This is a genomic window from Phyllobacterium sp. SL163, assembly GCF_049896885.1.
In the GTDB taxonomy this organism is placed as follows: domain Bacteria; phylum Pseudomonadota; class Alphaproteobacteria; order Rhizobiales; family Rhizobiaceae; genus Phyllobacterium; species Phyllobacterium calauticae.
Window position 1 is genome coordinate 393,028 of sequence record NZ_JAFCVE010000002.1, and the last position, 111,877, is coordinate 504,904.

Here is a 111,877-nt window from a genome sequence, read left to right on the forward strand (position 1 = left end):
AGGCTTAAGCGCCGCTGCCATAAAGCTGCTCGTTTCGGGAGGAATATCTTGGCCGAAGACTTGAGAGAATTTGGAGGTGTCAAACAGGAGATAGCCATCCCCGGTCGGCAGGAAGGGTGGTTTCGATCCGCCCGGCACATGATTGGCTGTCAATGTCTGGACCGACTCTCCCGCATCGGCGACGAAGGCAGCGACATACACCAGGGCAACGACCTTCGGGTCATTGCCCGCTTCTGAGATGACGACCCCACCATAGGAATGGCCAACGAGGATCACGTTGCCAGGTGCTGCCGCGATCGCACGCCGCGTATTGGCAACATCATCCTCAAGTGATCGGATCGCGTTCTGCACAACCGCGACGCGATAACCGTCGCGGTTCAGTCTATCGTGCACCGCTCGCCAACCCGAACCATCCACAAACGCCCCGTGCACCAGCATAATAGTTGTGCCGGGCGCGGCTTCTTTGGTATCTCCTTGCATGGAAGTCGTGTGGTCTTGTGAAAACTCTGCTGTGGCCACTATTCTGCCTCCTTCTCAATACGGGCGGGGGTCTGCGAGGTTACAAAGAACTCACAGCACTATTGCCTGTCGACAGCACGTCTAACTGCTGCGTCAGGCGTGCGGAACTACGCAAATCGACAAGATATTATTTCATTAAATGGAAGTATCGCGCCCACTCGACGGTTCGCGATGGGCTTGGAACTATGACAGAGCCGCGAGGTCGCTGCGAAGCCGCGGCGCGGCAAAGTCCAGGAAACGGCGAAGTTTGAGCGGCAGCGGGGCCTTTGATGTATGGAGCAGATGGATCGGAGACGGGGCCGGTTCCATCTCCTCGAGAACGATCCGCAGCGTTCCGGCTCTTACAGCATCGGCCACTTGATAATGCAGGAGTTGAGTTAGCCCAGCCCCCTGGATTGCTGCCGCCGCTGCCGCCTCCGGCGTTGTTACCGTCAGGCGAGACGACAATGGCGGAATGCGTGCGTCCAGCGAGCCGGAAACACCAAAGCGCCACTGTGCAACTGGAATGGGCATGTTTACCGTAATTGAGGGAAAGTGGGCGATATCATCCAGTGTGCGCGGTTCACCCTTGTCTACAAACAAACGGGGACTGCCGCACAGAACGGTCCGGACCGATCCCACACGGCTACTGGTCATGGCGCTATCTGGAAGCTGGCCGATCCGGATCGCAACATCTACATTCTCCTCGACGAGCGCCAGATTGGTGTCGATCAGCACCAACCGCACATGAATTCCGGAGTAACGTTCCAGAAACTGAGTAATGATCGGTAAGACATGAAGGCGCCCGAACATCGTGGGAGCTGTTACGACCAATTCGCCGATCGGCTCGATGAACTCGCCTGCGACTTCGCGCTCCGCCTGTTTCACCTTATTGAGAATCTCTCGTGTGGCAGCGACGTAAACAGCGCCGGCATCCGTGAGTGTGATTTTGCGGGTCGTGCGCGTGAGCAGGCGCGCGCCAAGCAGGGCCTCCAGTTCGGAAATCCGGCGGCTCAGCGTTGGCAGCGATACCCGCATCGCCCGCCCGGCAGCGGAGAAGCTACCATGATCGACAACTTCCAGCAGCATCGACATGGCCTCAAGGCGATCCATCCGATCCTCTCAATAAATGGAATAGTCATTTCTAACCGCAACTCATAGTTCATACGTGGCCGGCATGCTAGTTACACTTCGTGACCTTTTATTTGATCACAACTTAATCTCAATCAAATCCGGTCAACCACTGGAAAACGGCTCATCAGGCGGCAAAACTTACATATTCCTGCCTCATTGAGCAGGCTGCTCATCTTCACTTTCATGCGATGCTTCTGCGGTTGCCGCCGGCTCGCGATCAGGCGGTTGCACGTTCGCATCATCATTGTCGGAAGGCTCGATGCCCTGCTCTCTTTTCGTGGATGGGGATTGTTCATCCTGATCAACGATTATAGCTTCTTCTGAGGTGCGGACGGATGGTTCAGGCCGCGCGCTGCTCTTTTGTTCCCCCGGTTCGCTAGCCGGGACGATAGGCTCAGCTACTGGTTCTTCTGCGACCAATGGCACTCGTGCATTTGAATCACCCGTTGAAGTTTCATCGGCAGTATTGTCGTTGGGCTTGACCTGGCTGCCCGTCTCAGTCGGAGCAGGTATCGTTTCTGGAGAGTCCAATGAGGATCTGGTGATCTCTTTCTCCAATTCATAAGCCGGTGTGGAAGGCGTGTAGTCCACCTGCTTCATGTCAACATCAGTTTCGGCAATTGGCAGGTTCTCGAAATAATTTTCAGTTTGATGACTCTCGTCAATCATGACGCTGATGTTCTGTTCAGCGTAGTTGTTGACCACCACTTGTGTCGATGCGTCGATATTGATGTTAACGTTGACGGTAGGCGTAAACGGATCATCGTAGTAGCTCCAGTCTGTATAGGTGTAATAGGGCTCGTAATAGTCGGTCCAGCAGGTCTCCCAATATTCATAGGTAACCCGTTCCACTACGAAATAGTGGGTATAAGCCGGGTAGTAAGTCGTCGTGACGACCCGATAGCCGTCCATCCAGCCCATAAACGAACCGAGGAGAAAGACGGTTCGCTGATAGTTTGCCTCATCAATACGGTCCTGTTCGATCCGGTCCAATTGGGTCGACAGTCTTCTGATATTGGCTGCGAGCTGAGTATTTGACCTTGTTTCGGTTTGCAGCCTGTTCACCTGTGAGCGAAGCTTAGCTACCTGCGCCTTGAGTTCTTTTACCTGCTCGAAACTTGCCTTCACGGGTTTTGATTTGACTGGTTCGATAAGCGCATAGCGCGTCCCATAGGCGGCCCAGTTCGTGGAAAGAGCCCTGACGCCTTCGCGCACCGTCGGATTGGCAATCCTGGCAGAATCCGAAATTGCTTCAACGCGGCCAACTGCAACAGAGAGACTGCTTGTAGCAGTCGTCATTTTCTTGGGGTCACGGGCATCAATACCTTTTTCAAGGCTCCCAAGTGCCTGCAGTGCTTGGTTTGTCGCTTTCATAAGCATGGCATCCGCCCGCGAGCCTTTTTTGGGTTCGTTTTTGTAAGCAACAAGAATAGTTGAAAGAGAGCGGCGCATATTGAGTTGCAGTTGGGCTGCGTCAATCTTTGCAGATGACGCAGCCATAGCCTGGCTGCTCTCAAACAAAGGAACGGTGATTGATCCGGTCATGGCCAAAAGAAGGGTGCTGCTCAACATCATTGCTATGCGGCGCGTTTTTCTGATCGAGTTCATTCTTGTCCTCTTGCGTATTGGGCAGGCGTGGGCAAGTTGCACGCGCAGCGTTGTCAGGTTCGGATGCGGCTTTAGAGCTGCTTCGGTTTGTCCAGATCACTGTTGGGCTTGGTCTGCGCGTTTGCTTTTGTGCTGAAAAGTTCATCCGAACAGACCCCTGTATGCTTCTTCTCTGGAGCGGCAAAGCGTCTGGTCATGTCGGGTGTTAAGCATCGTTCAAACAATGATTCGAACAAACCTGTGGAGGTGACAGCCCCGTTACCCAGTAGGGGTGGATGCACCATGAAAAAGGGGCCTTCTACGCCGTGCATTCAATCTCAACGGACCATTTTGCAATCGGCATATTTTTCATACTGGCAATGTAAGTTGAACGGTCTGCTGACATGCGATGGCCGAACGATCAATATCGACGCGATGATTGCAAATAGAGCGACCATATAGATGACAGCTGGCATAAAGCGAAATAGCGTCTGCATTTTGTATTCCTTTTGGTGCTATCAAACGTCGAAGATATGTGACCTTGGAGACTTTAATCGGTGCGGTTCTGAAGGTTGGGACGCTGCGATTTAGGGTATTGGGAATTCGTGTCGGTCGGGCATATCGAAGACTGGTGAAGACCCGTCACCAGTTTATTGTTTTGACATGAGGGCCGCCGGTTTGCCCGATACTGTATGAAAATCTGAAACGTCCTGCAGGCATGTCGGGCCAGGCAACTAATATCGTAAAAAACATTCCGGATAGCGCAGTCACATAAATGACGACTGGTACAAAACGAAACAGCACTCTCATGTTGCAGCTCCAGGTTTTTGCTCGAATCTCGAAGAGACATACCATCGTGTGCGATCGTCTAATGTCTGCTCGGTTGCATGGATTTTGACCTCGTTGCCAATTCACTTGTTTTGCTTCGACGCTGGTGGGTATACTTTATGATGCCTGAAAAACGCGTGAGTGCGTTGTCAGCGAATTGTCAGCTTCGTTGATCTAAGCTATCCCCTTGAAGGGCTTAGATGGTTTTAGGAGGATCCGAGTGCGTTTTCGGCCCTTGAGAGCCTTGCTGCGGTTTGCGGTCGTTGTCCTAGCACTACACCTTCCCAAGGCGGTGCAGGCACACGAATGGACAAGTGACGTGGAGGGTGTTCATTTTATCCAAATCTCCGACGACGGCGGTTCGGATGGCTCTTCGAGCGACGGTGGCTCTATGGGTGGACCGGACTCGGGCGATGGCGTCTCCGATTCGGACGATTCCGAAAGCGATCAGCAATCTTACCCCGACGGTCCTGGAGGCAACCGACCCGACGAGAAATTTGAAGGACCAAATGGCGCTTTAAGAGCCGTCCAAGCCAACAGAGCCCTCCCACTAGACGACATTGTAACCATTGCCCGCCACCTTACCAACGGCCAGATCATTGACGCGCGGTTGCGCCCCGTGAGGGGTATTCTCCAATATGAGTTAAAGGTGCTCGAGACCAACAGTGAAGTCAGCCGTTATTCTTTCAATGCCCGCACAGGCAAACTCATAAGAGTGAGATAAACATGCGGATACTTGTTGCCGAAGATGACCGCCGCATAGCCGAAACGCTTGGCACAGCGCTATCGGCCGCCGGTTTCCTTGCGGAATATGCCAGAGATGGAGAAGACGCTTGGTTCCGTGGTGACACCGAGACATTCGATGCCGTGATCCTTGACCTCGGCCTTCCAACGCTGGATGGCTTGACGATCCTGAAGCGCTGGCGCCGCGCAGGACGTAACGTTCCCGTATTGATTCTTACTGCGCGCGGACAATGGGACGAAAGAGTGGAAGGAATCGAGTCCGGCGCTGACGATTACGTTGTAAAGCCTTTCCGGATGGAGGAGGTCGTGGCACGCATACGTGCGATCGTGCGCCGGGCAGGTGGCTTTGCATCATCTCAGATTGAAATTGGCGAACTGGTTCTCGACACACGGATGAGACAGGTCTCGCGCGCGGGCGTTCCAATCGTATTGACACCGCAAGAATACCGGCTGCTCGCTTTCATGGCGCATCAGGGCGGACGCGTCGTTTCACAGGTCGAGATTACCGAACATCTCTATACGCAGGACTTCGAGGGCGGTTCGAACGCCGTTGAAGTCTTGGTCGGTCGCCTGCGCAAGAGATTAGGTGCCGATATCATCGCAACACGTCGAGGTTTTGGGTATATCCTCGGTGGGGATGCCCCTTGAGAATCCAGTCTTTACGGGTTCGTCTTATACTGGGAGCTGGTATTTGGATTGCCATTGCCCTCGTCTTGGCGGGTGTAACCATCGGATATCTATTCACCAACAACGTGGAACGAGGCGCGTCCGCAGATTTATCGGCGACAATGTCGCGCCTTGTCGCCTTGATCAATCCGGACGCCCTCAGTGCCGCACCTTTGCTTACTGGCGCTTTGCCTGATCCACGCTATCAGACACCGGTCAGCGGCCTCTATTGGCAGATCACAGATCTTGGTACCCAGCAAAACATCCGCTCGCGATCGCTCTGGGATTACGTTCTCAAGGTTAGCCCCTCAAATGAAGGCGGACAGCTGTCGACCGTTCAAGGGCCGGTGGGCCAATCATTGCTTGCATTGTCCCTGACGGCACGCTTTGCAGAAACCAAAGGTGAACGGCGTTTTCAGATCATCGTCGCTCAAGACAGGTCTATCCTCGATGAGGCGATCACACGCTTTGGGAGGGAACTGGCCTTAGCACTCCTGGTCCTCGGCTTTGTCCTTGTCGTTGCCGTCATCCTGCAGGTGCAGTTCGGTCTTTCTCCGTTTAAGAAATTGCGTAAGGATATTGAAAGTATCCGCAACGGCGTTGCGTCTTCAATCGATGCCATCTACCCGCTGGAAGTCGTTGCTGTGGTCGGCGAAGTAAATGCCCTCCTTGCCATGCAACAGAAATCGATGGATTTTGCGCGATCCCGTGCATCCGATCTTGCTCACGGGCTTAAAACCCCGCTGACAGTGTTGGGTACGATCGCCTATGAGCTGGAAAAAGGCGGCAACACTCGCAGCGCAGCATCAATCGTCGATCTGACGAACGAGATGCGTGACCGGATAGATTATCAGTTGAGGCTGGTCCGACTGCGTCAACGCGTTCGCATGCACGCCCTCAGCGCGTCATTAAGCAGCGTTGTTCCCCGCACGATTGCGGTGTTGAAAAGAACACCCAAAGGCGAACAACTGGTCTGGGTCGTTAATGTCAAGGATGGTCTGAACGTCGACATCGACGTAAACGACCTTGTCGAGCTTGTCGGTGTGATATTGGAGAACGCAGCGCAATGGGCGAACACGCAAATCCATATCAAGGCTAAGCAGGATGGCGCGTTCGTCGAATGGCAAATATCCGACGATGGTCCGGGCATTCAGTTCTCAGATCACAGTACGATTGGTCTACGTGACAGGCGGTTGGACGAGACAGTCACAGGCACTGGCCTTGGCCTGGCGATTGCTTCCGAGATTGTCTCCCTCAACAACGGAACGATTGCGTTTGAACGTTCCAGTCATGGTGGACTTGAAGTCATCATCCGCTTGCCAAGTGTGGCCGCCCATTAGAAATGTCGCTTGTTGTGCAAAGTTAAAATGTCATCCTGACAGATGACGAGGCTCGTCGACGGGCAGGGCGGAGACCTCAATATCGCAGCTCTGCCCGGCGACAGTGAATAGATCTGTGGCAGCCTGCTCCCGTAGTCTGCGCTCCCTTCGTTCCTCGACCCAGCTGTTGCGCCGCGACGGTTTGCGTGCGCGTTTTTGATAGGCGATGACCTCGCTGTTGGTCTTTCCAACCGGCTCAGTTCCGCGTGGAAATCAACACCACAATTCCTTATGGTCCCGACGATGATCCGCTGCAAATCGCGCCAATCAACTGACGTCCAGGCGCTGGCGTAATCGATGCGTATGGGAGAACATCGTATCGAAAGAATTACGGAAATTGGCCCACCCATCATCCAGTCGATTGCAGCGATGCAGCCTCTACTTCTAGAAATTTTGTTGGCAAAATAAGCCAGACCGTATGTCAATCTGATTAGTCGCACACTTCGTATTCGTAATCGGGCGAAGTGTCCCGAACGACTTTGCGGTCACGGTAGATGACAGAGATCTTGTCACCGCGTGCGTCGCATGCGGCATTGAAAAAACTTACGGGATCAACGGGATTACCATTGGTATCCTTGTTGTTGTCATTGTATTCGATCTCGTAAACCTGATTGCCATACACTTTGGTGTACTCGCTGCATTCCTTCTCGTATTCGCATTCTTCGACAATCGCAAAATCAAAGCCGATTATCTTTGGGCCCTTGGGCGCAAGTTCCGCGGCGTTTTTCTGGGCGACAGCGAGATTGGCATCATGAGCCCGTTTGACCAGCAGCTCGGCAAACTCGGTATTGGTTTCTGGTGACAAAACGCCTTTGGATCTGTCCCATGAATCGAGATTGTCGGGTTCGAGAGCCTTAAAGCCGTCAGCCGCACATTTGTCGATCCAGGGACCGATTATTTTCATCAGATCCTTGCGTTTTGTGTCTGAGGATGTGTCTAATATATACTCTTCTGGCCATTTTGGATCGGTAACATACTCACCATCTTTCTTGATCAGCAGATTCGGATGGGTTTTTGTCCACCACTCCTTCTGCTTCGGTTGCGTCTGGAAGGCATTCACGTAACAGATATTGTATTTACCTTTTGCAGGGGCAATCTTTCTGTCCCGGACAACAATCTTAACACTGCGTTGCGGGTTGTAATCGCCTCCAATCTGGTAGTCGAATTTACCGTGGGCCGGAGGCAACGTTAGAGTTTGAGCATTTGCAGATAAAACAACGCAGCCTGTAGCGACGACGGCGGCGATCATCGCCGTTCGGAACCATTGAATACGCATTTCGATCAAGACCTTGTCTAGCTGAGTTCCCCGCCTCGAGCACGGCGCTCTGGCGTGACTGATATGACGGACTGGCTACCGCTTGGGTCAGCTAAATCTGGATATTTGCTTCTTGGCGAACCGAGGTCAAGGGTAATGAAACAGCTTCTGATAAGGAGATGTTACGTTGTTAGGCTCTGTTACAAAAATTCCATTGGTGCCGGCGCCAATAGCACTCCGCTTGGCAATCGGTTGGTGGTGTCTCTGACCGCATTTCGGCGTAAGCTGGGAAGCAAATCGCGCGCGAAGTCACCAACTGCCCAAGTGTGAAAGGCGCAATGGGCTGATGGGCCTGTCGCTCATCGAGCCTTTTGTCATGAAGGAGGAGCACTAAGATGAGCACCGATCTGGATACCGTGCGGTCCTATGATACGGTCGCGGCGCAGTACGCTGCTGAAGCCGCGGCGATGCCCGAATGGGTCGCGACAGAGATCGATGTGTTCGTGACCGCGCTGGGTGGCTCGGGCAGGGTGCTGGAGATTGGAAGCGGTGGCGGGCGCGATGCATTTGAGCTTGAGAAGCGGGGCATTAGCGTCCGGCGCACCGACATTTCAAAGGGTTTCGTCGAACTGCTTCGTGAAAGTGGCTTTGAGGCCGACATGTTGGATCCGCTCACCGAAGACTTGGCCGACCCGCAGCGTCCCGGTACGCCTTACGACGGGATTTGGGCCTGTGCCTGCCTGATTCATGTTGCGCGCGAGGATCTTGGCACGGTGCTTGGGCGTCTTGCCAAGGCGACCCGGACCGGTGGCCGATTGCACGCCTCCGTTAGAGAGGGCGACGGCGAGGATGTGTCCATACACGGCAGTGCTGCAGCGCCCCGGCGCTACGTCGAGACGTACTGGCGCGAGTCTGCCCTGCGGTCCGCACTCACAGACGCCGGCTGGATCGTCAGTGAGGTACGTCGGTGCGTTGGAAAGCCCCATGATCGGTGGCTGAGCGTTCGGGCGAGTCGGGCGTGACCCACACAGAACTTGCGGGAATGGCCGGTTCTGGTGCGACTATGAACTTTAGGCGGTCACCACAATGTGGGCTTCCGGGCGAAGGCACAATTGCCTATCGACAGGTATGTGGGCGCGCGAAGCGGCCGATGATTGTTTGCTCTCCCTTATTCCCATTATTGCGAAAGATAGCGGCCAAATCGGAATAGGTATGCAAAAACTATTTCAGCGGCAGAAACAGTTCTGTGACCACCTCATATGCTGGTACTTCTGGAATGAACGACAGCCGGCGTTGGCAATAGATCGGGAAATCGCGTGCTTCTTCGCCACTGGTTGGAAGCCAATCCCGGTAAAGGTAGTGGGCAGCGGGCTCCAGATTGTTGGTATTGCCTGGATAACGCAATACCGCGCAACGCCCGCCAGGAATAACGCCGGCCTTCATTTGCTCATGGTTCGCCTCAATCGGCTGATCAGTACTGATACATAGATCCATGCTATAGTCGGCGGCGATCGCTGGTTCCCTTTCGGAACGGAAAACCATGAAAGTCGGGCTTGTCTCCGGCGATAAGCCGTTTGCCTTGTTCCAGGCCCTGAATCGCTTGAATGTGTCTGCGAGTCTCGCCCGGTCACCCCTATGTTGCATGATCGCCACCGGCGTGGTGGGGACATCTCGTATCGTTATGTCGTCATGGTCAAAGGTTATGTGCATGAACTTGTTCCTTGCGTTGTCAAGCGGCCCCAAAGCCATAAGCCACGTCCCCCAATCGGGAGATTTGCGGAACGACGACGGCGATTGTCCTAACCGTTGCCGAAATGCGCGGGCGAAGGCATCCGGTGCTTCGTAACCGGCATCCATCGCTATATCAGTGATGCTTTGAGCGTCTTTGCAGGCAAGCCCGTACGAAGCACGTTTCATACGGGTGAGCTGGACATAGCGATGCACGGACAAGCCAAAGGTTGCCATGAATTGCCGCTGGAAATGGAACTTCGAGAATGCCGCGATGCGGCTCACAGTTTCCAGATCCAGATCGTCATCAAGGTGCTGATCTATATGGGTCAGCACCCGCTGCATTCGGGCACGGTAATTTTCAAGTGTTATCTTCATCGTCTCTTTCTTCGTGACGACATCAGTTACACCTTTCCGTGCATTTCGCGCTCGACCGATCATGCGATTTTAGGTCTGTGAACATTGAAGGGGCACGGATAACGCGCTTCGCTGAGCACTTTGTTCGAGACGCCTGCGCGGCACTTTTTCATTCGAGCATTCCATTCGGCAGAGATTGTTGAGTTTATCGCCCACCTGACGGTCATTGGGGCTGCAGTCCGACTGCAGGGGCAAACCCCAAAACCGATCCCCGCAAAGATATCCCGGCAATCCGGAGCAGGGTTGAAAATTGACTTAGGCATCCGAATTCTGGAGGCGAACAAGACGCGCTGTTCGATCTAAGAATTGCTCATTTTGCTGATGCTGCTCTGACGATCAAATCAGTCTCATGGTCAGCAGGATAGAGCATTTCAAGCGCGATTTCCGAGATCGTCACATCCACCGGCGTGCCGAAGACGGTGATCGTGCTGAAGAATGACAGAGGACCAAGTCTTGTCTGGATACGCAATGGGATCGCAAGTGCGGAAGGGTGAGGTGAATGAGCCGGTTTCCCTGATGGTCTATGCAATGTCTCGGCTTCCTTCAGCAAGTTACACAGTCGTGGGTCGGCCGTCAGTTCGACTTCGCGTCGCAATCTTGTCAGAAGATGATCGGCCCAGTCGTCGAGATTGAGGATTCGCGGTGCAAGACCGTCGGGATGGAGCGATAGACGCATAACATTGACCGGCGGCTTCAGCAGCTCCGCACTGACAGCCGATCCGAATTATCAACCTCACAGCGAGGATAAGGCTGTCTGCGCGCCAATACCCGGCCTCTAGGCTGCTTGTGCGCTCTGACGCCTCCTATGCGGGCGGGGCGAGGCGGTTCGTCTCCGGCGATCCGGCTTCGCCGCTGGCCGGCGGGTCAAGCAGGAGCAGGCTCGGATTGCCGTCGACAACGGGGATATGGCTGACGACACGCAGCTGGCCCGCATCGCGGTGGATCGAATAAATCAGCTCGCCCTTTGGGCTTTGCTCCATCTGTTTGGCGGCGATCCTGAAGCGCAGCATCAGCGCCACAAGGCCAAGCAGAAAACCGGGCGGGATCAGCAGCCACAAAGCCTTGATCCAGTCCGGCGAGGATTGGAACGTATCGAGCAGGTCTGACCAGAAATTGTAATCGTTCATGTGCACTCCCTTTTCTCGCGTGAGGAAAGCGGCCACCCGAGGCTTATCCTCTGGTGACCGGGGAGTTCGTAGTCGTACTAGGACGACCGCTACGGCCTTTAAGCCGAAGCTCTGGACATACGCCGAAGCCTCCCCGGCCATAGGGCTGAGGAGGTGTCATTGCGGTCGACACCGACCGCCTAGTAAGAGGATACGAAGCCCCAAGACCGATCCGTTTCGACCGGCCTCAGCGGGGAGTCTTAGTGGGAAAGAGGGGGAGGTGAAAGGGAAAATTAGATCAAGATGCTGAATTGGACAATGTCAAAGTGTTTGCAGTGCGGCACTTAGCAATCACTGAAATATGTTCATTCCCATTCTAACCAAGCCTAGTGCGCCAAAAGTTCATCTAGTAGAGCGCGAACCAATCGCCAGTCTTCCGAACTTAGATCCCGCATCTTCTGAGTGATGCGGGTTTTGAATGCAGTTTCAGACATCTTCATTTCTGATCGCTTGTAGAGGTCAGAAAGTAGTCTTTTCCCGTCGCAGAGGTCGCGCCATTTAGCCTCCCAACTCAAGGAAATCTCCAATTTACGCTTTTTCGCAGCTTCAATGAAATTTGCTATCCATTCTGATTGCTCCACATTAGGGATCGAAGTGCGCGCAGTCGACATCCGAGTAAATAATTTACCAGCAATAACATCCAGTCCGGTGTCAGAAACATCACCTTTAGTTAGAGAGGAGTTTTTATAACCTTGTGAATTGTATGCCTCTCTTGCTGCGATAGCGTCTATCTGCTCAAAAGCAAGCTCACGAATAAGTTTATGGACCTCACCTGCACTATTGATTGGATGCCGAGTTGCGCTTTCATCTTTTAGAATTTCCGATATCACGTCTGAATCAAGCATATAGTTTTCGATCGAGCGGCGCTTCCACTGCATTACTTTAACCGCCGCCGAGCTTTTCAAATCTGTAAGTTCTTCATCCTTGTCAAAAATGAGATAGATTGGTGCGACTTGTTGCCCCTTTTTCTCAAGTTCCTGTAGACGTGAAATGGTCTTTTCGATTTCACGTCTCCCTCCACGGTCGGCAATTTTCAGTTTCCTAGTCAACTCAGGAAAGGCCGTCTCTAGGAATGCCACGTCATCGTCGCCTTCTACTAGAACAGTGCCTTCATACAAGAGAGACTCACTTACCGAGGTTCCCAGCCTATGGAGGGCGTCGGCATATTCGTCCAATGCTCTCTTGCCAACCTTGGTAATATCTGATGCCGACTTTAAATGAAGCAATGCGCAGTCGTCGCTAGAGAACGCGCCAGATAATATCTCGGGAGAATGAGTGCACATGATGAACTGAATATTGCGTGGTTTTGAATATTGATTGAGCATGAACGTCAAAATATCACGGCTAACTGCAGGATTTAAGTGCAGTTCTGGCTCATCAAACAAAGCAATTCCACTATCAGAAACTGACTTTGCAACAATAAGGAAAGTGAGGGCGATATTTTTCTCGCCACTGCTTAAGCTGTCTAACTCTATAAGGCGACCTGTAGATTTTTCTTCTGTCATTACTGAAAGAAGACCAAGTTCATTCACATGTATTCTATTTAAACTTCTTCCTTTAAGGAGTTTAGAAAAGATAATTTCGAATTCATTCCGAACGGTTTCTTTTTCAGCGTCGTCTATGACAAGAGAGTTGATTATCAGGTTTTTTAATCTCTGATATTTTATTTGGGGTTGGGAATTGTGCATCTCTAGTTGTTGTTGAGCGTCGGGACCTCCCAACTGAAGAGTGGCCTCGCCCATTGGCAAGGCTCGGTCTGCCGGAAAATACGAAAATGTTGAAAGTGATGGTGGGAGTCGTTGGTCAAGAAAGCCGATAAGTGGACCGGCAAGCGGGTCAGTCACGGCTATTTGTCCCGACACCCCATTTAAGGCCACGCCGAGCGTCAGCGTTGGTTCGGCATCTAATCGGCCCAACAAACCCGTTAATTCTGATGTGGCAGCCATGGTTGCAGCAACCCCTTGTGGTGATTGCATAAATTGCACAAGCATTGCTGGATTGGAAAAATTCTGCCCAACCCTGGAAGCAACTAGATTTTGAACGACCTCGGGGAGAAACTGTTTGGCGATTTGTATTTCTTCTCTCGTCAAAGTGTATGTGCAACGTACATCTATCAGTTGAGATGGGTCTCTTGCTAAGCTGCTGAGGAACAATCTTTGTGGGAAATGAGGTGAAGCTGCACCTAGCGAAATAAGAACCTGTAGGGGCTCCTGCTGGGTCCTTGGAGCCGCAATTGCTTTCGCAACACGAATTGCTTGAAGGATTGTTGTCTTGCCGACACCATTTGGTCCCACGATCACGTTAATATATTGGCTTAATGATACACTAAGGTCAGAGATTGCTCTGAAGTTCTTTATAACTAAGTGGCTGATAAACATTCAGTTCCTCTGGCTATTCGCTTTACATACGAAGTTGCCTAGAAAGAACGCGACGTGCAAGTACAAGTCAATAGTTTTTACTATTAAATTTCGTAGGGGCGTGCACATTGATTTCTTTAAAACAGTAAAAATACAGGTAACATCCAATTGCGCTTGAAAGAAATGGTGCCGCTTCCCGGAATCGAACCGAGGACCCCATCATTACGAATTATATTCCGCAATCGTTTCAGACGGTTGGACAGCGTGGCACAGGATGGCGCAATTTAGGATAACATGCTGAATCAAAAAGGGTTTTCACCATTGCGGTGTTGCACACAGTCTCACCCGGTTGCTCCCGATCACACACCGTGACCCTACTAACGCCCTACCAGCCGGAAAAGACGATGCCCCCGACGAGGCCGGCGAACCAAGCGCGGACCTCCCCCCATCAACGGGTTTCACCAGATAGGCCGGGGAGTGGAGCTTACTGTCTCGAAGGTTTCCGATGCCGTGGCCCTCTTAAAGAAAGTTCACGGCAGCCCGTAAGCGTTCCTTACACATTGGCTGCGAGGAGACACCTATGGGGACAGTTATTGCAAAAAATGCAACAACTGGCGCGTGAAGTTAAGCTTGTCGAACTGCTCTCCGACGTCCGTTTGTCAGGATGGGCATTATCTGCTGTCTCTTATTAACGGCTTTCGACACTAGGTGGAAAAGATGATCATGTAGATGGAGGAGTCTCGCGGTCCAAGTGCTTTCACGCTATGCGTCTTCTTTGGGGCGGTTGGTGGAATGGTAGCATTCAGGATCGTTCGCCGAGCCGCTATTTGCATTGCGAAAATTAGCGATAACTTCCGACAGGCGGCAACTAAATGGGTAACCCATAAATTATTTGTCAAACTACAGCGAGAGCATTCGGAGCGCAGCTCGGATCATCGCCGATTAGGATCTAGGAAGGTATATGAAGGGTGATCATTCTAAAACAAGTAGAACTGAGGAGTATCCAACTCTTTCAGAAAGAAACTGGGAAACGCTATCGGTTTCATCTGCTATTTTTGCTCTGCTCAGTTTTTCAATTGCGGCAATCTGGCTCTTCGAAGAAGGACTTAATCAAGACGACCTGTGGAAGGTTCAGCTATTCACCCCATTCGGAGTGGCGCTCTTTGCTGTTGTTACTTACTGCACAGCTAACTGGCGCGGTAAGATCACTACACGTCAGGCCGATCTGGCCGCAAGTCAACTTCGCCTTTCCGAGCGAGAAAGCAAAGCAAAGCTTCTTCAGGAAGGCGCTAAACTTCTTGGAGAGATTGGGAAACCGTCGCATGTATCGGCAGGAATATCGACGCTGGCAGTATTGATCATGGGCGACGATGAGGAGTTCGCAGTGCAAGCGATGAACTTAATCGCAGATTTGATTCAACGTGAAATGAGTAACGCTCATAATCATACGCATCAGGAAGAGGCATTTCTCGTGCTCAAAAGAGGTGAAACCGTCGGTCGCCATTCGGACCGGGAGATACGATTTGATGCGAGCAACTCTGAAACACGATGGAAGATACTCCACGGGGTAAAAAGTGTGACCTATGTTGACGGGTTTTTCCTAGGTCTTGATGGCACGCTTGATTTGGCTGCTGAGAGTCAAAATTTTCGCAATGTTAAATTTGATGCTTGTCAAAACATTATATTCAGCTGGAAATTTGATACATGCAAATTTAGCGAATGCCATATTTCCAGAATACAAAATTTTTGGTCTTCAAGAGAACCCGAGATGTATCACGATTTTAATGATTGTGATTTCTCCAACGCGTTATTCGATGACGCTGAAACACTGCGATGGATATGTGGTCAGAATAACTACTTTGTTGACGGATGTTCTCCCGAAACGGTTTCTGGAGAGCTGATTGATTGGCTTGAATACTTTTCGATTGAGAAATATTCGCGAACGCCAATACTCTTTTAGCACCGGTTAGTTGTGCTAAGCCGCCCGCCTAGATATCAGCTGACCTGCCTAACACCGAGCTATTCACTTCAGCACACGTTTGAAAACTCTTTTTGGATTGCTGAGTTGGCCAAACATTGTTCGATAGCTCCGAGAGTATCAGAACGAAGCGGCTTCCCAAACCGTGGCGATACATGAACGACTTCAAAGCTGCCCCCCCCTATCCAAGAGGTCGTTTCGGTAATCCCACCAGGGTCCGTTCCATTTGTCACATGTTGGAGACGTGGTAACAAGAAATCCAAAACTGTCTTAGCGTTGCGTTCAGCTACTATCCATCGCCGCCGCATCTTATGTGCAACTGCAGCAGAGGTTCCACTCCCGCCAAAGATATCGACCACTAAGTCTCCCGGGTTCGTGGCTATGTGAATGACCCGTTCGAGCAGCAACTCGGGCTTAGGAGTCTCGAAAACTTCTCGGTCAGGAAACAGTGTCATGAGGTGTCGCTTGGCATCATCATTGGTCCCGGTATCTGATGAGCCCCAGACTGTGAATGGCACAAGGCCGCGGAGTTGGTGGCTGAAGAGTTTAAGTCGAGGTGAGCCATCACCTCCCTTCGGAAACCATATTCGCCCATCAGCAAGTAGAGTCTGAAAGGTTGTTTCTGTCGCATACCATGACCTACCGCGAGGCGGTCGCAAAATTCGCCCGGTCGGCGTGACAATTTGGTATTGCTGACCGCTCCGATAGCCCGGGGCGGTAAATGGTGCATCTACCCAAGGACCGCGAGGATCATCGTCCTTGTTAACTAGTTGAGCGGTATCCTTGGCGAGTAGGTTTCTAGACGTCTTCCACTTTCTCGGGCCATTCGGCGCATACACAAGTATGGTGTCGTGGTTAGTTGAAAAGGCCGCTCGCGAATCTCGAGTATTTTTTTTCTGCCACACGACTGATGCAACAAAGGCTTGCTCGCCGAAGATTTCGTCCATTACAGCCCGAGCACGATGCACTTCGGCATCGTCCAAGTGAACCCAAACACTCGCATCGTCCGCTAGAAGTGGACGAATTGCCATAAGGCGATCGCGTATCATGCTCAGCCACATCGACCGGTTCATTGTATCGTTATATTGACGGACACCCGCATTCGTATTGAAAGGTGGATCGATGTAAACTAGGCGAATACCACCCTCAAAGAGAGACGTACCTGTGTTCAGCGACTCCAAGACGTCTAGTCCATCACCAATCGCTAGAACGTTTGGTTTAGCATCAAGCGAGCACGCTCCAATGGTCTCGAACTTTAGAGAGTTTCGCATTCGATGGTCATTCGGTTGTACCCACTGATAGTCAGTGGACCCCGAGGCACACAACACTAAGTCCTTGTTCGGCCAAATGAGTTGTACGTCAGACATATTGATTTCCGGGCTAGAAGCTTGCAGACAACGAGATGGTGTCTATGCGAATCGGATTTATTTATGCACCATCGACCAGACAATGAAAAGGCTTGATAAATGGCCCAAAGTGCCAGATTAACGCGTGACGATAAATTTCCGGGAGCCGATTTGGATCATCCACCAATGAAGCCCTTTATCAGGTGGGTTGGCGGAAAGTCGCGCCTGCTTCCGCGCATCCTTCCCCACGTTCCGGCAAGTATAAAAAATTACTATGAACCTTTCCTCGGAGGGGGGGCTGTCTTTTTGGCTTGCGCTTCGCGTGTTTCCGGTCGAGCTTATTTAACAGACCTCAATGGTCATCTCGTGGCGGCTTGGATTGCGATGCGGGACCATCAAGCTGAACTACGTGCTTTGCTGGACTGGTATTTGGCAAATGACTCCAAGGAATTCTATTACTCCGTTCGTTTAAGCGCCCCAACTTCACTTGTTGAAAAGGCCGGACGCTTTCTCTACCTGAATGGCGTTTCTTGGAACCACCTTTGGCGCGAAAACTCTCGTACTGGAGCGATGAATGTTCCATGGGGTGACCGTCAATTCAAACGCATTGATGACATCACCATGACAACCGTAGGCAAGGTCCTCACGCGGGCAGACATCATTGCCACCGACTTCCGCGAAGTACTCCGCGGAGCCTCTGCCGGAGATTTTGTATACCTCGATCCACCCTATTTGCCGGTATTTTCTCGGCCGGATATTGAAAAAGAGCCCACAGCGAAGTTCAATAAATACACGGCTAAAACCTTTGAATTGCCAGATTTGATCGAACTCGCAGATATTTGCGCCGAGCTATCGCGGAAAGGCATCAAATGGATAATGTCTAATCGAGACATCGAAGCAGTTTGCGAACTTTTTCCAAATTCGGAAATCGTGCGATTCACTACTCATCGCGCGTTGGCAGCGCAGAGCAGGAGACAAGTCGAAGCGCACCAGTCGCCGGAGGCGATTATCATTGGGAGGGTTGAATGACCGCTCAACCAGTAGAATGGGTCCTCGTAATATATTACGGCCCCTCGGCACACCGTGCGACCTATGGACGACTGGAGGGCACGCAGTACACGAAGGATTATATTCAGCTCTCGCGAAAAGATGAGTTCATCGAAACCGTGGAAAGCCTCTTTCCGGTGCCTGCGAGCGGCGCGACATCAGTTCCACTCACATATAAATGGCCAACTGGAATGGCACCGGGCGAGCTGGTTTTCCGTTCTGCGGACCGACCTCACCTCAAATGGGAAACGAGCCTTGGTGCACCGCAGGCGTGGAGAATGTCCCCAGCACCGAGTGAAGTCACCGCTGAGACGATTCCGGGTGATCCTACGCGCTTCAAATCGACAGAGGCCGACGAGGAGCTTACACTGCTAAAGAGTCGGGGGGCCGGGCAGCCATATCTGATGGCAATTAAGTTGCGGGACGAGCCGACAACATTGCATCTGCGTGCCTATCTTGCGGATCCCAACGAAGATTTCGCGTGGGCCAACATCCAACTCGTCCCCCAAGATATTCAGACTCTCGTTGCGAAGACATCGCAGCAGTCAGCGCTGGCTTGGTCGATGTTTCAAAGCGGTGGAGTGGCACCTACCTCCAAGGTGAACGACGCATTGGCTCATCTCGCAGCATCCGAAAATTCGGTGTCGATGATCAGTACGTTCGAAGCTGACGCAGGCCTCGCGCTCGCTGCCTACTTGGAACATCCCGGTTATGGCCTATTTTTTGACCCAATCCGGAATCATGACGCGTGGTCGCAGCCCTTGCCGCTTCCTGTGAAAATCGTGTCATCTGTGGATGGTCTTTTGGAAGCGCTGAAAGCTCGCTTCTCGCCGCCATCTCAAGGAGATGCGGTCGCCGAAACTCTAGAGGTTTCTACTGAGCAGGTAGAGGCTTTCCGCGAACAGATCAAAAATAAAAACTATGAAGTTGACGATTCTTACGCCACTGCCAAAACGAGAGGCAGTGCTCAGAGGGCTTTTTCCGAAGAAGTAAAAAAAATATACGATTTTCGATGCGCAATAACTGGTATAGATACCAAGGATTTTCTTGTTGCTGCACATATAGTTCCTTGGAGTCAAGACAAGAGCATCCGATTAGACCCGTCGAATGGTATATGTCTTTCATTGATTATGGATCGAGCGTTCGAGAACGGATATGTTTTAATTGAAGACGACTTTACAGTTACTGTAGACTGGGAAAGGGTTGGAGATGATTTATCACTGGGAAGTTATCTCAAAGCATACGATGGGAAGAAGTTGAGCGCGCCTTTGCTTTATGCTCCACGGCCGGAATATCTTCAAAGAAGGCGGGAGCAAGTTACTTCGACTGCGTAAAGATCGCTGGCGTGTCGATAATTGACATACCGCACAGTGGAGATTGGTCGAATGGAGTTCAAAGTTACGATGCATATCGGCTATCCTGACACTTGCGTTGCTCATGTTGCATCGCTCACGCGTGCGCGGGTGTAGGATCGCGTTTCTTTTTGTTTCCCGGTGTTGCACATCGTAGGATAATATGTCATAACTATCTGATATTACTTGTCATTTTTAAAAACTCATATTACTTTGAGTTGAGGCCAAAAGGAGGTCTCAATGCCTAATTTACGTCTTACCCGCCGTGCGATTGATGAAATTCCATTTCCCGAGAGCGGCCAGATTTTTTATCGCGATACGCTGCTGACCGGTTTCGGTCTGCGCGTCGGTGCCCAATCCAAGGTCTACTTTGCCGAAGGGCAGGTGAACCGCCGGACGCGTCGTGTCAGCATCGGGCGGGCCGATGTGTTTGCGCCCGAGGTGGCGCGCAAGAAGGCGCTCGCGCTCCTGGGTGAAATGGCCGATGGGCGCGACCCTAATGCAGCCAAGCGGAAACAGGTTGTCGCCAAACTCACGCTGGTTGATGCCTTTGATCGCTTTTTCGAGGCCAGACCGCATCTCTCTTCGCATACGGTTGACGGCTACTCGCGTACCATAAAGCTTTATCTGAAGACGTGGCGGAAGCAACCGATCAAGGCGATCTCCCGCCAGATGGTGCTCAAGCGTCATCAGGATATTTCCAATGAGTCGGGCAAGACCACCGCCAACAACGTCATGCGGCACCTGCGGTCCGTCTACAATTTCGCTGCCGCCACCCATGACGATTTTCCGCCCAATCCCGTGCAGATATTGACGCAGGCGCGGGCGTGGCACCGGGAGCAGCGGCGGCAGACCGTCGTGACCGCGCAGGATTTGCCGCTGTGGTGGAAGGCCGTCAGGGCCGAGCCGGAATATTCCCGCGATTTCCTGCGAATGGCCTTGTTCACCGGCATGCGCCGGGGAGAGCTCTTGAAACTGCGCTGGGAAAATGTGGACCTGCAGGCGCGCACCTTGCATCTGCCGACAACCAAGAACGGCGATCCCCTGCATTTGCCGCTGTCGGCATTTCTGGTTGAGATGCTTGAGGATAGGTTCGAACGTTCGGGCGCATTGCCCTATGTGTTTCCCGGACCGGGGGAGCAGGGGCATCTTGTTGAAACGAAGAAATTCCTGCTCCGGGTTGTCACGGGTTCCGGCGTCAGCTTCACGCTGCATGATCTGAGGCGCACGTTCATTACTATCGCTGAAAGCCTCGACGTTCCCTATTACGCGCTCAAGCGGCTGCTCAATCACCGCGCAACTGGCGACGTGACGGGCGGCTATATCGTCGTCAATGCCGAACGGCTGCGCGGTCCGGTGGAACAGGTGGCCGAGAGAATACTTGAACTGGTAGGAGATGCAGCATGATCAGACCTATTCCCGTTGACGGCGACATATCAGCCGAAGCCGTAACCGCCGTTATCGATGTCCTGTTGTTGGCCATCATCCGCGCCTATCCTGACGATACCAAGGGCCGTGAGGCTTACAGGCGGCTCAACGAGGCCAAGAGCGCATTGTTCGGTATCAGGAGCCAGCGTGGGCGCAGCGTACACGATGATCTGCCTGAGTTGGTGCACATGACCGAAGCCTATATCCGCGAACGTGGCACCCCGCAGATCGGGAAGAATTACGAGTTGGCATGGCCGGATGGCGGCGACCATCACACGCCGCCGACCGTCTTGGCCCGGGAGGCAATCCGGGTCCGTCAGGCGGCCGATCCGAATTACCATCCGCACAGCGATGACAAGGCCGACAACCTTCAGGAGAAGTTCTGCCGCAACAAGGATGAGTGGCTGAAAATGGCCTATGGGCAGTCAGGCATGGCTGAGAGCGTTTTCATACTGAAGCTGCGCGAGCTTGCTGAACTGCTGGAGCCGCTGGGCGTCCGTGTCGACATGCCCAAGGAAGTTTTTCGCGGTGTTAATTCGGCGATTTAAACCTGTGGCTCGCCAGCGTCGCATGTGAATATTGGGAGGCTCCCAACAAAGGAGCCACCAATGACGCAAACCAGAAAACTGCTGACCACCAAAGAGCTTCCCGACATCACGGGCTTGAGTAAGAGCTTTTTCGACAAGGGTCGCCGTTTGGGCTACGGCCCGAAATTCATCCAAATCAAATCCGGCAGGCGCACAGGCCGGGTGTTTTACCGGCCTGAAGATGTCGAAAACTGGCTGACCTCCAAGGAATGCGTTCCGGTGGAGATGCGCTATGACTGAGAACCTGCAGCCGGACCCCAAGCGTGCCATAGCGTTCCTCTCCTGGTTGACGCAGGGCGCGCCATTGCATCTTGAACGCATGAACAGCGTCGGGCCAGAAATCCCCTTGCAGAAAACCTATGGACCGCACGAGCTTGGTTCTGCCGAGAAATTCATCGCCATGAACAATGGCGACGAATACCAGAGAAATAACTACTTCCTGCCGAACGGCGAGTTCCTGACCGGTAAACGGGCGAAGGCCAATCTCAGCGCCGTGCGGATTCTGCATTGCGATCTCGACGGCAAGGATTATCCGGGCTCGCCGGCGGAACAACTTGATACCATTCTCGGGTTGTTGACCGATCCAAAGCGCATGCCAAAGAATGTGCCACCGCCGACAGCGATCATTTTTTCCGGCGGCGGCTTTCAGGCATTCTGGCGATTGAAAGAGCCGATTGGCGTTGAGGAGGCGGCAGCACTCAACCTGGCGTTGCTTCAGGCCTATCGAGGCGAAGGCAACACGCACAGCCCGGCGCAATTGATGCGGGTACCGTTTACAGTCAACTGGCTCAACCAGAAGAAGCGGGATGCAGGGCGGGTGCCTGCGCGTGCCTATGTCGTCGAGCCGATCAACCTATCGCAACCGCCGGTTTGTTATGAGGTGTCGGATTTCAAGCTGAAGCCCGTGCGCGAGACTATGCCTGCCATCTCCGCGAAGGCTGGCAACATGCTCGACCCGGCAGACTTGCAGCCGCTTCCACTACCGGAAGATCTTTCAGAGATATTGCCGTCGGACCCCGACTGGGTGGAAGCGCTGGCGGACGGCAAGGCGCCACCCGGCAAATCCTATGGGTCACGCTCCGAGCTGGTGTTTGCCGGTGTTCTCTGGTTGTTGGGAAAGGGTGTCGCGCCGGGGCATGTCATTTCCGTTATCACCGAGCCGGAATTGAAGATCAGCGCGCATGTGTTGGAGAGCCCCAACCCCCTGCGCTATGCGCAGCGGCAGGTCGCGCGGGCCATGGCGTTTATTGCCGCCTGCCGGAAAGATTGGCCGCACGTGACGGCGGAGGGCCGCCCGGTCGAGAACCACCCCAACAACATCCGCTATGTGCTGACATTGCTGGAAGTCGATTCCCGGCGGAATCTCTTCATAAACGCGGACGAGATCACGGGCCAGGGTCTCGATGACCGTGACCTCAACGCTATCGGCGAAATCCTGTCCAGCCAATTGCTGCGGGACAAGCATTTCAAGGCGTCGTCCTACGCCGTCAAACGCGAACTGATCGCCATTGCCCATGAGCAGGCCTATCACCCGGTGATTGACTATTTCGACAGTCAGCAATGGGATGGCACGCCGCGCATCGATACATGGCTGCGGGATTATTGCGGCGCGGACGATACGGAGCTCAATCGCGAGTTCGGTGCCAAACTACTGGTCGCCGGCGTCAGGCGCATCAAGCAGCCCGGCGTCAAGTTCGATACGATGCTGGTTCTCGAAGGGCCGCAGGGTGTCGGCAAGTCACAGCTTGCGGCAAAGCTCGCCGTGCGCCGTGAATGGTTCTGCGGCAGTCTCGATCTGAAGAGCGATGACAAGACCAAGGCCGAACTTCTGGCCCGCGCGTGGATTGTCGAGTGCCAGGAACTGGATGGCATGAACAAGACCACCAGCCAGAGCCTCAAGAAGTTTCTCGGCACGGATACGGACAATTACCGCAAGGCCTACGATCACGACGCCAAACCCTATCGGCGGCATTGCGTCATCATCGGCACGACCAATGAGGATACCTATCTGCGCGACCTGACAGGCAATCGCCGGTTCTGGCCGGTGCGGGTGAAGACCATCGATATCGAACGGTTCAGCCGCGATGTCCATCAGCTTTGGGCTGAGGCGGTTGTGTGCGAGCAGGCGGGCGAGCCCATCACGTTGTCTCAGCATCTTTGGCAGGCTGCGGCGGAATTGCAGGCCGTGCGCATGGTGGAGGACTCCTTTGAGGTGGTTCTGGAAGGCTGGTTCAACGACCGGATAGGCCGGGTGTCATTGGAAAGCATCAAGCTGCTGCTCGGGTTCGAAGGTGGCAAAATGCTGCCAACGGAAGCACAGCGCCAGAAACGCATCATGGACCGTCTTGGCTGGGAATATGGTTCGCATCGGCTGCGTGATCTCGGGCAGACATCGAACGCGCCACGCAAGGGTTTTGCACGCGGCACCGAGGAAGAGCGAAAAGTGGAATGGATTGCCAAACGGGTGGATGGCGGCATCGCTGTGCTGGTTCGCCTTGGCGAGAGCGCCGATAATGACATGCCCTTTTGAGCGGGCTTGTAACCTGTAACTGTAACCCAGGCTGCCAAAAGGTGTGGCACCGGGCACCGGGGGTATGCCACTCCCCCCTACACCCCATATTTCTTTTGAGGCCAAGGTTACAGTTACAGGTTACAGGCCAAGGGCTTGCTGCTTGGGTGCAGGTGCCCGGCGCACGTGCTCCGACGGCCTCCGAGCGTGTCCGAGGCGGGCATGGCGGCGGCTTGGCCGCCAATACCGGCATTGCCTGCCTTATGCGCTCTGACGGCCCGTTGAAGCGCGCAGTTTGGTAGCGAGCTTTAAAAGCTACCCCATAAAAGCTTTTAACACTTTTGCAGCACGGCCAAGCTGTTCTTCATTCATGCCCGAAAGAGTCCGATGAATATCCGTAAGGATTCTTGCTCGTTCGCCTGTACCGGGAGCGGTGTCAGCTCCGAACAGAATTGACGCCGGTACGTCTAGTGCCGTCGCAATCTTATCGGCAGTTTCAAAAAGCGGTGCGGCTTTCCCGCGCTCGATCTTACCAATTGTCTCTTGGGAGACGCCGACCAGTTCAGCGAGACGCTCAAGCGTCCAGCCCTTTGCTTTACGGTGATGACGCACATTCGCGCCGAAGAGGCGTTGAAGTTCCATGCGCTCGAAAGAGCGATATGCAGCTTGCTAAATCCATAGATAGGTACTATGGATTCCTAAAAATAGGATGTATAAGTTCTTTTTTAAGAGAAAAATTATCTCAGGTTCTTGTAAACTTCATGATTGATCTCATACTTGAAATTGCATGCTGGCTCTTGTTTGCCTTTTTCTGCGGCCAACTGCTCATATTCATAGGCTTGGTATTGTGGGTGATTTGGACGGATGCCATCGAACCGAGATTGATTTCCTCAACCGAAATTGATCACGTAGCCAAAGGTATTATTGATAGCTATCCCGACCCGGAGCAAGAGGCTTTCGCCCGCCATGAGCGTGCATGGTACGGCAGCGACGGCGCGGAGGAGACCTATTGTTATCGGGTGCGGAAGGCTGTCAGGCGGCGGCTTGAAGGACGCTAAGGCGTCAGTCAAACAACGGACCGGTGCCCGTCGCCCGACCACGCTCCTTACGCTCGCGATCTTCCAGCACCTCGCGCCACATCTCATAGGTCGAAGCGACCATCCGTTCTAATTCCTCACGGGAGTAGAGTTCGACACCCTCGTCCGTGTGGAGCCTAACCGCGCGCCGATCATTGGACGGGTCGCCAAGCTGCACAATAGTCAACCGAACACCGGCAAAGTCCTCGTCAGCAGCTCGGATACGCTCGTGCATCATCGAGAATGCGAACCTTCGGCCCTCGGCGGTCAAGCCTCTAGTGCGGCGTGGCTCTACGAACAGGGCGCTCGCCTGCTCGTCGATGGCGACAATCATCGGCAGCCAGAAGGTGACTTTCTGCCCCATGCCCATCGACAGCGGGAAGAACTCCTGTCGCCGCCCGAATATCCGGCCAGAAGACGCAAGGTCGCGCAAGCCAAGAGCGACCCGCCGGTTGTGGGTAAACTCCTCATCCGATCTGCTGCGCTTCCGCAACTCAGCCTCGATCACGGTCCAAGGCGCAGGATCGGCTGCGCCTAAATCCAAATCAGGCTGGATGTTGAAGATGTCGGAATAGCAGGAACGGACAGGCTTGTAGGAGAAGCTTGAGAAACCGCCCTTCATCTGCTCAAGGCTCTTACGCTTCATGTCATCGCGCTGGGGGGCGATGCGCGCAAGATCAATGTCAGGCAAAAGGCGTGTCGTCACTGGGCGGCTCTCCTGCACTAGGATTAGTGCCGACCGATACTTTATGGTGGCGGAATCGGTCTAGGATCACATTTTCAGGTATCCGCATCCCAAAAGCAACATCTGTTCGTGCTTTGTCCACAACCGCTGACCACGGAGATTCCTTCGCGTGCGAGAGATCGACAAGTCGGCCGGGCGAAAGACGCCCGTATGATCTCATCACGTCAGACACGAGGTCTATGACTTCGAGGTCTGTCGGCTTGGGCAGGTCACGCGTCCGACCGGTGAGAGGGTCTTTCGCTACAGCCCGATTGATAATCGGTCCAGACCCTGACGGTTTGAACGCACGGTAGACGGCTGGATGCACGGGACCATATTGCCACGCCTCAAAGTAGCCCGACACGAGCGGTCGCTTCGTTTTCGTCAGGTGTATACCGTGAGCAAAGTAGAGTAACTTTTGGAGGGCAAGATTCGTAATCGTCCAGCCGCGCCGATCAGCCTCGTCCAGCATGAGATTGGCGATGGCTCTTGGATCGTAAGGAGCATCAGGCATTGTGCACTTCCTTGTCGCTAAGCAGGTGGAAGTGGTGCCGCATAGGTGACTCGAACACCTGACCCCATCATTACGAATGATGTGCTCTACCAACTGAGCTAATGCGGCCTACCAAGCGCAGGGCACCTACTAATGCCCTACTATTTTATTCCCTGATCTGCCAACTCATTGGCTTTGAACATCATTCTCGGGCGGACCCAGTACTTACGAATGATGTGCTCTACCAACTGAGCTAAAGCGGCAGGGAAGGGACTTCCCGATCCCTGGACCGGCCATCGGAATGTGCCGGGGGATGACGCGCCTGATAGCGTTATTGCATGCGGATTGCAAGCCTCGTCATGCCGGCTTTTGATTGAAACCGCGAAAAACCCTGTGCTCACCAACTCTTGTTTCCAGCAGTACAGCCAGATTGGAATATTTCCATTTTGCCGATAGACAAGTGTGCAAGACAGGTTAAACTTTCGGTTGTGGTCATGCGGCCCAGGGAGGGGCGGTGACCAAGGCGTTCTGGGAGGAACCGATGGCCAAAGTCGAACTGGTGGTCAATGGGCGCGCCGTCAAGGGCGAAGCCGAAGACCGCACGCTGCTTGTGCATTTCCTGCGTGAAAATCTGGGACTGACGGGAACCCATGTGGGGTGCGACACCTCGCAATGCGGCGCCTGCGTCGTGCATGTGGACGGGCGGGCCGTCAAATCCTGCACCATGCTGGCGGTGCAGGCGTCCGGCGCCGAGGTGACAACCATCGAGGGCATTGCCCTCAATGGCGAGTTGCATCCGGTGCAGGCGGCCTTCCGCGAGCATCACGGCCTGCAATGCGGTTTCTGCACGCCGGGCATGATCATGTCGTCGGTGGATATGATCCGCCGCCACCCGGAAGGGCTCGACGAGGCAACGGTGCGTGCGGAGCTGGAAGGCAATATCTGCCGCTGTACCGGCTACCACAACATTGTTCAGGCCGTGCTCGATGCATCGGAAAAAATGGGCAAGGGCGCCGTCAAGGCCGCCTGAGAAATCAATTCACGTCGTGCAGTCCGCTTCCGGCCAAACAGACAATTGAGACATTTTGGCGAGGCGCCTGCGACAGGGAGGTAGTGTCATGGGTGTCGAAGGCATTGGATCACGCGTTCTGCGCAAGGAGGACAAGCGGTTCCTCACCGGCAAGGGCCGCTATACCGACGATATGGTCGTGCCGGGGATGAAGCACGCGGTCTTCGTGCGCAGCCCGCATGCCCACGCGAAAATCACCGGGATCAGCACGGGCGCGGCACTCAAGATGCCCGGCGTCATCGGGGTGCTCACCGGCAAGGAACTGAAGGCCGACGGCATCGGCAATCTCATCTGCGGCTGGATGATCCAGTCGAAGGATGGCACGCCGATGAAGATGGGCGCCTGGTCGCCGCTCGCCACCGATACGGTGCGCTATGTCGGCGATGCGGTGGCGATCGTCGTCGCCGATACCAAGGGCGAGGCGCGCGATGCCGCCGAGGCGGTGGAAATCGCCTATGAGGAGCTGCCCGTCGTCGTCAGTGCCGTCGAGGCGCTGAAGCCGGGCGCGCCGCAAGTGCACCCGGAAGCGCCGGGTAACCTGATTTTCGACTGGGATATCGGCGATGAAAAGGCGACGGCTGACGCCTTTGCCCGCGCGGCGCATGTAACGACGCTCGATATCGACAACAACCGCCTCGTGCCCAATGCCATGGAGCCGCGCGCGGCGCTCGGCCAGTACGATGCTGCGGAGGATCACTACACCTGCTGGACCACCTCGCAGAACCCGCATGTGGCGCGGCTGGTGATGAGCGCGTTCTACAATGTCGCGCCGGAGAACAAGCTGCGGGTGATCGCGCCGGATGTCGGCGGCGGTTTCGGCTCGAAGATTTTCATCTATCCGGAGGAGATCGTCTGCCTGTGGGCGTCGAAGAAGACGGGCGTTCCGGTCAAGTGGGTGGCGGACCGCACGGAAAGCTTCCTGTGCGATGCGCATGGGCGCGACCACGCCACCCATGCGCAGATCGCCTTTGACAAGGACCACAAAATTCTCGGCCTGAAGGTGGAAACCATCGCCAATCTCGGCGCCTATATGTCGCTGTTTTCGAGTTCCGTGCCGACCTATCTCTATGCGACGCTTCTGTCCGGCCAGTATGACATTCCGGCGATCCACGCCAATGTGAAGACGGTCTACACCAACACGGCGCCGGTCGATGCCTATCGCGGTGCCGGGCGGCCGGAGGCTTCCTATGTGCTGGAACGCATCATGGAGACGGCGGCGCGCGAGCTGAAGATATCGCCGGCGGAATTGCGGCGGCGCAATTTCATCCGCGCCTTCCCGCACCAGACACCTGTCATCATGGCCTATGATGCGGGGGATTTCGACGCGACGCTCGATGCCAGCATGAAGGCGGCGGACTATGCCGGTTTCGAAAAGCGCCGCACCGAGGCCGCCGGCCGCGGCAAGCTGCGCGGCATCGGCATGAGCTGCTATATCGAGGCCTGCGGCATCGCGCCGTCGGCGGCGGTCGGGGCGCTGGGCGCCGGTGTCGGCCTGTGGGAAAGCGCCGAGGTGCGGGTCAATGCCGTCGGCACCATCGAAATCCTCACCGGCTCGCACTCGCACGGGCAGGGGCACGAAACCACGTTCGCCCAGCTGGCGGCGGAGCGTTTCGGCGTACCGCTCGACAGCATTTCCATCGTCCACGGCGATACGGACAAGGTGCAGATGGGCATGGGCACCTATGGCTCGCGCTCCGGTGCGGTCGGCATGTCCGCGGTCGTCAAGGCCATGGACAAGGTCGAGGCCAAGGCCAAGAAGATCGCCGCGCATCTGCTCGAGGCCGACGAAGCGGATATCGAGATCAAGGACGGCAATGTGCGGGTGGCGGGGACGGACAAGTCGCTGCCGTGGTTCCAGGTGGCGCTCGCCTCCTACACCGCGCACAACTTGCCCTCCGGCATGGAGCCGGGGCTGAAGGAAACGGCGTTCTACGACCCGAGCAATTTTACCTTCCCGGCCGGCTGTTACATCTGCGAGGTGGAGATCGATCCGGAAACCGGGACGACCAGGATCGTGCAGTTCGTTGCTGCCGACGATTTCGGCAAGATCATCAATCCGATGATCGTCGAAGGGCAGGTGCATGGCGGTTTGGCGCAGGGCATCGGCCAGGCGCTGCTGGAAGGCACGCATTACGATGAAAGCGGCCAGCTTTTGACGGCGAGCTACATGGACTACACCATGCCGCGCGCACAGGACCTGCCGTCGTTCAACATCATGACGACGGAAACCCCGTGCCCGTCCAACCCGCTGGGGATCAAGGGCTGCGGCGAGGCTGGCGCCATCGGTTCGCCGCCTGCCGTGATGAATGCCATCACCGATGCCATCCGCAACAACAGCCTGAGCATGCCCGCGACCCCGCAAAAGGTCTGGGCTGCCATTCAGGCGGCGAAATAGGGAGATGTGCCATGTATGAAACCCAGTATCATCGGGCCACTTCGGTCGAGGACGCCGCAAGGCAGATGGGCGCGGCCGAGGACGGCAAATTCCTGTCCGGCGGCATGACCCTCATCCCGACCATGAAGCAGCGGCTGGCGTCACCGAGCCATCTGATCGACCTGCGCCATATTCCCGGCTTGAAAGGCATCACCATCACGGGCAAAACCGTGCGTATCGGCGCGGCGACCACGCATTATGACGTCGCGGTCCATGCCGAGCTGGCAAGGCTCTGCCCGGCTATCACGCATCTCGCGGCACATATCGGCGATCCGCAGGTGCGCAACATGGGCACCATCGGCGGCTCGGTCGCCAACAACGATCCGGCGGCCGACTATCCCGCGGCGCTGCTCGCCCTCAATGCAACCGTCATCACCAGCGCTCGCTCGCTTGCCGCTGCGGATTTCTTTGCCGGGCTGTTCGAAACGGCGCTGGAGCCGGACGAGATTGTCACGGCCATCGAATTCACCGCGCCCGACAGAGCGGCCTACAAAAAGTTCCCGAATCCCGCCTCGCTCTATGCCATGGCCGGCGTGTTCGTTGCCAAGGCTGGCAATGAGGTGCGGGTCGCGGTGACCGGGGCTGGCGAGAACGGCGTGTTCCGGGCGCAGGCGTTGGAGGCAGCGCTGGCAAAGAGTTTCAGTGCTGCGGTGCTGGACGGCGTTGTGGTTTCCGCCGATGGCCTGATGTCCGATATGCATGCCTCGGCCGACTACCGCGCCAATCTGGTGAAGGTCATGGCCAAGCGTGCCGTGGCGGAGATCGCGGGCTAGGCCCGCCGCAGTATGATCACTGCATAACGGCAGGATGCATCGCTCTCATTGGCGAAGGTGCAGTCAAGGGGGGCGCCGAGTTCGAGACAATCGCCCTCTTCGAGCCGGTGAAACGTTTCACCCTCGGTAAAGCTCAGCACGCCGCTTAAAATCCAGATCAATTGCCGCTGGAAGGTGTAGGCGGACGCGGGGAGTGCCACCCGCGCCTGTGCCGGCAGGTCGACATGCACCACATCCATGGGCAGGTCGGAGGCGGGCGAGACATGGCGGCGGATGTAACCGGTTTCGGGATCGGTCCACAGCGGCTGGTCCTTGTGGCGCAGCAGCCGTCCTTCCTGCATTTCCGCCCGCGCCATCAGCGTTGACATGCTCAGGCCGAAAGCACCGGAGAATCGCGCCATCAGCATGGCCGTCGGGCTGCTTTGGCCGCGCTCCACCTTGTTGATCATCGCGCGTGATACGCCGGATTTTTCCGCGAGTTCCGTCAGCGACCAGCCGCGTGCCTCCCGCTCGATTCGGATACGGGCACCGATTTTTGCATCGACATCGTCTATTTTATGAGACATAATGAAACTATAGTAGACGATTGAAAAGGATGCAAGTTGTGATCGTGCGTGCGGCCAGTGAGGCGGATCTTCCAGCCATTCTCGAGATTTACAACGACGCGGTGCTGAACACCACGGCGATCTGGAACGAAACGCAGGTCGATCTGGCCAACCGCAAGGCGTGGCTCAGCGAGCGGCAGTCAAAGGGATTTCCGGTGCTGGTCAGCATCGATGATGACGGCGGTGTCACCGGCTATGCCTCCTTCGGCGACTGGCGCGCTTTCGATGGCTATCGTCACACGGTCGAGCATTCCGTCTATGTGCACAAGGCGGCGCGCGGCGGCGGGATCGGCAAGGCCCTGATGCTGGCGCTGATCGACAGAGCGCGGGAGGCGGGCAAGCACGCCATGGTTGCCGGTATCGAGTCCGGCAACGCGGCGTCCATCCGTCTGCACGAAAAATTGGGCTTTCAGGTGGTGGGCCATCTGCCGGAAGTTGGAACCAAATTCGGCAAATGGCTTGACCTGACATTCATGCAGATCACTTTGGACAAGGCTCCGCCGCGTTAGGCGGCGCAGAGTTTTGCCTTCGCCTCGTGGTATTCGCGCTCCAGCCGCTCAACATATTCTGCGGCGCCGGTTACTTCCTTGATCGCGCCGATACCCTGGCCGCAACCCCAGATGTCTTTCCAGGCCTTGGCGCCGGTGGTTGCCGCTTCAAAATCCATCTTTGAGGGGTCGGCTTCCGGCAGGTGATCGGGATCCATGCCAGACTTGGCGATGGACGGCTTGAGATAGTTGCCGTGAATGCCGGTAAAGTAGTTGGAATAGACAATGTCGGACGAGACGGAATCAACGATCATCTGCTTGTAGGCGTCGACGGCCCGCGCTTCCCTGGTCGCAATGAAAGGCGAGCCGACATAGGCAAGGTCGGCACCCATGGCCTGTGCTGCCAGGACGGCCTTGCCCGTGGCGATGGCGCCGGACAGCAGCAATGGCCCGTCAAACCATTCGCGGATTTCCTGGATGAGCGCGAAGGGCGACAATGGCCCGGCGTGCCCGCCGGCACCGGCGGCAACCGCGATCAGCCCGTCCGCGCCCTTGCGGATGGCTGAGTTGGCGTGGCGGTTGTTGATGATGTCGTGCAGCACGATCCCGCCATAGGAGTGGATGGCAGCGTTGACTTCCGGTACGGCGCCGAGAGAGGAGATAACAATCGGAACCTTGTATTTCACGCACATGGAAAGATCATGTTCGAGCCGCTTGTTGGAGCGGTGCACGATCTGGTTGACCGCAAACGGTGCTGCCGGGCGGTCCGGGTTTTCAGCGTCGTGGTCGCGCAGGCCTTCGGTGATCTCGGCCAGCCATTCATCGAGCTGGGCCTCGGGCCGTGCGTTCAGGGCGGGGAAGGAGCCGACAACGCCAGCCTTGCATTGCGCCAGCACGAGGGCCGGATGCGAAATGATGAACAGCGGCGCGCCGACAACGGGAATGCGCAGCTTTTTCGTCAGGATTTCGGGCAATGCCATGTGTTTCCTCCCATGGAATAAATTTTGACGTTTCCGTAAACGTAACTCTTTTTATCAGACCGCGTGCCGTGATCAAGCGAAAGGTTGGCGCGGTTGCCTGCGCCTAATCAAAGGCGTGTGAGCGTGGCGATGCATTGATCTCAGTAAAGATGATCCGGGTGCCTCACCGCAAGGGCGATCGCATCGGCCACCTCGTCTTCCCTGTCCCGCAAGATGCTGGTGGCCACGCGGATATGCGGCGACGGGTTCACGACATACTTGCGGCCGATGCCCACCGCGATTCCACGCGCCGCGAGGGTCACGAGGGCAAATTGTTCCGAAGCCACGGGAACCCAGAGGCTGAACCCTTCGCCGCCGGAAAGATGAACACCGCGCTCGCGCAGTGCCTGCATCAACCCCTCGCGTCTCTCCCGATAGATACCTCTTGCCCTCTGTAAGCTCAGCTGTGTTGCCGCGTCCTTGATCAGGAAAGCCACGGCTGATTGCAGCACCCGGCTGGTCCAGCCTGAGCTGAAGAGGCGGTAGGACTGGATCTGCTCGACGATGCGCGTCGAACTCGACAGGACTGCCAGCCGCAGATCGGGGCCGAGGGATTTCGAATAGGAAACGATGTGAATGACCCGGTCCGGAAACCGGTCCCCGAGGCTGATCGGTGGCAGGGACGAGATATCGCCGACACCGTCATCCTCGATGATGAGCGCGTCGCTGTCGGCAAGGGCATCGCCCAGCGCGGCAAGCCGTTCCCGGCTGACACCCCGTCCGGTCACAGCGTGGGTGCGTGGCTGAAAAAGGAATGCAGCCGGCTTGCGTTTGAGAGCCTCCATCAGAGCATCCGGCAGCGGGCCGTTCTCATCGCACGCCACCGGCAGGATGTGCGCTCCGAGATCCTCGAGGATGTCGAGAAGCCTGAGGGCTGTCGGCTCCTCGATCGCCACGAATGATCCCGGCATGACGAGCGCATGCAGAAGGGCGTAGACGGCGTTATAGCCGCCATTGGTCGCAAGAAACGCTTCCGGCCTGCAGGGCCAGTTCGGCTCCACCGCCGCCTGCAATTCAGGCAGTATCGGGACGCGCTGGTAACTGTTCAGCGCTTCTGCCGTCGCGCCATGTTTCAAGGCCTCTTCCAGAGGCGGAAGCACATCCACGTCTGGTGATGCGATGGCAAGGTTGAGCACACCATCGCCGTAATCGCCCGAACTCGCCAGCCGCAGGGGTTTCGGTGCAATGCGGTCGCCGCTGACCCACGTGCCGTTGCGCCCGCGCCCGGTGATGATCTTCTGCCGCCGCAACTCGCTCCAGGCCTCAGAAACTGTCGCCGGACTGATGCCGAGGGTGTAGGCAAGATCGCGGATGGCGGGCAGTTTGGTGCCGACGGGAATGGCGCCGGCGCGGATCAGTGCGCTGGTCTCGATGGCGATGCCGCGCATCGTCCGGTCACGCAACTTCTCTGCAAACCACTGAACTGAGGCCAATTCGCTCATATCTGTCCCTCTTTTAAATGTTCAGTAACGTAATAGTATTTGATCAGTCAATAATGAACATTTAGCTTCGCGCACGAAAACCGAAATTGCAACGAGGAAATGTCTTGCGTATCACTGTTCGATTGGCTGTTCGCGATTGGGATTATTATACGCCGCTGGCGTTGGGTGACGTCACCTCCGACAGGCTTGATGTCAAGGTTGATCGCGTCGGCACGTTGATCGGCAATGTCGCCGCCGATCCGCATCACGATGCGGCTGAAATGTCCTTCAGCCGTTATGCCTCGGCGCGCGCCAACGGCGAAACCGATGTCCTTGGCGTTCCCAACTTTGTCATGCGCGGCTTTCGCCATCGCTGCATCATCACGGCCAGGAACAGCCCGGTTACCCGGCTGGAACATCTGGCGGGCAAGAAGATCGGCGTGACCGGCTGGCGCGATTCCGGCAATACCTGGACCCGCGCGGCGCTTTCCCATGCCGGCGTCGGTATCGAGGACGCATTCTGGTATGCCGGCCGCCTGACCGAGGCTCATCCCATCACCGACAGGCTCGACGGTTTTGGCCGCCCCGGCCGCATCGAAGCGGTGCCGGGCGAGCGGCCGATGATGCAGCTGCTGGAAACCGGCGAACTTGACGCCGTGTTCACGCCGTTCATGCCGGAAGGCTTTTTTGGCCCCGCTTCCAAATTCCGCCATGTGCTGACGGATTTCCGGGCGGAGGAACTCGCCTATTTCCACGAGGTTGGCTACGTTCCCGGCATGCATCTTCTGGGCCTGAAAACATCCTTTGTCGCCGAGCATCCCTGGCTGCCGGAAGAGCTCAGCAACCTGCTGGATGAATCCCAGCGGGTCTGGCTGGAGAAGCGGCGCAAATATGCCGATACCACGCCATGGATCATTGATGAGCTTGGCCACGTCGCCCGGGATTTGCCGGTCCACTGGAACGACAGCGGGTTTGCCGTCAACGAACGGATGATCGCCGATTTTGCCGAACAACTGCACCTGCAAGGATTGACACCGATGCTTCTCTCGCCCGCCGACCTTTTCCCGCATCACAGCGGCCAGACTTCCGGCTCCACCAGCCGCACGGGAGTGCCGGCATGAGGGTCGCGCTGGGTCAATTTGCCGTCAGCAAGGTCTGGCAGGAAAATGCCGACGTCTGCATAAAGCTGATGCGCGATGCGCATGCGGGCGGTGCCGATCTCCTGGTTCTGCCGGAAGGCATCCTTGCCCGTGACATCACCGATCCGGATATCGTGCTGAAGACGGCGCAGCCGCTGGATGGCCCGTTCATGACGCAATTGCTGGCCGAAAGCCGCAACAGCGACATGACCGTGATGATGTGCGTGCACGTTCCGACCGGCGGTCAGCGCGTCTTCAACAATCTGGTGACCATCCGCGGCGGCGAAATCGTCGCGCAATATCTGAAGCTTCATCTTTATGACGCTTTTGCCGCCAAGGAATCCACCAATGTGCAGCCGGGTGGCGAGATTCCCGGTCTTATCGACATTGCAGGGCTCAAGCTTGGCCTCATGACCTGTTACGACCTGCGCTTTCCGGAACTGGCGCGCCGCCATGCGGTGGACGGCGCGGATGTGCTCATCCTTCCCGCCGCATGGGTCAAGGGCCCCGGCAAGGAGGCGCATTGGGAGGTGCTGGTGACGGCGCGGGCGCTGGAAAATACCTGCTACATCGTTGCTGTGGGTGAGTGCGGCGAACGCAACATCGGTGCCAGCATGGTGGTGGACCCGCTCGGCGTGGCCGTCGTGCGGGCGGGGGAAGGCCCCGCACTGATCTTCGCCGACATTGACCCTAAGCGCATCAGTCATGCGCGTGCGGTCCTGCCGGTTCTCGCCAACCGCCGTTTTGCCCGGCCCGAACTGGCCGATACGACTGCCTGAATGCAATAGGTTTTCAAAAGATATAAAAAGGGGAATAATAATGAAATTCAAACATCTGGCCTTTACCGCGCTGTTTGCGGCAACGCTCGTCGCTGCACCCGCAATGGCCGCGGAGGTGGCCATCGCCAAGCAGGCGGTCAACGAGGCACTGCGGGCCAAGCTGCCCGAAGAAATCCGCAAGGCCGGAAGCATCACCTCGGTCAACAACGGCTCCTTCCCGCCTTATGAAATCGTCACTGGTAACACGGAAATGCAGGGCGCCAGCGCCGATCTGACCAAGGCTGTCGGCGAGTTGTGGGGTGTCGAGATCAAGCACGCGACGGTCAGCGGCCTTCCGGCGCTCTTGAGTGGCATCAATTCCGGCCGCTACCAGTTCGCCATGGGCCCCGTGGGCGATTATCCCTCGCGCCAGGGTGCCAATGATTTTGTCGATTATGTGCAGGAGTTCGTGGTGTTTGCCGTGCAGAAGGGCAATCCCAAGGGCATCACCTCGCTCGACAACACGTGCGGCAGCCGCATTGCCGTCATGGCTGGCGGTTCGGCGGAAAAAGTCATCAAGGAGCAGGCGGAGAAATGCACCAAGGATGGCAAGGCAGCCATCGAGGTCCAGTCCTTCACCGACCAGCCCACTTCCATCCTGGCGGTTCGCTCAAAGCGGTCCGACGCTTTCTTCTCCTCGCAGGCGCCGCTGATCTATTTCGTCGAGCAGGCCAATGGCCAGCTTGAACTGACGGGCACCGGCCTGAAAAACGGGTTCGACGATATTTTCCAGGGCGCCGTGGTCGCCAAAGGTTCGCCGCTTGGCGGCGTCCTCCTGGAAAGCATCAAGACGCTCATGGACAATGGCACCTACGCCGCCATTCTGAAGAAGTGGGGCCTTGAGAAGAACATGTTGAAGGAGCCCGGGATCAATCTCGCGGGCAAAGCCGCAAAATGACCGGAAACACGCAGACATTGGCATCGCCCGCAAAGGGCGATGCGGAGGCTGCGCTTCGCGATGTGGCGAATGCGCATAAGCCCTTTCGCACGGATCGCTGGCTCCTGTGGGGTATCACGCTTCTCATTGCCGCGAACTTCCTCTGGATCGTCGCCAACAACCAGAATTTCGGCTGGCCAATCGTATTTCAATGGTTCACCGAAGCCACCGTCCTGCGCGGCCTCTATGTCACGCTTGGCCTGACCGTTGTTGCCATGGCCATCGGCGTGGTCATCGGGCTGGTTCTTGCCATAGCCCGCCTGTCGAACGACCGGCTGGCAAGTTCCCTGGCGGGTCTTTACATCTGGTTTTTCCGCGGGACGCCGCTGCTGGTTCAGCTGATCTTCTGGTACAACCTCTCGACGCTTTTTCCGGAAATTTCCGTTGCCATTCCCTTCGGCCCGACACTGGCCAGTTGGAACACCAATGATCTGATCACGCCAATGACGGCGGCCATTGCCGGCCTTGCGCTGAACGAGGCTGCCTATATGGCCGAAATCATTCGCGGCGGTCTTCTGTCGGTCGACAAGGGGCAGATCGAAACCACAGAAGCTTTCGGCATGACGCGCACCCGCGCCCTCAGGCGCATCATCATCCCCCAGGCCATGCGGTCCATCGTACCGCCGACCGGCAATCAGCTGATCAGCATGATCAAGGCGACGTCACTCGTCAGCGTCATCGCCATGGCCGATCTGCTCTATTCGGTGCAGGCGGTCTATAACCGGACCTTCGAGGTCATCCCGATGCTGATGGTCGCCGTCATCTGGTATCTGTTCATCACGTCGATCCTCAACGTCGGGCAGGGCTTCATCGAGCGCTACTACGGTCGCGGCGAGCGGGGTTCTTCAACAGCCAGGAAACAGGACAAGGTTGCCGCTGCCGCGTTGAGCGCCGCAGTGCCGGCCCTGGCGCAGGAGGCAAGCAAATGACCGCGCAGTTTTCCATGAATGGCACCGAACCGGGCGAAGCGCTGGTGCGGGCCCGCAATGTCCACAAGTCGTTTGGCGAAGTGGAAGTATTGAAGGGCATCGACCTCGATGTTGCCCCTGGCGAAGTCGTGGTTGTGCTTGGCCCTTCGGGCTCGGGCAAATCCACGTTCCTGCGCTGCATCAACCATCTGGAGGCGATCGACCGCGGTTCGATTGTCGTGGCCGGGGAACAGATCGGCTATTCCCTGCGCAATGGCCGGCTCAACAAGCTGCCGGCGCGGGCCATCGCCGTGCAGCGGCGTCAGATCGGCATGGTGTTCCAGCAGTTCAACCTTTACCCGCACATGACCGCCCTGCAGAACATCATTGAAGCGCCCATCGGCGTACACAAGCAAAGCCGCAGGGAAGCCACGGAACTTGCCATGGAACTGCTGGCCCGCGTCGGGCTGACCCATAAGGCCGATGCCTACCCCCGGCAATTGTCCGGGGGTCAACAGCAGCGCATCGCCATCGCACGCGCCCTCGCGATCCGGCCCAAACTGATGCTTTTCGACGAGCCGACTTCGGCGCTCGATCCGGAACTCGTCGGTGAAGTGCTGGCCACCATGCGCGATCTGGCTGACCAGGGGCTGACCATGATTGTGGTCACGCATGAAATCGGTTTTGCCCGGGAAGCCGCTGACCGGGTGGTCTTCATGGATGGCGGCTACATCGTCGAACAGGGCAAACCCGAAGACGTTCTCGGCAACCCGCAGCATCCCCGCACGCGGGCGTTTCTCAGCCGTTTCATCTGAATATCGATCCCCCGGCCGTCCGCCCACGTTCGATGCCGGGGATATTCGCTTTGTATAGAGCGCCAATTCGGGCGAAAACCGCCATCATTGCGCCGCGGTAGTCTTGAATAAGCAGTCAAATCGTCTATGCCTAGCCGGGTCATACGAGCTGCTTTGAAGGGGAAATCGTCGAGTTGGAAGCGATTGAACAAGCCATCCGAAATGCTTTCGCCAAAGCGGATGTGAGCAACCCTGCCGTTCGTCAGAAAATTTACGAATCAGCCTGGACCGCGCATGAGCGTTCGCTGATCGCCAACGGTGCGCTGGATGAGGCTGAGCGTGAAGAGCGCCGGGAGCATCTGAAGGCCACGATCACACGCATAGAGGGTGAATCGCGCGACTCTTCGCGTGTTGCGCCGGAACCCGTCGCGGAACGGCGCGAGCCTTCCATGTCGGTGGGCCCCGCGCAATCCAGGCAGACAACATCCGGCCGCGTCGAACCCTCCATGGGCGGATCGCTGGATTCCGACCTTGGCCCGACGGACAATAGCCGTGCCGATAATTACCGGCCCGCCTACAACCAGCCGCGTGTCAAGAAGACCCGCGAACGCCAGAAGGCGCGTGGCCTGAAGAAATTCGTCATCATGGTGGTGATCCTGCTGGTAGCCATCGGCCTTCTCTGGCTTGTTGCATCGGGTCTGATCAATTCGAAGCCATCGGGCAGCACACCGCCTTCGTCGAGTGCTGGTCCTGCCGTTGGCAGCCATGAGCCGATGAAGGGCGGACAGCTTGCCGCGGATGGCAACTGGATCTCGATTTTCGACCCGTCTGACATGACCCGCGTTTCGATGGCGGGCCGGGCGACCGCCAGCGTCGCCGGCGACAATCTGCAGAAATTCGTGCGCATCAAGTCGCCGGGCGAGAACGACGATATCAGCTTCCAGGTCGGGCAGGGCGTTCTGCAGCAACTGGCGGGCAAACATGCCATCTTCGATATCATCGCCAAGGCCGAGGACGGTTCCGCGACGCAGATGGCGGTTAGCTGCGATTTCGGTGCCCTCGGCGATTGTGGACGCAAGCGTTACGACGTGACCGATGCGAGCAACGAGTATCTGTTCGAACTGCAATTCCCGGAGGGCAAGAAGCCGGGTGCGGGCGGTATCATCAAGATCAACTCGGACATTGCGCGCACGGGGAAAGCGATCGATATCTTTTCCATCCGCGTGCTGGTTGCGAACTGAACCAGCATGGCACGGGCGTTCCTGTCCTCGGGTGATCTGATTGCGGACCGCCGCGCTTCCTATGCCGATATGCTGTTCGAATCCGGTGATCACGTGGCCGCCGCCGATCTGATGCGGCAGGCGCTGGACATCACGCCGGAATGGACCGCCGGACTGTATCGCTTGGGCGAAATGGAGGAAGCCGCGGGTGATGAGGACGCCGCAGCCGAAACGTGGCGGCGCCTGCTGGAACTCGATCCCGACGACCGCTTCGGTGCGACGCTGAAACTGGCGGCCTCGGGCTATGCGGTGGTGCCGGACAATCCGCCGACGGCCTATGTCGAGACCCTGTTCGATGCCTATGCCCCGACCTTCGAGGCGGCGCTTCTGGACAAGCTGCACTATCGCGTGCCGGAACTGCTGGCCAAGGCCATCAAGGCGGCAGCGCCCGGAAGACACTATCTGTCCATGCTCGATGTCGGCTGCGGCACGGGCCTGATGGGCGACTATTTCCGGGCAGATGTAGACCATATGGCAGGCATGGACCTCTCCGAAGCCATGCTGCAGAAGGCCGAGGAGAAACACGTCTATGACCGCCTCTTCAAAGGCGATGTCAACGAACTCGATTATCCCGCAGGCTCGGCTGATCTCATTATCGCGGCGGATGTGTTTGTCTATGTCGGCGATCTCGACAGAGCCTTCGCGCGTCTTGTCCACGCGCTCGGCCCCAACGGGCTGTTTGCCTTTTCGGTGGAAACCCATGCCGATGATGGCGAACTGATCCTGCAATCCTCGCTGCGCTATACCCATTCGGAAGACTATGTCCGCCGCCTCCTGGCCGAACATGGCCTTGCCCCGGCAACGATCGAGCGCGAGGCGATCCGCTTTGACCGCGGTGAGCCCCTGCAGGGGCTGATCGTCGTTGCCGGGCGCGCCTGATCAGTCTTTCCGGAACATCAGGCGGCCCATCCAGCCGGTAATCACGGCCAGGAACACGGCAAACAGACCGTAGAGCAGGCTGTTCTCGTGCGCCGCCTTGTAGATGCGGTATTCCAGCCCGGCTTTCACGATATTGAGACTGGTCGAGCTTTCGCGCAGGAATTCGCCATTGCGGAACAGAAAGGCCCGCGCCTGATGCTTGCCCACCGGCACATTGGCAGGCAGGGACAGTGTTGCGCGGAACAGGGTCGATGACAGGAACTGCACGTCACCCGGACGCTGGCTGTACAGGTTCTGCTTGAGCTTCAGCCGTGGCAACTCCTTGGTGAATTCCCGCAGCGATGCGCTGGAGCCGAAGCCGTCGGGCATGGGCTCGTAAAAGATATTGTTCACGCCGAGTGACAATTGGGCAAACGTCTTGGGAACGGCGATGTCCTGAAGGTTCCGCGTCGAGGCCAGGGAATAGGATGCCGGAATGTGCTGGAACGACACCGATTCCGCATTGATCCAGACGCCGAAAAACCGGTCCTTGCGGCGCACGACGAAATCGCGTTCGGGCCCCTGCAGGATCACGACGATATCATAACGGCCCTGCCGCTGGATCAGCGGGTCGGCATTGTCGAGCGCGCCGAAGACGGTCAGGTCCGTGCCGCGAAAGCCCGAAGTGATGGCGATGGTATCGGTCGACAGGCCAATCTCGATCGTTTCCTTGTTCCCCGGCAACTGCTGTGCCATGGCCGCGGATAGCGACGCCAGGATGAGAAGAAGGGCGGTTGCCAGAATTCTCATGACGCCCCCGGCGCGGCAAGCGCGATGGCGATCGAATAGAGATCGTCGGGGGTGACAAAAAGCTCGATGGCAAGGCGCAGGCCCACGGCCAGAACCAGCGTGGCCAGCAGCGCACGCAATTGTTCGCCGCGCAGTTTTTGCCCGATGCGGGTGCCGTACTGCGCGCCGATAACGCCGCCGCTCATCAGCAGAAAGGCCAGCACGATATCGACCGACTGGTTGGTCGTCGCCTGCATGACGGTGGTGAAAGCCGTTACGAAAACGATCTGGTAGAGCGATGTGCCGATAACCACATTGGTCGGCACTTTGAGAAGGTAGATCATGGCGGGGACCATGATGAAACCGCCGCCGACGCCCATGATCGAGGAGAGGAAGCCGATGGCCGCGCCCAGCGCCAGGATCGGGATGATGCTCACATAGATCTTCGAGGCGCGAAACCGCATCTTGAAGGGCAGCCGGTGCACCCAATTGTGCTGTCCCGGTTTCTTGAGACTGGCAAGCTGGCCGGCCCTTGTCCGGCGCATGGACCTGACGCTTTCCAGCAGCATCAGCCCGCCGATCGTGCTCAGGAAGATCACGTAGAGCAGCGACACGATCAGGTCGAGCTGACCGAGTTCGCGCAGCAGGACAAAGACGTAAATGCCGACGCCTGCGCCCACCACGCCGCCGATGACAAGCAGCGTTCCCAGCTTGACGTCGAGCGTGCCGCGCTTGAAATGCGACAGCGCACCGGTGAAGGATGAGGCAATGACCTGGTTTGCGCCGGTGGCAACGGCAACGGCGGGCGGGATGTTGTAGAAGATCAGCAGCGGCGTGATGAGAAATCCGCCGCCGACGCCGAACATGCCCGACAGGAATCCAACCGCTGCCCCCATGCCGAACAGCACGAAGATATTGACCGAAATCTCGGCTATTGGCAGGTAGATTCCCAATTCAGACCCCGAACCCATCACGGCGTTATGGCGATTGTTCGCACACCATGATGACAGAAATTCTTTAATGCATTCTGCGCGCAGGCTGACACAGAATGCGTTAAAGTTTCTTGCCCTCAGCCGCGCGCCAAGTCAAACAATGACTGCTGGGGCGTCAACGTGTTGCCCCAAACACGAACCCATGTGTCGCAACAGTCGCCTTGGCCGGTTCAGGTGTTCTTTTCGAGCAGCCGCTTGACCAGATCCTTGTCGATATTGCCCGTCGGCTTCAAGCCGTTGCTCTTCTGGAACGCCATGATGGCATCGCGGGTTTTCGTGCCCATCTTGCCGTCCGAGCCGCCGGCGTCATAGCCATTCTTGTTGAGGATCAGCTGAATGTTGCGGACGGCTTTTTCCATGTTGATCGAACCGGTGGTGGTCGGGCTCTCGCGCCATTCCTCCGGCACGCTCAAGGCATTGCTTTCCGGATTCATCTGTTTTGGCTTCCACAGCGCGGTGGCTTCGCGGGCCCGGGTCAGCTGATCGGAGGTCATGGCCTTTGCCACTTCGTCGCGCTTCTGGCCGGCATCCTTGTCACCGGCATTGGCGGCAAGCGCAAACCATTTGTAGCTTTCTTCCAGATCCTGCCGCATCCCCATGCCTTTGGCAGACAGGATGGCGAGGTTGAACTGGCTGTCCTTCACGCCGAGTTCGGCCGCCTTGGTAAACCACATGACCGCGGATTCATTGTCCGGCGCGCCATTCGCTCCGGCTGCGAACAGCACGGCCAGATTGTGCATCGCGCTGGCATTGCCCTGTTCGGCGGCCAGTTGGTAATAGGTCTTTGCCTTGGCAAGGTCGCGCGGAACGCCGAGACCCTTTTCGGCAAAATTCCCCAATCGGTATTGTGCAGGTGCGAAGCCCTTGTCGGCGGCAAGCGTGTACCATTCGGCGGCCTTGGCGTAATCACTCTGGACGCCCCGGCCTTCCATGTAGCGGTCGCCGATTTCAAACACAGCCTTGGTATTGCCGCTGGCCGCCGCTTCGCGCAGCGGTTCCGGGCCTGCTTCGACCGGGATGGCAGGAATCTGGCTCACGCTCGTATCGACCTTCGCCGATGCCGGGACATCCGTTCCGGAAGACTGGGCGGCAATCAGGCTGCCCACGGTTTCCTGGGTTGGTGCAGGCGCAGCGGTTTGCTCCTCGTTCGGGGTGCTTGCGGCGGCAGTTTGCGGCGCGGGGGCAGGAGCGGACGGTGCCGGTGCTGCAGGAGCTGCCGATGCGGCAACCTGCGCCTTGGGTTCGGCTGTCGGTATCATCGGCGCAGCGACGGAACCGGTATCGCCGTTCACCGCTGCGGGGCCGCTGAAGAAGGCGTTCTTGAGTTGCAGGCCGGCGATCGCAATCATGATGGCGCCGATGGCAAGGAGAATGGGCTTGCGTTGGCGGGCCAGCAGACTGCCCTTCTTGCCCTCCGCGCTATCCCTGCGGCTGGAACCGCGTGTCTGGCTTTCGACTTCCGCTGCCGCTGCCTGCGCGGCGCGGCGGGCTGCGGCAATGAAATCTGCCTTGCCAATGCCCGTATCGCCGCCAAGGTTCATCTCGCGGCGTTCGTCACGCACGCGCTTGAGGATGGAGTTGAGATCCGGCATGCCCGAGCCGGGTTCAAGCGGCCGGTTGAGAATTTCGGCGTCAAGATCGACCTTGTCGTCGATCTTTTCATCGCTGCCGATTGTCTCGATGGTTGGCTCCCGATGCGCCTGTTCCTGTTTGCTGCGGGATTTCATGCCACGGGTCAGGTTGCCCAGCAGGGATTTGCGCGCCCGAGCCGCCTGTTCCAGCTGGTCAGCGTCGTCTGCGGCCATTGTCATGTGCGCCGGAACATCATCCAGCTTGGAAAAAACCGGGGCTTCAAAAGCGGTCTCGGCGTCGCGGTATGGTGCCTCATAGGCATCGACCACGGTCTTGGTTTTGGCGGCCGCCGTGACATGCGATCCGGCGACAGCGCCATTCTCCAGGGAGCCAAGGCGGTCAACGATCTTCAAAAGCGTGTCATGAATGGCCTCGAAAGTCTTGGAATTGCGGTCTTCCGACTTGCGGGCAAGGCTTTCCAGCGTTTTCAGATCGTCGGCGAGCTCGCGGGCGATGACGCCGTCATGGGCGTTACTGAAATTGGCCGAATTGCGGATGGCTTCCGATGCCGCCTGGCGTGCAGCTTCCACGACGAAGTCGCGGTTCATGGCCATCGATTCCTCGATGGCGTCGAGACGCGGCGGGATGGCCGCAAATTCCGCATAACGATCGTTGGAATGCGAGAGATGCTCGGCAAGACCGGCAATCTGCAACTCGAGATTGCGGATGGCATCGTTCGAACCATCGACCTGCGGCACGTTCTGGGCGATATAGCGCGCCATATCGTCAAAGCGGGCTTCGAGATTGTCGGTCAGCCGGATGTCGCTGTGCTCGGCCATCATGTGATGGTCATCGAGGCGGCGGGTCAGCTCTTCGAAGCGCTGGTCGATCTGGTGCATGAATGCCGGATCGGCGGCCGGTGCCTGCTGGGGCGCTGTTTCCAGACGATGGATGATGTGCAGGACCCGGTCTTCCAGATCGCGGAAATCGGTAATGCTGATGGAGGCCGGTGTATTCTCCAGATGACGGGTGACGGACGACAGCTGTTCGGACAGCGCGTCAAGATTGATGGTTGGTGTTGCGCGCATCGCTCCCAGATGATCAACGCGCTCGGCCAGTTCGCCCATGCGCTGCAGGATCGTGTCCGAGGTGCGGTCATAGGCAACCGCTTCGACCTTGCTGCTCAGGGTTGCGATGCGTGCTTCAAGGCGCTCGAAGGCATCGGTGTCGATGTGATTTGCCTGGGCAGGGCGGGCCGTTGCCACGATGGCGCGGCTGATTTCATCGAGCCGCTCGTCCATCTGGCGCATGAAGTCGCCATTCACGCCTGATGTTCCCGTGCGCGACATCTGCTCCACGGCGCTTGCCAGTGTCTTGAGCTTGTCTTCGACCTTCTTCAGCGGAATCGATTGCGGCAATACATCCACCGCCTGGCGGATCTGGTCGAGCCGCCCGCCCAGCGGATGATCCTGACGGAAGGCGTCGAAGCGTTCGTCCATCGCATCCCAGCGATTGTTCAGGCTTTTGACCGATTCTTCGCGGGCGAGTGTTGTAACGGTGCGCTTCAATTCATCAAGATCGCCGCGCAGCATCGACAGATGACCATTGTCCGCGCGACCGGACCTGTCGTCCAGATTGCGGCTTGCAGTTGACTGGTGCAGGCGCTGCAAGGTTTCCGTGTGCGGTTCAGCATGATGCCGGGCCGGTGCACGGGCATCGTCGCGCATTTCTTCGCGCAACTGCTTGATGCGGGCAGCAATGGCCGAAAGATCGTGCTTGCCATTGTGGGGCTTGCTGGCAAAGGACGGCAGGTCGTCGGATGGCTTGTGTCTCGGCGCCGATGCCGCGCCGGCGCGGGAAGCCAGTGCGGCGAAGCGGTCGGCAATATCCGTCTGGTCCTGGTCGAAATCCGAATAATCCGGCTCCATCGTCTCGCGCAGCTGGCTTTCCAGCGCTTCGAGCGTGCGGTTGATACTGTCGAGCGATGTGGTCTCGCGGCGTGACCGGTTCACATTGACCTGTTCCAGTAGTGACCTTTGGTTCGTCATGGACGCCTGCTTTGCCGTGTTTACGCCAGTGATCCGGCGGGTTAATTCTGTTCCACGGGGCACGGCCGGAAGCGCTGGCGATGGTCGCCTGCCATTCTGGCTTTGTCTGGTCTCGGTCTTCCGAAGCTCAAGAATGCGTTCTGCACATTGCCAATCCGGAAAGCCGGGACCGTTTGCCCCATGCGGTCCGACAAGCCGTGAAAAACAAATCACTCATAGACACGGTTTACCGACACCGTGACATTGGCGAAACGTGGTAAACAACTGGTTAAGAGATGGGCCGGAAGCGTTAAAAATGTGATACGCTGGCATTGTAATTCATAGACGCGGCACCAGCCGAAATCGCTGGAATCCATCTCTCATCGCTATCGTCTCGTTGAACAGGGCATCCCATTCAGAAAGATCGATCCACAGGAGCAAAACTTCACAAAATTTTGACGTTTACGGAAACGTCAAAATTTGTTAAAGAGATGGAAAATCCGACGGCACCGAAGTCTCCGGGCCGTTTTGCTCGTTTATGTTTTGGAGGAAACTGATGCCGAGTTATCGCGCGCCCGTTGAAGACACGCTTTTCATTCTCAATGATGTCCTGGGCTATGAACGCTACAACAACCTGCCAGGTTTCGCCGATGCATCGCCCGATATCGTTGCGGCAATCCTGAGCGAAGGCGCCAAGCTGGCCGAAAACACGCTGTTTCCGATCAACCAGTCGGGTGATCATGAAGGCTGCGTGCGTCATGCGGACGGCACGGTCACCACGCCCAAAGGCTTCAAGGCCGCTTTCGATCAGTACCGCGAAGGCGGCTGGATGAGCCTGGCCATACCGGCGGAATTCGGCGGTCAAGGTCTTCCCTATGCGCTGCATGTTGCCGTTGGCGAATACATGTCCTCGGCCAATATGGCACTGGTGATGTATCCCGGCCTGACGCAGGGCGCGATTGCCGCGATTCTGACGCATGGCACTGACGACCAGAAGCAGACCTATCTGCCGAAAATGGTCGATGGCACCTGGACCGGCACCATGAACCTCACCGAGCCGCACTGCGGCACCGATCTCGGCCTGCTGCGCACCAAGGCCGCGCCCAATGGCGATGGCTCCTACAAGATTTCCGGCCAGAAGATTTTCATCTCCGCCGGTGAGCATGACATGTCGGAAAACATCATCCATCTGGTGCTTGCCCGTATCGAGGGTGCGCCGGAAGGCGTGAAAGGTATTTCCCTGTTCATCGTGCCGAAGTTCAATCTCGACGACAGCGGCAATGCCGGTACCCGCAATGGCGTGTCCTGCGGCTCGATTGAAGAGAAGATGGGCATCCACGCCAATTCGACCTGCGTGATGAACTATGACGAAGCCACAGGCTACCTCATCGGCGGCGAGAACAAGGGTCTGCGCGCCATGTTCACGATGATGAACGAGGCGCGTCTCGGCGTTGCCCTGCAGGGCCTGTCCATCGGGGAAATCGCTTACCAGAACGCGGTGGAATATGCGCGCGAGCGTCTCCAGGGCCGTGCGTTGACCGGGCCGAAGGCGCCGGACAAGAAAGCCGATCCGCTGATCGTGCATCCGGATATCCGCCGCATTCTGATGACGATCAAGTCGTTCAATGAAGCCGGCCGCGCCTTCATCCTGTGGTCCGCGCTCAAGTCGGATGTCGCGCATCGTTCCGATGACGAGGGTGACAAGCAGATTGCCGACGACATTCTCGGCCTGATGACCCCGGTTCTCAAGGGTGTCCTCACGGACAAGGGCTTTGAGCACGCGGTCATGGCACAGCAGGTCTATGGCGGTCACGGCTACATCGAAGAACACGGTATGAGCCAGTATGTGCGCGATGCGCGCATTGCCATGATCTATGAAGGTGCCAATGGCGTTCAGGCGCTCGATCTCGTCGGCCGCAAGCTTGGCGCCAATGGCGGCCGCGCCGTCATGGCGTTTTTCAAGGAGGTCGGTGATTTCTGCGAGGAGAACCGCGGCGATGAAAACCTCGCCTTCTTCACCAAGCATCTGAAGAAAGGTCTCAATGACCTGCAGGCCGCTTCGATGTGGCTGATGCAGAATGGTATGGCGAACCCGGACAATGCCGGGGCAGCATCGACCGATTACATGCATCTCTTCGGTCTGGTGTCGCTTGGCTACATGTGGGCGCAGATTGCCAAGGCATCCCATGCAAAACTGGCGGAAGGTGCCGAGAAGAAGGATTTCTACGAGACCAAGCTCGTCACCGGGAAATTCTTCATGGAACGCGTCATGCCGGAAACATCGGCGCATCTCGCCCGCATCCAGACCGGTGCGGACACGATGATGACGCTGACGGCGGAGGCATTCTGATTGATGCAAAAGGGAGCGGAGGCTCCCATATGCAGCGAAAGGTGATTTCTAGGGAGGTTAGAGATGTCTATTCGGCCGGAAGACGTGTTGGGCGTACCAAAACCCGACTGGAAGACTGACGATGTGGTGATGCTGCAGGATATGGCTTCGAAGTTTCTCGAAGCGGAGGTTCTGCCGCACTACGACCGTTTTGAAAAGCAGGAAATCTTTGACCGTTCCATCTGGGAGCTTGCCGGCGAGAACGGGCTTCTGTGCGCCTCCATGCCGGAAGAATATGGCGGTGCCGGCGGTACCTATGCCCATGAAAGCGCCATCCTGGAAGCCATCAGCCATGTTGGTGTCGATGGCTTCGGCATAGCCCTGCACAATTCAATCGTTGCTCCCTATATTCTGCATTATGGTTCGGAAGAGCAGAAGAAGAAGTGGCTGCCGAAGATGGCGACCGGCGAACTGATCGGCGCCATCGCCATGACGGAGCCGGGTGCCGGTTCCGACCTTCAGGGCGTGAAGACAAGCGCCAAGAAGGACGGCAATCAATACGTCATCAACGGATCGAAGACCTTCATCACCAATGGTCAGCTCGCCAATCTGGTTGTCGTCGTGACCAAGACGGACCCGTCGCAGGGCGCCAAGGGCACATCGCTCATTGTGGTCGAGACGGACGGACAGGAAGGATTCGAGCGCGGCCGCAACCTCGACAAGGTCGGGCTGAAATCGAACGATACCTCGGAATTGTTCTTCAACAATGTCCGCGTGCCCACAGCGAACCTGCTCGGAACCGAAGAAGGCCAGGGCTTTGTCCAGCTGATGCAGCAACTGCCGCAGGAGCGTCTGCAGATCGGCGGCACGGCGATTGCCATGGCCGAGCGCGCCATCGCGATTACCTCGGACTATGTCAAGGAACGCAAGGCCTTCGGCAAGGCGGTCATCGACTTCCAGAACACCCAGTTCAAACTGGCTGAGATGAAGACGGAAGCCACCATCGGCCGCGTCTTCTACAATCACTGCGTGGAACGCCACGTCAATGGCGGGCTCGATCCGGTCACTGCCTCCATGGCAAAATACTGGTTGAGCGACCTGCAGAACAAGATCGTTGACGAATGCCTGCAACTGCATGGCGGCTACGGTTATATGAACGAATACCCGATCGCACGTATGTTCCGCGATGCCCGCGTCCAGCGGATCTATGGCGGAACCAATGAAATCATGAAGCTTTTGATCGCCCGCAGCCTCTGAGGTGCGGTTCGAAAAGGGAGAATGAAATGGCCGAAGCATATATTTATGACCACGTCCGCACGCCGCGCGGCAAGGGCAAGAAGGATGGCAGCCTGCATGAAGTGCCTGCCGTCCGTCTCGGCGCCAAGGTGCTGGAAGCGCTGCGCGACCGCAATGGTCTCGACACGGGATTGGTTGATGACATCATTTATGGTTGCGTTGATCCCGTCGGTGAAGCCGGCGCTGTCATTCCGCGCTCGTCGGCATTTGAGGCCGGATATGATTTCAAGGCGCCCGGCATGCAGATTTCGCGCTTCTGTGCCTCTGGCCTCGACGCGGTGAATTTTGCCGCCGCCAAGATCGTGCAGGGTGCCGATGATATCGTCATCGCCGGCGGCGTGGAATCCATGTCGCGCGTTGGCATGGGCATGTCCGGCGGTGCCTGGTACATGGACCCGTCGGTGGGCCTTCCCGGCTATTTCATGCCGCAGGGTGTATCGGCCGATCTGATCGCCACCAAGTATGGCTTTACCCGCGATGACGTCGACGCCTATGCCGTTGAAAGCCAGAAGCGCGCCGGGGAAGCCTGGAAGAAGGGCTACTTCAAGAATTCCGTTCTCAGCATCAAGGACCAGAACGGCCTGACCATCCTTGACCATGATGAACACATGCGTCCGACAACGGACATGCAGGCGCTGGCGTCGCTCAATCCATCCTTCGTGATGCCGGGTGAAATGGGCGGCTTCAATGCCGTTGGCATCCAGGCGCACCCAGAAGTTGAAACCATCAATCACGTTCACCATGCTGGTAATTCATCCGGCATTGTTGACGGTGCCGCCGGTGTCCTGCTCGGCTCGAAAAGTGCCGGCAAGGCGCTTAGCACCAAGCCGCGCGCCCGCATCCGCGCCTTTGCCAATATCGGTTCCGATCCGGCCTTGATGCTGACCGGTCCGGTCGATGTGACGGAAAAGCTGCTGAAGCGCGCCAAGATGAAGATTTCGGATATCGACCTGTTCGAACTGAACGAAGCCTTTGCGGCTGTTGTGCTGCGCTACATGCAGGCCTTCAACATTCCGCGCGACAAGATCAACGTGAATGGTGGCGCCATCGCCATGGGCCATCCACTCGGGGCAACCGGTGCGATGATCCTCGGTACGGTGCTTGATGAGCTGGAACGCCGTGACCTGAATGTGGCTTTGGTCACACTGTGCATTGGTGCCGGCATGGGCACCGCAACGATTATCGAACGCGTCTGAGGGAGAGCAGAAGATGAGCTATACAAACTTCAAATTCGACGTCGACGCGGACGGCATTGCGCTAGTCACCTGGGATATGCCCGACAAGTCGATGAATGTCTTCACCGAAGAGGTGATGAAGGAACTCGACGCCATCGTCGACCGCGTTGCCAAGGACGAGGCGATCAAGGGTGCGGTCATCACATCCGGCAAGGATACCTTCTCCGGCGGCGCGGACCTGACCATGCTCAAGCGCATGTTCCAGCTGTTCCAGGAGGAAAAGGCCAAAGACCCCAAGAAAGCCGTCGAACTCCTGTTCGAAAACACCGGCAAGATGGGCGGCCTGTTCCGCAAGCTCGAAACATCGGGCAAGCCATGGGTTTCGGCCATCAACGGCACCTGCATGGGCGGCGCATTTGAAATGTCGCTGGCCTGCCATGGCCGCGTTGTCTCCGATGATCCATCGGTGAAGATGGCCCTGCCTGAGGTGAAGGTCGGCATTTTCCCGGGTGCCGGCGGCACACAGCGCGTTCCGCGCCTGACCAACCAGCAGGATGCCCTGCAGATGATGACGACGGGCTCCAGCCTGACTGCCGCGCGTGCCAAGGCCATGGGCCTCGTGCATGAAATCGCGCCGGCAAAGAAGCTCGTCGAAACCGCCAAGAAGATGATCAAGGCCGGTTTGAAGCCAGTCCAGCCATGGGATGAAAAGGGTTTCAAGCTCCCCGGTGGTGCGATCTATTCGGCAGCGGGTGCCAATCTCTGGCCGGCTGCGACAGCTATCCTGCGCCGCGAAACCTATGGCAATTATCCCGGTGCCGCAGCGATCCTGAAATCCGTCTATGAAGGCCTCCTCGTGCCCTTCGATACCGGTCTGAAGATTGAGCAGCGCTACTTCACCAACATCCTGCAGAGCACGGAAGCGGGTATGATGATCCGATCGCTGTTCGTTTCCCTGCAGGAACTGAACAAGGGTGCGCGCCGCCCGGCCGACGTCAAGCCGACCAAGTTCAAGAAGGTCGGTGTCATCGGTGCTGGTTTCATGGGAGCAGGTATTGCCTTTGTCACAGCCAAGGCAGGGATTCCCGTTGTGCTGATCGATCAGACGCAGGAAGCCGCCGACAAGGGCAAGGCGCATACGGCTGAGCTGATCACCAAGGATATCCAGCGTGGCAAGGCGACGGCAGAAGACAAGGAAAAGCTCCTTGGCCTGATCACCGCCACTACGCAATATGCCGAGCTTGACGGTGCCGACCTTGTGATCGAAGCCGTGTTCGAAGACCGCGATGTCAAGCGCAAGGCAACGGAGCAGGCGGAAGCCGTGCTGAAGCCTGCGGCCGTGTTTGCCTCCAATACCTCGACCCTGCCGATCACCGGCCTTGCCAAGGTATCAGTGCGTCCGAAGAATTTCATCGGCATCCATTTCTTCTCGCCCGTCGACAAGATGATGCTGGTCGAGGTTATCCTCGGCAAGAAGACGTCGGAAAAGGCGCTGGCTGTCGCGCTGGATTACGTGCGTGCGATCAAGAAGACGCCAATCGTCGTCAACGATACACGCGGTTTCTATGTCAATCGCTGCGTCCTGCGCTACATGTCGGAAGCCTACAACATGCTCGTTGAAGGCGTTCCGCCTGCAATGATCGAGAATGTCGCCCGCATGGCAGGCATGCCGGTCGGTCCTCTCGCGCTCAATGACGAGACGGCCATCGATCTGTCGCAGAAAATCCTCAAGGCGACGCTTGCCGATCTCGGGCCGAAGGCCGTCGATCCGCGGCATGTGGAACTGGTCAACACGCTTGTCGACAAGTACGACCGCCGTGGCCGCAAGAACGGCAAGGGCTTCTATGACTATCCGGCCAAGCCGGCCAAGAAGCATCTGTGGCCAGAGTTGAAGACACTCTATCCGCAGCAGGACGCCGACAAGATCGATGTGGACGTGCTCAAGCAGCGTTTCCTCTTCACCATCGCGCTGGAAGCGGCCCGGGTCATGGAAGAGGGGATTGTCACCGATCCGCGCGAAGCGGATGTCGGCTCGATCCTGGCGTTCGGCTTTGCACCTTATACGGGCGGAACGTTGTCCTATATCGACGGTATCGGCGCGGCGAAGTTCGTGGAAATCGCCAAGGGCCTGCAGCGCAAATACGGTGCCCAGTTCAAGGCGCCGAAGCTGTTGCTCGACATGGCCGAGAAGGGCGACACCTTCTATGAGCGCTTCAATCCCTATCCGGTTGAAGCCAAGAAGAAAAAGGCGGCCTGACTGGGATATGAGGGGATCACTCGCTGATCCCCTCATTGCAGTTGGTGCGTGGTTCGACAAGCTCACCATGAGGGGAGTGATTTGGCTGCAAGGCTAATCGCAAACGTTGCAGAATAGTGCTCCCTGCAATCCTCTCCCTCCCTCATGGTGAGCTTGTCGAACCACGCACAAGTCCTCTCGCAATATAAGAAAGTTTTCCGCGTTTTATCTCGACTTTTCCCCAATTCCCTCCTAAAACTTTAGTGAAGGTATTTTTTCCTTTATCTGGAAGAGTCCCATGTTCTCACATGACCGTATCTGGGCGGCCATCGATGCGCTGGCAGAACGTCATTCGCTGTCCGTTTCGGGGTTGGCGAAGCGCGCCGGGCTTGATCCCACGACCTTCAATAAATCCAAGCGCTATGCGGTCGACGGTCGTGCCCGCTGGCCCTCGACGGAGTCGCTGGCCAAGATCATGGAAGCGACAGGCGCTTCGCTCGATGAATTCATGACGCTGGTTGTCGGCGGCAAGGGTACAAGGGCCGGCATGGGTGCCATGCGGTCCGTGCCGCTTCTGGGGTTTGCCCAGGCGGGCGCCGGCGGCTTCTTCGACGATGGGGGATTCCCGGTCGGCCAGGGCTGGGATGTGGTTGAGTTTCCCGTTGGTTCCGGGGAAGCGGTCTATGCGCTGGAGGTTTCAGGGGATTCCATGCTGCCGCTTTATCGCGACGGCGATACGATCATTGTCGCTCCTGGCGCTCCGGTGCGCCGCGGCGACCGCGTCGTGGTCCGCACGAAGGAAGGTGAGGTCATGGCGAAGATTCTGACGCGCCAGACCCCGCGCACCATTGAACTGCAATCGATGAATCCGGAGCATGCCAACCGGACGTTCGATGCGGTTCATATCGACTGGATTGCCCGAATCCTGTGGGCCAGCCAATAACAGGGAGCCATTTCCCATGCGCCGGATACCGCTTTACGTTCTGACCATTCTGGTCGGACTCTGTCTGGCCTATGTCTTTATCTCCCCGTTCTATATCGGGCTGCCAGCAGCAGGTGTAAGCGGGCAGGACGTGACGATTGCCCCCGAAAATTTTCAGGTACCGGCTGATACAGGTGAGGCCGCACCGGACACACCGCCGCAACCGCCGCAATCTGCACCACCTCCGGCACAAACCGCCACTGCCGCACGGCAGGTCGATCCGGATGGATTTTCGATGACCGGCAAGGAATCCGGGCCGTTGCAGCGTATCGAACCACGCCAACCCTTGAGTGACATGGGGCATGCGACACCCCCTGCACCCCCTCCGCCTCCTGTGCCTGTCGATACGACGGCACGGCCCAAACTGCTTTACCGCCCGGTAGCGACGGCCGCGGGAACCGTGGATGTCTCAGGCTACAGGATCGCCATCGAGGGGATCAATGTCGTGCCGCCGGAAGAAACATGCGCTGTCGATGGCGGCACGTCATGGCCATGCGGCACGGCGGCGCGCACTGCCTTTCGCAACTGGCTGCGTTCGCGCGCCATAGAATGCAATGTGCCCGACCTTCCTCCGGAAGCGCTCGTTTCCACCCAGTGCAAGCTTGGTACGACCGATCTGGCCGCATGGCTTGTTGACAATGGCTGGGCGAGAGCCAGTGACGGATCGCCTCTGGCCGATAATATGAAGAAGGCTGAGGAGGCAAAACGCGGTATTTTCGGCAGCCCGCCGCCATCGCTTCCCGCCGCCAGCGACTTGCCATCTCCCGTTGCCGCTGGCGAGCTGCCGCTGCCATCGGCAGAACCACAGCCGGCACCGCTGGCTGTACCCGCTCCGGATGCGCCGTTCCCGCCAAAGCCGCAGTAGAAAGCCTTGAGGTGTCAGCCTTCGTGGCAGACGGCCTCGATATTGTGGTTGTCCGGATCACGCACGAAGGCGCCATAATAGTCCGGATGGTAATGGGGGCGCAGCCCTGGCTGGCCATTGTCGTTGCCGCCAGCTTCCAGTGCTGCCTTATGAAAGGCATCGACGAGTGCGCGCGTGTTGACGCGAAATGCAACATGCGCCGGTGGATTGTTCGCAATGCCGCTGGCGATCCAGAAATCGGGCTTGCCGCCTTCGCCAAAGCCGGCAACGTCGGCACTCCCGGTTACGGATGCCGGGAACTCGAGGATCAATTCATAGCCAATGGCCGCAAGGGCTTTCTGGTAGAACTTTTTGCTCTCGTCGAAATTGCTGACATTCACTCCGATATGGTCAATCATTCCGTCCTCCCTCGATTTGGCTCCAGATATGGAGCAACTATGCCAGTTGGCCCATCAACGCCTTTTTAATGAGGGCCCGCGTTTCGGCGATGCCGTAAAGCGCGACGAAGGAACCGAACCGCGGCCCGCGTTCCTGTCCGATCAGCACTTCATAGAGCATCTGGAAGAACGACACCGATACGCCGGGGCCGCCTTCCGGGCTTTTCTTCGTGTGATCCTGATAGCGTTCGATGCCACGGGCAACGTCCAGCATGGCGTTCTGGATGGCATTGCCATCCGCATTCGCCGGCAAGGTGGCAAGCTGCGCATCGATACCCTTCAACGCCGCAAGCTCAACGTCGTCCGCGGGGCGGAACTTCTTGGTCGGCTTGACGAAATCGTTGAAGTAACGGATCGCATAGGTGACGAGCTCGTTCAGCTTCGGATTGTTTTCCTGCGTCACGCCGGGCGCATAGCGGGAGATGAACCCCCAGAGAACATCGGCATTTTCGGCATTCGACGCGCTGACGAGGTTGAGCAGCATGGCAAAGGGCACCGGCATGTCGAGCACGGGCGGATTGCCGTAATGCTGATGCCAGACCGGATTGCCGAGGCGCTCCTTCCATTCCTGCCGCTGATAGGCGGACAGGAAGGTGAAATACTCGTCCACGGCCTTCGGGATCACGTCGAAATACAGCTTCTTCGCCGTCTTCGGCTTCTGGAACATGTAAAGTGCCAGACTTTCGGTCGGCGCGTAGGTCAACCAGTCATCGATGGTCAGGCCATTGCCCTTCGACTTGGAAATCTTCTGCCCCTTGTCATCGAGGAAGAGCTCGTAATTGAAGCCTTCGGGCGCCCTGCCGCCAATGGCGCGGCAGATCTTGGACGACAGGGTCACGGAGTCGATGAGATCCTTGCCGGCCATCTCGTAGTCAACGCCAAGGGCGGTCCAGCGCATGGCCCAGTCAGCCTTCCACTGGCACTTGACCTTGCCGCCGGTTACTTCCGTTTCGACGTGTTCGCCGGTATCGGGGTCTTCATAAGTGATGGTGCCCTTCTGCACATTGCGGGCGATCATCGGGACCTGCAGGACAACGCCGGTGCGCGGGCTGATCGGCAGAAACGGCGAATAGGTTGCCCGGCGTTCCTCACCCAGGGTTGGCAGGATGATGTTCATGACATCATCATAGGCCGCCAGCATCTTGAGCAATGTCTCGTCAAACCGGCCGGAAGCGTAATAGTCCGTTGCCGAGGCAAACTCGTAGTCGAAACCGAAACGGTCGAGAAACGCCCGCAGCCGCGCATTGTTGGCCGCACCGAACGATGGATACTCGTTGGAGAACGGGTCGGGAATGCGGCTGAGCGGCTTGCCCAGATGCGAAGCCATCATCTCCCGGTTCGGCACATTGTCCGGAACCTTGCGCAATCCGTCCATGTCGTCCGAGAAGCAAAGGATCTTTGTCTTGACACTGTCCTTCGTCAGGACACGAAAGGCGTGGCGGACCATCGACGTGCGCGCGACTTCGCCGAACGTGCCGATATGCGGCAGGCCGGACGGGCCGTATCCTGTCTCGAACAGGATCGAGTCGGGATAGCCGGACTTTTCATAGCGTTTGATGATCTTCTGCGCCTCTTCGAAGGGCCATGCTTTGGCCTCTGCTGCCGCCGCGATCAGCTCGGGGGTCAGTTCGATTTGGGTGTTTGGGCGCGAAGTCATTCTTGGTTTCCTGTTTTCCTGCCATGTGGTGAAGCGCGCGGACACTATGGCGGCAGCTTCGCCGCGTCAATTGCCACGGCGTCACACAAGGCTTTTGCATGCGGTTTCAATAAAAATCGACGGGGAAGTACCGTAGATAGAGTTCGGAGGTCGTGCCCTTTTCCTCCATGGATTTCAATGCAAAATTGAAGGCATCGACGAGATCGGTGTTCTTCGTGGTTGTGGCAATCATCATGCCGTCGCCCAGAAACTGTGGTGCGATATACGGGCCGCCGGAAAATGTGCAGCAATTCTGCGCTTCCGGGCTGCCGATCCAGAACGACAGGTCGGATCCGTCGCCAAAAACCGCATCGATTTTCTTGTCGCGCAAATCCTTCAGCATCAACGCGCGTGTGGGATAGCCGACCCATCTGTCCCTGGGGAAGTAATCGGTGAAAATCGCCTGATGCACCGACCCGTCCACGACGCCAACCACTTTCTTGTCGAGCTTATCCGCCAGAGGTTCCTCCAGCGTCGTTTCCTTCAGGGTGACGAAACGGGCAGGCAGCCGCATGTAGGGCGCGGTGAATGCAAACTTTTCACGCAATTGCGCCGTGGGCTTCAATCCGGCGATAATGGCCTCGGCTTCGCCGTTTTCCACGGTCTGCTGAAGTTCATTCCATGGACGCGCTTCGATCTGGCAAATCGCAGTCACATTCAATTCGCTGCAGATGGCCCGCACCAGGTCGATGTTGAAGCCGGATATCCGTCCGCTGGCATCGATGAAATTGAACGGAGGGTAATCCACAGTGGTCACAAACCGGATGCGTTCGACCGTCGAAAGATTGGGCTTGGCAACATGTTCCCGGCCATCCCAATAGTGCGGGAAATCCGATGCTGCACTGATTTGAGACAATCCTGCCCCAAGGAAAACTGCCGTGCAAAAAGCGATTGTGCGGATATGCATTCGATTTGAGAAGCCCATGTGATTTGCCCGAAGAGTAGCATGGGTGATCCTGACATGACAGGTTTGATGGCCGTCCTGCACCGCCTCATGGAGTGATGGGCTGCAATAGATGCCGTTCTTCGACTTATGAAGAATTGCCATTGGTATAAAGAGGCCTGACAATATTATTCTTCGCTTATAACGCTATAAATTGTTCCGAATTTTATTTTCAATTTTGAATTGTGAGTTGAGTTCATGCTGTTGGCGTTCCCTCTACAGAAAACACGCGCCTTGACGGTCGATAATATTCAAAGATCAGGCTCTCGGTAGAGGGAAGATGCTGCATCGAGACATCGAAGTGGCTCTGGCCGCGCGTCTCTACCGCGCCGGATTGGCGAAAATCCTGATCGTACGGGCCTTCAGGGATTCCATTGCCGGCAACACGTCCTTTATTGACGAACTCTATGCCAGCGTTCGCGGCAAAGATGCGCTGATCGGCCAATGTATCGCCGACATAACGGGACTGGCTTTTGAAGCGGCACCGCAAACAACCGGTATTTTTCTGCGATCGAGCCCGGATATCACCATTCTGCCGCACGCACGCATTGCGACGACGCTCAATCACGACAGCAATGCATTGACCTATATTGCGCCGACAATCGCCGACATTGCTGTTGTCAAAGGCTATCTGTCGAGCCGCAAAGAGCTGGCTGGCCGCTTGAGCGTGACCACGCCCTCAGGGGTGCGCGCGCTTCTCAGGGCCGGGCATCAGCATCTGCTTGCCGATAGAGCCGCAAGAATGATCGAAGACTCCCGCTGCGAATACTCGGCCAAAACTGTCCTGACAGGTCAGCAGGGCATCCTGATCGGCATATTGGCAAGCTGTCTGCTGCTGGACGCTTTTGAGAAGCAGCAGCTGAGCTGGAAGGGTGCGCATGTCATCTTCTCGCTGTTCTTTCTTGCCTGTGTCCTGCTGCGGTTGGTGGCATGCAAAAATGCGCGCGGCGACAATCCGTTACCCCTGCTGGCGATAAATCCTGCAGAGCTTCCGATCTACACGGTTATGATCGCACTGTATCAGGAAGCAGACATTGTTCCGCAGCTCGTCAGAGCCATGCTGGCGTTGAACTGGCCGCGATCAAAGCTTCAGGTTCTCTTCCTCTGCGAAGGGGATGACGCAGCGACACTCGCCGCATTGAGGCGCCAGGGTCTGCCTCAGTCCTTCGATATCATTTCCGTATCCGGATATGGCCCGCGGACGAAGCCAAAGGCGCTCAATTACGGGCTCTTGCTGTCGAGGGGAGCGTTTGTCGTGGTTTACGATGCAGAGGATCGCCCCCACCCAGACCAGCTGCTGGAAGCCTTTCAACGGTTCCAGCGCGCCGATGAAAAGCTCGGCTGCCTCCAGGCTCCGTTGAAGGTCGCCAATGCCCATGAAAGTCTTGTGGCACGTTTGTTCGCCTTCGAATATGCGGCGCACTTCCAGAGCTTCCTGCCGTGGCTTGCGCATCGCGGGCTGGTCTTGCCCCTCGGCGGCAGCTCCAATCATTTTCGTTCCGATTGCCTGACCGCCATCGGAGGCTGGGATCCGCACAACGTCACGGAGGACGCGGAGCTCGGAACCCGTTTGGCGCGCCTGGGGTATCGGACGGATATGATCGAACGCGCGACGATCGAAGATGCGCCGACTGAAATCGGCATCTGGTTTCGCCAGCGAACGCGCTGGTTCAAGGGCTGGATGCAGACGTGGCTTGTGCAGATGCGCCAGCCATTTACCCTGCTCGTCCAGTTGGGCATTCTGCGCTTCGTCGTCTATCACCTTCTGGCGGTGGGGATGATCGTTTCATCCCTGCTTTATCCCGTCACGCTGCTGTTTATGCTCTCGGTCACCTTGTGCTGGCTTTCCGGAAGCGATGTCTTTGCCCGGCATCGGGATATTCTCTGCATCGATCTCATCAATATCGTGATGGGGTATCTCTCGTTCCACCGGCTGGGGCAGCGCGCGCTGGCGGGCAAGGGGATGCCCGGCAGGATCCTGCCATGGATACCGCTCTACTGGTTGCTCATGTCCCTTGCGGCATGGCGCGCTTTGGGGCAGTTGAACACGCGGCCTTTCCTATGGGAGAAAACGCCGCATCGGCCCGCACAATCTACTCAAGAAACCCCGGACCGGACCCAATGATCAGAGCGTCTTCATTGCCGATCACCCCGACATCCCGGCCCTTGTAGGGCAAGCTCAGCAAAACCCGGCGGATAACGGCGATGCGTGCACGGCGCTTATCATTGGAGCGCACGACGGTCCATGGCGCATGGGCCGTATGGGTCCGGGCCATCATTTCGTTCCGGGCGTCGGTGTAGTCATCCCACTTTTCGGCACCGGCAATATCCATCGGCGAGAACTTCCAGTTCTTCAACGGGCTGTGGCGTCGATCGTGAAAACGTTTCAGCTGCATGATCTGGCCGATATTGAGCCAGAATTTGAAGAAGAAGATACCATCGGCAACGATCATGCGTTCGAAGCCGGGTGTTTCCTCGAGGAACGATTCATGCTGTTCCGGCGTACAGAAACCCATGACGGGTTCAACACCAGCGCGATTGTACCAGGAGCGGTCAAACGTGACGAATTCGCCCTTTGTCGGAAAATGCGAGACGTAGCGCTGATAGTACCATTGGCCGCCTTCGGTTTCCGTGGGCTTGGGCAGGGCAACGTTGCGCGCATTGCGGGGATTCATGTACTGGCGCAAGGTAAAGATCGTTCCGCCCTTGCCGGCGGCATCGCGCCCTTCGAAGACGGTTATCACGCGGCCGCCGGTTTCCTGCAGCCAGCTCTGCATTTTGACCAGTTCAATCTGCAGCTGCTCAAGTGTTTTTTCGTATTCGGCCCTGTTCATTTTATCCGTGTAGGGAAAGTCACCGGACGCAAGGGCGCCGTCGTCAATCCAGTCCGGCAGTTTGGCATCGTCGATATCGAAACTCCGCTTCTTCCCGTCGATCCTGAGTTTAAGCGTTGTCTTACCGACATGCGGCTGGTCGGATTTCTCTTTCGAATTTTTGGCCAAGACAGTCTCCCTCAATTGACATGAAGCCATGTTATTGGGACAGCGTTGTGGCGTCCAGTGTCGATGACAAGCATGGCAGGGCAGGGAGTTGAACGCATGAGCATATTCGGTTCAGGGCAGGAAAGCCGCGGTTTGCGGCAAAGGGCGATGCAGCGGATCATTCGCGCGCGCTATATTCTTGGTGCCGCTGCCTTTCTCACCGCGCTCGTTCTGAATTCCGGTGCGTCCTGGTGGCTGAGCTTTGCCATTCTGATGCTCCTGCTTCTGGGCGTGGTCGCCTTGTCGGCAAGCATTCCGCGCAGCGACGACACCAACCGTGCGCAGCCGGTCAGCGATCCGGCGGTCTTCCGCCTGTCCGGTCAGCAGCTTGCGGCGCAATTGCCCGATCCGCTGATCATCTTTGATCACGAAGGGACAATTCTTTACGTCAATCCGGCGGCCAACGGCGCTTTCGGGCCTCTGGCGCGCGGCGGTACGCTGCTCCTGCATTTCCGCGCACCGGAGATGCAGACGCTGGTCCAGTCGGTCATGTCGGATGCGCAGGCCGGGTCGATTGATTATTCCGAACGCGTTCCGGTTGAACGCTGGTATCGCGCCACAGTGCTGCGTCTGGATCAGGGCGGTTCCGACCGCCAGTATCTCCTGTCATTCCGCGATCTGACCGAGGCGCATCGTCTGGAGCGCATGCGCTCGGACTTCATCGCCAATGCCAGCCATGAATTGCGCACGCCACTGGCTTCACTCAGCGGTTTCATTGAAACGCTGCGCGGTCCGGCGCGCAACGACGCCGTTGCCCGCGACAATTTTCTGGAGATCATGCAGAAACAGGCTGAGCGCATGGCACGGCTCATCGATGATCTTCTGTCCCTGTCGCGCATCGAAATGAAGGCCCATATCGCGGTGAAGGACCAGGTGGACCTGACTATCGTTCTCAATCATGTGGTGGACACTCTTCGCCCGCTCGCCACGAACCTCGACATTGAAATCGAGCGCCACATTGATCCCGGACCGGTCATGGTCCTCGGCGATCGGGATGAACTGACGCAGGTTTTCCAGAATCTTCTGGAGAACGCCTGCAAATACGGCCAGTCCGGCAAGAAGGTGGTTGTCGAGCTCAAAAACAATGGCGAGGGGATCAAAGCCACTATTCAGGATTTTGGCCCTGGCATACCGGAAGAACATATACCGCGGCTGACCGAGCGCTTTTATCGCGTCAATATCGAGACGAGCCGGGCCCAGAAAGGCACTGGCCTCGGTCTGGCAATCGTCAAGCACATCCTGACGCGGCACCGGGCCCGGCTTGTCGTTCGCTCCCGCGTTGGCGAAGGCTCATCGTTCACGGTTGCCTTCGGCCCGCAGAAAGCCAAGGCTTGACGCCAACAAAAAAGGCGCCTGACGGCGCCTTTCCCTATCTATGTGCCTTGCCGATTACCGGGCGCGGCGGCGATCGGACGCCGGCTGATAGGCCAGGCGGGCATGATAGGTGCAGTACGGACCGCCTTCGCCGACATCATTTCCGCAGAAGTGAAAATCAGGCTGCAACGGATCGCCCATCGGCCACTTGCAGGTGCGCTCACTGAGCTGCACCAGCTCAAGGCGCCGCGAGATCGGCACCACCACATCCGTCGAGGGCTTCATCACGGTCTGCGTAACCGTGTCGACAAAATATTCCTGCTGCAGCGCTGTTGCGCCAATGCTCTTGGTCACAACGCGGCTCGTCATCTGCGCCGACGTGCTGACGCTGCTGCGATGTCCGGCTGAAGCGGTCGTGTTGACTTTCTTGCTGCGTGTCTGGGTCGATGTGGTCTTGCCGCGGCCTGACAGTTTCAGGCGGTGCACCTTGCCGATGACCGCATTGCGGCTGACGCCACCCAGCTGTGCTGCGATCTGGCTTGCGCTCAGACCTTCGGCCCAAAGCTTCTTCAGCTGTTCTACGCGCTCATCTGTCCAGTTCATCTTCCTTGGCTCCGTATTGTGCGGACTCTAGGCTGAATCCTTCCCTCACATCTGGATTGCTCCAGATTGCAGATACTATATCTATCCAGGTGACGAGGTCCGCCGCACGAAATCTAGCTATTCCGTTTCTCAAGCTACAATATGCGATGACTCTGTGACAAGAGTCGGGCGTGGGAAGCGGCTTGCTTTTTTGGGTTTTCCCCAACTTGCACGTGAAAACGCGGCATAAATGACATTTCTCGCAAATCCCGTCGCTTTTCGTATGGTTGCTTGGCTACAGATTTGAAAACCTTATGGAAAGGCCGCTTCGCGCGGACGCACTGTCGCGGCTATGTTTTTGAAGTGTTCATTTGACAATTGCGGATTGAATGATGATATTACCAGCGTCAGGCCGCCCTTGTGGGCGGCTTTTTGATTTCATCGCTGCCGGTTTCTTCTTAGCAAACAGCAGATCAAAACAGGGTATTGGAGGCCCGAAACGACATGACGGACGCAAACGCGCAACCGCTATACGACACTTTTGCTCGTGCGGATCTGCGCTTTGAGCGAGGAGACGGTGTTTGGCTGACGACTGAGAGCGGCGAACGCTATCTGGATTTCGCTGCCGGCATTGCCGTCAATTCGCTGGGTTACTCGCATCCGCATCTCGTCGAAACCCTGAAGACCCAGGCTGACAAGCTCTGGCATCTGTCCAATATTTATGAAATTCCGGGGCAAAGGCGTCTTGGTCAGCGTCTCGTGGACAACACGTTTGCCGACAAGGTGTTTTTCACCAATTCCGGGGCGGAAGCGCTGGAATGCGCGATCAAGACCGCCCGGCGCTATCACTATGTCAACGGTCACCCGGAACGGTTTCATATCATCACGTTCGAAGGCGCGTTCCATGGTCGGACGCTGGCAACGATCGCTGCCGGCGGCCAGGAAAAGTATCTCGAAGGCTTCGGCCCCAAAGTCTCCGGCTTTGACCAGGTGCCCTTTGGTGACGAGAAGGCATTGAAGGCGGCCATTGGTCCCCAGACCGCTGCCATCCTGATTGAACCGATCCAGGGCGAGGGCGGTGTGCGTCCCGTGCCGGATGAGGATTTGCGCCGTCTGCGCAAGATTTGCGACGAGAACGGCCTGCTGCTGATCCTTGATGAAGTGCAGTCCGGTGTCGGACGCACGGGCAAGTTCTTTGCATATGAGTGGTCGGGTATCACGCCCGATATCATGGCTGTTGCCAAGGGCATCGGCGGCGGTTTCCCGCTCGGCGCCTGTCTCGCAACGGCCGAGGCAGCCAAGGGCATGACAGCCGGCGTGCATGGCACGACCTATGGCGGCAATCCGCTCGCCATGGCCGTCGGCAATGCCGTGCTCGATGTCATTCTCGCTGACGGCTTTTTCGAGCACGTGCAGCAGGTCGCCCTCTTCATGAAGCAGGGCCTTGCCTCGATCTCCGATCGCTATCCCGAGGTCATTGCGGAAGTACGCGGCCGCGGCCTATTGATGGGCATCAAGAGTGTTGTTCCCAATACAGCGCTCGTTCAGGCCCTGCGTGATGAACACCTGCTCACCGTTGGTGCCGGCGACAACGTCATTCGGTTGCTGCCGCCTTTGGTCGTGACCGAAGAAGAGGCCCGTGAGGCCCTTTCCCGGATTGAAGCCGCTGCCGAACGTCTGTCGGTCACGGCCCGGCAGAAGAGTGCGTAGGGAACTGTCATGACAATCAAGCAGGACCTCCGTCACTTCACGGATATCTCGGCGCTTTCTTCCGGTGTGTTGCGTTCCATTCTTGATGATGCGCGCGCGCGCAAGAACCGCCTCAAGGCAGGCAATATCGAAAAGCCCTTTGCAGGCAAGGTGCTTGCGATGATTTTCGACAAGCCTTCGACGCGGACCCGCGTGTCCTTCGATGTCGGCATGCGCCAGCTGGGCGGCGAAACCATCATGCTCACCGGTTCCGAAATGCAACTCGGCCGCAGCGAGACCATTGCGGATACGGCAAAGGTGCTTTCGCGCTACGTCGATATCATCATGATGCGCACGACGACCCATGACCGGCTGATCGAAATGGCTGAGAATGCCACGGTTCCCGTCATCAATGCCCTGACGGACGACACGCATCCTTGTCAGATCATGGCCGATATCATGACGTTCGAAGAGCATCGCGGTCCGGTCAAGGGTAAGACGTTTGCCTGGACAGGCGATGGCAACAATGTGCTGCATTCGCTCGTCGAAGCGGCTGCGCGCTTTGATTTCAACCTGAACATTGCCACGCCGGAAGGCAGCGAGCCCGAGAGCAAATATCTCGCCTGGGCCAAGAGCGCCGGCGGCAATGTCAAGCTGACGTCCGATCCTATCGCGGCTGTCGAGGGCGTTGACTGCATCGTCACCGATACGTGGGTTTCAATGGGGCAGGAAGGCCGTGCGCGCGGCCACAATGTGTTCATGCCCTATCAGGTCAATGATGCCCTGATAAAGCACGCGCATCCCGATGCCCTGTTCATGCACTGCCTGCCTGCCCATCGCGGTGAAGAAGTAACGGATTCCGTTATTGACGGGCCGCACTCGGTCGTTTTCGATGAAGCCGAAAACCGGTTGCATGCGCAAAAAGCCATTCTAGCCTGGTGTCTCGAAGGAGGTCGCCCGCGTGTCTGATATGCCTGACATCACCAAGCGCTCCGACGAATACGTCTTCGCCGGGGATGATGCGGTTGTGCCGTTCCAAGTCGAGACACTCGATGCACGCGGCCGTGCGGTGCAATTGGGTGCGACGCTGGACGATATTCTCAGCCGACACGACTACCCGGAGCCGGTTGCAAAGCTCTTGGCCGAAGCGATTGTCCTGACCGTGCTCTTGGGAACGTCACTGAAATTCGACGGCAAGTTCATTTTCCAGTCACAGTCCGCCGGGCCTGTCGACATGCTGGTGGTTGATTTCCGCACGCCGAATTCGGTGCGCGCTTATGCCCGCTATGACGAAGACCGGCTGGCCGAGGCGATCGCCGCACACCGGCTTTCGCCGGAGCAGTTGATGGGGACGGGAACGCTGGCGCTGACGGTTGATCAGGGCGAGTACACCCAGCGGTACCAGGGTATCGTTGCACTCGACGGTTCCAACCTGGAGGAAATAGCCAAGACCTATTTCCGCCAGTCGGAGCAGATTCCGACCGATATCCGCCTGTCCGTCGCCAAGCTCATAGAGCGCGGCGAGGATGGCAAACCCGTCGAGCAATGGCGCGCCGGAGGGCTGATCGTGCAGTTCCTGCCGGAATCCGAGCTGCGCATCCGCCAGCGTGATCTGCCTGCGGGCGATGCGCCGGATACCGATGAGGATGAGGACGATATTGAAGAGGACGATGATTGGGCTGAAGTGAAGGCTCTGGTTGCGACCATCGAGAGTTCGGAACTGACCGATCCGCAGGTGGGTGCCGAACGGCTGTTGTACCGCCTGTTCCATGAACGCGGCGTCCGCGTATTCGACGCCGTGCCGGTGAACGACGATTGTTCCTGCTCGCGTGACAAAATTGCAGGCGTCCTCTCCGGATTTACCGCCGAAGAGATCACGGACAGCATCGAAGATGGCAAGATCAGCGTGACCTGCGAGTTCTGCTCGACCCATTACGAGTTTGACCCCGCGGAATTCCTGCCAAAGAACTGATCATCCGCCAAAGAACTGATCATCCGAACGAGGATTGCCCCTGTGGACGTACGTGACAGCAACGGAAATGAGCTTCAGAACGGCGATTCCGTCACCTTGATCAAGGATCTCAAGGTCAGGGGAACGTCCGAGACGATCAAGCGGGGCACGCTCGTCAAGAATATCCGCCTGAACGGCCGCGAGGGTGAAGTCGAGTGCAACACCAAACAGGTCAAAGGCCTGGTTCTGAAAACGGAATTCGTCAAGAAGGCGTAGTGCGGCGTCACAACCGCCGCAGGTGAATTGCTATTTCAGCAGCCCATTGGCGATCCGCCAGGATACCAGCGCCTCGTGGGCAGCGGTGACGGCAACCAGGACAATCAGGAACGCACCGATGATCAGCCATAACGGCCACGGCTTCGCCGAACGTTTGGCGAAGAGGCCGACGACAAGGCCCGGCACAAGCGCTAGCGCCAGAAGTTCGGGCATACCGGCCTTGCCGGCCTGAATGCTTGGCAGGGTATAGCCCATAAAAAGTGCGCCGACACCAATGGCAAAGGTGACAACGGAGCAGGCAAGCGCCTTCAGGTACGGCATTTCAGTTTGGCTGGTCATCAGGGCGTGTACTCATGCATGTGATCAAAATGGCGCTTGCAACGATTGCGCTCTGTAAAGGCAACAGTCCGGTCGAGAATTAATTCAATGTCCGCAATTGATCCGGCAAATCAAGCGAAAAAGCCGGTATCTCGATGTCGAACAAGTTTCCGGTTTCGCTTTCCATGGAATAACGGCCAACCATCACACCGGATGTCGTTGTCAGCGGGCAGCCTGAGGAATACTGGAACGAGTCTCCGGGATTGAGCACCGGCTGTTCACCGATGACACCAGGGCCGCGAATCTCTTCGATCTGGCCGTTCCCATCGGTGATTTTCCAATAGCGCGCCCGAAGCCGGACGGTGCCGTCGGATTCATTGGCGATCGTAATCCGGTATCCCCAGACATATCTGTTTTCTTCCGGATTGGACTGCTCCTCCAGATAGAATGGTTCTACGATTACTTCAATATTCTGAGTGACTGCGCGATACATGATAAACCTTGTCTTATCAATGATATTGCGGGTCGTGGCCGTCTCGTCAACCATTACAATACATAAAGATGATTAAATTTAATGTGAATAGCCAACATTCTGCAACGTTTATACTTAAATATACCGCTCCCGCACTGAAATTGGTTTCAGTGCGGGATTGGTCCTGTCTTACTTGGCTGCCTTGAGGGCAGCATCGAAATCCTCGATCAGATCGTCGGCATCTTCCAGGCCAACCGACAGGCGCAGCAGCCCGTCCGAAATGCCAAGTTCTGCACGTGCTTCATCTGTAAGGTTTTTGTGCGTGGTTGTCGCGGGGTGTGTGATGAGACTCTTCGAATCTCCAAGATTGTTGGAAATCCGCACCACTTCCAGTCCGTTCTCGCAATCAAAGGCCGCCTTCTTGCCGTCCTTGAGTTCGAAGGCCACGAGCGTGGAACCACCGGTCATCTGTTTGGCGATGATGTCGGCCTGTGGGTGATCCGCACGGCCGGGGTAAATAACCCTGGAAACTGCCGGATGGTCCGCGAGGAAGTCAGCAATTTTCGCCGCACTTTCAGTTTGCTGGCGGACGCGGACGGGCAGGGTTTCAAGGCCCTTCAGCATGATCCAGGAATTGAAGGGGCTGAGGCCCGGGCCGGTGTGGCGGAAATATTCGTGGAGGTTTTCGTCGATCCATTTCTTGTCGGAAAGGATGACGCCGCCAAGACAGCGTCCCTGGCCTTCAATGTGCTTGGTGGCCGAATAGACGACGATGTGGGCGCCAAGTTCCAGCGGCTTCTGGAACAGCGGGGTCGCAAACACATTGTCGACGATCAGTTTGGCGCCGACGGAATTGGCGACCTTGGCCACGGCGGCAATATCGACGATCTCGAGGGTCGGATTGGTCGGGCTTTCCAGGAACAGCGCCTTGGTGTTCGGGCGGATGGCCTTTTCCCAGTTCTCGGCCCTGGAGCCGTCGATCAAGGTGAAGTCCACGCCATATTTCGGCAGGAGCGTCTCGATGATGTAGCGGCACGAGCCGAACAGGGCGCGCGCTGCCAGAACGTGGTCTCCAGCCTTGACCTGACACAGGATTGCCGCCGCAACCGCAGCCATTCCCGAAGCCGTTGCGCGCGCATCTTCCGCGCCTTCAAGCGCGCACATGCGCTTTTCGAACATATCGGTTGTCGGATTGGCGTAGCGCGAATAGATGAAGCCGGGTTCTTCGCCTTTGAAGCGGGATTCGGCAGCTTCCGCCGTGTCATAGACAAAGCCCTGAGTGAGGAAGAGGGCTTCCGATGTTTCACCGAAACCGGAGCGCAAGGTTCCGGCATGAACGAGTTGTGTCGCGGGGCGCAGCTTACGGGTTGTGGTCATCGTCTTCTCAATCTGCCAGAATCTGGCCAATAAAAAACCGGCCTTGCGGGAATCGCAAAAAGGCCGGACGAGACCGGGCCTCTTTTAGCAAATTGTTTAACGTGGCTGCAAGCCGGCCGGCCAAATCACCACGGGATAAAATTGCTTTAATCCTCTTGGCGGCTTGCGTCAATCGGGTGAGACGCTAAAGCTTTTGGGAAATTATATGAGGTTTCGGCGGTCGATATGAGTATACGTGAAGCGGGCATTCTGGCGGATAGCGGCATCAGGGCATTGCATCAGGCCGGTGCACTGAAAACCGAGCGTGATTTCGACGCTGATCAGATCCAGCCGGCCAGCCTGGACCTGCGCCTGGGCACGAAAGCCTATCGCGTGCGCGCCAGTTTCATGCCGGGGCCCGGAACCCCCGTTATCAACAAGCTGGAAAAACTCAAGCTGCACGAGATCGACCTCAGTCACGGTGCCGTGCTGGAAACCGGCTGTGTCTATATCGTCCCGCTGCTGGAAAGCCTGGCGCTGCCCGCCGGGGTTTCGGCATCGGCCAATCCCAAGAGTTCGACCGGGCGTCTTGATATTTTCACCCGCGTCATCGTTGACGGCGCACAGGAATTCGACAAGGTGCCGGCGGGATATAATGGCCCCATCTATCTCGAAGTCAGCCCGCGTACCTTCCCGATTGTCGCGCGGGCAGGATCGCGTCTCTCGCAGATACGCTTCCGCACCGGACGGGCGCAACTCGACGAAACGGAACTGACCGCACTGCATGCAAGCGAGACGCTCGTGGCGTCGGACACGCCGAACATATCGGGCGGCGGCATTGCCCTGTCCATCGACCTGACCGGCGATGCGAACGGCCTTGTCGGTTATCGCGGCAAGCACCACACAGGGGTGGTGGATGTCGACAAGCGCGGGGCGCATGACCTCTTCGATTTCTGGGAGCCGATCCATGATCGCGGCGCGCGCGAACTGGTGCTCGATCCCGATGAATTCTACATTCTCGTGTCGCGTGAAGCCGTGCATGTTCCTCCGCTTTATGCGGCGGAGATGACGCCGTTCGATCCGCTGGTCGGCGAGTTCCGCGTCCACTATGCCGGGTTCTTCGATCCGGGTTTCGGGCACACCGCCGCAGGCGGAACCGGCAGCCGCGCGGTGCTTGAAGTGCGCAGCCACGAGGTGCCATTCATTCTCGAGCATGGCCAGATCGTCGGCCGCCTGATCTATGAACATATGCTGGAGCGGCCCAAGGCCCTTTATGGCACCGACCTCGGCTCGAATTATCAGGCGCAGGGCCTGAAACTCTCCAAACATTTCCGGTCATGAACCGCGGTTGATTGACAAGACGCCGATTTGACGGCCTGGATGTATTCCTGGGATTTGTCATGCAGGATTGGAGGTTTGCGATGCCTCGGAAAACCGGCTCGAAACGGCGTGCAGCAGCTGTTGTGCTCGCCATTCTGACGTTCATTGCGCTATTGCCGCTGTTGTCAGTCCTGGTGACCTATGCGATCGCCAATACGCTTGGCTGCACGGTGGATGAGAACAGTGTTCACCCGTGTCTGCTGGGCGGCATCGACATTGGCGATACGCTGTACACCATGGGCGTGCTGGGCTGGCTGATGATCCCGGCCGCGCCGCTTCTGCTGATTGCGGTGCTTGGCTGGATCGGCCTTGGCATTGTCGCCATCGCCGGCCGCATGCACCGCAGCTGATATACACGCTGTTTGCAGGGTGATGTGCGAATCCGGTTGACTATCGATCCCGGCTGCTTTTCATTCCGGTTATCTGCCCCGAGGCAAGTTCGCGGGCATAGGCGGGTGTAGTTCAATGGTAGAACGGCAGCTTCCCAAGCTGCATACGAGGGTTCGATTCCCTTCACCCGCTCCATCCCTTGTTTGCATGGAACGCAAGACGGCAGCAAGGATGCCGCCTCGCGTTGACCCGGTTGTCAAATATTGATCTGCTCCAGCCACTTGCCAAGTGATTGCGCGATTTCCTCGGGTTGATCTTCCGGTGCATTGTGTTTGGCGGCACCGCAATTGACAACGCTGAGGTTGGCATAGTTGGCCTTGCACCAGGCTACCATGTCCGCCCCGATCGCCAGGTTCTTTCCCGATCCTTCGAACGCAATCAACAGTTTCGGAACATCGACACTGTCGGCAAGCCAGGTGTTGAAATCCCGCATTCTTTCAATCAGCGCTGCCGGTTCCTCGTCTACAGGCATTGAGCGCGTCCATTCGAGAATGGCCCGGCGGCTTTCAGGGGTGGTGTACGACTGCGTATAGGCATGGATATCTTCGCCTGAAAGGCCGGAAAGCACCGTTGCCTGCAAGGTTTGTTCGATGAAAGTGTTGCTCTGGAGCACGATGGTCTCGCCAAGCCCCTCCGTCTTCAATGCGCGAAACCGTTCCGCAACCTCCGGCGGAAAATCGGCCCAGCGCATCGGCCGCAGAATTGTTTCCATGAAGGCCACGCCCCGCACCCGCTCCGGATGACGCGCCGCCCAATCCAGGGCAAGCGTGCCGCCCCAGTCATGGCCAATCAGGATGACGTCCGTCAGTCCCAGCGCATCGAACCACGCATCGAGATAGCGGACTTGATCGGCAAAACTGTAGTCGAGGGAGGGGCGGCCCGAGCGCCCCATGCCGATCAGATCGGGAGCCAGACGGCGATAGCCAGGTAGGGCGGGGGTGATCTTTCTCCACAAATGCGATGTGGTGGGATTTCCATGGAGGAACACAATGGGTGTGCCCAAGCCCGCTTCTTCGTAGTATAGGGTTGAATCAAGGATGGAAATGGATGGCATGAGATTGTCCTTTTCAGATATGGTAAGGTGCCTGTCTAATACGATATAGACAGTTGCCTGTCAATATCTGAAGGAATCTGACGTCGCACAGGAACGGGAAACAGCACGCTGATGAGTTCACCAACGCCCAATCTCGGAATTCTTCTGCGGCTCCTGCATCAGCAATGGACGCAGGCCATCGACACCGCGCTCGACGAGGCGGGGTTCGTCGATATCCGTCCATCCCATTCGAATGTATTGGCCTTTACGCCTTCATCCGGAATTCAGGTCAGCGAACTGTCGAAACTGTCAAAAACCCGCAAACAATCGATCACCCAGGCGGTGGAAGAGCTTGAAAAGCTTGGGTATGTGGAGCGTCGCCCCGATCCGCGGGACAAGCGGGGACGATTGGTCTTTCTCACAGTCCGGGGGCAGGCGGTGCAGCCTACGGCGATGGCGGCGGGCAAACGCATTCAACAGAACTGGGAGAGCGTCGCTGGCAAAGAGAATATCGATGTTTTGACGTCCACTCTGCAGCTTGTACTCGAAAAATTGCCGCGCGGTGAATAGACCGCCTGCTTTTCGCTTGCTGCGGTGTCCTTGTTTGAATGTTCATCAACAACGGCGTAATGTGGAGCGGGATAAACTGGAGGGAGCTGTCATGAAGAATATTCTTTCCCTAGTGGCTGCCGGCCTCATCGCGCTGGTGATGTGCCTGACATCAATCGTATCCGCGCAGGCCTCGCCGATCTCCGTCCAACGCGCGCCGATCGCTTCGAATGTGGAACTGGTCAAATACAAGCACAATCGCGGCAGGCATTGGGGCCACCGCCATCATTATCGGCACGGCTGGAGAGGTCATCACCATCGCCGCCACCACTGGAATAATCGGCACCATCGGCCCGGCTATTGGAAGCACCATCGTCATCACAGGCACTATTATCGCTATTAGCGCCTCATAATGGCCCTAAACGGATTATTAACGTTCCGGCAGGGGAACGATCACCGGGACATATTGAGGAGATGGGTATGACTCTTGTGAAGCGCGGTTTTGTTGCCGTTGCATGTTTTGGTTTGCTGGTTGCCGGCACTGCACTCTCGACGACGGGCAATTACAGCCTTGTCGGTTCTGCACTGGCCAAAAATGGCAATGGCAACGGTGGCGGCGAGGGCGGTGGAAAAGGCAATGGCAGCGAAGGCCATAGCAACGCCAAGGGCGACCACGCAAATGACAAATCCAAGACCAAGGAAGCAGATCTGAGCGACAGGGATCTGGACAAGAATACCTTGGGTCCGCTCAACGCAGCACATGCATCGGCGCGGGCACGGGAGCGGGCAGCCCCCAATTCCTCCGTCGGCAAGATCGCCGCTTACGAACGCAGCCGCGAAGCAGCCCTTGCCATTACTGATCCCACGTTGAGGGAGCAGGCCCTCGAAGCCGCTGAAGCCAAATTGAGCACGGATTTCCATCGGACACTCACGACGGCGCAAATTGACAAAGTGAACGACCTGTTGGACGCCCGTCGCTGAGACCGAAATGGCCAATCGACAGGATTGGTGCGATATTCCAAAGCCCCCGTATCTCCGGACGCGGGGGCTTTTGCAATTGAGGTGGTCCTCGCGCCGGATATTTTCGGCTACGGCGATTTGTTGTGCCGCTTCGAGCGCGCCCGTAACACTGCGCCCACGCGCCTGAGTGGAGATGGCACAAGCGCTTGATACATGGCCTTCAAACTCAAGAGGATATTCGTTGAGGTTGAAATTTCACGATCGAGTTTATCGATTTTCGTGGTCAATGTTTGAGCGAGCGTTTCCATGGAATGCGAATTGGGCAGATGACGCTCTGTCACCGAATGCAGTTCGGCAAGGATCTCTGATTTTGATTGATCCAGCATTTGCCTGAGAGTGTCTGTTTCCGGCATCCAATGCATTTCAGAGGCGATACGAAACCAGGTTCTTTTTTCCGCGGTTGCAACGAGTTCCTGCGCCCAAAGGCCATTGGCAAGATCGAGCGCAGGCAGGCCGGGTGATCCTGCCTTGATGGCCGAACGGTAGAGCTTTTCGTACTGGGAGACATATTTGTCCGCCGGCGAATGCTCACGCAGATAATCGGCTACATCTGCCGCATCCTTGGCGTCGTAATGCTGGATCGCTTCCTGCAACAGCCCGACAGTTGTCGGTCGGGCGAGCAACCGCACACCGAAATTATTCTTCCGCCAGGCCGCGACATTGCGGGTCGTGAGAAGTCCGGCAAAGCCACGACCATCACAGACAACAACCGCACATCCGACAAAGGCCGCTTCCAGCGCCATGCGCGCCGTTGCAAAGACCAAATCATATTTGAGCAATTCCTTCTCGAGCGCATCGGAAAACTTGCCTGTTCCAGGACCCAGCTCGTCAAGGGTGATGGTCTCTGCGGCACACGCGCGCCGCACCAATTCAGTATGACCGCTGGCCTTGGTAAGCAGGAGCGCCTTCCGGGGGCGGTCCGGAAGAGGGGGCCTTGCGATAAACCGCGCTGAATCAACGGCGTTTTCTATCGTGGTCAAGCGATTGGCCGGGATGCCTCTGGACAAGCATTTGTCTCTGCACGCGGCGTCTACGGCGACATAGTGCTTGATCTGCGGATGCAGCAAAGGGGCTTCGATCTCGAACACGGAACTGTGGCAGGTGTAGACGACCGGCACGTCGGGAAACCGTGCCATGGCAATAAAGCACGGAGACACGTGGTGGGCATGAATGACATCAGGCCGATAGGGTATCTGATCTATCGCATGATAGATCAGATGTCCCTTCTGTATCATCCAGTTGGTGTCGCCGACCAATGTCGGGGCAAAAATCATAACGTGGTGACCTGCAACCCGAAGTGCGTCAGCCAGCAGTTCAACGACACTTTCGGATCCGGACCGCATTCCAAAAACAAAATTTGTAATAAGAACACGCACTTTATATTTCACCAATGCAGAATAAACAAACACTAAGTATTCTTCTTTTGGCGCATCCCGGGCATGAGCTGCGCATTCACCATTGGGTGGAATTGAACAAGCCACTTGTTTTCTTTCTGACAGACGGCTCTGGAAGCAAGGAACAGTCCCGAACGCATTATTCCCGGGAAATCATCGAAAAAACCGGATCCGCTGCAGGCGCGATATTTGGCGATATTTCGGACAGGCTTTGGTACGAAGCGCTGGCACGTCATGATCACGGGTTTTTCGCGGCGGTGATCGCGTCAATTGAGGCTGATATTGGAGAGCATCATTCCTACAGAATAGTTGCGGATGCACGTGATGGATACAATCCAATCCACGACCTGGCATCGGCCATGGGCGCGATCCTGCAAAAGCGATTGTCCGCGGGCGGCAAACCGGCCGAACTCCTCTTTTCCGCCGCGACAGCTGGAGCAAAAGGCGATCGCGTCTGCGAGCTGGTTTTGGATGAGGAAGCCCGCGCGCGAAAACTGGCGGCGGTGGCGCGTTATCTTCCACTGGTTGATGAGGCGCGCTCCATTTTGAAACAGTATCCCGCCGCAATGGACAGGGAAGTGCTGATTTCTCAAGTCACGGATTGGCACACACCGAAAAATCCCGAGTGGGAGGAAATCGGACGTGAAAGGGTTGCGGCGGGTATTTATCAATCCTGCTTGACCTATGAAGATCACTTTTTACCAGTTGTTTCCAAGTTGTTCGAAGAATGCGGCAAGTAACGCGATCATCTTCAGACGCACTGTGATCGAGGGCACTCGTCGCACGGCAATGGCCTGACGGGAATATCCTGCTGGTGGTATGCCCGGCCCGGCCGGAATGGTTGTACTCACGATGGAATGCCCATATAATATGGGGCTGCGGGGGCTTGGCTGTTTTTGGGCGTCTCACATCATGCGTAAACTGACATTTGAATCTGTGACCGTAGAGACCAGGCAGATTGGCAAATACCGAAGTATAGCCTCGGTAAAAGAAGCCGCTGAATTTCTGTCGGAGGATTGGCCGGCCCGGCACGGACCGAGCTATCTCGCCGCACAACAAATATGCCACGATGCCCTGAATGGCGAAAGAACGGTCGGCGAAGCCCGAAAAGCCTTCATTGCGGCGGCAAAAACGGTCGATATTTTCGTGCAGGATCGGCATTGAAACCAATCTGACCGTCTTGCCGGCTACCGCCAGCCTTATCCGGGATATATTTGGACTGGAACGCTTGGCGAATCCGCTATCGCCGTGCAATTGCTTGAACCGGGCCGCATATGGCCATATGTGAACACCATCGCTGCAATTGCCGCCGCCGCTATCGGAGTATCAATGTCGGACAAGATGAACCGTTTTCTGGGAGACACGCCGGGCCGTGTTCTGCTCAAGCTCATTCTCGTATCGCTTTTCGTCGGCGTGATCATGAACGCGTTCAACTGGTCGCCGCTCGATATTCTGTACGGTTTCGAGAATTTTGCCCGCCGCATCTGGAACCTCGGTTTTGGCGCCATTGAGCGTTTCGCCGGTTACTTCCTGTTGGGCGCGGTGGTGGTTGTGCCGTGCTTCATCATTTTGCGGTTGCTCAGCTACCGGCGTTAAGCGCAAAAATATCGCCTTGGCCTGAATGAGCCACAATTGCTGGATATCGGCAGTGCATCTCATTCAGGAATTGCTTATGCCCGACCATAGATTTCATTTGTCACGCCGCAGCGTACTTGGGTTCGCCGCCGTCTCGGCGCTGTTGCCGCTGGCCGCCTGCCAGACAGTGACACGCACGCCGGGGAAAAGCGCCGGTGTATCGGCGTCAGCGACCTCGCTTGTGCAGAATATACGCTCTTCCAATGGATTGGCTGGCCTGACCGCCGATTCTTCGCTGGAAAGCGCCGCACTGCAGCAGGCGGGCTACATGGCCAGCGCCGGCCGCATGTCCCATACGACCGGCTAGGGGCGTGATTTTGCCACCCGTGTGCGGAACAACGAGATCCACGGCATTGCTGCGGAGAATATCGCCGTCGGCCGCATGGAACTCGACCGGCTCTTTGCCATGTGGATGGCCTCGCCGCCGCATCGCCGCAATATGCTGGATCAGAAGTTCACCCGGTTCGGTCTTGCCTATTCGGAAGCTGCCAGCGGCAGCAGTCAGCGGTATTGGGCGCTGGTCCTTGCCAGCTGAACGATCGGCCGGCATTGGCCGATAGTTCTGGAAAAGCGCCGCGCGCAGTGGCATAGGATATCGATAGCCCCTCTGGCGTCTTTCCCGGTGTCCCATGTCAACGCAAGTGTCCCATCCTGATGGATCAAAAATCGTTCGCCCGTTCGAGGTGACGAACCGCCTGATGCTGTCGATCACGATTCCCGTGATGCTGGCATCGTTGACGACGCCCTTGCTCGGTCTCGTCGATACGGCTGTCATTGGCCAGCTCGGCGATCCGCATCTGCTCGGCGGCCTTGCGATCGGGGCTCTGGTTTTCGATTTTCTCTTCTCGACCATGAATTTTCTGCGCGCCGGTACAACCGGGCTGGTGGCGCAGGCGATGGGCCGCCATGACAATGTGGAACAGCAAGCGGTGTTCTGGCGGGCCATCGGCATAGCCGTGCTTGTCGGCCTTGTTTTCATTGCCGTAACGCCACTGGTGCTGACTGCAACGGTCCGCTTCATGAACCCGGATCAGGCGGTCGCCGACGCCATGTCCACCTACGTGTCGATCCGGCTCTTTTCCTCGCCGATGGCGCTTGGAAACTTTGTCGTTCTCGGTCTGCTGCTCGGGCAGGGCAAGGCGATGCAGGGCCTCTACCTGCAATTCCTGCTCAACGGCGTCAATGTGGTCATGACCTGCTGGCTCGGTCTGGTCATGGGCTGGGGCGTGGCGGGCATCGCCTGGGGAACCGTGCTCGGCGAAAGCGTCGCGCTGGTTGTCGGCTTGACTATGGTCTACTGGCAGTTTCGGGCCGTTTCCAATCCATCGCTTGCGCGCATCCTTGATGTGCCGGCCATCCGGCGGATGTTTGCGGTCAACCGCGATATCATGCTGCGCTCGTTCTTCCTGCTGATCGCCTATGCCTATTTCACCCGCGCTGGTACCGAGGCCGGTGCCGTGACCTTGGCAACCAACGCCGTGCTGATGAATTTTCTGCTGATCTCGGGCTATCTCATTGATGGCGTGACGACGGCAGCCGAGCAGATTTCCGGCCGTGCCGTCGGCGCCCATTATCGCCCGGCCTTTGATCGCGGCATCAAGCTTTCATTCCTGTGGGGGCTGGTCCTCGCATCGCTGATGGCGCTGTTCTTCCTCATCTACGGCAATGCCATCGTGGCGGTTCTGATCAAATCTGCGGATGTGCAGGCCATGGCCGCACTCTACATGCCGTGGGCTGCCCTGGCGCCCGTTACCGGGCTGCTGGCCTTCCATATGGATGGTGTATTCATCGGCGCCACCTGGTCGCGCGACATGCGCAACATGATGATGCTGTCACTTGCCGGGTACTTCGCCGCCTATTTCATTCTGCCGCAGTTCATGGGCAATCACGGGCTCTGGCTGGCGCTTCACCTGTTCCTCGGGCTGCGCGGTCTGTCGCTGCTGGCAATCCTGCCGCGGCGGGCGCGGCTGCAGTTCGCCAGCTAGATCGTTCAGGAGCGCTGACGGTCGGCGCGATCCAGCGCGTGCTGGATCAGCCGGTCCACCAGTTCGGGATAGGGAATGCCGCTCGCGCCCAGTGTCTTCGGATACATGCTGATATTGGTGAAACCTGGTATCGTGTTGACCTCGTTCACGACGGCACTCATGTCCGGCCGCAGGAAGAAATCGACCCGTGCCATGCCTTCACAGCCAAGGGCCCGAAAGGCCCGGCCTGCCATGTCCTGCAGCTGTTCCCCGACAGGTGCCGGAAGGTTGGCCGGAATGGACAAGGCCGCGCCATCGGCATCGATATACTTGGCTTCATAGGTATAAAAGCCGTGGCTGGCGGCTGGAGCGATCTCGCCGGGAACCGAAACGGTCAATGAACCGTCGCTCCCTTCGAGAACGCCAAATTCGATCTCGCGGGCCTGGACAAACTCCTCGACAATGACCTTGCGGTCGTGCCGGAATGCCTCCTTGACGGCCGCCTCGAAGGCCTCGGCTGTGGCAGCCTTGCCAACGCCGACGGACGAGCCCTGCCGGGCGGGTTTGACGAAGACCGGTGTGCCAAGGTCGCGCGTGATGTCATCATAGCTGGCGGTTTCGCCAAACTGGAGTGTCACGCCCTTGGCGACGGGCAGGTCGGCCTGCTCGAGCAGGCGCTTGGCAATGTCCTTGTCCATCGCCGTTGCCGAACCGAGAATGCCGCAGCCGACATAGGCAACGTCGGCAACTTCCGCCAAGCCTTGCACCGAACCGTCTTCGCCGAAGAGGCCGTGCAGCACGGGGAAGACCACATCGACCGGTGGTATTTCATGCGGTGCGCCGCTTGCCGGAATAACCAGAAGCCGGCCTTTCCCGCCGGGCAGCAGGCTGATTTCAGGTCCGGTTGCCGGAACAGTCTTTGGCAGGCCGCCATCTTCAAGCGCGGCAAGCAGCCATTGTCCGGTGCGGGTGATGGCGATAGGCACTACCTCGTATCTTGAGGTATCGATTGCCTTGACGACATTGCCGGCGGAAAGCAGGGAAACCTCATGTTCGGCCGAACGGCCGCCGAATAGAACTGCCACCCGTCTCTTGCGCGTCATCACTGTTTTTCCATTTCGCTGGAGTTTATCGCCGCCATCCGTTGGATTGCGGAACAGTGGCAAAATTACGCTCTGCCGTCAGGCGGGAATGTCTTTCGCCGCCCAATCCGCAAGGTCACGATCCCGCAACGCGCTGATATTGCCCACGCCATCGCGCTTGAGCGTGGCGGACATCTCCTTGAGGATTTCAGCAGCGAGGCCGGGGCCACGGTAGATCATGCTGGTATAGAGCTGGACGAGATCGGCACCCGCGCGAATCTTGGCGATTGCGGTCCTGGCGCTGTCGATGCCGCCGACACCGATGATCGGCAGCGCGGGGCCAACGCGCTGGCGCATCTTTGCTAGCACAATCGTGGAGCGATTGAAGATCGGCGCACCTGACAGACCGCCGGTCTCGGCCGTGTGCTGCGGGCTGCGCAAACCCGTGCGTGACAGGGTGGTGTTGGAGATGATCAGGCCGTCCAGCGGATGCTGCGCGATTTCGGCAGCAATATCGTCGAGGCTGGCTTCAGGCAGATCCGGCGCGATCTTCAGAAAGACCGGACGCCGGACACCGGATTGTGCTGCAACCGCATCGCGGGCTTCCAGTACCTTGCCGAGCAATTCCTTGAGGCTGTCACGAGCCTGCAAATCCCGCAGGCCCGGTGTGTTGGGCGACGAGATGTTGGCGGTGAAGTAGGCTGCAAGCGTATGGAACTTCCGGATGCCGGCGACGTAGTCAGCCACGCGATCGGTTGAATCCTTGTTGGCTCCGATGTTGACCCCGACAATTCCCAGACGATTCTTGCGCGATGACAGCCGCTGGAACGCGGCTTCGTGGCCTTCATTGTTGAAGCCCAGGCGATTGATCACGGCATTGTCGTCGACAAGGCGGAAAATGCGCGGCTTGGGATTGCCGGATTGCGCCAGCGGCGTGAGGGTCCCGATCTCGGCAAAGCCGAAACCGAGCTTCAACAGGGCATCCGGCACTTCCGCGTTCTTGTCGTAGCCGGCGGCCATGCCGAGAGGATTGGGAAATTTCAGCCCGGCAACGGTAACCTGCAGGGCAGGGCTGTCCGGCAATGTGCATCCCGGCACCAGCCCGGTTTTCAATGCCTTGATCGACATGCCATGGGCGTCTTCCGGGTCGAAGGAAAACAGGACCTTGCGGCCCAGCGACTGAAACAGTCCGCTCATGCATTCATCTCCGGAAACTGGTGCTTGCCATCGGTGTCAAGCGGCAGCGGTTTGACCCACAGGACGGCCGCCATCGGCAAAGACGCGTAAAGGTGCGGGAAGAGGTCGCCGCCGCGGGAAATCTCATATTTCAGGGCATCGCCCAACCGGTCGGTCTCGACGGCGACCAGCAGCAGGTCATCCTGTCCGGCAAAGTGTTTGCGCGCCGTTTCCACCGCCTGTGCAGCGGTGGAGAAGTGGATATAGCCGTCGGCATGGTCGATCGGTGCGCCATCAAACACGCCTGCGGCTTCCGCCGCCTGCCACAGTGCCCGTGGGGCAATCTTGTAAATCAGTTTGCTCATGCGGATTTACTAGACGCAAAACCGCAATACGCAAAGAGTAGACTGCTGCCGGTAACAGAAATCTCGGCGCTCATTCCTATTTTCGGCGTATTATCCTCTCAAGCTTGAGGTTCAGCATTTCGGAGGTCTGTCATGTCACGCACACGAACACTGCTGGTCGCTGTTGCGGCTGTTCCGTTCCTCGCAATCGCAGCCTCGAGCGGCGCCGCGACCGGGGAAACCACGAATTATTCCCTGGAAAAAACCGATACCGGTTACATCAGGATGAACAACAGGACCGGAGAGATGTCCATCTGCCAGGAAAAGTCCGGGCAGCTGATCTGCAAACTCGCTGCGGATGAACGCAGGGCCTACGAGGAAGATGTGGCGGATCTGAAGACCCGTGTTGCCAAGCTGGAAGACACGGTTGCCAGCATGGGCAAGATTCCGCCGGTTGTCCGCGACGCGCTTCCTTCCGATGAAGAGTTCGAGAAGGGCATGAACTACATGGAGAAATTCATGCGCCGTTTCATGGGGATAGCCAAGGAATTCCAGAACGATAACAGCGGCGCCAAGCCGCAGCAGGCCCAGCCGCAGAAAACCTGAAACGGGTAAAATCTGGGTCGGTCTGTCAAGGCATGTTTTCCACGGAAAACGCCAAAACCTTTGCTCCAAAGATCATTTTGTTCTTGATTTGTTCGCGTTTTTATACGACTTTAGTCCCTCGCTAATGGACGCTGGAGGGACAGGATGAACGAGGGGCCAAGACTGATCGGTGAAATTTCCATCCGGCTTTTTGTGCGCCACGGCGACCAGCAAATGGCCATGGATTTTTATGAGAATGTATTCGGCGCGCGGGTAGTCGGGCGCCCGTATCTGCATAATGGCGCGTTGATCGCTGCGGAAATGCGGATGGGCGCATCGGTGATCATGATTGTCGGCGCCAACCCCAAACGCGATGCGGATGCATCGCTGGGCGGGCCGCGTTCTGTCCACGCGATTGGCGCGACGCCTGTCATGCTCGATATCCATGTTGACGACGTTGACCGCGTCATGCACCACGCCACGGCGGAAGGCGGCCATGTGCGCAATGCCGTCGAGGAACTGGACAATGGTGACCGCGTCGGTGTGCTGACGGATCCCTTTGGTCATTTGTGGGTGGTCAAGTCACGCCGCAAGCATCTGGCGGCATAATCAGGCAACCGGCTGCCGAAACAACCGGTTGCCTGCGTTGCTGTCAGGCTGCAAACCTTTTGGTTGCAGCAATCAGTTCATGCACAATGCCCGGTTCCGTGACGGAATGTCCGGCATCTTCGACAATGCGAAGGTCCGCTTCCGGCCAGACCTTTTTCAGATGCCAGGCGTTCAGGAGCGGCGTGCACATGTCATAGCGGCCGTGCACGAGAACGCCGGGAATTTCGCGGATCAGATGGGCATTGCGCAGGAGGTGGTCATCCGTTTCGAAGAAGCCCCTGTTCTGGAAATAGTGGCATTCGATGCGTGCAAACGCGATGGCGAAATGATCTCTGGCAAAAGCCTCTTCCCGCGCCGGATCCGGCAGGAGGGAAAGCGCGGAACCTTCCCAGCGCGCCCACAATTTGGCGGCGGCCAGGCGCACGGCCGGGTCCTCGTCGGTAAGGCGCTTGTAATAGGCCGCGATCATGTCGCCGCGTTCTTCCTCAGGAATGTGCTCCTGGTAAGCTTCGAAGCGGTCGGGATAGATGATGCTCGCACCGTTGGAATAGAACCATTCGATTTCGAAACGGCGGATCATGAAGATGCCGCGCAGGATCAGCTCGCTGACATGGGCGGGGTGGGTCTGCGCATAGGCAAGAGCCAGTGTCGACCCCCACGAGCCGCCGAAAACCTGCCATTTATCAATGCCGAAATGGTTGCGGATACGCTCCATGTCTGCCACGAGATCCCAAGTGGTATTCTCGCGCAGTTCAGCATAAGGCGTTGATTTTCCACAGCCGCGCTGGTCGAAAAGAATGATGCGGTAGAGTTCCGGATCGTGCAGCCGGCGCATGGCGAGATTGATCCCGCCGCCAGGGCCGCCATGGATCATGATGACCGGTTTGCCCTGGGGATTGCCGCATTCCTCCACGTGAATGCTGTGCAGATCAGACACGGCGAGCATTTGCTCGGCATAGGGCTGGGTCTCGGGGTAAAGTGTATTCGTTATCATACATCTTTCTTTCGAAAAGTGGCGAAATAGGTCTATGATTACGCGGGATTAAGGTTTTGCCAAGTCAATTCATGTGTTTAGCAGACATCTACGAACAGTCCGCATTGGTTTTGAACTTTCCTGCGCAATAGATTTGTCTTGATATATCAGGAAAATGCGCTTTAGTCGCTAATATTAAAACGATTAGATTTTCAGATGTTGCAATTTCAAAACGGAGACTTTTCAGGCATGAGATTTAAGTTTGTCATTGTGGACGATCATCCGCTTTTCCGGGGGGCGTTGAAAGCTGCACTTATGTTGCAGACAGGAGACGCTGATATTATCGAGGTCAGCGATCTGGAGAGTGCCAAAAGGCACATCCTCGATGCAGCCGATGTTGATCTTCTGCTGCTCGATCTTGCCTTGGGCGGCGTCGGCGGTCTTACTGGCTTGATTGCTTTGCGTTCGCTGCACCCGAGCGTGCCGATAGCGATTGTTTCGGCAACCGATGATGCCGTTACAATCCGGACGGCGCTTGCACTCGGCGCCTCGGGCTTTATTTCCAAGTCCTCAACCCTTGATGAGATTGCCGATGCCATCGGCAGGATACTCGATGGCGAGATATGGTCGCCGCTGACCGGTCAGGGCGGGGGACAACTGGATCAGGAACTGTTCGAACTGGTCGGCCGCTTGCGCCGTCTTACCCCGCAGCAAGGACGGGTTCTCGGCATGATGGCCGACGGAATGCTCAACAAGCAGATTGCGCATGAACTCAATGTGTCGGAGGCCACGATCAAGGCGCACGTCTCTGCGGTTCTCTACAAGCTTGGTGTTGAAAGCCGGACACAAGCGGTCATTTGCTTGTCCCGTTTCAACAGCACCCCCGCGCCCCTGAACTCCAGAACAGTGGAGTTTCATTAGCGCGGGCGATCATTCAGGCGTCCGCAGGGGTGTTTTGAAGATGGGAAAGGAGTGATCGCAAGACAGCGGGTCGCACGGGCTTGTTGATCAGTGGGATCGCTGCGGCCGCAGCACGGTCGCGCAATTGGCTCGACCGGTCAGCGGTGACGAGGGCGGCTTGTATGGGACACCCGTACTGGCCGCGCAAATACCCGATGAGGTCAATTCCGTTCTCATCTTCGAGATTGTAATCGGCAAGGATCATATCCGGTGGTTCGCTAAGGTTTTGGCATAGCGCCTCCAAGCCCTTGCCATTGGTCAGGACCTCCACCGCACAGCCCCACGTCTGCAACAGCTCCTTCATTCCGGCAAGAGAACGTTCGTCGTCATCAATGCAAAGAACCCTGAGGCCATCCAACGCGCGATTGGGTTCCGAAGCCGCCGGATTCTTGATGACCGGCAGCACGGCATCGGAGCATACCGGCATTCTGACGGAGAACACGGAGCCTTTTCCAACGCGGGAAGATACGCCGATGGACATCCCCAGCAGTGCGGCGATGCGCTCGACAATCGATAGGCCAAGCCCTAGTCCGTCGGATTCGCGCATGCCGCGGGAAAGCCGGGAGAATTCGCGGAAAATGATGTTCAGTTCGGTTTTGGCCATGCCTATACCCGTATCGAAGACTTGAACCTCGATCATATCGCCGCGACGGCGAACGCCCATGAGTATCTTGCCCGATTTGCAATATTTGATGGCATTCGAAACAAGGTTCTGGAGCAGCCGCCGCAGAAGATGAGGGTCGGTTGCAACGACAACCGAGCTTTCAACCAGTTTGAACTCCAGCGCCCTTTCCTGCGCCACCGGCAGAAAATCGCGAAAGACCTGCAAGAGGATGGTGTTCAACGGGATGGTCGATATCTCAGGCCTGAGGGCACCGGCATCAAGCCGTGAAATATCCAGCAACGCGTTGAAGATCGACTCGACCGCCTCAAGGGATGAATTGAGGTTGGTCGCAAGATCCTTCATCTGCGGCTTGGCAAGCTGTTCCGTCAGTGCCGAGGCATAGAGACGGGCTGCGTTGAGGGGCTGCAGAATATCATGCCCCGCATCGGCCAGAAAACGTGTCTTGCTGATATTGGCGTCCTCGGCGCGGCGCCGTGCCTTGGCCAGTTCCTGATTGGCAAGCGTGAGCGCTTTCGTGCGTTCGCGCACCCGCGCATCAAGGCGCTCATTGCTTTGCCGCAATATTCTGTCTGTTTCGACAGTCTGGGTGACGTCGGTAAAGGTTGCCACCATGCCACCGTCCGGTATGGCATTGGCCAGAATGTCGATGATCCGGCCCGAATTATTGCCAAGGGCGATACGCCAGCGCGCGGGCAGCGCTTCCAGCTCCTGCAACGCGCCGTCGCCGCCGCTTGCAGCAGCGTTTCTCTGCACGAGGAGAAAGGAAACAATTGCCTGGAACGGTGTGCCCATGCGCTGCAGGCGATCGGGAAGATCGAGCATGAGCGGAAACGGCCGGTTCCAGCACATGAGCCGGAACTGCCGGTCGAAAACGCCGATCCCCTGATCCACCCGGTCTAGCGCCGTTTGCAGCAGGTCGCGGTTTTGCACCAGGGCTTCCGTCGCATGATCAAGCAGTATCTGCGTCTGCTTCTGCGCCGCTCCGGAGGGCCCCATCGCAAGGGACAGGATCAGCCTGGCGGACGGCGAGCCGACAATGCTGGAAAGCAGCTGTTCGGAGAAATGCACCGTTTTGAAATCGGCCGCGCCTTCCAGGGCAATTCCCTCCTGGTCATGAAAGGCATTGAACGCAAGGCGGGTTTGTTCAGCGCCGATGTATCGGGATATGGTGTCCTTCAACTGATCGACAGTCACGTTGGCATGATGATTCCTGCTGGAAAGAGCGGCTTCTCCCGTTTCGGGGATGAAAATATTGGCTTGGATGCGCTCCAGCGGCGACGCGCTTTTTGACAGCGAGCCAAGGATGAACAAAGCCAGGTTGGCAGTCAGGCTCCACAGCAGCCCGTTCACCACGGGACTTGCGTCCAACCCCCAGAGATGATGCGGGCGCAAGAGACCGATGCCATAGGGTCCGCTGGTAACAAGCGAGCAGGATTCATCAAGCCAGGTGGGGAGAAGCATGGTGTAAAACCACACGGCAGTGCCTGCAGCCATACCCCACCATGCGCCGCGTGCTGTTGCCCTGCGCCAGCCAAAACCGCCGAGAAAGGGTGGCAGCATCTGCATCAGGCTCACCGCGGAAATGAGCGAGAGCTCCGCAAAGTCAACGTAATCCATTATTGTGAACTGGTAGGCATAGGCGGCAAGCAGAATGGCAATGATGGAGCAGCGCCGGATTTTTGGAATGATTGCCGTGTAATCGTCCTTGCCGGCCGATGTCGCCCGCCTTGGCCAGTTCAACAGGGTCGGCAAAATGAGGTCGTTGGAAATCATGATGGACAGCACAATGGTAGGCAGTACCAGCATGGTGGCCGCAGCCGAGAGACCGCCAGCGAAAGCCAGAATGCCCAGCCAGCTTTGATGCGCCCGCAGAGGGAGTGAAAGAAAATAAAAATCGGGAGAGACATCGGACGGCAGGATCCAATTGCCAATTGCCGCAAGGGGTAAAACAAGAAGACCGGCAATCAACAGGCATGCCGGAACCAGCCATCGCGCGGCCGACAATTCCCGTCTGCTCCTGTTTTCCACGACCGTGAGATAGAATTGACTGGGTAGAAGCAGCGTTGTTGATGCGCCGATCAGCGCGAGCGCGACAACATTCGCCACCGAGACGTGTGCCTGCAGTGCGGGGATGGCAGTGTTGCTGCCAGCGAGGTGGCTGAGCAATTCGCCCGGTGTGCCGAAAAGAAACGTCGTCGCGGCTATGCCCACCGCTATGAAGGCAATCATCTTCAAAGCGGAATCGCTGGCCAGCGTGCGAACAATGCTTTCATCGCGATCCATGGTTTGCGGCGATTTCTCGCTGTTGTGGATGACGAACAGGGCGATGACGCACAGGAGGCCCCAGAGCAGCCAATGGGGTTCGTGGGCCCTGTCCGCACTATGCGGGGTAAACGTGCCGGCAAATACTTCGAAGAGATAATGCACTGCGGTGAGCTGCAGGGCGAGGTAGGGAACACCGCCAACCGTAACGATGATCGTGACAAACGCCGTCACCGAGAAACTCTTGCCATAGCGGGCGCCAATCAGATCGGCGATGGAGGCAATGCCCTGCGATTGTGCAAGTTTGATCACACGATGGAAGAACGGAAAGCCCAGGGTGAAAGCCAGAGCTATCCCGATGAACAGCCCGGCAAATTCAATGCCGTTTTCGGCGGCATATCCAAGGCCGCCATAAAACAGCCAGCTGCTGCCGCCCGACGCCAGACTGAGCGCATAGATGAACGGCCGGTCGACCTTCTGATCAAGGCGATTGCGCCGGCCGATGGTTTTGACCCGCACATACTGTGCAATAAGATATAAAATCGCGACAAGCGCTACAGTCCAGCCCGTCATGGGCTTCAACCTTCCATAAATTGCGATGAACGTGTTCATCAAAATGAATTAATTTAAAAACCTGCCCGTCGAAAACACTTGAATAACCAGGGTTGCTCGTTCGGAAAATAAAACTTTATATTAATAAATTAGGAACATCTGTTACTGTCAATCTGTGGTGCAACTTGCATCACTGGGGACTGACAGCTTCCAATTAACACGGAATACTGGAGAGTGGTATATCATGCTAAAGGAATTCAAAGAATTTGCCTTGAAGGGAAACATGGTCGATCTCGCCATTGGTGTGATCATCGGCGGTGCTTTCGGCAAACTTGTTGATTCGATCGTGAACGACATCTTGATGCCAATCATCGGGCTTCTCACCGGTGGTGTCGACTTCTCCAATATGTTTATCCAATTGGCAGGTGCGCCCGCTGCCACGTTGGCCGCCGCACGCACAGCCGGTGCAACACTTGCTTACGGCAACTTCGTCACACTGCTGATCAACTTCCTGATCATTGCCTGGGTTCTCTTCATGGTGGTGAAAGCCATGAACCGGCTCAAGAAGAAGGAAGCTGCGGCCCCTGAAGCCCCGGCTGCACCGACCAAGGAAGAAGCCCTGCTGACCGATATTCGCGATCTCCTGGCCAAGCGCTAGGACTTTCCGCATTGGTTCAGACACCCCGGCCTGGCGCCGGGGTTTTTGTTTGCCTGATTGTCAGGATGACGTCAGCAGATCATCAGCATCGGTGATGGGAACATCACAAATATCCGCGTGATTGTTGCGCTTCGTTGCGTTAGGTCTGCCTTTGAACGGGATGTGCGTTTGGCACTGGAGATATGTATGGGTCTGATTGAACATTTGCGCCATGAGGCTGCGGTCGCGCCGGAGAGCGGCATTGTTGCGGTGATGAACCATGGCAGGCGCCAGGACGGCGTCATTCCCCTCTGGGCGGGTGAGGGCGATCTGCCGACGCCGGATTTCATCAGGGATGCGGCAAATGCCGGTCTGGCCAATGGCGAAACCTTCTATACCTGGCAGGCTGGCATTCCGGAATTGCGGCAAGCACTGGCCGATTATCACAAGCGCCATTTCAATGTGGATCTGCCCGTCGATCATTTTTATGTCACGGGTTCCGGGATGCATTCGATACAATTGGCCATCCAGGCCACGGCCGGGGCGGGAGACGAGGTCGTCTATGTGTCGCCGGCATGGCCGAATTTTGCCGCTGCGGCCGGCATAGCGGGTGCAACGCCGGTTCCGGTAACGCAGGATTTCACCGGCAATGGCTGGACGCTTGATCCGCAAAAAATCCGCGACGCGATCACGCCCAGGACGAAGGCACTGTTCATCAATTCTCCATCCAACCCATCCGGGTGGACCGCTGATATCGAGACGTTGCGCGAAATATTGCAGATCGCCCGCCAGCACGGTCTGTGGATCGTCGCCGACGAGATCTACACGCATTTCTATTACGGTGCGCGCCGGTCCCCCTCGTTTTTCGATGTCATGGATCTCGATGACCGGATTATCTTCGTCAACAGTTTTTCCAAGAACTGGGCAATGACCGGCTGGCGTGTCGGCTGGATGACCGTGCATCCCGCCCTTGGCAAAACCGTGGAGAACCTGATCCAGTACTCCAATTCGGGTGTTGCGCAGTTCATGCAGCGGGGTGCTGTCGCCGCTCTTGATCATGGGGACGAATTCATCCGGATGCAGGTGGAGCGTGCACGCAAGGCGCGCGATATTCTTTGCGCCAAACTCGCAGCCACGGGCAGGGTGCGCATGTCGCCGCCGGCCGGCGCCTTCTACCTGCTGTTTGGCATCGAGGGCGTTTCCGACTCCTATCGCGCAGCCTTTGATATCGTCGATGAGGCAAGGGTTGGCCTTGCACCTGGAACGGCTTTTGGCGATGGTGGCGCAGCCTTCCTGCGACTGTGTTTTGCCCGGCGTATAGATCAGGTCGAGGAGGCTGCCGATCGCCTCGCAGACTGGATCAGGAAACGTTGAATCGCTTACATCTGAATAATACCCAGGCCACCATTCTTTCGCTCCTCATCGCTTCAGCCGGCGCCTTCAGCGCCGGTTTTGCAGGTTTGCCTATCCCGTTCCTGCTCGGGTCGACACTTGCGGTCACGGCTGCATCCCTTTCCGGTGTCCGTATCCATCTGCCCGACTGGCTGCGTGCCTTTGTCTTCTTCATGCTGGGTATCCAGGCCGGGTCCGGCGTTTCCGCCGATACCGTCAATCAGATGGTGCTGTGGCCCGTCAGCTTTTTCATGCTCTTCGTGGCGCTCATCGCGGTGACCGGACTGACCTATGTCATGCTGCGCAAGGGCTTCGGCTGGGATGGGCCCACCGCGCTGTTTTCATCGTTGCCTGGAGCGCTTTCCTTCGTGCTGGTGGCCGCCATGGGAACGCAGGCCAACATGGTCAAGAGCACCGTCGTTCAGTGTATCCGCCTGTTGCTTCTCATCGGCTTTCTTGCCCCGCTGCTTGCCGTCATCGCCAGGAATGCGCCGCATGTCGTGGTGGAGATGAACGATCACTGGACGGTCCAGGAAGCGCTCATTCTGTTTGTCTGCGGCCTTGCCGGGGCGCTTCTCGGCCAGTATACGCGCGTCCCCGGCGGCATGATGCTCGGTGCCTTGCTGGCAAGCGCGGCATTGCACGCCGCATCGGTCGTGACAGCGGTGGTCCCGCGCTCGATCGCGGATATCGGGTTGATCATTCTGGGCGTGCTGATCGGCTCGAGGGTGGGTGCGGAGCATCGTACCCAGCTCGTTCGCTATCTGCCGGCTGCCCTTTGCGCCTTTGTTCTGGGAACGGCCGCCTCTTTTCTGGCAGCCCTGGCGGTTTGGTATATCCTGGATATCCATCCCGCACAGATCGCCCTGGCCTTTGCGCCGGGGGCGCTGGAAGCGCTGACGGTGATTGCCTTTTCTCTGGGCGTCGATCCGTCCTATGTGGCATCCCACCACGTGGCGCGATTTCTGATGATCGCCTTTGCCGTGCCGTTTCTGGCGCGCTGGCTGAACGATACCGATGCCAATAAATAAGCCCGCCATTTCACTGAAACAGCGGGCTTAAGCGATTTCAGGAAAGCGTGTCTTCAGCCGCCGGCTTTGGAAACAGCAAGCGTCACGACGCGTTCGCCCGTCTTGACCGACGGGGCGCTGTCCTTGGCGAAGGGAATGCCAAGCGCCGTCCAGACTTCGACCAGCGCGTCCTTCAGTTCGAGCACCAGTTCATCGGAGTGGAAGGGCGTCGGCGTGACGCGCAGCCGCTCGGTGCCGCGCGGGACGGTGGGGTAATTGATCGGCTGGATATAGATGCCGTGCACCTGAAGCAGCCGGTCGCTCGCCATCTTGCACAGTTCTGGGTCGCCGACATGGATCGGGACAATATGGGTCTGCGACTGCATGACCGGCAGGTTGGCGGCGGCCAGGACATCCTTGGTCAGCTGCGATTGCTGCTGATGCAATCTGCGTTCTTCCTGCGAAACTTTCAGGTGGCGGATCGATTGGGTAGCCGCTGCCGCGATCACGGGGGGCAGGGCAGTGGTGAAGATGAAGCCGGGCGCGTAGGAGCGAACGGCATCGATCACGGTCTTGGGGCCGGTTATATAGCCGCCCAGTGTGCCGAAAGCCTTTGCCAGGGTTCCTTCGATGATATCGATGCGATCCGAGAGGCCTTCCTGATCGGTGATGCCGCCACCGCGATTGCCGTACATGCCAACCGCATGAACCTCGTCGATATAGGTCATGGCATTGTACTTCTCGGCCAGATCGGCAATGGCCGCGATGGGGGCGATATCGCCGTCCATGGAGTACACAGATTCGAACACGATCAGCTTGGCGCGTTCCTTGCCGGCCGCCTTCAGCAGATCTTCGAGATGCGCCACATCGTTGTGGCGGAAAATCTTCTTTTCAGCGCCGGAGCGGCGTACGCCTTCGATCATCGAGGCATGGTTCAACTCGTCGGAGAGGATCAGGCAATTGGGCAGAAGCCGCGCAATCGTCGATATCGATGCCTCGTTCGACACGAAGCCCGAGGTAAAGACCAGACCCGCTTCCTTGTTGTGAAGGTCGGCCAGCTCGTTTTCCAGCTCGACGAGCGGATGATTGTTGCCGGAGATATTGCGGGTGCCGCCTGCACCGGAGCCCATGCGGCTCGACGCATCGTGCATGGCCGCGATAACCGAGGGATGCTGACCCATTCCCAGATAATCGTTCGAGCACCATACGGTGATTTCACGTGTGGAATCGGCAGTACGCCAAAGCGCGCGCGGAAATCTCCCCACGATCCGTTCCAGATTAGCAAAGACCCGATAGCGCTTTTCAGCGTGCAATTGGTCGATCGCGTCTTCGAAAAACCGACGATAGTCCATGAACTGCTCCTGTATCCTGGACTTAGTAGCGTTTTTGCGGGCTAAAATCCATGACGGGAAGGTGGGCAATTTGCCACGCTTGGCAAATGGCTATTCTGCCAGCGGGCACGGACACTATAACGTCGAAAGAGCGCCGGCGATATGGGGAACGCCGGAAACCCGTTCTGCCCGCTCCTGAGGTGGAATGGTCTGCGATTCTTTCGCCACGTTATTTTTATGATGTATCTTCAACGCTTTGCAGACCCGCCAAAATGCGGCAAGATACCGCAATAGAGCTGTTGGCGTGGTTCAGGGGGGGATGGCAGATGACAGTACTCATAACCGGGGGTGCGGGCTATATCGGCAGTCACATGGTCTGGGAATTGCTCGATTCCGGTGAATCCGTCGTGGTCATCGATCGCCTCTCCACCGGGTTTGAATGGGCGGTCCCTGCGGAGGCCAAGCTCATCATTGGCGACATTGCCGACCAGCATCTCGTGCGCGATACGATCGAACGCAATTATGTCGATGCGGTCATCCATTTCGCCGGTTCCGTCGTGGTGCCCGATTCCGTTCGGGATCCGCTGGCCTACTACGAAAACAACACCTCGAAATCCCGCACCTTGATTGAAGCGGTGGTCAAGTCCAACGTGAAGAACTTCATCTTTTCGTCAACGGCCGCTGTGTACGGCGATGGGGGGCTGGAGCCCGTTACCGAAGAGACGCCGCTGCTGCCGCAATCGCCCTATGGCGTTTCCAAGCTGATGACGGAATGGATGTTGCGCGACACGGCGGCGGCGCATGATTTCCGTTATACGGCGCTGCGCTATTTCAATGTGGCCGGGGCCGATCCGAAGGGCCGTTCCGGCCAGTCGACACGCGGCGCGACTCATCTGATCAAGGTTGCCTGTGAAACGGCATTGGGGAAGCGGCCTTACATGGAAATTTACGGTCACGACTTTCCGACGCCGGATGGCACCTGCGTGCGTGACTATATTCACGTCAGTGACCTCGTCGCCGCCCATCGGCTGGCATTGGACCGGCTTCGCACCGGGGCCAGCAGCATCGTCGCCAATTGCGGCTATGGCCGGGGTTATTCGGTGCGCGACGTGATTGAAAGCGTCGAGCGCGTTCATGGGAGACCGATTGACGCGCGCCTGACGGATCGGCGGGCGGGCGATGCCGCATCCGTTGTGGCCAATAGCGCACGGGCGCGAAAAGACCTGGGCTGGGAACCCGGTTTCGACAATCTTGATATGATCGTCGAAACGGCGCTGGCGTGGGAAAAGGGTCTTGCCAGCCGCAATTCAGGGCGCTGACTGTCCTGTTTGCGCAGCGCCGCTGCGCGGGATGCCGTTACTTTCGGCCGTTGAATCGGCCATGCGGCGGAGAGACACATTGTTTTAACATGCGTCATCCTAGAAAAGGGGAACCTTCTTCGCTGGGAAGGTGTTTAGTTCAGGACCTTGAAGACCACGAAGTAGAGTTGGAGTAATGCGATGGACGGCGCCAACCGGACCAACGAAAAACAGCTATCCAAGATTATGCGACGACAAATTTCCCAGTCGTCCTATCGGACCGCTATACGCGCTGCCGGTATCTACAAGGTTGATGATACTGTGCCGGAGAGCCTGCTCGACCAGCTCCGCCGCCTGGACGAAGCCGAATACAAGCAGGCAAAATAGACAGCCCAACGGGTACATGGGCATCTCTCGATTAAAATCAGCATCACTGCCAAAGCGGATCAAAGAGGTGGACGCGAATCCACCTCCCGAGATTGCGCTGCGTCAGGCAGCCAGAGCCAGATGACTGGTCTGTTCCTGAGCCGTGGCGATTGCCTTGGCTTCGGCTTCCGGTCCCATGCCAACACCTTCGATGCGAATGACTTCGACGTCGGTCATCCCGAGGAAGCCAAGCACGGATTTGAGGTAAGGTGTCGCGTGGTCCAATGCGGATGCCGGGCCAGCGGAGTAAATCCCGCCGGATGCGATCACCAGATAGACCTTCTTGCCGGTGACAAGACCTTTGGGACCATCTTCACCGTAGCTGAAGGTTTTGCCGGCGCGGGCGATATGGTCGATCCACGATTTCAGGGTCGAAGAAATGCTGAAATTGATGAACCCGGTCGAGATGACGATGCTGTCGGCGGCAAAGAGTTCGTCGACGGCCTGATCCGAAACGGAGACAACCCGCTGCTGTTCGGCGGTGCGTGCCTCCACGGGGGTGTAAATGCCGGCCGTGTAGTCGGCATCGATGTGCGGCAGCGGGTGGCTGGCAAGGTCGCGTGTGACGACGGTGCTGCCCGGTGTTGCCTGCTGCAGCTTACGCGCAAACTCCGTGGCGACCTGTGTCGAGTGGGAAGCCGCGCCGCGTGGGCTCGAGGTAATGAGAAGTATGGACGACATGGTTTTGGTACCTTCCAAAAAGGACAATGAATTGATGTCCGTAATTTGGTGCTCGACATCCATTTAGAAAACTGGGAAAATATCTATCAAACCCATCTATGGATTAGATAGATCATGCAGCCAAATCCAACTCTCGATCAGCTCCAGGTCTTCCTTGCGGTTGCCGATACCGGCAGTTTTTCCGCCGCTGCGCGCCATCTCAACCGGTCTCAGTCGGTTATCAGCTATACGATCGCCAATCTGGAATCGCAGCTCGAGCTGCAGCTGTTTTCCCGCGGCGGAACCCGCGAACCGCGCCTGACGGAAGCGGGTGTCGCCATGCTGGAAGACGCCCGGCGAATGGCATCGGCGCTGCAGGGACTGCGGGCGCGTGCCGAGGGTCTCAAGGCGGGGCTGGAGGCGGAGATAGCGATTGTCGTCGATGTGTCCGTGCCGTCGCCGGTGCTCATATCCGTGCTGAAAGCCTTCCAGGAACAATTCCCGACCGTGAGCCTTCGGCTGCATGTCGGCGCGCTCGGCATGGTATGGGATCTCGTGCAAAAGCGGCAGGCGGATATCGGCATTGGCGGGCCGCCAGTTCAGACCAGCGATGATCTCACGACGATCCGGGTTGGCGAGATGACCATGACACCCGCTGCCGCGCCGGATCATCCCCTGGCCCTGTACAAGGGGCCGGTGCCGCTCTCCTTCATCCGCGATCACGTCCAGCTTGTGGTGACGGACCTTTCCGAACAGACCAAGGGCCGGAACTTTGGCGTTTTCGCATATCGGACGTGGCGGCTGACCGATGTGGGTATCAAGCATGAGCTGATGGTCGCCGGATTGGGCTGGGGCGGCCTGCCCAAGTGGATGATAAAGGACGACGTTGCCGAAGGCCGGTTGGTGGAACTCGACCTTGAACCCTATCCGGAGAGCCACTACTCGCTCTTTGCCCTCCACATGGCCGACCATCCCCTTGGACCCGCCGCAAAATGGTGGGTCGAGCGATTCGCGCGGGAAATGGCCGCATGCGCTTACTGATTTGGGAAATCAGCTGTTCTTGCCGATGCGTCCCAAATGCGTGTCCTGAAATGCGCTGAAGAATTTCAGGCCGTATCCAAGCGCCCGATCGATGGCGATGTGAAAAATCCAGATCAGGCCGATCGACAGGGCAAGCTTGGAGCCCGACCACCAGCCTAGGGCAAACAGGATGATCGGCACGACGTAGAGATGCGCCGCATTGTAGCATATCGCGCCGATTTTCGGGCTCTTGAGATAGCCGAGCATAGCGATGTCGGGAACAAGCAGCAGGACGATGAACAGCCACCAGCTTGAGCCGAACAGGGCATAACCGGCGATGGCAAGTATCGCCACCATTGTTGCTTCAGCGCGCAGCAGGATGGACATGATGAGCAAAAACTCCGTTGCAGGACGTCAATCTATAGGCCGAATCTTGCCCGCGGCAATCCATGCGTCATGTTGAAAATGTTATGTACAGATTCGGAGACAAGCATGCTCGCGGGCGCTAGAATTGGCGGTGCAGCTGTTTCTCGTATATTCGATGGATACCGTCATATGTCATGTCTGAAGTTTCCACCCGGTCCACTTTCATTTGAGTTCGCATAAAATGCCCATACCCATCCTGATGTACCATCAGATCGACAAACCGGCAGGGCGCGGCAGCCCGTTCCGCTATCTGACCGTCGATCCGGCCAACTTCCATCGCCAGATGAAATGGCTCAAACGCATGGGATATGCCGGATTGTCGATGCGGGATTTGCAGCCCTACCTGGCGGGCCAAAAGACCGGCAAAGTGGTGGGTATCACCTTTGACGACGGATTCCGCAACGTCATGACGCATGCGCTGCCGGTGCTGGATGCGCTTGGCTTTACCGCCACGAATTATTTTGTCAGCCGGCAGATCGGCGGCTCCAACATGTGGGATGCCGATGTCGGCGTTCCCCATTCCCCCTGCATGTCCCGCGCGGAAATGCTGGAATGGGCGGCGTTGGGGCATGAAGTCGGCGCGCACACGCTCGATCATGTGCACTTGACCGAGGTCAGCCCTGACGAGGCGCGGCGTCAGATTGCCGATGTGCGCCACGAACTGGAAGACATGCTGGGCAGCACGGTGGAAGCCTTTTGCTATCCCTACGGCGATTTTTCCGGGGAGGTCAGGCAAATGGTTGAGGAGGCGGGATATACCACCGCAACCACCACCCAGCGCGGCCGGGCGACACCGCAGCATGACATGCTGCTCCTGCCCCGTAAGATCGTTCGCCGGACGGATGGCTGGCTGAACGTCCTGCGCAAATCCGTTACCGGTTGATGATGGGAAATCCTGTGTCCGCAGAAACGGTGAGGGAACGCAGCATCTGCGTCGGGACCATCACCCGCAATCGGCCGCTGATGCTGAAAAACCTCTTCGAATCCTATGCACGGATGCAGGTTCCGGCGGGTACCAGCATCCGTTTTGTCGTGGTCGAGAACAATGACCAGCCAACCCTTTCCGACGTGGTGGAAACGTTCCGGAAACGGCTGCCGCAGTCCACCGTTCAGTACGAAGTTGAGCCGCGTCTCGGCATTGCCTTTGCCCGCAATCGGGTTCTGGACTGTGCGCTCGATGCCGGCGATGACCTTTTGACCTTTGCCGACGATGACGAAACGGTCGAACCGGACTGGCTCGTTCAGCTGCTTGCCGAGCGTGATGCCTTTGATTTTGATATTGTCGGGTCTCCGGTTCGGCTCGCGCCGCATGGTCCGGGTGTGACGCTGTGGCAGAAAATGATCTGGTCCGGCATGGACCGCGCCAACCGGAACAGCGAAGCAAAGTACCTGCGCCGGCGCAATGCCGGACAGGGCGACCGGATACGGATTGCCACCGGCAGCTGGATGGGAGATCTGGCATTCTTCCGCCGGACCGGCGTGCGTTTCGACAATGCCCTTGCGCTGGCTGGCGGCGAGGATTGGCGCTTGTGGGCAGATGCGCGCAGGCTGGGTGCCAAGACAGGCTGGACCCCGGCAGCTGTCGCCTATGAAACCGTACCGCAGGACCGGCTGACCTTCGCCTATCAATACCGGCGCAGCCGGGACATCAGCATCATTGAAATGCGCACAAAGCTTAACAAGCACAGGGCCGCAACGCTCCTGCGTTTGCCCGGCTCACTCATTGGCCGCTTGCTGTCGCTTTGTCTCTACCTGATCGCCGTGCCGTTCACGCGGGGAAGAACACTGGTCAAGGCGGCGTCGCGCCTGGGCAGTATCGTCGGCGTCCTGCGGGCATGCATGGGCAGCGAATCAGCCCACTACAAGCGCGTCAGCGGAACATGACCCCTGGTCAGCGATCGGGCGGTATCGTCAAAATGATCTGTGGATAACGTTCGCACATGGGATGTTCGTCTGATCATCGAAAAGACTGGTGCTGCGAGAGAGGATTGAACTCTCGACCTCTCCATTACCAATGGAGTGCTCTACCACTGAGCTACCGCAGCTGATTTGCGAACGCGGCGGACTTCTGCCATATCATTGCTCAAATCGCAAGCAAGCAATTGTAATCTCTTGGGCAAAATATCAGTATTTGCCAAAAGCCCTGTATTTACGTGGATAAATGCCGCGTTGGGGCGCACGGATTTTGAAAGATAACTTATGACATCGCCGTCTTCGAAAAACCCGAATTCCGAGCAAACAAGCCGTGAGAAGCGGCGTTCAGAACAATTGCGGGCGAATCTGGCGCGGCGAAAACAGCAAATACGTTCCCGGCGCTCCGGGGCTGCAGATGATCGGGACGAGGGAATCACCGCTGCAGAACAGACATCCTCCGATACCCCGTCTTCGGAATCTTGACTGGTCGCGTCGCGATCGAAGCATTTCTTGAACCATTCTCTGCAATGGTTTAGATCAACCGGCTCTGCAAAGGGTCTCAACGACAGGACGGGTCTATCCCCGCGAAAGTGACACATTATGGATCGTATCAAGATTGTTGGCGGTAATAAGCTCAATGGCATCATCCCGATTTCCGGTGCCAAGAATGCGGCCCTGCCATTGATGATCGCGTCTCTGCTGACGGATGATACGCTGACGCTCGAAAACGTGCCGCATCTGGCCGATGTGGAGCAGTTGATCCGCATTCTCGGCAATCATGGCGTCGATTACTCGGTCAATGGCCGCCGCGAACGCCAGGACGGCGCCTATTCCCGCACGATCCACTTCACTGCCCGCAATATTGTCGATACCACCGCCCCCTACGAACTCGTGTCCAAGATGCGCGCCAGTTTCTGGGTCATTGGGCCGCTTCTGGCACGCATGGGCGTTGCGACCGTATCGCTGCCGGGCGGCTGCGCCATCGGCACGCGTCCCGTGGACCTGTTCATCGACGGTCTTCGCGCGCTCGGCGCCGACATCGAGATCGAGAACGGCTATGTCAAGGCCAGCGCCAAGGGCGGCCTCGTCGGCACGCGCTTCACCTTCCCGAAAGTATCGGTCGGCGCCACCCATGTGCTGATGATGGCCGCGACCCTGGCAAAGGGCGAAACCGTCATCGAGAACGCCGCGCAGGAACCCGAAGTCGTCAACCTCGCCGATTGCCTCAATGCCATGGGCGCCCGCGTCAGCGGTGCAGGCACGCCGACCATCACCATCGAGGGCGTGACCAGCCTCTCCGGTGCGCGGGTTCGCGTCATTCCCGACCGTATCGAGACCGGCACCTACGCCATGGCCGTTGCCATGACGGGTGGCGACGTGATCCTCGAAGGCGCCGACGCCAGCCTCCTCAGTGCGGCACTGGAGACGCTCGGACAGGCCGGTGCGGAAATTTCCGAAACAAATTCCGGCCTGCGCGTTGTGCGCAACGGCCATGGCATCATGCCGGTCGATGTGACAACCCAGCCGTTCCCGGGTTTTCCGACCGATCTGCAGGCCCAGTTCATGGGCCTGATGACCAAGGCCAAGGGCACGTCCCACATCACTGAAACCATTTTCGAGAACCGCTTCATGCACGTGCAGGAACTGGCGCGCCTTGGCGCCAAAATCTCGCTTTCGGGGCAAACGGCCAAGATCGAAGGCGTGGAGCGTTTGAAGGGCGCGCCGGTCATGGCGACGGATTTGCGTGCATCGGTTTCGCTGGTTATTGCCGGTCTGGCCGCCGAAGGCGAGACGACGGTCAACCGCGTTTATCACCTTGATCGCGGCTTCGAGCGTCTGGAAGAAAAACTGTCCCGTTGCGGTGCGGTTGTCGAGCGTATCAGCGACTGATTCCCGGCTGTTTTTTCTGCTGGCGCACTTTCTCCGCGCAGCAGAATTCCATTTGCCTGAACTTTCCTCTAACAGGGAAGGGAGCATGGCGTGTTTTGCGCGCCATGGTCCTGAAAAGTTATGCAAAGGGTAGACATGGACACTCTCAAACTCATCGCGCTTGATGAGGAAGATCTGCAAATCCTTTCTGCGCATCTGCAGGATTCGGTGCTGAAAATAGCCGATATCGATTATCTGCCGGCCGAAAGTCGTCTGGTGCTGGCTGTCAACCGGTTTGTCTGGGAATTGGCCGCCGATGGCAAACGCCACCGCAGTTTTGAACGCCGGCGCACGGCGCTGCATTTCGCCCGGGTGAAAAGCCTCAAGGCAACCGGTATCGACCGTCGTTTCAAGGACGACGTGCTTTCCCTGCTGGCGATCCGCTTCATCGTAGGCGACGCACCTTCAGGCGTGATCGAGCTGACATTTGCTGCCAACAGGGCGTTGCGGCTCGAGGTGGAAGCCATCGAGGCCCAACTGACCGATCTCGGACCCGCATGGGAAACCGATTTCAAGCCGGAACACGAAGCCTGACGGGCAAGAGGAGCAGTTATTGTGGTTTTGGTGTTGAGGCAGTCCGATCCTGATTTTGAATCCCGGTTTTCCGCGTTTCTTCTGACCAAGCGCGAAGTGTCGGAGGATGTGGATCGCGTGGTTGCCGATATTATTCATCGCGTTCGCACCGAAGGCGATGCGGCGCTTATCGAATATTCGCAGCGTTTTGACCGTATCGACCTTGTGCAGCATGGCATTGCCATCACACCAGCCGAAATCGACGCGGCGATGGCGGCAGCACCGCTGGAAACCGTCGAGGCGCTCAAGCTCGCCCGCAACCGCATTCATTCCCACCACCAGCGGCAGATGCCGCAGGACGACCGCTACACCGATGCACTGGGTGTGGAACTCGGGTCGCGCTGGACAGCGGTGGAATCGGTTGGGCTTTACGTGCCGGGCGGCACGGCCAGTTATCCGAGTTCAGTCCTCATGAATGCTGTCCCGGCCCAGGTTGCCGGCGTCGAGCGCATCGTCATGGTTGTGCCGTCTCCGGACGGAAAGCTCAATCCGCTGGTTCTCGTGGCCGCACGCCTTGCCGGCGTTTCCGAGATTTACCGGGTGGGCGGTGCACAGGCAATCGCCGCGCTGGCCTATGGCACGCAAACCATAGCACCGGTGTCGAAGATCGTTGGTCCAGGCAATGCCTATGTGGCCGCTGCCAAGCGCCGCGTTTTCGGCACAGTCGGCATCGATATGATCGCAGGTCCGTCGGAGGTTCTCATTCTGGCCGACAGCGACAACGACCCGGACTGGATCGCTGCCGATCTTCTGGCTCAGGCCGAGCACGATACGGCGTCGCAGTCGATCCTGATCACCGACGACGAGGCATTCGGCAATGCTGTTATCGCCGCCGTCGAGCGCCAACTGGCAAAACTGCCCCGGACGGAAACCGCAAGCGCCAGCTGGCGCGATTATGGCGCGGTCATCCAGGTTCAGGATTTGCAGTCTGCACTGCCGCTGGTCAACCGTATCGCGGCCGAGCATCTGGAAATCGCGACCGCTGATCCGGAAGCCCTGCTGGCGGGCGTGCGTAACGCCGGGGCCATTTTCCTTGGCCGCTACACGCCCGAGGTGATCGGCGACTATGTCGGCGGCTCCAACCATGTCCTGCCGACAGCGCGGTCGGCCCGGTTCTCTTCCGGCCTTTCGGTGCTTGACTATGTCAAGCGAACGTCCATCCTGAAGCTGGGTGTGGAACAGTTGCGCGCTCTGGGGCCGGCGGCGATAGAACTCGCGCGCGCCGAAGGTCTCGATGCGCACGGCAATTCCGTCGCCATCCGGTTGAACCTATAGGGTGACAATGACAGCAACGGGCAATACCGATGCGCGATTGATCGATGTGGAGCTGGACGAGACCATCGGCCGCTCCACGCCCGATGTCGAGCATGAGCGCGCCGTTGCCATCTTTGATCTCATCGAGGAAAACAGCTTCCGTCCTGTCAATGACGAGGGGATGGGCCCCTATCGCCTGAGACTGTCACTGATCGAGTCGCGTCTCGTCTTTGCCATTTCGCGCGAGGCCGGCGACGATGTGGTCACCCATATTCTGTCGCTGACGCCGTTGCGCAAGGTGGTGAAGGATTACTTCATGATCTGCGAGAGCTATTACGAGGCCATCCGCTCATCCAGTCCAAGCAAGATCGAGGCCATCGATATGGGGAGGCGGGGGCTGCACAATGAAGGATCGCAAGCGCTGATGGATCGCCTGAACGGCAAGATCGACGTGGATTTCGATACCGCCCGCCGCCTCTTTACCCTGGTATGTGTGCTGCATTGGCGGGGATGAGCGGACCAGTGGGCGCCGAACCCGACAAGCTCCCGGACGGGCAGGAGCCTGCCAAACGGAGCATGCCCGGTGCGGTGCTGTTCATCTGCGGCATGAACTCCATCCGTTCGCCCATTGCCGAAACGCTGGCCCGCAGCCTGCTGCCGCCCCGGGTCTATGTTGCCTCGGCCGGCGTTGAAAAAGGCGAACCGGACCCATTCGTCGATGCTGTGCTGGAAGAACTCGGGTTGAAGCGCATTTCCCTTCACCCGCGCACCTTCGAAGAGCTTGAAGACGACTATTTCGATCTGATCATCACGCTGTCGCCCAAGGCCCATCACATGGCGCTGGAGCTGACGCGAACGACCTCGGTCCATGTGGAATATTGGCCGACACCCGATCCGACGCTGGTGCGCGGACGCCGTGACCAGATCATGGAGGCCTATCGCGACGTGCGCGACAACCTCAAACACCATATTCAAGCGCGTTTCGGCTAGGCAATTGGAACCTTTGTCAGCCCGTGCACAATTGCATTGAACTCCCTTGTTCACAAATGCCGCGCAATACTATAGGTTCCGCCCAAAATTGCGGTCGAGTGTGACCGCAAATTCCTTTCTGGAGATAGAACTACGCATGGCGAAAGAAGAAGTACTAGAGTTTCCCGGTCTCGTGACGGAGCTGCTGCCCAACGCGATGTTCCGGGTCAAGCTTGAAAACGATCATGAAATCATTGCTCACACGGCCGGCCGTATGCGCAAGAACCGCATCCGCGTTCTGGCGGGTGACAAGGTCCTTGTCGAGATGACCCCATACGATCTGACCAAGGGTCGCATTACCTACCGCTTCAAATAACAGTCCTCCCGGCTTCGGCCTGACTTGTCCGCAGGACACGATTTTCCAGGAATGCGTTCATGAGCGATCAACACAAACTGGTTCTGGCATCCGGCTCGCCGCGCCGTCTGGCGCTGCTGGGCCAGATCGGCCTGGAGCCCGATCGCCTGTTGCCCGCCGACGTGGACGAAACGCCTTTGCGTGCCGAGCACCCGCGTTCGCTCGCACGCCGCCTGTCACGCCTCAAGGCCGAAAAGGTGGCAGACGAGTTGAAGGGTGACGCGGACCTTGGCAAGTCCTACATCATCGCTGCCGATACCGTAGTGGCGGTTGGCCGCCGCATTCTGCCCAAGGCTGAAATTCTCGACGACGCAACCAATTGCCTGCGCCTTTTGTCCGGCCGTTCGCACCGCGTTTTCACCGGTCTTTGCCTTGTCACGCCGAAGGGCAAGATCCGTCAGGATCTGATCGAAACCCGGGTGCGCTTCAAGCGTCTTTCGCGCGAGGAGCTGGAGAGCTATCTTGCATCGGGTGAATGGCGCGGAAAAGCCGGTGGCTACGCCATTCAGGGACTTGCGGGCGGTTTTGTGGTCAAGCTTGTCGGCTCCTACAGCAACGTGGTGGGCCTGCCGCTCTACGAGACAGCCGGTCTCCTGCATGGCGAGGGTTATCCCGTCTATGCCAACTGGCAATCATCGGCACACTAGGTCTTGGACTGATGGACGAAAACAACAGCGCGGCGAAGGTAACGCCATTGCGGCCGACACGGCCATGCCCGGAATGCAAGCGGCCGTCACAGCGGGAGCACTATCCCTTCTGCTCGAGCCGCTGCCGCAATGTCGATCTCAACCGCTGGCTGACGGGTGCCTATGTTCTTCCGGCGGTTGAAAGCGCCGACGACAGCGAAGACGACACCGAACGCTGAACGCATCGCCGTGAAACGTTTCAGAGCTTGATCACACGCGGTGTGGCGGGCTGTGCCAGCACGATATTGATCGCACGCAGTACATGGATGCTGTCGCTCAGGGGCATGGTCCTTGCGCTGGTTTCACCCTTGCGCATGGCGTCCATCACCGCCATGGCTTCAAACTGCCGGCCGTTGCCTTCAAACGGATAGTCTTCGCTTCTGCGCCCGGGGACCGGCAGGCGATCAAGCAGCCTGCCTAGCAGGCCTCCCGACCGTTTCAGCGGACCGAAGGGTGTCGCAACCAGGAAGGGCCGGTACATCGTCAGCCGCTGCGCCTTGTCAAACGGGGCATCCAGCCGCAGCGTACCCTGCGTTCCCTCGATGACGCAATGATTCGCGCCGTTGCGATCAAAACCGCAGGACAGGATCGCGTCGGCCCCATCATAGTGCAGCGCTATTTCCGAGCTCATATCCACGCCGTTCGGCGCGGCGTGCCACAGGCCGGATACTTTTTGCGGCTGACCGAGAAAATGCATCGCCAGGGAGACGCCGTGGATGCCGAGGTCAAGCGTGGCACCGCCGCCGAGGGACCGGTTGAACAGCCGGTTTTCCGGGGTGTAATCCTCGGCATGGGCGAGTTCCGCGGTGATTCGGCGAATCGCTCCGATCTCGCCCGCATCGATTCTCGCTTTGGCCGCCACGACAGCCGGCAGGAAGCGGGTCTCCATGGCTTCCATGGCAAAGACCTTGATCCGGGCTGCTTCGCGCTGGATGACCGAGGCTTCCGTGTGGGATGGCGCAATGGGCTTTTCCGTGAGGATGGCCTTGCCCGAGCGCACGGCCTTCAGGGCCTGCGCCAGATGGATGGAATTGGGTGTGGCGATATAGACGGCATCGACGGCTGGGTCCGCCAGCAGGGAATCAAGGTCACCATAGGCGTGCTTGCTGCCAAATGTATCGCGGAACTGCTCGGCATTGGCGAGCGAGCGGGAATAATTGGCGGCGATGAAGGCCTGCGGAACAAACGCAAGATCGGCGGCAAATCGCTGAGCGATCTCGCCGCTGCCGATGATTCCCCAGCCAAAAGCACTGCTCCTGGCAGCTTTGTCCCCCGTTTCATCCATGAAATGCGAATCCTGTCTCTTTGGATAATAAACAACGCATCAATGCATGCTGTTTGCAAGAGGCAGAAAAACGGCAAAAAATTCGTCAGTTGATGCTGGACAGGGGGATTTTTAGTGTTATAACCCACCCGCTTCTGACGGAAAATCAACGCTGTCAGAAAGGCTTGCCGGATAACGGAAATGCCTGAAGTGCCCAGATAGCTCAGTTGGTAGAGCAGCGGATTGAAAATCCGCGTGTCCGTGGTTCGAATCCGCGTCTGGGCACCACTTCTTTCTCAATAAGATCAATAATTTGCTTGATAGCCACGTCGGATATCAGCCGATTTCATATTGCGTCGTGGTGCAGCAGGCATGAGGGCCATAGGATGGCAATCACTTATATGGTCGGCCTTCGCTTATACCGTAGTGCAAGTAATGTTCACGCGGATTTACCGCGGCAGCAGCGACGTCCTGATTGAGTTCCAGATACCTGTTATCTTCGAAGTCACGCGGCAGCCTTTGGCTGTTCAAAACAGTTGGCCATTCCATCATGTCGTTTTCGTGCGGTGATCCGAGGATTGGCGATACCTGCAAGCCATGGCGCCATTGTATGAAATTAAAGGAGAGCTGGTCGCGTTTCGAGAACTTCAGCACTTCCTCATACCACGCATTCATTGCGGCAACGACCCGCCGCTCATTGTGCTTGCGCAGCAGCAGCGTTCCGACATTCAAACCATTGGTCTGCGGATAACCTAGCTCTCGATAGAATGCCATTTGCTGCTCGACGATAGATTTTCTGTCATATCCGATATCAGCGACAACCCTGGCCTCCTCGTAGGCACAGTCTCTCTCGGGATGAACAAACGCCTGCATCATATCTCTTGAGGCCGCAAACTCATCGAATATGGCCGATACCGGCTTTTTCAATTTCACCGTATTGTCGAGATAGAGACTGTATTTGTGGTCGGGGAAATACAGATGCGGTCGAATTTTATAGCCTTTGGATGTCCTGTGCGGATCGAGCGACGAGGCGGGCACGTGAATAACCCGCCAAAAATTTGAGGACAGTTTCGGATCATCTGTGAAGCAGACGAAATCTGTATTCTCTGGCCGGTCGTACTCAAAGTCTGCGAAACGTTCGGAATACCCAAAAAGGCAAGTATAGACAACGCGCCGCTTATTTTCACGTCCAACTGCACGGAGAAATACTATTCGAAGCTTCGAGAGTGACACCATAATCGTCACTAAATCAGCGGTTGTAAAAAGGCAATACACTCACAGGCCCGCCGCAGCAATTGCGTCGATTGCGGGAAGGGCGCGTGTCCCTGTGGATTGGCTCTGGTTTAAAATTGATTCACTGCGTATATCGATTTTCCTGTCGTTTCCGTTCAGAAGGTGACTTATATCATTCAAGCGCCTATTTTCTCTGATGAGAATGGCGCTGGCATTGGCCAGGGAAATGAATTTTGCTGGTGGGGCAATCCTGGATGATTGCAAATCGGGACAACCGTTTGAGATGATGTATCGGAGTATAAGGCAATTTGCCGCCGCACTGGCGTGCGCTGGTCTTGTGACCGCCACCGCCCACAGTGCCTTTGCGGCAGATTCTGACCCGATTGCCAGCGACGGCAAGCCCGTCAATCCGGCGCGCTGGATCGTCACGGTTGGCGCCAGCGTCGAATATGGCAGCAAGTTTGAAGGTGCACGCGCCAACGGCTTCGGTTTCATGCCGTCCTTCGATATCCGGCGTGGCGATGAGCCCGAGGGCATGAGTGCGCCCGATGACAATATCGACTATACGCTGCTGACCCTCGGCGGGCTGGAGATCGGCCCCGTCATCGGTTTCCGGTCCGGCCGCTCCCATTCGGATGATCGGGGCTTTGTCGGCCTGCGCCATGTGTCATGGACCGTGGATGGCGGCGTGTTCGCACAGTTCTGGCCGATCCAGGATCGCCTGCGCGTGCGCGCCGAGGTGAGGCAGGCTTTCAATAATTCTGAGGGGCTCGTCGCCGATCTCTCGGCCGACGTATTCCAGCGCTATAATAAATTTCTGTTCTCTGTCGGGCCCCGCCTGTCGCTTGCCGACAGCACCTATATGCGCAACACCTTCGGCGTGACGGAAGAGGAATCCCACAACAACCACCGTGTCGAGCCGTACACGCCCGGTGGCGGGGTCAAATCATACGGGGTTGTCGCCGCCACCACCTACTCATTCTCGGATGCGTGGAGCGTGCAGGTGTTCGGCCGGTATGACCGGCTGGCGGGCGATGCGGAGGATAGCCCGATTGTGCCGAAACTCGGGTCAAAGGACCAAAAGGCAATCGGCGTGACCTGGAATTATTCATTCGGCGTCGGTCACTGAAGCAGGCCGATAACGGCCTGCTCGATTCAGTCCACATAAATGCAGCTGTTGAAAGGCTCAGTCGCAGGCCTGCCACGCGATGCGGCGGATGTCCGAGCGGGCGATGCCCAGATCGGCGAGATTGCGATCGGTGCACAATCTCAATTCATACAGGTTCTGACGATACTGGCGCCACTTCTGGATATGGTTGCGAAGGCTCATTTGGTATTCCCCTTATTTTTGATCAACCTCCCGGGAAAATAGTGCGACGCGTTCGGCCGCATGAAAATTGCTAATGTTGCATGGCAGCAATGAGCATGCTGCATAGCAATATAACCGGCAATCCGAACCCCCTTTTGAATTTTCTGCAGGCGGCGTTATAGACAATGCAGTTCATGTGTGAGGGGAGGATGCCTTTGTCTCAATCGGTCGGATCTGTGCGTGATAAACTGGAGCAAAGCCTTGCAGCCATCGCTGCTGGAGACGGGCATGCCTTCGTCAAGCTCTATGCCGCCACCGCCCGTGCGGAGGCGGACGCCTCGGACCGGCGGATGCGCGAGGGGACCAGCCTTGGCGGCCTCGATGGTCGGATCGTTTCGATCAAGGATCTGTTCGATGTGGCTGGCGAACCGACGCTCGCTGGCTCCCGCATGCGCCAGAGTGCGCCTGCCCCGGCCAAGGATGCGGTGATCGTCGAGCGTTTGCGGCGCTCCGGCGCTGTCATTCTCGGCAAGACCATCATGACCGAGTTTGCCTTCACCGCCGTTGGCCTCAATCCGCACTATCCCATCGCCGGAAATGCCCGCGACAGCAGCCGCATTGCCGGCGGATCGTCAACCGGCGCCGGGATTTCTGTCGCCGACGGCACGAGCGAGATTTCCATAGGGTCGGACACGGGCGGGTCCATCCGCATTCCTGCGGCGCTCAATGGTGTTGCCGGTTTCAAGCCCACGGCAAAGCGTATTCCCCTGCAGGGCGCCTTTCCGCTGTCGCCAAGTCTTGACTCCGTTGGTCCCTTGGCGCGCTCGGTCGCCGATTGCGCCGTGGCGGATGCGGTGATGGCGGGCGAGGCCCCGGATGTTCCTGAACCGCTGTCCCTGACCGGCCTGCGCATCGGCCTGCCGCAGGGGGAGGTTCTCTCCGCAATGGAACCGGTTATCGCTCGGGCATTCGAGGAAAGCCTGCAGCGATGCGAAAAAGCCGGAGCGATCCTGGTGGAATGCACGCTGGATGAACTGGTCGATGAAATGGCTGAAGCGACGTCGGTCGGCTCCATTGCCGGGATCGAAGGCAGCCGGGTTCATGCGGACTGGCTGAATGAGACCGGGCTTGATGTGGATCAGCGCGTTCAAAAGCCGCTGCTACGCCGCCTGGGCGTTTCGGAAGCCGACTACATCGGCGTGATGCAAAAGCGGCAGGCGCTGGTGCGAAAAATGGACCGGTATATTGCCGCCTATGATCTCCTGGCTCTGCCGACGGTCCCGATGACGGCTCCGCTGATCGCTGACGTAAGCGAGAACGAGGAATTCTACAAACGCACGGAAGGCCTCTTGTTGCGCAACCCGCAGATTGCCAACCAGTTCGATTTGACCGCGATCAGCATTCCCATGCCGGGCCTGGCATTGCCCGGAGGGCTGATGCTGTTTGCCCGGCATGGCGCGGATCGCCGCCTGTTGTCGATGGCCATGTCGGTGGAACGATTGTTCCACTAGGTCCGCCCGGAGAAATTTGCACGGGAGGCGGAAATAGCGCTCGCAATTTTCGGCAATCCCGTCAGGATACGCGTCGATTGATCCAAGATAATGCCAGGCCTTGCTGCTTCACCGCACAATCGGGCCGCCAACCACCAGTGAAAGTCTCTTCCGTGATACGCCATTGTGTTTTTATTCGTTTTCGCGGTGATGTCGCCGCCGCTACCCGCCAGGACATATACAACGATCTTGCAACGCTTTGCGGAAAACTGCCCGGCGTCCTGTCCTTTCATGCCGGTGCCAATGTCAGTCCGGAAACCGGCATGGACAAAGGCTTCAGCGAAGGGTTCATCATCGATTTCGCCGATGCGGATGCGCGTGACACCTACCTTGACGACGCCGGGCACAGAGCTATCGGCGGGCGCATTGTTGCCGCCGCTGCCGACGGCGTTCAGGGTGTTTTTGTCTTTGATCTGGATATGTGACGCGCATGCAGGATAAGGAATTTTTCAAAAAGCTGTTTGAAGCCGCCGTCGCCGCCGCTGATCCGCAGCGCACAATTGCCGCGCATCTGCCGGAAAAGCCCAAGGGCCGGACCATTGTGATCGGTGCGGGCAAGGGATCGGCGCAGATGGCAAGCGCCTTTGAAAAGGCCTGGGATGGCCCGCTGGAAGGCTTGGTGGTCACCCGTTACGGCTTTGGGGTTGCGTGCGAGCGCATCGAGATCATCGAAGCGTCGCATCCCGTGCCGGATGCGGCGGGTCTTGTTGCCTCGAAGCGCCTGCTCGAAACCGTTTCGGGCCTGACCAGCGATGATCTGGTGGTCGCGCTGATCTCAGGCGGCGGGTCGGCCTTGCTGCCATCGCCGCCGGAAGGCATGACCCTCGATGACGAGATCGCTGTCAACAGGGCACTGCTCGCTTCGGGCGCGCCGATTTCCGCGATGAACGCCGTGCGCAAACATCTCTCCACGATCAAGGGTGGAAGGTTGGCTGCCGCCGCATATCCCGCCCGCGTCTTTTCATTGATCGTGTCCGATATACCCGGCGACAATCCGGCCTTTGTTGCATCAGGTCCGACCGTTGCCGACGCCATAACCCGCGAGGATGCCCTGCGGATCGTCGAGCGCTACAGTCTCGCTTTGCCGGCGGCAGCCCTGAAACACCTGCAGTCGGTAGCGGCCGACGCGCCCAAGCCGTCAGATGCGGTGTTCGCGTCGCATGAGCACCGGGTCATTGCCTCCGCTGCCGTTTCGCTGGAAGCGTCGGCGGATGCCGCCCGTTCACTTGGCGTGGAGGCGGTCGTGTTGTCCGATGCCATTGAAGGCGAGGCGCGCGAGGTGGCGCACGTGCATTCGGCGCTGGCCAAGCAGGTGCTGGCCAAAAATCAGCCGTTTGCCAAACCCGTGGTCCTGCTTTCCGGCGGTGAAACCACGGTGACCGTGCGGGGAAAAGGCAAGGGCGGCCGCAACAGCGAGTTCCTGCTGTCCCTGGCGCTCGATATCGACGGGTATGATGGTATCAGCGCCTTTGCGGCGGACACGGACGGGATCGATGGCTCGGAGGACAATGCCGGGGCCTTTGCCGACAGCGGCAGTATCGCGCGGCTTTTGGCGAAGGGGCTCGACGCATCCGCCTATCTCAACGGCAATGATGCCTGGTCGGCGTTCAATGCCATCGGCGATCTTTTCGTTCCGGGGCCAACCGGCACCAATGTCAATGACCTCAGGGCGATCCTCATTCGCTAGGGAACGCCTGCCCGGTTTTCAAGGACCGGGCCCGCGCTTTATTTGACGCTCGATGGCTTGGATTGGGTGGTCAAGCGGGCGCGATTGTCCTAAGTGTCGCTTGGGCGGCTCTTTCATGCAAACAAAGGAATGTCGAATGCGCATTGCATTACCCTTGGCTGTCTTGTCTCTTCTGGCCCTTGCGGCCTGCAGCACAAGCACGAGTACCAGCACGAGCAACAGTCCGAAAGCAGCAGCGGATGCCCCGTCGCCGGCGAAGGACACGCATTTTGTTCCGCCACCCAAGTCCCTGACCCAGAAGGCTGTTCCGTCAAAGGTTCCCGAGACACCGGGCGCGCAGAACGCGGTGCAGTAGGACCTGGATACACCACACCTCCAAAGACTTGAATGTTTTTCAAAGCACCGGCCTGCGAGATCAAACTCCGGCCGGTGTTTGCGTCTGGCGTGTGGCTTGAGGGAAGTGTGGGAAGCCCTGAAACAACAAAACCCACCGCGGGAGGAGGTGCGGTGGGTTTCGTTGGTTATGGAAGGCCTTCTGGGAGGAGAAGAGGCCGACCGTTTCGACAGAGCCGGGAGGAGGTGACGCTGTCGAAAATTCCTGATTCAACAATAACTCCATTGATGTGATTTAATACAGATAATATTGCATAGCAGCAATGCGCCTGGTGCAATGCAGCAAAGAAGCGTTCAATTATCACCTGGCCATCACGCCGAGTTGAGCGCGCGAACGGAACTTTCGGGCAGCCTGATTCGTTAATGCTTCGTAAAGAGGCCGATGATGAAAGCATCGGACCTCCGCAATCGAGGCCGAGAAGATGCGTAAAATATCTGCGTCAATCCTTATGGTAGCAATGATAGCGTCGGCATTGTCAATCCAGCCGGCAGGAGCCTTCAGCATGAAGGGGCAGGCCGCAGCGCCGTCCGAGGCCGGTGAGATCTACAACAAAAAATTTGAACGGGCCGCCTTGCTGGAAGCCAAAGCCTATATTTGCGGAACCGACAGTGCGGCAAGTTTTGCCGCGATGAAAGCCGGAATGGCCGAGACCGGATTGCCGGAAGATATCGCCGTCGAAGTGGTTTCAGACCTTGCTTCCGGCCTGATCGACAAGGCAGTGAAGTCGGGATCAAAAGAAATATGCGGAAAACCACGAGTGCAAATTTCCCGGCTCTGACCGATAAGT

General features: G+C 57.5%; 107 protein-coding genes, 4 tRNA genes, 2 pseudogenes and 1 riboswitch (1 of these 114 cut by a window edge). Of the genes and pseudogenes, 72 read left to right on the top strand and 41 right to left on the bottom strand.

The window, feature by feature from the left end:
• From ACP7B1_RS05510 to ACP7B1_RS05520, 3 genes are all read right to left on the bottom strand, one after another.
• Positions 1 to 480 carry the 5' portion of an alpha/beta fold hydrolase gene (locus ACP7B1_RS05510; RefSeq protein WP_426136792.1) on the bottom strand. It extends 264 nt beyond the left edge of the window, so the window shows 480 of its 744 coding nt (coding positions 1-480); its start codon is at positions 478 to 480; the stop codon falls past the left edge of the window.
• A gap of 222 nt (positions 481 to 702) precedes the next feature.
• On the bottom strand, positions 703 to 1,611 hold the full coding sequence (locus ACP7B1_RS05515; protein WP_346305603.1) for a LysR family transcriptional regulator: 909 nt from the start codon (positions 1,609 to 1,611) through the stop codon (positions 703 to 705).
• 174 nt (positions 1,612 to 1,785) lie between these two features.
• Positions 1,786 to 3,240, bottom strand: a complete 1,455-nt coding sequence (locus ACP7B1_RS05520; protein ID WP_346305604.1) for a hypothetical protein — start codon at positions 3,238 to 3,240, stop codon at positions 1,786 to 1,788.
• Between the two features lie 1,533 nt (positions 3,241 to 4,773).
• On the opposite strand from ACP7B1_RS05520, the gene ACP7B1_RS05525 reads away from it, so the two are divergent.
• Positions 4,774 to 5,439 carry a response regulator transcription factor gene (locus tag ACP7B1_RS05525; protein WP_346305605.1) on the top strand — a complete coding sequence of 222 codons (666 nt, stop codon included), beginning with the start codon at positions 4,774 to 4,776 and terminating at the stop codon, positions 5,437 to 5,439.
• Entirely contained in the window at positions 5,436 to 6,797 is a 1,362-nt protein-coding gene (locus ACP7B1_RS05530; protein WP_346305606.1) for a HAMP domain-containing sensor histidine kinase, read from the top strand. The genes ACP7B1_RS05525 and ACP7B1_RS05530 overlap by 4 nt, the downstream gene beginning before the upstream one ends.
• A 469-nt stretch (positions 6,798 to 7,266) precedes the next feature.
• On the opposite strand, the gene ACP7B1_RS05535 is transcribed toward ACP7B1_RS05530, so the two are convergent.
• Complete coding sequence (locus ACP7B1_RS05535) at positions 7,267 to 8,112, bottom strand: endo alpha-1,4 polygalactosaminidase (protein ID WP_346305629.1); 846 nt, start codon at positions 8,110 to 8,112, stop codon at positions 7,267 to 7,269.
• Positions 8,113 to 8,486: 374 nt separating this feature from the next.
• On the opposite strand from ACP7B1_RS05535, the gene ACP7B1_RS05540 reads away from it, so the two are divergent.
• A complete protein-coding gene (locus ACP7B1_RS05540) occupies positions 8,487 to 9,113 on the top strand; it encodes a class I SAM-dependent methyltransferase (RefSeq protein WP_346305607.1) in 627 nt (208 codons plus the stop codon).
• 199 nt (positions 9,114 to 9,312) lie between these two features.
• Here ACP7B1_RS05540 and ACP7B1_RS05545 read toward each other — a convergent pair whose 3' ends face one another.
• From ACP7B1_RS05545 to ACP7B1_RS05560, 4 genes are all read right to left on the bottom strand, one after another.
• Positions 9,313 to 10,197, bottom strand: coding sequence for an AraC family transcriptional regulator (locus tag ACP7B1_RS05545; protein WP_346305608.1), 885 nt, complete (start codon positions 10,195 to 10,197; stop codon positions 9,313 to 9,315).
• 349 nt (positions 10,198 to 10,546) lie between these two features.
• A complete protein-coding gene (locus ACP7B1_RS05550) occupies positions 10,547 to 10,936 on the bottom strand; it encodes a hypothetical protein (protein ID WP_346305630.1) in 390 nt (129 codons plus the stop codon).
• 103 nt (positions 10,937 to 11,039) lie between these two features.
• Positions 11,040 to 11,363, bottom strand: coding sequence for a hypothetical protein (locus tag ACP7B1_RS05555; RefSeq protein ID WP_346305609.1), 324 nt, complete (start codon positions 11,361 to 11,363; stop codon positions 11,040 to 11,042).
• A gap of 365 nt (positions 11,364 to 11,728) precedes the next feature.
• Positions 11,729 to 13,780, bottom strand: a complete 2,052-nt coding sequence (locus ACP7B1_RS05560) for an AAA family ATPase (protein ID WP_229490404.1) — start codon at positions 13,778 to 13,780, stop codon at positions 11,729 to 11,731.
• A gap of 940 nt (positions 13,781 to 14,720) precedes the next feature.
• Between ACP7B1_RS05560 and ACP7B1_RS05565 the strand changes: the two genes are divergently transcribed.
• Complete coding sequence (locus tag ACP7B1_RS05565) at positions 14,721 to 15,719, top strand: hypothetical protein (protein ID WP_229490405.1); 999 nt, start codon at positions 14,721 to 14,723, stop codon at positions 15,717 to 15,719.
• Positions 15,720 to 15,787: 68 nt separating this feature from the next.
• Here the strand turns inward: ACP7B1_RS05565 and ACP7B1_RS05570 are convergent, their stop codons facing one another.
• Entirely contained in the window at positions 15,788 to 17,104 is a 1,317-nt protein-coding gene (locus ACP7B1_RS05570; RefSeq protein WP_426136683.1) for a site-specific DNA-methyltransferase, read from the bottom strand.
• Positions 17,105 to 17,203: 99 nt separating this feature from the next.
• Here ACP7B1_RS05570 and ACP7B1_RS05575 point away from each other — a divergent pair, with 99 nt between their 5' ends.
• The 7 genes and pseudogenes from ACP7B1_RS05575 to ACP7B1_RS05605 all read left to right on the top strand — a co-directional run bounded on the left by ACP7B1_RS05575 (position 17,204) and on the right by ACP7B1_RS05605 (position 24,027).
• The gene (locus ACP7B1_RS05575; RefSeq protein WP_229490406.1) at positions 17,204 to 18,112 is read left to right on the top strand and encodes a DNA adenine methylase; all 909 of its coding nucleotides are present in this window, start codon (positions 17,204 to 17,206) and stop codon (positions 18,110 to 18,112) included.
• Positions 18,109 to 19,464, top strand: coding sequence for an HNH endonuclease (locus ACP7B1_RS05580; protein ID WP_229490407.1), 1,356 nt, complete (start codon positions 18,109 to 18,111; stop codon positions 19,462 to 19,464). Before ACP7B1_RS05575 ends, ACP7B1_RS05580 begins: the two co-directional genes overlap by 4 nt.
• A 258-nt stretch (positions 19,465 to 19,722) precedes the next feature.
• Positions 19,723 to 19,989, top strand: a pseudogene (locus ACP7B1_RS05585) (integrase arm-type DNA-binding domain-containing protein); the annotation flags it as partial.
• Between the two features lie 30 nt (positions 19,990 to 20,019).
• Positions 20,020 to 20,889: a tyrosine-type recombinase/integrase gene (locus ACP7B1_RS05590; protein ID WP_426136795.1), complete on the top strand. Its 870-nt coding sequence runs from the start codon at positions 20,020 to 20,022 to the stop codon at positions 20,887 to 20,889.
• Positions 20,886 to 21,458, top strand: coding sequence for a hypothetical protein (locus ACP7B1_RS05595; RefSeq protein ID WP_229490409.1), 573 nt, complete (start codon positions 20,886 to 20,888; stop codon positions 21,456 to 21,458). Before ACP7B1_RS05590 ends, ACP7B1_RS05595 begins: the two co-directional genes overlap by 4 nt.
• Before the next feature lie 60 nt (positions 21,459 to 21,518).
• A complete protein-coding gene (locus tag ACP7B1_RS05600; protein WP_229490410.1) occupies positions 21,519 to 21,737 on the top strand; it encodes a helix-turn-helix transcriptional regulator in 219 nt (72 codons plus the stop codon).
• Positions 21,730 to 24,027: a virulence-associated E family protein gene (locus tag ACP7B1_RS05605; protein ID WP_229490411.1), complete on the top strand. Its 2,298-nt coding sequence runs from the start codon at positions 21,730 to 21,732 to the stop codon at positions 24,025 to 24,027. The genes ACP7B1_RS05600 and ACP7B1_RS05605 overlap by 8 nt, the downstream gene beginning before the upstream one ends.
• A 294-nt stretch (positions 24,028 to 24,321) precedes the next feature.
• Here the strand turns inward: ACP7B1_RS05605 and ACP7B1_RS05610 are convergent, their stop codons facing one another.
• Positions 24,322 to 24,648, bottom strand: a complete 327-nt coding sequence (locus ACP7B1_RS05610) for a helix-turn-helix domain-containing protein (RefSeq protein ID WP_229490412.1) — start codon at positions 24,646 to 24,648, stop codon at positions 24,322 to 24,324.
• A gap of 119 nt (positions 24,649 to 24,767) precedes the next feature.
• Here ACP7B1_RS05610 and ACP7B1_RS05615 point away from each other — a divergent pair, with 119 nt between their 5' ends.
• A complete protein-coding gene (locus ACP7B1_RS05615; RefSeq protein WP_117282388.1) occupies positions 24,768 to 25,064 on the top strand; it encodes a hypothetical protein in 297 nt (98 codons plus the stop codon).
• Positions 25,065 to 25,068: 4 nt separating this feature from the next.
• On the opposite strand, the gene socB is transcribed toward ACP7B1_RS05615, so the two are convergent.
• The 3 genes from socB to ACP7B1_RS05630 all read right to left on the bottom strand — a co-directional run bounded on the left by socB (position 25,069) and on the right by ACP7B1_RS05630 (position 26,428).
• On the bottom strand, positions 25,069 to 25,788 hold the full coding sequence (socB, locus tag ACP7B1_RS05620; protein ID WP_229490414.1) for a type VI toxin-antitoxin system SocB family DNA replication inhibitor toxin: 720 nt from the start codon (positions 25,786 to 25,788) through the stop codon (positions 25,069 to 25,071).
• The gene (socA, locus tag ACP7B1_RS05625) at positions 25,766 to 26,320 is read right to left on the bottom strand and encodes a type VI toxin-antitoxin system SocA family antitoxin (RefSeq protein ID WP_346305610.1); all 555 of its coding nucleotides are present in this window, start codon (positions 26,318 to 26,320) and stop codon (positions 25,766 to 25,768) included. The genes socB and socA overlap by 23 nt, the downstream gene beginning before the upstream one ends.
• Positions 26,321 to 26,352: 32 nt before the next feature.
• Positions 26,353 to 26,428: transfer RNA gene (locus ACP7B1_RS05630), tRNA-Thr, on the bottom strand.
• A gap of 412 nt (positions 26,429 to 26,840) precedes the next feature.
• Between ACP7B1_RS05630 and ACP7B1_RS05635 the strand changes: the two genes are divergently transcribed.
• From ACP7B1_RS05635 to ACP7B1_RS05645, 3 genes are all read left to right on the top strand, one after another.
• Entirely contained in the window at positions 26,841 to 27,329 is a 489-nt protein-coding gene (locus tag ACP7B1_RS05635) for a (2Fe-2S)-binding protein (RefSeq protein ID WP_105736548.1), read from the top strand.
• A gap of 88 nt (positions 27,330 to 27,417) precedes the next feature.
• On the top strand, positions 27,418 to 29,763 hold the full coding sequence (locus tag ACP7B1_RS05640) for a xanthine dehydrogenase family protein molybdopterin-binding subunit (RefSeq protein ID WP_403169813.1): 2,346 nt from the start codon (positions 27,418 to 27,420) through the stop codon (positions 29,761 to 29,763).
• 11 nt (positions 29,764 to 29,774) lie between these two features.
• The gene (locus ACP7B1_RS05645) at positions 29,775 to 30,575 is read left to right on the top strand and encodes a xanthine dehydrogenase family protein subunit M (protein WP_346305611.1); all 801 of its coding nucleotides are present in this window, start codon (positions 29,775 to 29,777) and stop codon (positions 30,573 to 30,575) included.
• On the opposite strand, the gene ACP7B1_RS05650 is transcribed toward ACP7B1_RS05645, so the two are convergent.
• A complete protein-coding gene (locus ACP7B1_RS05650; protein ID WP_346305612.1) occupies positions 30,572 to 31,141 on the bottom strand; it encodes an XRE family transcriptional regulator in 570 nt (189 codons plus the stop codon). The genes ACP7B1_RS05645 and ACP7B1_RS05650 overlap by 4 nt on opposite strands.
• A gap of 38 nt (positions 31,142 to 31,179) precedes the next feature.
• Between ACP7B1_RS05650 and ACP7B1_RS05655 the strand changes: the two genes are divergently transcribed.
• Complete coding sequence (locus tag ACP7B1_RS05655; RefSeq protein WP_346305613.1) at positions 31,180 to 31,689, top strand: N-acetyltransferase family protein; 510 nt, start codon at positions 31,180 to 31,182, stop codon at positions 31,687 to 31,689.
• Here ACP7B1_RS05655 and ACP7B1_RS05660 read toward each other — a convergent pair.
• Together ACP7B1_RS05660 and ACP7B1_RS05665 are read right to left on the bottom strand one after the other, a co-directional pair.
• Positions 31,686 to 32,648, bottom strand: a complete 963-nt coding sequence (locus ACP7B1_RS05660) for a nitronate monooxygenase family protein (protein WP_346305614.1) — start codon at positions 32,646 to 32,648, stop codon at positions 31,686 to 31,688. The two genes, ACP7B1_RS05655 and ACP7B1_RS05660, sit on opposite strands and share 4 nt — an antisense overlap.
• A gap of 140 nt (positions 32,649 to 32,788) precedes the next feature.
• On the bottom strand, positions 32,789 to 34,129 hold the full coding sequence (locus ACP7B1_RS05665) for a PLP-dependent aminotransferase family protein (protein ID WP_346305615.1): 1,341 nt from the start codon (positions 34,127 to 34,129) through the stop codon (positions 32,789 to 32,791).
• Positions 34,130 to 34,233: 104 nt separating this feature from the next.
• Between ACP7B1_RS05665 and ACP7B1_RS05670 the strand changes: the two genes are divergently transcribed.
• The 7 genes from ACP7B1_RS05670 to ACP7B1_RS05700 all read left to right on the top strand — a co-directional run bounded on the left by ACP7B1_RS05670 (position 34,234) and on the right by ACP7B1_RS05700 (position 40,863).
• Positions 34,234 to 35,229 carry a nitrate ABC transporter substrate-binding protein gene (locus ACP7B1_RS05670; RefSeq protein ID WP_346305616.1) on the top strand — a complete coding sequence of 332 codons (996 nt, stop codon included), beginning with the start codon at positions 34,234 to 34,236 and terminating at the stop codon, positions 35,227 to 35,229.
• Positions 35,226 to 36,026, top strand: coding sequence for a deaminated glutathione amidase (locus ACP7B1_RS05675; protein ID WP_346305617.1), 801 nt, complete (start codon positions 35,226 to 35,228; stop codon positions 36,024 to 36,026). Before ACP7B1_RS05670 ends, ACP7B1_RS05675 begins: the two co-directional genes overlap by 4 nt.
• A 40-nt stretch (positions 36,027 to 36,066) precedes the next feature.
• Positions 36,067 to 36,963 (top strand): ABC transporter substrate-binding protein, encoded by an 897-nt coding sequence (locus ACP7B1_RS05680; RefSeq protein WP_346305618.1) that lies wholly within the window; start codon positions 36,067 to 36,069, stop codon positions 36,961 to 36,963.
• The gene (locus ACP7B1_RS05685) at positions 36,960 to 37,931 is read left to right on the top strand and encodes an amino acid ABC transporter permease (protein WP_346305619.1); all 972 of its coding nucleotides are present in this window, start codon (positions 36,960 to 36,962) and stop codon (positions 37,929 to 37,931) included. Before ACP7B1_RS05680 ends, ACP7B1_RS05685 begins: the two co-directional genes overlap by 4 nt.
• Before the next feature lie 14 nt (positions 37,932 to 37,945).
• Entirely contained in the window at positions 37,946 to 38,725 is a 780-nt protein-coding gene (locus ACP7B1_RS05690; protein WP_346305632.1) for an amino acid ABC transporter ATP-binding protein, read from the top strand.
• Between the two features lie 173 nt (positions 38,726 to 38,898).
• Positions 38,899 to 39,945: a hypothetical protein gene (locus ACP7B1_RS05695; protein ID WP_426136691.1), complete on the top strand. Its 1,047-nt coding sequence runs from the start codon at positions 38,899 to 38,901 to the stop codon at positions 39,943 to 39,945.
• Positions 39,946 to 39,951: 6 nt separating this feature from the next.
• Positions 39,952 to 40,863, top strand: coding sequence for a methyltransferase domain-containing protein (locus ACP7B1_RS05700; protein ID WP_346305621.1), 912 nt, complete (start codon positions 39,952 to 39,954; stop codon positions 40,861 to 40,863).
• On the opposite strand, the gene ACP7B1_RS05705 is transcribed toward ACP7B1_RS05700, so the two are convergent.
• From ACP7B1_RS05705 to ACP7B1_RS05715, 3 genes are all read right to left on the bottom strand, one after another.
• Positions 40,864 to 41,652 (bottom strand): TIGR02186 family protein, encoded by a 789-nt coding sequence (locus ACP7B1_RS05705; protein WP_226904557.1) that lies wholly within the window; start codon positions 41,650 to 41,652, stop codon positions 40,864 to 40,866.
• Positions 41,649 to 42,602: a sulfite exporter TauE/SafE family protein gene (locus ACP7B1_RS05710; RefSeq protein WP_223611906.1), complete on the bottom strand. Its 954-nt coding sequence runs from the start codon at positions 42,600 to 42,602 to the stop codon at positions 41,649 to 41,651. The genes ACP7B1_RS05705 and ACP7B1_RS05710 overlap by 4 nt, the downstream gene beginning before the upstream one ends.
• A 191-nt stretch (positions 42,603 to 42,793) precedes the next feature.
• A complete protein-coding gene (locus ACP7B1_RS05715) occupies positions 42,794 to 46,243 on the bottom strand; it encodes an SEL1-like repeat protein (RefSeq protein WP_346305622.1) in 3,450 nt (1,149 codons plus the stop codon).
• Positions 46,244 to 46,778: 535 nt separating this feature from the next.
• On the opposite strand from ACP7B1_RS05715, the gene ACP7B1_RS05720 reads away from it, so the two are divergent.
• The 6 genes from ACP7B1_RS05720 (at position 46,779) to ACP7B1_RS05745 (ending at position 55,105) form a co-directional block, all read left to right on the top strand.
• A complete protein-coding gene (locus ACP7B1_RS05720) occupies positions 46,779 to 48,572 on the top strand; it encodes an acyl-CoA dehydrogenase C-terminal domain-containing protein (RefSeq protein ID WP_346305623.1) in 1,794 nt (597 codons plus the stop codon).
• 63 nt (positions 48,573 to 48,635) lie between these two features.
• Positions 48,636 to 49,808, top strand: coding sequence for an acyl-CoA dehydrogenase family protein (locus tag ACP7B1_RS05725; protein WP_223611901.1), 1,173 nt, complete (start codon positions 48,636 to 48,638; stop codon positions 49,806 to 49,808).
• Between the two features lie 26 nt (positions 49,809 to 49,834).
• Positions 49,835 to 51,043 carry an acetyl-CoA C-acetyltransferase gene (locus ACP7B1_RS05730; protein WP_346305624.1) on the top strand — a complete coding sequence of 403 codons (1,209 nt, stop codon included), beginning with the start codon at positions 49,835 to 49,837 and terminating at the stop codon, positions 51,041 to 51,043.
• Between the two features lie 13 nt (positions 51,044 to 51,056).
• Positions 51,057 to 53,279, top strand: coding sequence for a 3-hydroxyacyl-CoA dehydrogenase NAD-binding domain-containing protein (locus ACP7B1_RS05735; protein ID WP_346305625.1), 2,223 nt, complete (start codon positions 51,057 to 51,059; stop codon positions 53,277 to 53,279).
• Between the two features lie 277 nt (positions 53,280 to 53,556).
• Positions 53,557 to 54,201: a helix-turn-helix transcriptional regulator gene (locus tag ACP7B1_RS05740; protein ID WP_346306006.1), complete on the top strand. Its 645-nt coding sequence runs from the start codon at positions 53,557 to 53,559 to the stop codon at positions 54,199 to 54,201.
• Between the two features lie 16 nt (positions 54,202 to 54,217).
• Complete coding sequence (locus ACP7B1_RS05745; protein WP_346306005.1) at positions 54,218 to 55,105, top strand: thermonuclease family protein; 888 nt, start codon at positions 54,218 to 54,220, stop codon at positions 55,103 to 55,105.
• Positions 55,106 to 55,119: 14 nt separating this feature from the next.
• On the opposite strand, the gene ACP7B1_RS05750 is transcribed toward ACP7B1_RS05745, so the two are convergent.
• The 3 genes from ACP7B1_RS05750 to ACP7B1_RS05760 all read right to left on the bottom strand — a co-directional run bounded on the left by ACP7B1_RS05750 (position 55,120) and on the right by ACP7B1_RS05760 (position 58,094).
• Entirely contained in the window at positions 55,120 to 55,503 is a 384-nt protein-coding gene (locus tag ACP7B1_RS05750; RefSeq protein ID WP_223611893.1) for a VOC family protein, read from the bottom strand.
• Positions 55,504 to 55,540: 37 nt separating this feature from the next.
• Positions 55,541 to 57,199, bottom strand: coding sequence for a lysine--tRNA ligase (locus ACP7B1_RS05755; protein ID WP_346306004.1), 1,659 nt, complete (start codon positions 57,197 to 57,199; stop codon positions 55,541 to 55,543).
• 106 nt (positions 57,200 to 57,305) lie between these two features.
• The gene (locus ACP7B1_RS05760; RefSeq protein WP_346306007.1) at positions 57,306 to 58,094 is read right to left on the bottom strand and encodes a transporter substrate-binding domain-containing protein; all 789 of its coding nucleotides are present in this window, start codon (positions 58,092 to 58,094) and stop codon (positions 57,306 to 57,308) included.
• Between the two features lie 367 nt (positions 58,095 to 58,461).
• On the opposite strand from ACP7B1_RS05760, the gene ACP7B1_RS05765 reads away from it, so the two are divergent.
• On the top strand, positions 58,462 to 60,306 hold the full coding sequence (locus tag ACP7B1_RS05765) for a glycosyltransferase (RefSeq protein WP_346307643.1): 1,845 nt from the start codon (positions 58,462 to 58,464) through the stop codon (positions 60,304 to 60,306).
• On the opposite strand, the gene ppk2 is transcribed toward ACP7B1_RS05765, so the two are convergent.
• Positions 60,275 to 61,117, bottom strand: coding sequence for a polyphosphate kinase 2 (ppk2, locus tag ACP7B1_RS05770; RefSeq protein ID WP_426136797.1), 843 nt, complete (start codon positions 61,115 to 61,117; stop codon positions 60,275 to 60,277). The two genes, ACP7B1_RS05765 and ppk2, sit on opposite strands and share 32 nt — an antisense overlap.
• Before the next feature lie 162 nt (positions 61,118 to 61,279).
• Here ppk2 and phoR point away from each other — a divergent pair, with 162 nt between their 5' ends.
• Positions 61,280 to 62,557, top strand: a complete 1,278-nt coding sequence (gene phoR / locus ACP7B1_RS05775) for a phosphate regulon sensor histidine kinase PhoR (protein ID WP_346307645.1) — start codon at positions 61,280 to 61,282, stop codon at positions 62,555 to 62,557.
• 54 nt (positions 62,558 to 62,611) lie between these two features.
• On the opposite strand, the gene ACP7B1_RS05780 is transcribed toward phoR, so the two are convergent.
• Positions 62,612 to 63,139 carry a GcrA family cell cycle regulator gene (locus tag ACP7B1_RS05780; RefSeq protein ID WP_346307646.1) on the bottom strand — a complete coding sequence of 176 codons (528 nt, stop codon included), beginning with the start codon at positions 63,137 to 63,139 and terminating at the stop codon, positions 62,612 to 62,614.
• 483 nt (positions 63,140 to 63,622) lie between these two features.
• Here ACP7B1_RS05780 and ACP7B1_RS05785 point away from each other — a divergent pair, with 483 nt between their 5' ends.
• Genes ACP7B1_RS05785 through ACP7B1_RS05800 form a run of 4 tightly spaced genes read left to right on the top strand, consistent with a single transcriptional unit; the run spans position 63,623 to position 67,034 of the window.
• Positions 63,623 to 64,828, top strand: coding sequence for an aspartate aminotransferase family protein (locus tag ACP7B1_RS05785; protein WP_223611883.1), 1,206 nt, complete (start codon positions 63,623 to 63,625; stop codon positions 64,826 to 64,828).
• Between the two features lie 9 nt (positions 64,829 to 64,837).
• The gene (argF, locus tag ACP7B1_RS05790; protein ID WP_346307647.1) at positions 64,838 to 65,776 is read left to right on the top strand and encodes an ornithine carbamoyltransferase; all 939 of its coding nucleotides are present in this window, start codon (positions 64,838 to 64,840) and stop codon (positions 65,774 to 65,776) included.
• A gap of 1 nt (position 65,777) precedes the next feature.
• A complete protein-coding gene (locus tag ACP7B1_RS05795; protein ID WP_346307649.1) occupies positions 65,778 to 66,779 on the top strand; it encodes an Hsp33 family molecular chaperone in 1,002 nt (333 codons plus the stop codon).
• Positions 66,780 to 66,821: 42 nt separating this feature from the next.
• Positions 66,822 to 67,034: an alkylphosphonate utilization protein gene (locus ACP7B1_RS05800; protein WP_426136699.1), complete on the top strand. Its 213-nt coding sequence runs from the start codon at positions 66,822 to 66,824 to the stop codon at positions 67,032 to 67,034.
• Between the two features lie 30 nt (positions 67,035 to 67,064).
• Here ACP7B1_RS05800 and ACP7B1_RS05805 read toward each other — a convergent pair whose 3' ends face one another.
• The 3 genes from ACP7B1_RS05805 to ACP7B1_RS05815 all read right to left on the bottom strand — a co-directional run bounded on the left by ACP7B1_RS05805 (position 67,065) and on the right by ACP7B1_RS05815 (position 69,201).
• Positions 67,065 to 67,373 (bottom strand): hypothetical protein, encoded by a 309-nt coding sequence (locus ACP7B1_RS05805; protein ID WP_403169871.1) that lies wholly within the window; start codon positions 67,371 to 67,373, stop codon positions 67,065 to 67,067.
• Positions 67,374 to 67,452: 79 nt separating this feature from the next.
• Entirely contained in the window at positions 67,453 to 67,845 is a 393-nt protein-coding gene (gene apaG, locus ACP7B1_RS05810; protein WP_105736766.1) for a Co2+/Mg2+ efflux protein ApaG, read from the bottom strand.
• Positions 67,846 to 68,013: 168 nt separating this feature from the next.
• The gene (locus tag ACP7B1_RS05815) at positions 68,014 to 69,201 is read right to left on the bottom strand and encodes an O-succinylhomoserine sulfhydrylase (RefSeq protein WP_426136702.1); all 1,188 of its coding nucleotides are present in this window, start codon (positions 69,199 to 69,201) and stop codon (positions 68,014 to 68,016) included.
• 62 nt (positions 69,202 to 69,263) lie between these two features.
• A riboswitch (SAM riboswitch) is annotated at positions 69,264 to 69,343 on the bottom strand.
• Between the two features lie 83 nt (positions 69,344 to 69,426).
• On the opposite strand from ACP7B1_RS05815, the gene ACP7B1_RS05820 reads away from it, so the two are divergent.
• From ACP7B1_RS05820 to ACP7B1_RS05830, 3 genes are all read left to right on the top strand, one after another.
• Positions 69,427 to 70,521, top strand: a complete 1,095-nt coding sequence (locus ACP7B1_RS05820) for a 2'-deoxycytidine 5'-triphosphate deaminase (RefSeq protein ID WP_223611877.1) — start codon at positions 69,427 to 69,429, stop codon at positions 70,519 to 70,521.
• 80 nt (positions 70,522 to 70,601) lie between these two features.
• Positions 70,602 to 70,910 carry a hypothetical protein gene (locus ACP7B1_RS05825; protein ID WP_346308381.1) on the top strand — a complete coding sequence of 103 codons (309 nt, stop codon included), beginning with the start codon at positions 70,602 to 70,604 and terminating at the stop codon, positions 70,908 to 70,910.
• 101 nt (positions 70,911 to 71,011) lie between these two features.
• A tRNA-Gly gene (locus ACP7B1_RS05830) sits at positions 71,012 to 71,085 on the top strand.
• 61 nt (positions 71,086 to 71,146) lie between these two features.
• On the opposite strand, the gene ACP7B1_RS05835 is transcribed toward ACP7B1_RS05830, so the two are convergent.
• Positions 71,147 to 72,025 (bottom strand): haloalkane dehalogenase, encoded by an 879-nt coding sequence (locus ACP7B1_RS05835; protein ID WP_426136799.1) that lies wholly within the window; start codon positions 72,023 to 72,025, stop codon positions 71,147 to 71,149.
• 90 nt (positions 72,026 to 72,115) lie between these two features.
• Here ACP7B1_RS05835 and ACP7B1_RS05840 point away from each other — a divergent pair, with 90 nt between their 5' ends.
• From ACP7B1_RS05840 to ACP7B1_RS05850, 3 genes are all read left to right on the top strand, one after another.
• Positions 72,116 to 72,553, top strand: coding sequence for a MarR family transcriptional regulator (locus ACP7B1_RS05840; RefSeq protein ID WP_346307010.1), 438 nt, complete (start codon positions 72,116 to 72,118; stop codon positions 72,551 to 72,553).
• 91 nt (positions 72,554 to 72,644) lie between these two features.
• Complete coding sequence (locus ACP7B1_RS05845; RefSeq protein WP_346307009.1) at positions 72,645 to 72,935, top strand: hypothetical protein; 291 nt, start codon at positions 72,645 to 72,647, stop codon at positions 72,933 to 72,935.
• Between the two features lie 77 nt (positions 72,936 to 73,012).
• Complete coding sequence (locus ACP7B1_RS05850) at positions 73,013 to 73,513, top strand: Holotricin-3 precursor (protein WP_346307008.1); 501 nt, start codon at positions 73,013 to 73,015, stop codon at positions 73,511 to 73,513.
• 107 nt (positions 73,514 to 73,620) lie between these two features.
• On the opposite strand, the gene ACP7B1_RS05855 is transcribed toward ACP7B1_RS05850, so the two are convergent.
• Entirely contained in the window at positions 73,621 to 74,928 is a 1,308-nt protein-coding gene (locus ACP7B1_RS05855; RefSeq protein WP_426136705.1) for a glycosyltransferase, read from the bottom strand.
• A gap of 14 nt (positions 74,929 to 74,942) precedes the next feature.
• Here ACP7B1_RS05855 and ACP7B1_RS05860 point away from each other — a divergent pair, with 14 nt between their 5' ends.
• From ACP7B1_RS05860 to ACP7B1_RS05880, 5 genes and pseudogenes are all read left to right on the top strand, one after another.
• Complete coding sequence (locus ACP7B1_RS05860) at positions 74,943 to 75,686, top strand: hypothetical protein (protein WP_346307006.1); 744 nt, start codon at positions 74,943 to 74,945, stop codon at positions 75,684 to 75,686.
• Between the two features lie 172 nt (positions 75,687 to 75,858).
• Entirely contained in the window at positions 75,859 to 76,110 is a 252-nt protein-coding gene (locus tag ACP7B1_RS05865) for a DUF982 domain-containing protein (RefSeq protein ID WP_223611866.1), read from the top strand.
• Between the two features lie 165 nt (positions 76,111 to 76,275).
• Entirely contained in the window at positions 76,276 to 76,542 is a 267-nt protein-coding gene (locus ACP7B1_RS05870) for a DUF6460 domain-containing protein (RefSeq protein ID WP_346307005.1), read from the top strand.
• A gap of 76 nt (positions 76,543 to 76,618) precedes the next feature.
• Positions 76,619 to 77,116 (top strand): annotated as a pseudogene (locus ACP7B1_RS05875) (CAP domain-containing protein).
• Between the two features lie 94 nt (positions 77,117 to 77,210).
• Positions 77,211 to 78,566 (top strand): MATE family efflux transporter, encoded by a 1,356-nt coding sequence (locus tag ACP7B1_RS05880; protein ID WP_426136708.1) that lies wholly within the window; start codon positions 77,211 to 77,213, stop codon positions 78,564 to 78,566.
• A gap of 5 nt (positions 78,567 to 78,571) precedes the next feature.
• On the opposite strand, the gene ACP7B1_RS05885 is transcribed toward ACP7B1_RS05880, so the two are convergent.
• From ACP7B1_RS05885 to ACP7B1_RS05895, 3 genes are all read right to left on the bottom strand, one after another.
• The gene (locus ACP7B1_RS05885) at positions 78,572 to 79,648 is read right to left on the bottom strand and encodes a D-alanine--D-alanine ligase family protein (protein WP_346307004.1); all 1,077 of its coding nucleotides are present in this window, start codon (positions 79,646 to 79,648) and stop codon (positions 78,572 to 78,574) included.
• Between the two features lie 78 nt (positions 79,649 to 79,726).
• Entirely contained in the window at positions 79,727 to 80,824 is a 1,098-nt protein-coding gene (locus tag ACP7B1_RS05890) for a quinone-dependent dihydroorotate dehydrogenase (RefSeq protein WP_346307003.1), read from the bottom strand.
• The gene (locus ACP7B1_RS05895) at positions 80,821 to 81,168 is read right to left on the bottom strand and encodes a DUF952 domain-containing protein (protein WP_346307002.1); all 348 of its coding nucleotides are present in this window, start codon (positions 81,166 to 81,168) and stop codon (positions 80,821 to 80,823) included. Before ACP7B1_RS05895 ends, ACP7B1_RS05890 begins: the two co-directional genes overlap by 4 nt.
• A 132-nt stretch (positions 81,169 to 81,300) precedes the next feature.
• On the opposite strand from ACP7B1_RS05895, the gene ACP7B1_RS05900 reads away from it, so the two are divergent.
• Positions 81,301 to 81,753 carry a hypothetical protein gene (locus ACP7B1_RS05900; RefSeq protein ID WP_426136711.1) on the top strand — a complete coding sequence of 151 codons (453 nt, stop codon included), beginning with the start codon at positions 81,301 to 81,303 and terminating at the stop codon, positions 81,751 to 81,753.
• Positions 81,754 to 81,897: 144 nt separating this feature from the next.
• Entirely contained in the window at positions 81,898 to 82,341 is a 444-nt protein-coding gene (locus ACP7B1_RS05905) for a VOC family protein (RefSeq protein WP_223611854.1), read from the top strand.
• Positions 82,342 to 82,384: 43 nt separating this feature from the next.
• Here the strand turns inward: ACP7B1_RS05905 and pip are convergent, their stop codons facing one another.
• A complete protein-coding gene (pip, locus tag ACP7B1_RS05910) occupies positions 82,385 to 83,335 on the bottom strand; it encodes a prolyl aminopeptidase (protein ID WP_346307000.1) in 951 nt (316 codons plus the stop codon).
• A gap of 228 nt (positions 83,336 to 83,563) precedes the next feature.
• Here pip and ACP7B1_RS05915 point away from each other — a divergent pair, with 228 nt between their 5' ends.
• Positions 83,564 to 84,235, top strand: coding sequence for a response regulator transcription factor (locus ACP7B1_RS05915; protein WP_346306999.1), 672 nt, complete (start codon positions 83,564 to 83,566; stop codon positions 84,233 to 84,235).
• Positions 84,236 to 84,248: 13 nt separating this feature from the next.
• On the opposite strand, the gene ACP7B1_RS05920 is transcribed toward ACP7B1_RS05915, so the two are convergent.
• Positions 84,249 to 87,734: a hybrid sensor histidine kinase/response regulator gene (locus ACP7B1_RS05920; RefSeq protein WP_346306998.1), complete on the bottom strand. Its 3,486-nt coding sequence runs from the start codon at positions 87,732 to 87,734 to the stop codon at positions 84,249 to 84,251.
• A gap of 223 nt (positions 87,735 to 87,957) precedes the next feature.
• Between ACP7B1_RS05920 and mscL the strand changes: the two genes are divergently transcribed.
• The 3 genes from mscL (at position 87,958) to ACP7B1_RS05935 (ending at position 90,773) form a co-directional block, all read left to right on the top strand.
• Positions 87,958 to 88,371 (top strand): large conductance mechanosensitive channel protein MscL, encoded by a 414-nt coding sequence (mscL, locus tag ACP7B1_RS05925; protein WP_223611847.1) that lies wholly within the window; start codon positions 87,958 to 87,960, stop codon positions 88,369 to 88,371.
• Positions 88,372 to 88,557: 186 nt separating this feature from the next.
• Positions 88,558 to 89,724 (top strand): pyridoxal phosphate-dependent aminotransferase, encoded by a 1,167-nt coding sequence (locus tag ACP7B1_RS05930; protein WP_346306997.1) that lies wholly within the window; start codon positions 88,558 to 88,560, stop codon positions 89,722 to 89,724.
• On the top strand, positions 89,721 to 90,773 hold the full coding sequence (locus tag ACP7B1_RS05935) for an AbrB family transcriptional regulator (RefSeq protein ID WP_346306996.1): 1,053 nt from the start codon (positions 89,721 to 89,723) through the stop codon (positions 90,771 to 90,773). Before ACP7B1_RS05930 ends, ACP7B1_RS05935 begins: the two co-directional genes overlap by 4 nt.
• A 53-nt stretch (positions 90,774 to 90,826) precedes the next feature.
• Here the strand turns inward: ACP7B1_RS05935 and hemA are convergent, their stop codons facing one another.
• Positions 90,827 to 92,104 (bottom strand): 5-aminolevulinate synthase, encoded by a 1,278-nt coding sequence (gene hemA / locus ACP7B1_RS05940; protein ID WP_346306995.1) that lies wholly within the window; start codon positions 92,102 to 92,104, stop codon positions 90,827 to 90,829.
• A gap of 305 nt (positions 92,105 to 92,409) precedes the next feature.
• Between hemA and galE the strand changes: the two genes are divergently transcribed.
• A complete protein-coding gene (galE, locus tag ACP7B1_RS05945; protein ID WP_346306994.1) occupies positions 92,410 to 93,402 on the top strand; it encodes a UDP-glucose 4-epimerase GalE in 993 nt (330 codons plus the stop codon).
• 180 nt (positions 93,403 to 93,582) lie between these two features.
• The gene (locus tag ACP7B1_RS05950) at positions 93,583 to 93,768 is read left to right on the top strand and encodes a hypothetical protein (RefSeq protein WP_346306993.1); all 186 of its coding nucleotides are present in this window, start codon (positions 93,583 to 93,585) and stop codon (positions 93,766 to 93,768) included.
• A gap of 102 nt (positions 93,769 to 93,870) precedes the next feature.
• Here the strand turns inward: ACP7B1_RS05950 and ACP7B1_RS05955 are convergent, their stop codons facing one another.
• A complete protein-coding gene (locus tag ACP7B1_RS05955; RefSeq protein WP_346306992.1) occupies positions 93,871 to 94,488 on the bottom strand; it encodes an FMN-dependent NADH-azoreductase in 618 nt (205 codons plus the stop codon).
• A 114-nt stretch (positions 94,489 to 94,602) separates the two neighbouring features.
• Here ACP7B1_RS05955 and ACP7B1_RS05960 point away from each other — a divergent pair, with 114 nt between their 5' ends.
• Complete coding sequence (locus tag ACP7B1_RS05960) at positions 94,603 to 95,508, top strand: LysR family transcriptional regulator (RefSeq protein WP_346306991.1); 906 nt, start codon at positions 94,603 to 94,605, stop codon at positions 95,506 to 95,508.
• 9 nt (positions 95,509 to 95,517) lie between these two features.
• Here the strand turns inward: ACP7B1_RS05960 and ACP7B1_RS05965 are convergent, their stop codons facing one another.
• Positions 95,518 to 95,874 carry a DUF4260 domain-containing protein gene (locus ACP7B1_RS05965; RefSeq protein WP_346306990.1) on the bottom strand — a complete coding sequence of 119 codons (357 nt, stop codon included), beginning with the start codon at positions 95,872 to 95,874 and terminating at the stop codon, positions 95,518 to 95,520.
• A 220-nt stretch (positions 95,875 to 96,094) separates the two neighbouring features.
• Between ACP7B1_RS05965 and ACP7B1_RS05970 the strand changes: the two genes are divergently transcribed.
• Both ACP7B1_RS05970 and ACP7B1_RS05975 read left to right on the top strand, forming a co-directional pair.
• Positions 96,095 to 96,796: a polysaccharide deacetylase family protein gene (locus tag ACP7B1_RS05970; protein WP_346306989.1), complete on the top strand. Its 702-nt coding sequence runs from the start codon at positions 96,095 to 96,097 to the stop codon at positions 96,794 to 96,796.
• Positions 96,797 to 96,810: 14 nt separating this feature from the next.
• A complete protein-coding gene (locus ACP7B1_RS05975) occupies positions 96,811 to 97,797 on the top strand; it encodes a glycosyltransferase (protein ID WP_346306988.1) in 987 nt (328 codons plus the stop codon).
• Between the two features lie 86 nt (positions 97,798 to 97,883).
• Here the strand turns inward: ACP7B1_RS05975 and ACP7B1_RS05980 are convergent.
• Positions 97,884 to 97,958: transfer RNA gene (locus ACP7B1_RS05980), tRNA-Thr, on the bottom strand.
• 469 nt (positions 97,959 to 98,427) lie between these two features.
• Between ACP7B1_RS05980 and murA the strand changes: the two genes are divergently transcribed.
• The 8 genes from murA to yacG all read left to right on the top strand — a co-directional run bounded on the left by murA (position 98,428) and on the right by yacG (position 103,832).
• Positions 98,428 to 99,717 carry a UDP-N-acetylglucosamine 1-carboxyvinyltransferase gene (gene murA, locus ACP7B1_RS05985; RefSeq protein WP_346305773.1) on the top strand — a complete coding sequence of 430 codons (1,290 nt, stop codon included), beginning with the start codon at positions 98,428 to 98,430 and terminating at the stop codon, positions 99,715 to 99,717.
• Positions 99,718 to 99,852: 135 nt separating this feature from the next.
• A complete protein-coding gene (locus ACP7B1_RS05990; RefSeq protein ID WP_223611825.1) occupies positions 99,853 to 100,290 on the top strand; it encodes a DUF2948 family protein in 438 nt (145 codons plus the stop codon).
• A gap of 21 nt (positions 100,291 to 100,311) precedes the next feature.
• Positions 100,312 to 101,604, top strand: a complete 1,293-nt coding sequence (hisD, locus tag ACP7B1_RS05995) for a histidinol dehydrogenase (RefSeq protein ID WP_346305774.1) — start codon at positions 100,312 to 100,314, stop codon at positions 101,602 to 101,604.
• Positions 101,605 to 101,611: 7 nt separating this feature from the next.
• On the top strand, positions 101,612 to 102,097 hold the full coding sequence (locus ACP7B1_RS06000) for a UPF0262 family protein (RefSeq protein ID WP_346305776.1): 486 nt from the start codon (positions 101,612 to 101,614) through the stop codon (positions 102,095 to 102,097).
• A complete protein-coding gene (locus ACP7B1_RS06005; protein ID WP_223611819.1) occupies positions 102,094 to 102,573 on the top strand; it encodes a low molecular weight phosphatase family protein in 480 nt (159 codons plus the stop codon). Before ACP7B1_RS06000 ends, ACP7B1_RS06005 begins: the two co-directional genes overlap by 4 nt.
• A gap of 136 nt (positions 102,574 to 102,709) precedes the next feature.
• The gene (infA, locus tag ACP7B1_RS06010) at positions 102,710 to 102,928 is read left to right on the top strand and encodes a translation initiation factor IF-1 (protein WP_008122731.1); all 219 of its coding nucleotides are present in this window, start codon (positions 102,710 to 102,712) and stop codon (positions 102,926 to 102,928) included.
• A 59-nt stretch (positions 102,929 to 102,987) separates the two neighbouring features.
• Positions 102,988 to 103,614, top strand: coding sequence for a Maf-like protein (locus tag ACP7B1_RS06015; RefSeq protein ID WP_223611818.1), 627 nt, complete (start codon positions 102,988 to 102,990; stop codon positions 103,612 to 103,614).
• An 11-nt stretch (positions 103,615 to 103,625) separates the two neighbouring features.
• The gene (gene yacG / locus ACP7B1_RS06020; protein WP_374042664.1) at positions 103,626 to 103,832 is read left to right on the top strand and encodes a DNA gyrase inhibitor YacG; all 207 of its coding nucleotides are present in this window, start codon (positions 103,626 to 103,628) and stop codon (positions 103,830 to 103,832) included.
• Positions 103,833 to 103,852: 20 nt separating this feature from the next.
• Here the strand turns inward: yacG and ACP7B1_RS06025 are convergent, their stop codons facing one another.
• Positions 103,853 to 104,938, bottom strand: coding sequence for a Gfo/Idh/MocA family oxidoreductase (locus ACP7B1_RS06025; protein ID WP_346305775.1), 1,086 nt, complete (start codon positions 104,936 to 104,938; stop codon positions 103,853 to 103,855).
• A gap of 191 nt (positions 104,939 to 105,129) precedes the next feature.
• Between ACP7B1_RS06025 and ACP7B1_RS06030 the strand changes: the two genes are divergently transcribed.
• Positions 105,130 to 105,205: transfer RNA gene (locus ACP7B1_RS06030), tRNA-Phe, on the top strand.
• 105 nt (positions 105,206 to 105,310) lie between these two features.
• Here ACP7B1_RS06030 and ACP7B1_RS06035 read toward each other — a convergent pair.
• Positions 105,311 to 106,153, bottom strand: a complete 843-nt coding sequence (locus ACP7B1_RS06035; RefSeq protein WP_346306008.1) for a glycosyltransferase domain-containing protein — start codon at positions 106,151 to 106,153, stop codon at positions 105,311 to 105,313.
• A gap of 283 nt (positions 106,154 to 106,436) precedes the next feature.
• On the opposite strand from ACP7B1_RS06035, the gene ACP7B1_RS06040 reads away from it, so the two are divergent.
• Positions 106,437 to 107,279, top strand: coding sequence for a MipA/OmpV family protein (locus tag ACP7B1_RS06040; protein WP_426136719.1), 843 nt, complete (start codon positions 106,437 to 106,439; stop codon positions 107,277 to 107,279).
• 57 nt (positions 107,280 to 107,336) lie between these two features.
• Here the strand turns inward: ACP7B1_RS06040 and ACP7B1_RS06045 are convergent, their stop codons facing one another.
• Positions 107,337 to 107,480, bottom strand: coding sequence for a DUF1127 domain-containing protein (locus tag ACP7B1_RS06045; RefSeq protein WP_346306010.1), 144 nt, complete (start codon positions 107,478 to 107,480; stop codon positions 107,337 to 107,339).
• A 188-nt stretch (positions 107,481 to 107,668) separates the two neighbouring features.
• Here ACP7B1_RS06045 and ACP7B1_RS06050 point away from each other — a divergent pair, with 188 nt between their 5' ends.
• The 5 genes from ACP7B1_RS06050 to ACP7B1_RS06070 all read left to right on the top strand — a co-directional run bounded on the left by ACP7B1_RS06050 (position 107,669) and on the right by ACP7B1_RS06070 (position 111,868).
• Complete coding sequence (locus ACP7B1_RS06050) at positions 107,669 to 108,970, top strand: amidase (protein ID WP_346306011.1); 1,302 nt, start codon at positions 107,669 to 107,671, stop codon at positions 108,968 to 108,970.
• Positions 108,971 to 109,122: 152 nt separating this feature from the next.
• A complete protein-coding gene (locus ACP7B1_RS06055) occupies positions 109,123 to 109,434 on the top strand; it encodes a Dabb family protein (protein WP_223611809.1) in 312 nt (103 codons plus the stop codon).
• A 5-nt stretch (positions 109,435 to 109,439) separates the two neighbouring features.
• Positions 109,440 to 110,696, top strand: a complete 1,257-nt coding sequence (locus tag ACP7B1_RS06060) for a glycerate kinase type-2 family protein (protein WP_426136721.1) — start codon at positions 109,440 to 109,442, stop codon at positions 110,694 to 110,696.
• Positions 110,697 to 110,832: 136 nt separating this feature from the next.
• Positions 110,833 to 111,051 (top strand): hypothetical protein, encoded by a 219-nt coding sequence (locus ACP7B1_RS06065; RefSeq protein WP_346306013.1) that lies wholly within the window; start codon positions 110,833 to 110,835, stop codon positions 111,049 to 111,051.
• 541 nt (positions 111,052 to 111,592) lie between these two features.
• The gene (locus tag ACP7B1_RS06070) at positions 111,593 to 111,868 is read left to right on the top strand and encodes a hypothetical protein (RefSeq protein WP_346306014.1); all 276 of its coding nucleotides are present in this window, start codon (positions 111,593 to 111,595) and stop codon (positions 111,866 to 111,868) included.
• Positions 111,869 to 111,877: the final 9 nt, after the last annotated feature.

What these genes read in the sequence shown, in the direction of transcription:
- ACP7B1_RS05560 (WP_229490404.1), bottom strand. Translation starts at nt 13,780, where the DNA reads ATGTTTATCAGCCACTTAGTTATAAAGAACTTCAGAGCAATCTCTGAC.
- ACP7B1_RS06015 (WP_223611818.1), top strand. Translation starts at nt 102,988, where the DNA reads ATGAGCGATCAACACAAACTGGTTCTGGCATCCGGCTCGCCGCGCCGT.
- ACP7B1_RS05565 (WP_229490405.1), top strand. Translation starts at nt 14,721, where the DNA reads ATGAAGGGTGATCATTCTAAAACAAGTAGAACTGAGGAGTATCCAACT.
- ACP7B1_RS05605 (WP_229490411.1), top strand. Translation starts at nt 21,730, where the DNA reads ATGACTGAGAACCTGCAGCCGGACCCCAAGCGTGCCATAGCGTTCCTC.
- ACP7B1_RS05640 (WP_403169813.1), top strand. Translation starts at nt 27,418, where the DNA reads ATGGGTGTCGAAGGCATTGGATCACGCGTTCTGCGCAAGGAGGACAAG.
- ACP7B1_RS05680 (WP_346305618.1), top strand. Translation starts at nt 36,067, where the DNA reads ATGAAATTCAAACATCTGGCCTTTACCGCGCTGTTTGCGGCAACGCTC.
- ACP7B1_RS05750 (WP_223611893.1), bottom strand. Translation starts at nt 55,503, where the DNA reads ATGATTGACCATATCGGAGTGAATGTCAGCAATTTCGACGAGAGCAAA.
- hemA (WP_346306995.1), bottom strand. Translation starts at nt 92,104, where the DNA reads ATGGACTATCGTCGGTTTTTCGAAGACGCGATCGACCAATTGCACGCT.
- ACP7B1_RS05700 (WP_346305621.1), top strand. Translation starts at nt 39,952, where the DNA reads ATGGCACGGGCGTTCCTGTCCTCGGGTGATCTGATTGCGGACCGCCGC.
- ACP7B1_RS05795 (WP_346307649.1), top strand. Translation starts at nt 65,778, where the DNA reads ATGCCTGACATCACCAAGCGCTCCGACGAATACGTCTTCGCCGGGGAT.
- ACP7B1_RS06060 (WP_426136721.1), top strand. Translation starts at nt 109,440, where the DNA reads ATGCAGGATAAGGAATTTTTCAAAAAGCTGTTTGAAGCCGCCGTCGCC.
- ACP7B1_RS05825 (WP_346308381.1), top strand. Translation starts at nt 70,602, where the DNA reads ATGCCTCGGAAAACCGGCTCGAAACGGCGTGCAGCAGCTGTTGTGCTC.
- ACP7B1_RS05725 (WP_223611901.1), top strand. Translation starts at nt 48,636, where the DNA reads ATGTCTATTCGGCCGGAAGACGTGTTGGGCGTACCAAAACCCGACTGG.
- ACP7B1_RS05535 (WP_346305629.1), bottom strand. Translation starts at nt 8,112, where the DNA reads ATGCGTATTCAATGGTTCCGAACGGCGATGATCGCCGCCGTCGTCGCT.
- ACP7B1_RS05720 (WP_346305623.1), top strand. Translation starts at nt 46,779, where the DNA reads ATGCCGAGTTATCGCGCGCCCGTTGAAGACACGCTTTTCATTCTCAAT.
- yacG (WP_374042664.1), top strand. Translation starts at nt 103,626, where the DNA reads ATGGACGAAAACAACAGCGCGGCGAAGGTAACGCCATTGCGGCCGACA.
- ACP7B1_RS05660 (WP_346305614.1), bottom strand. Translation starts at nt 32,648, where the DNA reads ATGGCATTGCCCGAAATCCTGACGAAAAAGCTGCGCATTCCCGTTGTC.
- ACP7B1_RS05580 (WP_229490407.1), top strand. Translation starts at nt 18,109, where the DNA reads ATGACCGCTCAACCAGTAGAATGGGTCCTCGTAATATATTACGGCCCC.
- ACP7B1_RS05915 (WP_346306999.1), top strand. Translation starts at nt 83,564, where the DNA reads ATGAGATTTAAGTTTGTCATTGTGGACGATCATCCGCTTTTCCGGGGG.
- ACP7B1_RS05645 (WP_346305611.1), top strand. Translation starts at nt 29,775, where the DNA reads ATGTATGAAACCCAGTATCATCGGGCCACTTCGGTCGAGGACGCCGCA.
- ACP7B1_RS06035 (WP_346306008.1), bottom strand. Translation starts at nt 106,153, where the DNA reads ATGGTGTCACTCTCGAAGCTTCGAATAGTATTTCTCCGTGCAGTTGGA.
- ACP7B1_RS05705 (WP_226904557.1), bottom strand. Translation starts at nt 41,652, where the DNA reads ATGAGAATTCTGGCAACCGCCCTTCTTCTCATCCTGGCGTCGCTATCC.
- phoR (WP_346307645.1), top strand. Translation starts at nt 61,280, where the DNA reads ATGAGCATATTCGGTTCAGGGCAGGAAAGCCGCGGTTTGCGGCAAAGG.
- ACP7B1_RS05690 (WP_346305632.1), top strand. Translation starts at nt 37,946, where the DNA reads ATGAATGGCACCGAACCGGGCGAAGCGCTGGTGCGGGCCCGCAATGTC.
- ACP7B1_RS06000 (WP_346305776.1), top strand. Translation starts at nt 101,612, where the DNA reads ATGACAGCAACGGGCAATACCGATGCGCGATTGATCGATGTGGAGCTG.
- ACP7B1_RS05885 (WP_346307004.1), bottom strand. Translation starts at nt 79,648, where the DNA reads ATGACGCGCAAGAGACGGGTGGCAGTTCTATTCGGCGGCCGTTCGGCC.
- ACP7B1_RS05965 (WP_346306990.1), bottom strand. Translation starts at nt 95,874, where the DNA reads ATGTCCATCCTGCTGCGCGCTGAAGCAACAATGGTGGCGATACTTGCC.
- socA (WP_346305610.1), bottom strand. Translation starts at nt 26,320, where the DNA reads ATGCCTGATGCTCCTTACGATCCAAGAGCCATCGCCAATCTCATGCTG.
- ACP7B1_RS06070 (WP_346306014.1), top strand. Translation starts at nt 111,593, where the DNA reads ATGAAGGGGCAGGCCGCAGCGCCGTCCGAGGCCGGTGAGATCTACAAC.
- ACP7B1_RS05780 (WP_346307646.1), bottom strand. Translation starts at nt 63,139, where the DNA reads ATGAACTGGACAGATGAGCGCGTAGAACAGCTGAAGAAGCTTTGGGCC.
- ACP7B1_RS05675 (WP_346305617.1), top strand. Translation starts at nt 35,226, where the DNA reads ATGAGGGTCGCGCTGGGTCAATTTGCCGTCAGCAAGGTCTGGCAGGAA.
- ACP7B1_RS05890 (WP_346307003.1), bottom strand. Translation starts at nt 80,824, where the DNA reads ATGAGCGGACTGTTTCAGTCGCTGGGCCGCAAGGTCCTGTTTTCCTTC.
- ACP7B1_RS06005 (WP_223611819.1), top strand. Translation starts at nt 102,094, where the DNA reads ATGAGCGGACCAGTGGGCGCCGAACCCGACAAGCTCCCGGACGGGCAG.
- ACP7B1_RS05840 (WP_346307010.1), top strand. Translation starts at nt 72,116, where the DNA reads ATGAGTTCACCAACGCCCAATCTCGGAATTCTTCTGCGGCTCCTGCAT.
- ACP7B1_RS05715 (WP_346305622.1), bottom strand. Translation starts at nt 46,243, where the DNA reads ATGACGAACCAAAGGTCACTACTGGAACAGGTCAATGTGAACCGGTCA.
- ACP7B1_RS05955 (WP_346306992.1), bottom strand. Translation starts at nt 94,488, where the DNA reads ATGTCGTCCATACTTCTCATTACCTCGAGCCCACGCGGCGCGGCTTCC.
- ACP7B1_RS05820 (WP_223611877.1), top strand. Translation starts at nt 69,427, where the DNA reads ATGAGTATACGTGAAGCGGGCATTCTGGCGGATAGCGGCATCAGGGCA.
- ACP7B1_RS05610 (WP_229490412.1), bottom strand. Translation starts at nt 24,648, where the DNA reads ATGGAACTTCAACGCCTCTTCGGCGCGAATGTGCGTCATCACCGTAAA.
- ACP7B1_RS05880 (WP_426136708.1), top strand. Translation starts at nt 77,211, where the DNA reads ATGTCAACGCAAGTGTCCCATCCTGATGGATCAAAAATCGTTCGCCCG.
- pip (WP_346307000.1), bottom strand. Translation starts at nt 83,335, where the DNA reads ATGATAACGAATACACTTTACCCCGAGACCCAGCCCTATGCCGAGCAA.
- ACP7B1_RS05990 (WP_223611825.1), top strand. Translation starts at nt 99,853, where the DNA reads ATGGACACTCTCAAACTCATCGCGCTTGATGAGGAAGATCTGCAAATC.
- ACP7B1_RS05515 (WP_346305603.1), bottom strand. Translation starts at nt 1,611, where the DNA reads ATGGATCGCCTTGAGGCCATGTCGATGCTGCTGGAAGTTGTCGATCAT.
- ACP7B1_RS05845 (WP_346307009.1), top strand. Translation starts at nt 72,645, where the DNA reads ATGAAGAATATTCTTTCCCTAGTGGCTGCCGGCCTCATCGCGCTGGTG.
- ACP7B1_RS05920 (WP_346306998.1), bottom strand. Translation starts at nt 87,734, where the DNA reads ATGACGGGCTGGACTGTAGCGCTTGTCGCGATTTTATATCTTATTGCA.
- ACP7B1_RS05755 (WP_346306004.1), bottom strand. Translation starts at nt 57,199, where the DNA reads ATGACTTCGCGCCCAAACACCCAAATCGAACTGACCCCCGAGCTGATC.
- ACP7B1_RS05575 (WP_229490406.1), top strand. Translation starts at nt 17,204, where the DNA reads ATGGCCCAAAGTGCCAGATTAACGCGTGACGATAAATTTCCGGGAGCC.
- ACP7B1_RS05785 (WP_223611883.1), top strand. Translation starts at nt 63,623, where the DNA reads ATGACGGACGCAAACGCGCAACCGCTATACGACACTTTTGCTCGTGCG.
- ACP7B1_RS06040 (WP_426136719.1), top strand. Translation starts at nt 106,437, where the DNA reads ATGTATCGGAGTATAAGGCAATTTGCCGCCGCACTGGCGTGCGCTGGT.
- ACP7B1_RS05905 (WP_223611854.1), top strand. Translation starts at nt 81,898, where the DNA reads ATGAACGAGGGGCCAAGACTGATCGGTGAAATTTCCATCCGGCTTTTT.
- ACP7B1_RS06065 (WP_346306013.1), top strand. Translation starts at nt 110,833, where the DNA reads ATGCGCATTGCATTACCCTTGGCTGTCTTGTCTCTTCTGGCCCTTGCG.
- ACP7B1_RS06045 (WP_346306010.1), bottom strand. Translation starts at nt 107,480, where the DNA reads ATGAGCCTTCGCAACCATATCCAGAAGTGGCGCCAGTATCGTCAGAAC.
- ACP7B1_RS05815 (WP_426136702.1), bottom strand. Translation starts at nt 69,201, where the DNA reads ATGACCACAACCCGTAAGCTGCGCCCCGCGACACAACTCGTTCATGCC.
- ACP7B1_RS05650 (WP_346305612.1), bottom strand. Translation starts at nt 31,141, where the DNA reads ATGTCTCATAAAATAGACGATGTCGATGCAAAAATCGGTGCCCGTATC.
- argF (WP_346307647.1), top strand. Translation starts at nt 64,838, where the DNA reads ATGACAATCAAGCAGGACCTCCGTCACTTCACGGATATCTCGGCGCTT.
- ACP7B1_RS05635 (WP_105736548.1), top strand. Translation starts at nt 26,841, where the DNA reads ATGGCCAAAGTCGAACTGGTGGTCAATGGGCGCGCCGTCAAGGGCGAA.
- ACP7B1_RS05950 (WP_346306993.1), top strand. Translation starts at nt 93,583, where the DNA reads ATGGACGGCGCCAACCGGACCAACGAAAAACAGCTATCCAAGATTATG.
- galE (WP_346306994.1), top strand. Translation starts at nt 92,410, where the DNA reads ATGACAGTACTCATAACCGGGGGTGCGGGCTATATCGGCAGTCACATG.
- ACP7B1_RS05540 (WP_346305607.1), top strand. Translation starts at nt 8,487, where the DNA reads ATGAGCACCGATCTGGATACCGTGCGGTCCTATGATACGGTCGCGGCG.
- ACP7B1_RS05685 (WP_346305619.1), top strand. Translation starts at nt 36,960, where the DNA reads ATGACCGGAAACACGCAGACATTGGCATCGCCCGCAAAGGGCGATGCG.
- ACP7B1_RS06025 (WP_346305775.1), bottom strand. Translation starts at nt 104,938, where the DNA reads ATGGATGAAACGGGGGACAAAGCTGCCAGGAGCAGTGCTTTTGGCTGG.
- ACP7B1_RS05850 (WP_346307008.1), top strand. Translation starts at nt 73,013, where the DNA reads ATGACTCTTGTGAAGCGCGGTTTTGTTGCCGTTGCATGTTTTGGTTTG.
- ACP7B1_RS05960 (WP_346306991.1), top strand. Translation starts at nt 94,603, where the DNA reads ATGCAGCCAAATCCAACTCTCGATCAGCTCCAGGTCTTCCTTGCGGTT.
- mscL (WP_223611847.1), top strand. Translation starts at nt 87,958, where the DNA reads ATGCTAAAGGAATTCAAAGAATTTGCCTTGAAGGGAAACATGGTCGAT.
- ACP7B1_RS05615 (WP_117282388.1), top strand. Translation starts at nt 24,768, where the DNA reads ATGATTGATCTCATACTTGAAATTGCATGCTGGCTCTTGTTTGCCTTT.
- ACP7B1_RS05970 (WP_346306989.1), top strand. Translation starts at nt 96,095, where the DNA reads ATGCCCATACCCATCCTGATGTACCATCAGATCGACAAACCGGCAGGG.
- ACP7B1_RS05600 (WP_229490410.1), top strand. Translation starts at nt 21,519, where the DNA reads ATGACGCAAACCAGAAAACTGCTGACCACCAAAGAGCTTCCCGACATC.
- ACP7B1_RS05545 (WP_346305608.1), bottom strand. Translation starts at nt 10,197, where the DNA reads ATGAAGATAACACTTGAAAATTACCGTGCCCGAATGCAGCGGGTGCTG.
- apaG (WP_105736766.1), bottom strand. Translation starts at nt 67,845, where the DNA reads ATGTATCGCGCAGTCACTCAGAATATTGAAGTAATCGTAGAACCATTC.
- infA (WP_008122731.1), top strand. Translation starts at nt 102,710, where the DNA reads ATGGCGAAAGAAGAAGTACTAGAGTTTCCCGGTCTCGTGACGGAGCTG.
- ACP7B1_RS05870 (WP_346307005.1), top strand. Translation starts at nt 76,276, where the DNA reads ATGTCGGACAAGATGAACCGTTTTCTGGGAGACACGCCGGGCCGTGTT.
- ACP7B1_RS05860 (WP_346307006.1), top strand. Translation starts at nt 74,943, where the DNA reads ATGCAGAATAAACAAACACTAAGTATTCTTCTTTTGGCGCATCCCGGG.
- ACP7B1_RS05930 (WP_346306997.1), top strand. Translation starts at nt 88,558, where the DNA reads ATGGGTCTGATTGAACATTTGCGCCATGAGGCTGCGGTCGCGCCGGAG.
- ACP7B1_RS05805 (WP_403169871.1), bottom strand. Translation starts at nt 67,373, where the DNA reads ATGACCAGCCAAACTGAAATGCCGTACCTGAAGGCGCTTGCCTGCTCC.
- ACP7B1_RS05765 (WP_346307643.1), top strand. Translation starts at nt 58,462, where the DNA reads ATGCTGCATCGAGACATCGAAGTGGCTCTGGCCGCGCGTCTCTACCGC.
- ACP7B1_RS05735 (WP_346305625.1), top strand. Translation starts at nt 51,057, where the DNA reads ATGAGCTATACAAACTTCAAATTCGACGTCGACGCGGACGGCATTGCG.
- ACP7B1_RS05525 (WP_346305605.1), top strand. Translation starts at nt 4,774, where the DNA reads ATGCGGATACTTGTTGCCGAAGATGACCGCCGCATAGCCGAAACGCTT.
- ACP7B1_RS05595 (WP_229490409.1), top strand. Translation starts at nt 20,886, where the DNA reads ATGATCAGACCTATTCCCGTTGACGGCGACATATCAGCCGAAGCCGTA.
- ACP7B1_RS05730 (WP_346305624.1), top strand. Translation starts at nt 49,835, where the DNA reads ATGGCCGAAGCATATATTTATGACCACGTCCGCACGCCGCGCGGCAAG.
- ACP7B1_RS05555 (WP_346305609.1), bottom strand. Translation starts at nt 11,363, where the DNA reads ATGAACGATTACAATTTCTGGTCAGACCTGCTCGATACGTTCCAATCC.
- ACP7B1_RS05740 (WP_346306006.1), top strand. Translation starts at nt 53,557, where the DNA reads ATGTTCTCACATGACCGTATCTGGGCGGCCATCGATGCGCTGGCAGAA.
- ACP7B1_RS06050 (WP_346306011.1), top strand. Translation starts at nt 107,669, where the DNA reads ATGCCTTTGTCTCAATCGGTCGGATCTGTGCGTGATAAACTGGAGCAA.
- ACP7B1_RS05895 (WP_346307002.1), bottom strand. Translation starts at nt 81,168, where the DNA reads ATGAGCAAACTGATTTACAAGATTGCCCCACGGGCACTGTGGCAGGCG.
- ACP7B1_RS05710 (WP_223611906.1), bottom strand. Translation starts at nt 42,602, where the DNA reads ATGGGTTCGGGGTCTGAATTGGGAATCTACCTGCCAATAGCCGAGATT.
- ACP7B1_RS05865 (WP_223611866.1), top strand. Translation starts at nt 75,859, where the DNA reads ATGCGTAAACTGACATTTGAATCTGTGACCGTAGAGACCAGGCAGATT.
- ACP7B1_RS05570 (WP_426136683.1), bottom strand. Translation starts at nt 17,104, where the DNA reads ATGTCTGACGTACAACTCATTTGGCCGAACAAGGACTTAGTGTTGTGT.
- murA (WP_346305773.1), top strand. Translation starts at nt 98,428, where the DNA reads ATGGATCGTATCAAGATTGTTGGCGGTAATAAGCTCAATGGCATCATC.
- ACP7B1_RS05900 (WP_426136711.1), top strand. Translation starts at nt 81,301, where the DNA reads ATGTCACGCACACGAACACTGCTGGTCGCTGTTGCGGCTGTTCCGTTC.
- ACP7B1_RS05745 (WP_346306005.1), top strand. Translation starts at nt 54,218, where the DNA reads ATGCGCCGGATACCGCTTTACGTTCTGACCATTCTGGTCGGACTCTGT.
- ACP7B1_RS05665 (WP_346305615.1), bottom strand. Translation starts at nt 34,129, where the DNA reads ATGAGCGAATTGGCCTCAGTTCAGTGGTTTGCAGAGAAGTTGCGTGAC.
- ACP7B1_RS05520 (WP_346305604.1), bottom strand. Translation starts at nt 3,240, where the DNA reads ATGAACTCGATCAGAAAAACGCGCCGCATAGCAATGATGTTGAGCAGC.